At 41.0% G+C, this 115,343-nt stretch carries 109 protein-coding genes (2 of these 109 cut by a window edge); 77 read left to right on the top strand and 32 right to left on the bottom strand.

Annotation, left to right across the window (positions count from 1 at the left end; translation table 11 throughout):
• On the top strand, positions 1-335 hold the end of the coding sequence (locus tag ABID56_RS05805) for a YitT family protein (protein WP_354219679.1). It extends 514 nt beyond the left edge of the window; the window shows 335 of its 849 coding nt (coding positions 515-849); the start codon falls outside the window, past its left edge; it ends in the stop codon at positions 333-335.
• Positions 336-373: 38 nt separating this feature from the next.
• Here the strand turns inward: ABID56_RS05805 and ABID56_RS05800 are convergent, their stop codons facing one another.
• Genes ABID56_RS05800 through ABID56_RS05790 form a run of 3 tightly spaced genes read right to left on the bottom strand, consistent with a single transcriptional unit; the run spans position 374 to position 2,335 of the window.
• Positions 374-1,087: a hypothetical protein gene (locus ABID56_RS05800; protein ID WP_354219678.1), complete on the bottom strand. Its 714-nt coding sequence runs from the start codon at positions 1,085-1,087 to the stop codon at positions 374-376.
• A complete protein-coding gene (locus tag ABID56_RS05795; RefSeq protein ID WP_354219677.1) occupies positions 1,074-1,961 on the bottom strand; it encodes an ATP-binding cassette domain-containing protein in 888 nt (295 codons plus the stop codon). The genes ABID56_RS05800 and ABID56_RS05795 overlap by 14 nt, the downstream gene beginning before the upstream one ends.
• A complete protein-coding gene (locus tag ABID56_RS05790; RefSeq protein WP_354219676.1) occupies positions 1,961-2,335 on the bottom strand; it encodes a GntR family transcriptional regulator in 375 nt (124 codons plus the stop codon). Before ABID56_RS05790 ends, ABID56_RS05795 begins: the two co-directional genes overlap by 1 nt.
• 354 nt (positions 2,336-2,689) lie before the next feature.
• On the opposite strand from ABID56_RS05790, the gene ABID56_RS05785 reads away from it, so the two are divergent.
• The gene (locus ABID56_RS05785; RefSeq protein ID WP_354219675.1) at positions 2,690-4,048 is read left to right on the top strand and encodes a hypothetical protein; all 1,359 of its coding nucleotides are present in this window, start codon (positions 2,690-2,692) and stop codon (positions 4,046-4,048) included.
• A gap of 67 nt (positions 4,049-4,115) precedes the next feature.
• On the opposite strand, the gene ABID56_RS05780 is transcribed toward ABID56_RS05785, so the two are convergent.
• Positions 4,116-5,162: an S-layer homology domain-containing protein gene (locus ABID56_RS05780; protein WP_354219674.1), complete on the bottom strand. Its 1,047-nt coding sequence runs from the start codon at positions 5,160-5,162 to the stop codon at positions 4,116-4,118.
• Between the two features lie 239 nt (positions 5,163-5,401).
• Entirely contained in the window at positions 5,402-6,004 is a 603-nt protein-coding gene (locus ABID56_RS05775; protein WP_354219673.1) for a hypothetical protein, read from the bottom strand.
• 322 nt (positions 6,005-6,326) lie between these two features.
• On the opposite strand from ABID56_RS05775, the gene ABID56_RS05770 reads away from it, so the two are divergent.
• On the top strand, positions 6,327-8,054 hold the full coding sequence (locus tag ABID56_RS05770) for a hypothetical protein (protein WP_354219672.1): 1,728 nt from the start codon (positions 6,327-6,329) through the stop codon (positions 8,052-8,054).
• Between the two features lie 180 nt (positions 8,055-8,234).
• On the opposite strand, the gene ABID56_RS05765 is transcribed toward ABID56_RS05770, so the two are convergent.
• Entirely contained in the window at positions 8,235-8,612 is a 378-nt protein-coding gene (locus tag ABID56_RS05765; protein ID WP_354219671.1) for an FGGY-family carbohydrate kinase, read from the bottom strand.
• A 536-nt stretch (positions 8,613-9,148) separates the two neighbouring features.
• Here ABID56_RS05765 and rpiA point away from each other — a divergent pair.
• Complete coding sequence (gene rpiA, locus ABID56_RS05760; RefSeq protein WP_354219670.1) at positions 9,149-9,832, top strand: ribose-5-phosphate isomerase RpiA; 684 nt, start codon at positions 9,149-9,151, stop codon at positions 9,830-9,832.
• A 20-nt stretch (positions 9,833-9,852) separates the two neighbouring features.
• Here the strand turns inward: rpiA and ABID56_RS05755 are convergent, their stop codons facing one another.
• Positions 9,853-10,371, bottom strand: a complete 519-nt coding sequence (locus tag ABID56_RS05755; RefSeq protein WP_354219669.1) for a GNAT family N-acetyltransferase — start codon at positions 10,369-10,371, stop codon at positions 9,853-9,855.
• Between the two features lie 103 nt (positions 10,372-10,474).
• Between ABID56_RS05755 and ABID56_RS05750 the strand changes: the two genes are divergently transcribed.
• Positions 10,475-12,160 (top strand): phospho-sugar mutase, encoded by a 1,686-nt coding sequence (locus tag ABID56_RS05750; protein ID WP_354219668.1) that lies wholly within the window; start codon positions 10,475-10,477, stop codon positions 12,158-12,160.
• Between the two features lie 610 nt (positions 12,161-12,770).
• On the opposite strand, the gene ABID56_RS05745 is transcribed toward ABID56_RS05750, so the two are convergent.
• The gene (locus ABID56_RS05745) at positions 12,771-14,228 is read right to left on the bottom strand and encodes an S-layer homology domain-containing protein (RefSeq protein ID WP_354219667.1); all 1,458 of its coding nucleotides are present in this window, start codon (positions 14,226-14,228) and stop codon (positions 12,771-12,773) included.
• 199 nt (positions 14,229-14,427) lie between these two features.
• Here ABID56_RS05745 and ABID56_RS05740 point away from each other — a divergent pair, with 199 nt between their 5' ends.
• The 5 genes from ABID56_RS05740 (at position 14,428) to ABID56_RS05720 (ending at position 18,744) form a co-directional block, all read left to right on the top strand.
• Entirely contained in the window at positions 14,428-15,444 is a 1,017-nt protein-coding gene (locus tag ABID56_RS05740) for a C40 family peptidase (RefSeq protein WP_354219666.1), read from the top strand.
• Positions 15,445-15,705: 261 nt separating this feature from the next.
• The gene (locus ABID56_RS05735) at positions 15,706-16,134 is read left to right on the top strand and encodes a zinc ribbon domain-containing protein (RefSeq protein WP_354219665.1); all 429 of its coding nucleotides are present in this window, start codon (positions 15,706-15,708) and stop codon (positions 16,132-16,134) included.
• A 15-nt stretch (positions 16,135-16,149) separates the two neighbouring features.
• Entirely contained in the window at positions 16,150-16,764 is a 615-nt protein-coding gene (locus ABID56_RS05730; RefSeq protein WP_354219664.1) for an RDD family protein, read from the top strand.
• Between the two features lie 125 nt (positions 16,765-16,889).
• Positions 16,890-17,546: a hypothetical protein gene (locus ABID56_RS05725; RefSeq protein WP_354219663.1), complete on the top strand. Its 657-nt coding sequence runs from the start codon at positions 16,890-16,892 to the stop codon at positions 17,544-17,546.
• Position 17,547: 1 nt separating this feature from the next.
• On the top strand, positions 17,548-18,744 hold the full coding sequence (locus ABID56_RS05720) for an efflux RND transporter periplasmic adaptor subunit (RefSeq protein WP_354219662.1): 1,197 nt from the start codon (positions 17,548-17,550) through the stop codon (positions 18,742-18,744).
• A gap of 165 nt (positions 18,745-18,909) precedes the next feature.
• Here the strand turns inward: ABID56_RS05720 and menC are convergent, their stop codons facing one another.
• From menC to ABID56_RS05700, 4 genes are all read right to left on the bottom strand, one after another.
• Positions 18,910-20,025 carry an o-succinylbenzoate synthase gene (menC, locus tag ABID56_RS05715; protein ID WP_354219661.1) on the bottom strand — a complete coding sequence of 372 codons (1,116 nt, stop codon included), beginning with the start codon at positions 20,023-20,025 and terminating at the stop codon, positions 18,910-18,912.
• The gene (locus tag ABID56_RS05710) at positions 20,022-20,804 is read right to left on the bottom strand and encodes a GNAT family N-acetyltransferase (protein WP_354219660.1); all 783 of its coding nucleotides are present in this window, start codon (positions 20,802-20,804) and stop codon (positions 20,022-20,024) included. The genes menC and ABID56_RS05710 overlap by 4 nt, the downstream gene beginning before the upstream one ends.
• A complete protein-coding gene (locus tag ABID56_RS05705) occupies positions 20,801-21,910 on the bottom strand; it encodes an amidohydrolase (RefSeq protein WP_354219659.1) in 1,110 nt (369 codons plus the stop codon). Before ABID56_RS05705 ends, ABID56_RS05710 begins: the two co-directional genes overlap by 4 nt.
• 186 nt (positions 21,911-22,096) lie before the next feature.
• Positions 22,097-23,053 (bottom strand): nuclease-related domain-containing protein, encoded by a 957-nt coding sequence (locus tag ABID56_RS05700; RefSeq protein WP_354219658.1) that lies wholly within the window; start codon positions 23,051-23,053, stop codon positions 22,097-22,099.
• A gap of 288 nt (positions 23,054-23,341) precedes the next feature.
• Here ABID56_RS05700 and ABID56_RS05695 point away from each other — a divergent pair, with 288 nt between their 5' ends.
• Positions 23,342-24,403 (top strand): acyltransferase, encoded by a 1,062-nt coding sequence (locus ABID56_RS05695; protein WP_354219657.1) that lies wholly within the window; start codon positions 23,342-23,344, stop codon positions 24,401-24,403.
• Positions 24,404-24,424: 21 nt separating this feature from the next.
• Complete coding sequence (locus ABID56_RS05690; protein WP_354219656.1) at positions 24,425-25,525, top strand: phosphodiester glycosidase family protein; 1,101 nt, start codon at positions 24,425-24,427, stop codon at positions 25,523-25,525.
• 19 nt (positions 25,526-25,544) lie between these two features.
• Here the strand turns inward: ABID56_RS05690 and ABID56_RS05685 are convergent, their stop codons facing one another.
• On the bottom strand, positions 25,545-27,530 hold the full coding sequence (locus ABID56_RS05685) for an acyltransferase family protein (RefSeq protein WP_354219655.1): 1,986 nt from the start codon (positions 27,528-27,530) through the stop codon (positions 25,545-25,547).
• 162 nt (positions 27,531-27,692) lie between these two features.
• Here ABID56_RS05685 and ABID56_RS05680 point away from each other — a divergent pair, with 162 nt between their 5' ends.
• The 5 genes from ABID56_RS05680 (at position 27,693) to rbsK (ending at position 33,321) form a co-directional block, all read left to right on the top strand.
• Complete coding sequence (locus ABID56_RS05680; protein WP_354219654.1) at positions 27,693-28,127, top strand: VanZ family protein; 435 nt, start codon at positions 27,693-27,695, stop codon at positions 28,125-28,127.
• Between the two features lie 67 nt (positions 28,128-28,194).
• Entirely contained in the window at positions 28,195-29,313 is a 1,119-nt protein-coding gene (wecB, locus tag ABID56_RS05675; RefSeq protein ID WP_354219653.1) for a non-hydrolyzing UDP-N-acetylglucosamine 2-epimerase, read from the top strand.
• 27 nt (positions 29,314-29,340) lie between these two features.
• Positions 29,341-30,222, top strand: a complete 882-nt coding sequence (gene galU / locus ABID56_RS05670; RefSeq protein WP_354219652.1) for a UTP--glucose-1-phosphate uridylyltransferase GalU — start codon at positions 29,341-29,343, stop codon at positions 30,220-30,222.
• 172 nt (positions 30,223-30,394) lie between these two features.
• A complete protein-coding gene (locus ABID56_RS05665; RefSeq protein ID WP_354219687.1) occupies positions 30,395-32,326 on the top strand; it encodes a YusW family protein in 1,932 nt (643 codons plus the stop codon).
• 110 nt (positions 32,327-32,436) lie between these two features.
• A complete protein-coding gene (gene rbsK, locus ABID56_RS05660; RefSeq protein ID WP_354219651.1) occupies positions 32,437-33,321 on the top strand; it encodes a ribokinase in 885 nt (294 codons plus the stop codon).
• A 176-nt stretch (positions 33,322-33,497) separates the two neighbouring features.
• Here rbsK and ABID56_RS05655 read toward each other — a convergent pair whose 3' ends face one another.
• Complete coding sequence (locus tag ABID56_RS05655; RefSeq protein WP_354219650.1) at positions 33,498-34,484, bottom strand: nuclease-related domain-containing protein; 987 nt, start codon at positions 34,482-34,484, stop codon at positions 33,498-33,500.
• Positions 34,485-34,677: 193 nt separating this feature from the next.
• Here ABID56_RS05655 and ABID56_RS05650 point away from each other — a divergent pair, with 193 nt between their 5' ends.
• The 5 genes from ABID56_RS05650 (at position 34,678) to ABID56_RS05630 (ending at position 38,814) form a co-directional block, all read left to right on the top strand.
• Complete coding sequence (locus ABID56_RS05650) at positions 34,678-34,935, top strand: hypothetical protein (RefSeq protein ID WP_354219649.1); 258 nt, start codon at positions 34,678-34,680, stop codon at positions 34,933-34,935.
• A complete protein-coding gene (locus ABID56_RS05645) occupies positions 34,932-35,606 on the top strand; it encodes a hypothetical protein (protein ID WP_354219648.1) in 675 nt (224 codons plus the stop codon). The genes ABID56_RS05650 and ABID56_RS05645 overlap by 4 nt, the downstream gene beginning before the upstream one ends.
• A gap of 242 nt (positions 35,607-35,848) precedes the next feature.
• Positions 35,849-36,754: a DMT family transporter gene (locus ABID56_RS05640; protein ID WP_354219647.1), complete on the top strand. Its 906-nt coding sequence runs from the start codon at positions 35,849-35,851 to the stop codon at positions 36,752-36,754.
• A 9-nt stretch (positions 36,755-36,763) separates the two neighbouring features.
• Positions 36,764-37,867, top strand: a complete 1,104-nt coding sequence (locus ABID56_RS05635) for an NAD(P)/FAD-dependent oxidoreductase (protein ID WP_354219646.1) — start codon at positions 36,764-36,766, stop codon at positions 37,865-37,867.
• An 11-nt stretch (positions 37,868-37,878) separates the two neighbouring features.
• The gene (locus tag ABID56_RS05630; RefSeq protein WP_354219645.1) at positions 37,879-38,814 is read left to right on the top strand and encodes a nucleoside hydrolase; all 936 of its coding nucleotides are present in this window, start codon (positions 37,879-37,881) and stop codon (positions 38,812-38,814) included.
• An 86-nt stretch (positions 38,815-38,900) separates the two neighbouring features.
• Here ABID56_RS05630 and ABID56_RS05625 read toward each other — a convergent pair whose 3' ends face one another.
• Genes ABID56_RS05625 through ABID56_RS05615 form a run of 3 tightly spaced genes read right to left on the bottom strand, consistent with a single transcriptional unit; the run spans position 38,901 to position 42,502 of the window.
• A complete protein-coding gene (locus tag ABID56_RS05625) occupies positions 38,901-39,833 on the bottom strand; it encodes an NAD-dependent epimerase/dehydratase family protein (protein WP_354219644.1) in 933 nt (310 codons plus the stop codon).
• Positions 39,830-40,750 carry a bile acid:sodium symporter family protein gene (locus ABID56_RS05620; RefSeq protein ID WP_354219643.1) on the bottom strand — a complete coding sequence of 307 codons (921 nt, stop codon included), beginning with the start codon at positions 40,748-40,750 and terminating at the stop codon, positions 39,830-39,832. The genes ABID56_RS05625 and ABID56_RS05620 overlap by 4 nt, the downstream gene beginning before the upstream one ends.
• A gap of 3 nt (positions 40,751-40,753) precedes the next feature.
• Positions 40,754-42,502 (bottom strand): thiamine pyrophosphate-binding protein, encoded by a 1,749-nt coding sequence (locus ABID56_RS05615; protein WP_354219642.1) that lies wholly within the window; start codon positions 42,500-42,502, stop codon positions 40,754-40,756.
• Positions 42,503-42,670: 168 nt separating this feature from the next.
• Between ABID56_RS05615 and ABID56_RS05610 the strand changes: the two genes are divergently transcribed.
• From ABID56_RS05610 to ABID56_RS05600, 3 genes are all read left to right on the top strand, one after another.
• The gene (locus ABID56_RS05610) at positions 42,671-43,033 is read left to right on the top strand and encodes a hypothetical protein (protein ID WP_354219641.1); all 363 of its coding nucleotides are present in this window, start codon (positions 42,671-42,673) and stop codon (positions 43,031-43,033) included.
• A gap of 149 nt (positions 43,034-43,182) precedes the next feature.
• Positions 43,183-43,485, top strand: a complete 303-nt coding sequence (locus tag ABID56_RS05605; RefSeq protein ID WP_354219640.1) for a HipA domain-containing protein — start codon at positions 43,183-43,185, stop codon at positions 43,483-43,485.
• Between the two features lie 112 nt (positions 43,486-43,597).
• Positions 43,598-44,311, top strand: coding sequence for an HIRAN domain-containing protein (locus tag ABID56_RS05600; protein ID WP_354219639.1), 714 nt, complete (start codon positions 43,598-43,600; stop codon positions 44,309-44,311).
• An 89-nt stretch (positions 44,312-44,400) separates the two neighbouring features.
• Here the strand turns inward: ABID56_RS05600 and ABID56_RS05595 are convergent, their stop codons facing one another.
• Positions 44,401-45,498, bottom strand: coding sequence for an ABC transporter ATP-binding protein (locus tag ABID56_RS05595; RefSeq protein WP_354219638.1), 1,098 nt, complete (start codon positions 45,496-45,498; stop codon positions 44,401-44,403).
• A gap of 115 nt (positions 45,499-45,613) precedes the next feature.
• Between ABID56_RS05595 and nagA the strand changes: the two genes are divergently transcribed.
• A complete protein-coding gene (nagA, locus tag ABID56_RS05590; protein ID WP_354219637.1) occupies positions 45,614-46,750 on the top strand; it encodes an N-acetylglucosamine-6-phosphate deacetylase in 1,137 nt (378 codons plus the stop codon).
• On the opposite strand, the gene ABID56_RS05585 is transcribed toward nagA, so the two are convergent.
• The 5 genes from ABID56_RS05585 to ABID56_RS05565 all read right to left on the bottom strand — a co-directional run bounded on the left by ABID56_RS05585 (position 46,745) and on the right by ABID56_RS05565 (position 50,963).
• On the bottom strand, positions 46,745-47,575 hold the full coding sequence (locus ABID56_RS05585) for a helix-turn-helix domain-containing protein (RefSeq protein WP_354219636.1): 831 nt from the start codon (positions 47,573-47,575) through the stop codon (positions 46,745-46,747). The two genes, nagA and ABID56_RS05585, sit on opposite strands and share 6 nt — an antisense overlap.
• 215 nt (positions 47,576-47,790) lie before the next feature.
• Entirely contained in the window at positions 47,791-48,243 is a 453-nt protein-coding gene (locus tag ABID56_RS05580; RefSeq protein WP_354219635.1) for a hypothetical protein, read from the bottom strand.
• A gap of 1 nt (position 48,244) precedes the next feature.
• The gene (locus tag ABID56_RS05575) at positions 48,245-49,048 is read right to left on the bottom strand and encodes a DUF3100 domain-containing protein (protein WP_354219634.1); all 804 of its coding nucleotides are present in this window, start codon (positions 49,046-49,048) and stop codon (positions 48,245-48,247) included.
• Between the two features lie 132 nt (positions 49,049-49,180).
• Positions 49,181-50,542, bottom strand: coding sequence for a hypothetical protein (locus tag ABID56_RS05570; protein ID WP_354219633.1), 1,362 nt, complete (start codon positions 50,540-50,542; stop codon positions 49,181-49,183).
• A gap of 217 nt (positions 50,543-50,759) precedes the next feature.
• Positions 50,760-50,963, bottom strand: a complete 204-nt coding sequence (locus ABID56_RS05565; protein ID WP_354219632.1) for a zinc ribbon domain-containing protein — start codon at positions 50,961-50,963, stop codon at positions 50,760-50,762.
• 108 nt (positions 50,964-51,071) lie between these two features.
• On the opposite strand from ABID56_RS05565, the gene ABID56_RS05560 reads away from it, so the two are divergent.
• From ABID56_RS05560 to ABID56_RS05545, 4 genes are all read left to right on the top strand, one after another.
• Complete coding sequence (locus ABID56_RS05560; RefSeq protein ID WP_354219631.1) at positions 51,072-52,010, top strand: nucleoside hydrolase; 939 nt, start codon at positions 51,072-51,074, stop codon at positions 52,008-52,010.
• 235 nt (positions 52,011-52,245) lie between these two features.
• A complete protein-coding gene (locus ABID56_RS05555) occupies positions 52,246-52,518 on the top strand; it encodes a YhdT family protein (protein ID WP_354219630.1) in 273 nt (90 codons plus the stop codon).
• The gene (panF, locus tag ABID56_RS05550; protein WP_354219629.1) at positions 52,515-53,972 is read left to right on the top strand and encodes a sodium/pantothenate symporter; all 1,458 of its coding nucleotides are present in this window, start codon (positions 52,515-52,517) and stop codon (positions 53,970-53,972) included. Before ABID56_RS05555 ends, panF begins: the two co-directional genes overlap by 4 nt.
• Complete coding sequence (locus ABID56_RS05545) at positions 53,969-54,844, top strand: DUF1028 domain-containing protein (protein WP_354219628.1); 876 nt, start codon at positions 53,969-53,971, stop codon at positions 54,842-54,844. The genes panF and ABID56_RS05545 overlap by 4 nt, the downstream gene beginning before the upstream one ends.
• Before the next feature lie 245 nt (positions 54,845-55,089).
• Here the strand turns inward: ABID56_RS05545 and ABID56_RS05540 are convergent, their stop codons facing one another.
• Complete coding sequence (locus ABID56_RS05540) at positions 55,090-55,875, bottom strand: carbon-nitrogen family hydrolase (RefSeq protein WP_354219627.1); 786 nt, start codon at positions 55,873-55,875, stop codon at positions 55,090-55,092.
• 79 nt (positions 55,876-55,954) lie between these two features.
• On the opposite strand from ABID56_RS05540, the gene ABID56_RS05535 reads away from it, so the two are divergent.
• On the top strand, positions 55,955-56,800 hold the full coding sequence (locus ABID56_RS05535; RefSeq protein ID WP_354219626.1) for a fumarylacetoacetate hydrolase family protein: 846 nt from the start codon (positions 55,955-55,957) through the stop codon (positions 56,798-56,800).
• Here ABID56_RS05535 and gltC read toward each other — a convergent pair whose 3' ends face one another.
• Positions 56,801-57,706: a glutamate biosynthesis transcriptional regulator GltC gene (gene gltC / locus ABID56_RS05530; RefSeq protein ID WP_354219625.1), complete on the bottom strand. Its 906-nt coding sequence runs from the start codon at positions 57,704-57,706 to the stop codon at positions 56,801-56,803.
• 142 nt (positions 57,707-57,848) lie between these two features.
• Here gltC and gltB point away from each other — a divergent pair, with 142 nt between their 5' ends.
• The 8 genes from gltB (at position 57,849) to ABID56_RS05490 (ending at position 70,810) form a co-directional block, all read left to right on the top strand.
• Complete coding sequence (gene gltB / locus ABID56_RS05525; RefSeq protein WP_354219624.1) at positions 57,849-62,366, top strand: glutamate synthase large subunit; 4,518 nt, start codon at positions 57,849-57,851, stop codon at positions 62,364-62,366.
• A gap of 19 nt (positions 62,367-62,385) precedes the next feature.
• Positions 62,386-63,873: a glutamate synthase subunit beta gene (locus ABID56_RS05520; protein WP_354219623.1), complete on the top strand. Its 1,488-nt coding sequence runs from the start codon at positions 62,386-62,388 to the stop codon at positions 63,871-63,873.
• Positions 63,874-64,155: 282 nt separating this feature from the next.
• Positions 64,156-64,911, top strand: coding sequence for an S-layer homology domain-containing protein (locus ABID56_RS05515; protein ID WP_354219622.1), 756 nt, complete (start codon positions 64,156-64,158; stop codon positions 64,909-64,911).
• 93 nt (positions 64,912-65,004) lie between these two features.
• Positions 65,005-67,527, top strand: a complete 2,523-nt coding sequence (locus tag ABID56_RS05510; RefSeq protein ID WP_354219621.1) for a phosphodiester glycosidase family protein — start codon at positions 65,005-65,007, stop codon at positions 67,525-67,527.
• A gap of 149 nt (positions 67,528-67,676) precedes the next feature.
• Complete coding sequence (gene proC / locus ABID56_RS05505) at positions 67,677-68,468, top strand: pyrroline-5-carboxylate reductase (protein ID WP_354219620.1); 792 nt, start codon at positions 67,677-67,679, stop codon at positions 68,466-68,468.
• Between the two features lie 99 nt (positions 68,469-68,567).
• Complete coding sequence (locus tag ABID56_RS05500; protein ID WP_354219619.1) at positions 68,568-68,960, top strand: GntR family transcriptional regulator; 393 nt, start codon at positions 68,568-68,570, stop codon at positions 68,958-68,960.
• Complete coding sequence (locus ABID56_RS05495; protein ID WP_354219618.1) at positions 68,953-69,831, top strand: ABC transporter ATP-binding protein; 879 nt, start codon at positions 68,953-68,955, stop codon at positions 69,829-69,831. Before ABID56_RS05500 ends, ABID56_RS05495 begins: the two co-directional genes overlap by 8 nt.
• Complete coding sequence (locus ABID56_RS05490) at positions 69,821-70,810, top strand: hypothetical protein (RefSeq protein WP_354219617.1); 990 nt, start codon at positions 69,821-69,823, stop codon at positions 70,808-70,810. The genes ABID56_RS05495 and ABID56_RS05490 overlap by 11 nt, the downstream gene beginning before the upstream one ends.
• A gap of 42 nt (positions 70,811-70,852) precedes the next feature.
• Here ABID56_RS05490 and ABID56_RS05485 read toward each other — a convergent pair whose 3' ends face one another.
• Positions 70,853-71,938, bottom strand: a complete 1,086-nt coding sequence (locus tag ABID56_RS05485) for an AI-2E family transporter (RefSeq protein ID WP_354219616.1) — start codon at positions 71,936-71,938, stop codon at positions 70,853-70,855.
• 178 nt (positions 71,939-72,116) lie between these two features.
• On the opposite strand from ABID56_RS05485, the gene ABID56_RS05480 reads away from it, so the two are divergent.
• Positions 72,117-72,551 (top strand): hypothetical protein, encoded by a 435-nt coding sequence (locus ABID56_RS05480; protein WP_354219615.1) that lies wholly within the window; start codon positions 72,117-72,119, stop codon positions 72,549-72,551.
• A gap of 33 nt (positions 72,552-72,584) precedes the next feature.
• Here the strand turns inward: ABID56_RS05480 and ABID56_RS05475 are convergent, their stop codons facing one another.
• The gene (locus tag ABID56_RS05475) at positions 72,585-72,713 is read right to left on the bottom strand and encodes an anti-repressor SinI family protein (protein ID WP_354219614.1); all 129 of its coding nucleotides are present in this window, start codon (positions 72,711-72,713) and stop codon (positions 72,585-72,587) included.
• A 145-nt stretch (positions 72,714-72,858) separates the two neighbouring features.
• A complete protein-coding gene (locus tag ABID56_RS05470) occupies positions 72,859-73,386 on the bottom strand; it encodes a hypothetical protein (protein WP_354219613.1) in 528 nt (175 codons plus the stop codon).
• A gap of 240 nt (positions 73,387-73,626) precedes the next feature.
• Here ABID56_RS05470 and ABID56_RS05465 point away from each other — a divergent pair, with 240 nt between their 5' ends.
• The gene (locus ABID56_RS05465) at positions 73,627-75,132 is read left to right on the top strand and encodes an APC family permease (RefSeq protein ID WP_354219612.1); all 1,506 of its coding nucleotides are present in this window, start codon (positions 73,627-73,629) and stop codon (positions 75,130-75,132) included.
• 406 nt (positions 75,133-75,538) lie between these two features.
• On the opposite strand, the gene ABID56_RS05460 is transcribed toward ABID56_RS05465, so the two are convergent.
• Positions 75,539-76,888 (bottom strand): S41 family peptidase, encoded by a 1,350-nt coding sequence (locus ABID56_RS05460; RefSeq protein ID WP_354219611.1) that lies wholly within the window; start codon positions 76,886-76,888, stop codon positions 75,539-75,541.
• A gap of 106 nt (positions 76,889-76,994) precedes the next feature.
• Between ABID56_RS05460 and ABID56_RS05455 the strand changes: the two genes are divergently transcribed.
• Positions 76,995-77,222: a CopG family transcriptional regulator gene (locus ABID56_RS05455; RefSeq protein WP_354219610.1), complete on the top strand. Its 228-nt coding sequence runs from the start codon at positions 76,995-76,997 to the stop codon at positions 77,220-77,222.
• Positions 77,223-77,437: 215 nt separating this feature from the next.
• Here ABID56_RS05455 and ABID56_RS05450 read toward each other — a convergent pair whose 3' ends face one another.
• Complete coding sequence (locus ABID56_RS05450; RefSeq protein WP_354219609.1) at positions 77,438-78,331, bottom strand: accessory Sec system S-layer assembly protein; 894 nt, start codon at positions 78,329-78,331, stop codon at positions 77,438-77,440.
• 14 nt (positions 78,332-78,345) lie between these two features.
• A complete protein-coding gene (secA2, locus tag ABID56_RS05445; RefSeq protein ID WP_354219608.1) occupies positions 78,346-80,727 on the bottom strand; it encodes an accessory Sec system translocase SecA2 in 2,382 nt (793 codons plus the stop codon).
• A 166-nt stretch (positions 80,728-80,893) separates the two neighbouring features.
• Here secA2 and ABID56_RS05440 point away from each other — a divergent pair, with 166 nt between their 5' ends.
• From ABID56_RS05440 to ABID56_RS05415, 6 genes are all read left to right on the top strand, one after another.
• On the top strand, positions 80,894-82,087 hold the full coding sequence (locus ABID56_RS05440; RefSeq protein ID WP_354219607.1) for an N-acetylmuramoyl-L-alanine amidase: 1,194 nt from the start codon (positions 80,894-80,896) through the stop codon (positions 82,085-82,087).
• 137 nt (positions 82,088-82,224) lie between these two features.
• Positions 82,225-83,268 (top strand): glycosyltransferase family 4 protein, encoded by a 1,044-nt coding sequence (locus tag ABID56_RS05435; RefSeq protein ID WP_354219606.1) that lies wholly within the window; start codon positions 82,225-82,227, stop codon positions 83,266-83,268.
• Positions 83,269-83,593: 325 nt separating this feature from the next.
• The gene (locus tag ABID56_RS05430; protein WP_354219605.1) at positions 83,594-85,021 is read left to right on the top strand and encodes a glucosaminidase domain-containing protein; all 1,428 of its coding nucleotides are present in this window, start codon (positions 83,594-83,596) and stop codon (positions 85,019-85,021) included.
• A 349-nt stretch (positions 85,022-85,370) separates the two neighbouring features.
• Positions 85,371-86,519, top strand: coding sequence for an NAD-dependent epimerase/dehydratase family protein (locus tag ABID56_RS05425; RefSeq protein WP_354219604.1), 1,149 nt, complete (start codon positions 85,371-85,373; stop codon positions 86,517-86,519).
• A 30-nt stretch (positions 86,520-86,549) separates the two neighbouring features.
• Positions 86,550-87,668: a glycosyltransferase family 4 protein gene (locus tag ABID56_RS05420; RefSeq protein WP_354219603.1), complete on the top strand. Its 1,119-nt coding sequence runs from the start codon at positions 86,550-86,552 to the stop codon at positions 87,666-87,668.
• A 1-nt stretch (position 87,669) separates the two neighbouring features.
• A complete protein-coding gene (locus ABID56_RS05415) occupies positions 87,670-88,149 on the top strand; it encodes a GtrA family protein (protein ID WP_354219602.1) in 480 nt (159 codons plus the stop codon).
• Positions 88,150-88,319: 170 nt separating this feature from the next.
• On the opposite strand, the gene ABID56_RS05410 is transcribed toward ABID56_RS05415, so the two are convergent.
• Complete coding sequence (locus ABID56_RS05410) at positions 88,320-88,958, bottom strand: YigZ family protein (protein WP_354219601.1); 639 nt, start codon at positions 88,956-88,958, stop codon at positions 88,320-88,322.
• Between the two features lie 210 nt (positions 88,959-89,168).
• On the opposite strand from ABID56_RS05410, the gene ABID56_RS05405 reads away from it, so the two are divergent.
• The 29 genes from ABID56_RS05405 to ABID56_RS05265 form a co-directional block, all read left to right on the top strand.
• Entirely contained in the window at positions 89,169-90,320 is a 1,152-nt protein-coding gene (locus tag ABID56_RS05405) for a sensor histidine kinase (RefSeq protein ID WP_354219600.1), read from the top strand.
• A 160-nt stretch (positions 90,321-90,480) separates the two neighbouring features.
• Positions 90,481-91,167, top strand: coding sequence for a response regulator (locus ABID56_RS05400; protein WP_354219599.1), 687 nt, complete (start codon positions 90,481-90,483; stop codon positions 91,165-91,167).
• A gap of 272 nt (positions 91,168-91,439) precedes the next feature.
• Positions 91,440-92,285, top strand: coding sequence for a DegV family protein (locus tag ABID56_RS05395; RefSeq protein ID WP_354219598.1), 846 nt, complete (start codon positions 91,440-91,442; stop codon positions 92,283-92,285).
• Between the two features lie 536 nt (positions 92,286-92,821).
• The gene (locus ABID56_RS05390; protein ID WP_354219597.1) at positions 92,822-93,760 is read left to right on the top strand and encodes a nuclease-related domain-containing protein; all 939 of its coding nucleotides are present in this window, start codon (positions 92,822-92,824) and stop codon (positions 93,758-93,760) included.
• 226 nt (positions 93,761-93,986) lie between these two features.
• Positions 93,987-95,348: an ATP-dependent helicase ComFA gene (locus ABID56_RS05385; protein ID WP_354219596.1), complete on the top strand. Its 1,362-nt coding sequence runs from the start codon at positions 93,987-93,989 to the stop codon at positions 95,346-95,348.
• Entirely contained in the window at positions 95,345-96,067 is a 723-nt protein-coding gene (locus ABID56_RS05380; protein WP_354219595.1) for a ComF family protein, read from the top strand. The genes ABID56_RS05385 and ABID56_RS05380 overlap by 4 nt, the downstream gene beginning before the upstream one ends.
• Positions 96,068-96,131: 64 nt before the next feature.
• Positions 96,132-96,560, top strand: coding sequence for a TIGR03826 family flagellar region protein (locus ABID56_RS05375; RefSeq protein ID WP_354219594.1), 429 nt, complete (start codon positions 96,132-96,134; stop codon positions 96,558-96,560).
• Positions 96,561-96,674: 114 nt separating this feature from the next.
• The gene (gene flgM / locus ABID56_RS05370) at positions 96,675-96,932 is read left to right on the top strand and encodes a flagellar biosynthesis anti-sigma factor FlgM (protein ID WP_354219593.1); all 258 of its coding nucleotides are present in this window, start codon (positions 96,675-96,677) and stop codon (positions 96,930-96,932) included.
• Between the two features lie 13 nt (positions 96,933-96,945).
• Positions 96,946-97,437 (top strand): flagellar protein FlgN, encoded by a 492-nt coding sequence (locus ABID56_RS05365; protein WP_354219592.1) that lies wholly within the window; start codon positions 96,946-96,948, stop codon positions 97,435-97,437.
• Between the two features lie 18 nt (positions 97,438-97,455).
• Complete coding sequence (flgK, locus tag ABID56_RS05360) at positions 97,456-99,039, top strand: flagellar hook-associated protein FlgK (protein ID WP_354219591.1); 1,584 nt, start codon at positions 97,456-97,458, stop codon at positions 99,037-99,039.
• 10 nt (positions 99,040-99,049) lie between these two features.
• Complete coding sequence (flgL, locus tag ABID56_RS05355) at positions 99,050-99,931, top strand: flagellar hook-associated protein FlgL (RefSeq protein WP_354219590.1); 882 nt, start codon at positions 99,050-99,052, stop codon at positions 99,929-99,931.
• Between the two features lie 57 nt (positions 99,932-99,988).
• Complete coding sequence (locus ABID56_RS05350; protein ID WP_354219589.1) at positions 99,989-100,585, top strand: DUF6470 family protein; 597 nt, start codon at positions 99,989-99,991, stop codon at positions 100,583-100,585.
• Between the two features lie 12 nt (positions 100,586-100,597).
• Positions 100,598-101,047 (top strand): flagellar assembly protein FliW, encoded by a 450-nt coding sequence (gene fliW, locus ABID56_RS05345; protein WP_354219588.1) that lies wholly within the window; start codon positions 100,598-100,600, stop codon positions 101,045-101,047.
• Positions 101,028-101,255, top strand: coding sequence for a carbon storage regulator CsrA (csrA, locus tag ABID56_RS05340; protein WP_354219587.1), 228 nt, complete (start codon positions 101,028-101,030; stop codon positions 101,253-101,255). Before fliW ends, csrA begins: the two co-directional genes overlap by 20 nt.
• Positions 101,256-101,382: 127 nt before the next feature.
• Entirely contained in the window at positions 101,383-102,216 is an 834-nt protein-coding gene (locus ABID56_RS05335; RefSeq protein WP_354219586.1) for a flagellin N-terminal helical domain-containing protein, read from the top strand.
• Positions 102,217-102,299: 83 nt separating this feature from the next.
• Complete coding sequence (locus ABID56_RS05330; protein WP_354219585.1) at positions 102,300-103,124, top strand: flagellin N-terminal helical domain-containing protein; 825 nt, start codon at positions 102,300-102,302, stop codon at positions 103,122-103,124.
• Between the two features lie 129 nt (positions 103,125-103,253).
• Complete coding sequence (locus ABID56_RS05325) at positions 103,254-103,838, top strand: DUF8042 domain-containing protein (protein WP_354219584.1); 585 nt, start codon at positions 103,254-103,256, stop codon at positions 103,836-103,838.
• A gap of 32 nt (positions 103,839-103,870) precedes the next feature.
• Entirely contained in the window at positions 103,871-105,271 is a 1,401-nt protein-coding gene (locus ABID56_RS05320) for a sugar-transfer associated ATP-grasp domain-containing protein (RefSeq protein ID WP_354219583.1), read from the top strand.
• 15 nt (positions 105,272-105,286) lie between these two features.
• A complete protein-coding gene (gene cuyB / locus ABID56_RS05315; RefSeq protein ID WP_354219582.1) occupies positions 105,287-105,979 on the top strand; it encodes a cysteate racemase in 693 nt (230 codons plus the stop codon).
• A 47-nt stretch (positions 105,980-106,026) separates the two neighbouring features.
• The gene (locus ABID56_RS05310; protein WP_354219581.1) at positions 106,027-107,880 is read left to right on the top strand and encodes a motility associated factor glycosyltransferase family protein; all 1,854 of its coding nucleotides are present in this window, start codon (positions 106,027-106,029) and stop codon (positions 107,878-107,880) included.
• Positions 107,877-108,854 (top strand): UDP-N-acetylglucosamine 4,6-dehydratase (inverting), encoded by a 978-nt coding sequence (pseB, locus tag ABID56_RS05305; RefSeq protein WP_354219580.1) that lies wholly within the window; start codon positions 107,877-107,879, stop codon positions 108,852-108,854. Before ABID56_RS05310 ends, pseB begins: the two co-directional genes overlap by 4 nt.
• A complete protein-coding gene (gene pseC, locus ABID56_RS05300; protein ID WP_354219579.1) occupies positions 108,855-110,015 on the top strand; it encodes a UDP-4-amino-4,6-dideoxy-N-acetyl-beta-L-altrosamine transaminase in 1,161 nt (386 codons plus the stop codon).
• A gap of 1 nt (position 110,016) precedes the next feature.
• Positions 110,017-110,754, top strand: coding sequence for a cytidylyltransferase domain-containing protein (locus tag ABID56_RS05295; protein ID WP_354219578.1), 738 nt, complete (start codon positions 110,017-110,019; stop codon positions 110,752-110,754).
• Positions 110,755-110,770: 16 nt separating this feature from the next.
• Positions 110,771-111,727 (top strand): hypothetical protein, encoded by a 957-nt coding sequence (locus ABID56_RS05290; RefSeq protein WP_354219577.1) that lies wholly within the window; start codon positions 110,771-110,773, stop codon positions 111,725-111,727.
• A gap of 209 nt (positions 111,728-111,936) precedes the next feature.
• On the top strand, positions 111,937-112,389 hold the full coding sequence (locus tag ABID56_RS05285; protein WP_354219576.1) for a GNAT family N-acetyltransferase: 453 nt from the start codon (positions 111,937-111,939) through the stop codon (positions 112,387-112,389).
• A gap of 22 nt (positions 112,390-112,411) precedes the next feature.
• Entirely contained in the window at positions 112,412-113,098 is a 687-nt protein-coding gene (locus tag ABID56_RS05280; protein WP_354219575.1) for a formyl transferase, read from the top strand.
• A complete protein-coding gene (locus tag ABID56_RS05275) occupies positions 113,091-113,804 on the top strand; it encodes a PIG-L deacetylase family protein (RefSeq protein WP_354219574.1) in 714 nt (237 codons plus the stop codon). The genes ABID56_RS05280 and ABID56_RS05275 overlap by 8 nt, the downstream gene beginning before the upstream one ends.
• Complete coding sequence (gene pseI, locus ABID56_RS05270; RefSeq protein ID WP_354219573.1) at positions 113,804-114,844, top strand: pseudaminic acid synthase; 1,041 nt, start codon at positions 113,804-113,806, stop codon at positions 114,842-114,844. The genes ABID56_RS05275 and pseI overlap by 1 nt, the downstream gene beginning before the upstream one ends.
• 52 nt (positions 114,845-114,896) lie before the next feature.
• On the top strand, positions 114,897-115,343 hold the 5' end (the start) of the coding sequence (locus ABID56_RS05265; RefSeq protein WP_354219572.1) for a sugar-transfer associated ATP-grasp domain-containing protein. 936 nt of this gene lie beyond the right edge of the window; the window shows 447 of its 1,383 coding nt (coding positions 1-447); its start codon is at positions 114,897-114,899; the stop codon falls past the right edge of the window.

The raw sequence follows: 115,343 nt of genomic DNA, 5'->3' as shown, positions 1-115,343 counted from the left end.
CGTTAATTTCAGTTTATGTCGGGGCAAAAATTATCGATAAAATCGTCGAAGGTGCGGATCAGCGTACAGCCGTGATGATTATTTCGAAAAAATCAGATGAATTGCTCGACGATTTGATGGTTCGCTTAGGTCGCGGCGTTACGATTTTGAATGGAAAAGGCGGCTTTGTCCGTGATGACCGGGATATTTTGTATGTCGTGATTAACAAACGCGAAATCGTTCAGTTGCGAAAAATTATTGAGCAGATCGATGATGATGCGTATGTGACGACGAGTAATGTGCAAGAAATTTTCAAGCGCGGTTATAAAGAAGGGCAACAAGGGAGTTTGATGTAATAAAAATTGGAGCACCCCGCGCAGGATGCTCCTCGTCGTTATAATTTAATGTTAATGTCGCGTGTTAATCGGCGGTTGATGCCCCATAAAATCGCAGTAAGGATTAAGGATGACAGGATCGATAAGATAAGCGTCATGTCACCAGACGTGAATTGAAACCCGAAAAGGACCATCCCTTCTTGCCCCCAGATCATATCTGTTAATGACGTTGCCCCGATCGCCAGTAAAATAAATCCGAGCCCGACCATCCAGTTGTAGCGGTAAAAGCCAATCGTAATAAACCAACCGATCGAAAAGTATAGCACGAGTGCGAAAAAGAATTGAATGTTAAGCGTTGCAGCACTCATGACCGTGAGCGTATTGATATCGACATTGATCGATGCGACGTTAATGATGACCATTTCGATGATCGTAAGCAGGGAAAAAATAATCAAAAACGTTACCGCTAAGCCGACTGTCGATATGACGGTGCTGAGAAAATAGTCGCGGCGCGTAATCCCGTTTCGAACGAGATAATTCATGAAAACATAAACGGATAAGATGCCAATCACGAGCATATAGATTTTGGATGCATCGAGCATGAATTCTAGCAAGCTCATGGTGACGACGTCATCGACATTAAGCGAACCCGCCATCACAAATAGCCCACCTCTAACAAATACACCAGCGATGACGATGAACCAGATGGACCATTTTAACTGTTCAACAAACATACGCCGTGCGACTTCTTGGTATCGACTAGCTGTTTGCATCTTGCGTCACCTCTTTCGTTAAATGAATAAACAAGTCTTGCAATGTCACGTGGTGAACGTCGAGCCCTTGTTCGTGAGCTTCTTTTTGGGGTGTATCAACGGCATCTGTATAAATTAAAGCAGACGTCGTGCCACCGAGTTGTTGTCTGTCGAGCACGCGGTAAGGTTTACTGAATCTCTCAACAGCGTCACCGTCCCCTGTGACATAAAAGGCTTTCGTCATCAGCGTCTCGTAATCGTCGTGGAGAACGGCGCGACCGTTCTGAATCATGATCACATCGTCAAATAAATGATCCATTTCCGAAACGAGATGCGTGGATAAAATAAAAATTCGCGGATGCTCACTTTGTTCACGCAAAATTTCTTGATAAAAAATATCGCGAGTTGGCGCGTCCATTCCTAAATACGATTCGTCAAAAATGGTGACCGGGCAACGACTAGCTAAGCCGATTGTCACATTGAACGCTGACTGCATGCCGGTCGACAGTTTAGAAACTGCTTTATTAAGTGGTAGGTTAAATCGTTCGACTAATCGATCGGCGTATTCATGGTCGAAATGTGAACGGTAAAACTCGAGATTTTTCAGTAAGCTTTTCACTTTTTCGGTTTCTTCGCTATAGTCTTTGTCATATGAAAAACAAATTTGTTGCATGGCGGATGGATTTTCGAAAATCTTCTCACCATTTAATCGAATCGCCCCTGTACTAGCCGGTCGGAACGCAGCTAAAAGCGATAATAGTGACGTTTTACCAGCCCCATTTCGCCCTAGCAAACCGTATGTTTTCCCGCCTTCTAATGTTAAGTTAATATCTTCTAAAATAGTGTCGCGACCAATTTTCAATGACACGTCGTGAAATTCTACATGTTCTTGCATCATGATTCCTCCCTTTTCGTCTGTTGAATCAAGCGGATGAGTTCGTCCTCTGACATGTTGAGTTTATCCGCCTCGGCTAACATGTCTTTAACGTACCTGTCGACAAATGACTGCTTTCGTTGTTCGATCAGTTCCGTTTTTGCCCCTTCAGAAACAAACATGCCTACACCTCGTTTTTTGTATAAAATCCCTTCATCAACGAGTTGATTAATTCCTTTAGAAACGGTTAAATGATTGATTTTATAGACGTTGACAAGCTGATTCGTCGACGGCGCTTGTTCACCTTCTTGAAGCTGGTCGTTTAAGATTTGGTCCTCGATCATTTCGCGAACCTGTAAGAAAATCGGCCGGTCGTCTCGGAATGGCCCCGACATAGATGCTTCACCACCTTTGGTTTATGGTTATATAGTTATGTATATAAGTATGTGTGTAAGTCGTGAAATTTGCAAGTGTTTTTAAGTTTTGAGATAAATCGCCTGATTTATTTCAAAACTTAAAGCAGTTATTTCATAATTAGTGAAATTTATTTCAAAAATATAATGGTTTATTGCAAAAACAAATAATGCAAAATATTGTTTGATTATCCTATCATTTGTCGTATAATGTTAAGCATATAGTCTTAAAGATACAGATAGATAGTTATATCGAAGTGTTGCAGGTGCTAAAAAGTTTAAATTTTGTGAAACGTATTCTGATTTATGTCTTTAGGTTTAAATGAGGTGAAAGAAATGAAAACAAAACTTTTAATGTCATTGATGATGACACTTTTGTTGACAGTTTATGGCGCATTGGCTTTATTTTGGTTAGATAATATTGAAGATAAAAATGCCGAAAGTGATCAAGCTGAATCATTAGAAGGTCGTGAGGAGGATTCAAGTGATAATAAAGTCAAAGAGTCTAAACGTCAACCCAACGATGAAAATGTTGACGAACAAAGTCTTAACGATGATACCAGAAGCGACAATCAAGGCGAAGATCAATCTTCCCAAGATGAGATGGAATCTGATGATGAATCTGATCAACACCAAGAAGAATCAGAAGACAAAAGCAATGAGCAAGTAGCAACTCAATCCGATCAGGATAATGACACAGAAAATGAAAATGATCAGCAGTATGATGCATCTAATGTTGATACTAATGTTCATTCTGATCAAGATGATCATCATTCACAACATGATTCAAATTCTCAAGATGATGAGCATGACACATCAGAAGTTGAATCTAATACAAATAACAATCAACAAAATGATGATAATGAACAAGATAAAACAACACATGATGACGAATCTTCCAATCCCGAAGAACAATCTCAAGATGACGTAGATAAACAAGCGTCAGATCAAAAAACTGAACAGTCATCAGATGATGCCACTAGTGATAAAACAGAAGATTGCACATTAGAGCAAAAAGCAGATCAAGACCATTCTTGTTATAACGAAAACTATTATTACTTATATTATGATGATATACCTAATGATCAGCAATTTGATGAAGATGGTAATATTCTTGATGATTTACCTTATTATGATCCCCGTGAGTCATCAGATAATGACGATGAAAAAGATTCAGATGATAGGTCAAATGAACAAAATCAACAAGAAGATACATCAGATGATCAACAAAATGTAGAAGATGATAACTCTGAACTAGCTGATAATAATGATAGCCCAGAACAAAATCAGTCTTCTGATGAAGAATTAACTCAACTTGATTTTGAAACGGCATTGTCACGTATATCAGAGTATCAAAAACAAGTTGAGGACGTTATGGAAGATGTGAGGCATGAAATTGACACGTATGAAGGTGATTATGACTTTGAGAAAGATCCTTTTCTTGCTGATGAAAAAGATGAATTAGATGCTATCGTTGAAACAGAACGTCATAAGCAAATGGAGGATTATTTCTATTCATTTGATGACAATTTCAAAATATATAAGTTGATTAATAATTATTCTGTTCTTGTTAGTCATGTTAATTCTTCTATGCGATATGCCGAAGATGATGGTGGATTTGACGCTAGTCTGCCTTATTACCATGACGCCTATGAAGAAGTTTCTGAATTATATAACGAAGGTCAAATACCATAAAAAACGAAGAGAGAGGGTCTTTTTCCTCTCTCTTCGTTTTATGGATGAATGATCGATTTTTTAAAGTTTATTGTCTAGTCAGCCCATTTCCTTTCCATTCGTATATTTCGAATATTTCATTTTTACTTTCAATTATTAGTTGTTTATTGTCAAAATAGATGTCACCACTAGGAATGGAATCATCATTTTCAAGTAAAATTTTGATCTTTCCATCATTATTACTACCTATTACGAAGAAAGTAAGAAAAGCACTAGACCCTGAATTTACTCCGAAGATAATTTGTTCTCGTTCATCATCAGTTGCACTGCCATTAGCTTTTAATGAATAAGGGGTGTAAATGTTGTTTAATGTTTTGGTGAATACTCGTGACCACGCATTTTGGTCTTCTAAATATTCATAAACACGGACTTCCATATTGTTTTCTTCAAGCACATTATCACCGTCTTGGATAAATATGACCTCTTCATCTATTCCATTACCTGTGAGGTCGAAACTATTTTGTGATTTCACTTCAAAACTATTTGGGAGATTGTAGGTTAGATCTGGTATAGAGTTACTGTCTCTTTCGTACGTACCATTTAATATATCATCACGATGAGTGTTTCCCCAATTGGTTATAACACTTCTGCCATCTTCAGTTAATTTGACAAATAAATTTCCGTCTTGAATATAAGCAATATGTTTTTCTCCATCTTCAACAAATGTATCAACATATTCATAGCCCATATCTGTAATATCTTTTTTAGTCATATTAACAGAATCAACTTTTGAAAAAACGTTCTTATTGGTTAGTGCATTAATATACTCATGTCCTGTTACATTTGGTGATACATCATTAAATTCGTGTTGAGGAGATACTGAGGTGTCAATTTCTATAGTACTACCTATAATGATTGCACTTTGTGCTCGTGTGAGTGTCTCGTGAGGTCTAAATGTTCCGTCTTCAAACCCATTAATAGAATTTAATTCAACTAATTGGCTGATTGGTTTGTAATGATTGTAGGATTCGGGGACATCTGAAAATGGTGATGCAGCTGTAATCGATGATCCCCATAAACTGATACACAAAGGGATAGCAATTATTAGACTTAAAACTTTTCTTTTAAATTTCAAACTAACCACTCCTATAAATATGTAATGTGAGAAGCTATATTTACAAAACCTCCAATCAAATAAATTTAAAAAACCATTTACTTCTCTTAATTACTTAAATTCTACATAAAAGTAAACAATCCTGCTCATATTTAAATATTTTAATAAGTCTTATGGATTAGTTGATGATATAGTCTAGGACGTTTTGTGACGTTACTTCAGAGTGATAATTGAAGTTACGTCCGTTATAACCATCCTGCTTAATTTAATTTCTCTTCAACCATTAAATAAAATCCATCCTCTGAATCCCCATCTAATACTGGAATTGAATAACCACATGAGCCAGCATAACCTGAGAGAATGGAGTTTGGTAATGATTTTGGATAAACACTCATGCAATTCCCTCCCGCGTCGACGAACCAAGGTTGGTTGTAGTAGGATTCAATCTCTTTTGTTAATTGAGCAACTTCTTTGCCCCATTCACGTATTGGCTCAATGTTCCCGTTATCGTACATTGTGAAAATTTGTTCTAATGCCTCTTCTGTAGGAGATTCAGCCTCTATGAATAAACGCCCATCACTTTCGCGAATATCCCATTCTCCAACAGAAATCTTTTGTTCGCCAATAGTTAAACTTTCTAAGGTGGACTCGTAGTAATTGACAAGCTCCTCTTCAGACATTTCACCTATTTTTAAATCACCGTTGCCATTCACATAAGGAATTTCTTGTTCATTAGATTCAAGGTTTGAAGAATCATTATCGGTGTTAGATTCATCTGTAACCTCAACACGGTCGTTGCTGTATTGATCAGGGTCGTATTCTTCTGGTTCATCTGATATCCCTTGAAAGTCTAGATTAGCCACAACGAAGATTCCGATGACAATTATGGCGAATGATGCAACTAAGATTGTTTTGGATTTGGACATGCGATTTTTTGTAATGTTAGATACTTTAGTTTTATGTGTTGTTATCACTTTGGTACCACAATTTGTACAATAGATACTGTCGGATTCTAATGCTGATCCACACGATTTACAATAGTTTGGCATTATATTCCTCCTAAATATAATTTAAATATATTAAATATATTACTATTTTTTTCATAATAATAACAATATAATGTTTATTGTATATGTAATTTGTCGTATAATGTTAAGCATATAGTCTTAATAAGGTGGGATAAAGATGCTGGAATGGATTGTTTTATCTGGTATATTAGGCGTGGGAGGATATGGTCTGTTTAGATGGCGTTTAGTCAACAATTATCGTTCTCAAGCTAGAGAGTTTTTACCTTCTGATAAACTTCAATTAAACACATATGAACAGTCATGGGATACGCAACATCATAGAGATAATCTTCATTTTATGGACGGTTGGAAAGGTGCTGCAGCTGCTGGTGCAATTGGTCAAATGCCGTCATTATATTATTTGAGCCAAGTAGACCCTGCTGTCATGGATGCGATGGACTTTTCCTTCTCAGAAGATTTATCGAATTTCAATAACATGGCCGATTACATAGATGATAAATACTTGGATGTATTGGGGACTGATGCGGCAGAAGGGTGGATGACGCGTTTTGAAGGTTACGTGATGGAGATGAAGTCAGCTGATGCATTAGAGAAAATGGGCTATGATGTTCAGTTTCCTAATAATGCTAATAATGAAGGTTGGGATTTGTTAGTCGATGGCGAGCCGTGGCAAATTAAAGGCGGTGAATCTCCTTCTGTTATAGCAGAACATTTCGAAAAATACCCTGATGTTCCTGTTGTCACAAGTTCGACTTTAGGTGAACAATTTCAAGCAAATGAACATGTGATGTCTTTTGACGAACTAGACCCAGCGAGTATCCATGAAACTACTCATGATAGTTTATCAAGTATTGGTGACTTAAATTCAGCTGATGCTATGGGTGGTGGGATTCCTTTAGTTAGTTTAGCCATGTCATCAGTGCGCGAAATTAAATTGCATAGTCAAGGTAAAACAGATATGGGGTCATCTATGAAAAATGTTAGCTTAGATACTGCTGGCGTCGGTGCAGGTGGTTTTGCCGGGGCTCAAGCAGGTGTAGCAGTCGGTACAATTGGTGGACCTGTTGGAGCAGCAGCAGGTGGTATGATTGGAGGAATCGTTGGCGCTGTCGGAGGTAAAATGGGGACGAATACGGTCAAAGAAAAAGCAATGAAAGAGGCATATGAAGTTTACGAGAATCGAGCGGAAGAAGGTCATCGTTTAATTGAACAGGCTCAAAAGGATGAGCATCAGAGATTAAGACAAATGGTTCGTGGCGTCAATCAAGATTTGAATAAGGCAAGGGCGTCATTAGAAAAAACTTACCGCAACCAATTTATAAAACGGATGCAAAACACATCACAAGCACAACGTCATTTTTTAATGAACATACCAGGAATATTGCAATCTATTCGTCATGAATTAAAACAAATAGACCATTATATTCGCCGAGACTATAAACCAACGTCTACTATTCGACAGTTTCTGGCACCTACTTATGATGATGTTGCTTATAAAACGATTCAACAGTGGCTAGAAGAACGTTATGATATAATTGATGAAGCGTTACATCGATATAGTCATTTAGAAGTTGATAAATTATCCGATAAAGAAGTAGGACATATTTATGCTGAAGCTGTCCGATTTTTCCAAGAATATAATGTTGAATCATCTCAATTGGAGAACGAATTGAAAGCTATCATTGATGAAGCGGAGTACGTTAACGAAACAGGTGATGCGATGAAGAAAGATTTTTATTTGCATATCATTAAGGCAGAAGAGGCAATTCGTCAACGCACTCGAACTTCTTTTCAATTTATAGTTGATAAAGGAAACAATATTAAAGATTGGATTAAAGAAGCAGAAGAGAAGTTCCTTTATGAAAAAGGGAAATTAGGGAAATAAAAAAATATCAGGGGTTGAGCGTTCGTCGCTCAACCCCTGATATTTTGTAACATTATACCAATATTATCAGATAAAGTCGTTACATTGTTAGATAATGTTCCGAGATTGTTAGACAATCATCAGAGATTATCTGACAATCTTAAGGAATTGTCTAACAATCTTAAGGAATTGTCTAACAATCTAGGGCAGCTGGTGGAATGTCGTTTTGAGTTGGTCGTATAGGTTTTTGTAGATAGAAAAGATGTGTTGATACTTGTCGTGATTAACACTATTCGGTTCGATTTCGTGACTCATGGTCACGGAATGTTTGATGTCTTTCAAATGATAGTTTTCGACACTACATAGCACTAACCACGCGGCGCCCCATGCGGAACTTTGGTGACTGTTAGGGATTTTAACGGGTTTACCAAATGTGTCGGCTAGCATTTGTAACCACAGGCTAGACCTCGCGAATCCGTCGCTTGCGTAAATGACGTCGTGTTGGTTGCCTAAGCGCTCGAGTGCGTGTCCGATATGGTAGATTGAATAAATAACGCCTTCCATGCTCGCGCGTACCATATGGTCTTTGCCGTGTAAGCATACGTTGCTAAACGGATAATCATCCTAAGTTAGTTAGTGAATATTAAACAATCCTATCACCGTGACCATGAAATGATTGACGACTTTTCCCCTAACCAGCGATACAGTAAGTTTACTTTTATCGACACAATATAGCTCGCATTATGATAGGCGGAAATTTTTGTTTGTTCCCTTAATCGTTCTTCGATAACATTCGTCATGCGTTTTTTTCGGTATTTAAAATGTCAGACACTCATGCCTTTTTGCTTGGGATTAGTTTGAATTTATTAGATAATAATTTATATACGAGAATGTTTAGTATAGCGGAGTTAATAGTTGCTGATGCGTTACCGCTGGAGATGCGAATATTTCGTTTAATAAGTTTGAAATAGGCAGGATGATGACCTTGTTTACGCTCGAATTTAAAAGCAAGGCCGGATTTGGTCTCAAGCGTCACACTGGTCACCACAGTCCTAAGCGTTGTGACGATTTCAGTGTTGTTAGCGATTTTAGTATAAATAGAGGGGTGAGTGTTCATGACGAATCAATCAAAACAAAAAGTCCATGCTGCGCGAAAGGCTATTGAATACGTGGAAGATGGCATGGTCTTAGGACTAGGGACGGGTTCAACGATGGATGTTTTCCTTGATTTGTTAGGCGAACGTGTCCAAGCCGGTTTACAAATCAAAGGCGTTCCGACGTCTGTTAAAACAGAACAAAAAGCGAAACAACTAGGAATTCCATTAACGACTTTATCAGATCATCCGAAGCTCGATTTAGCTTTTGACGGAGCTGATGAAATCGACCCAGACTTTCAGCTTACGAAAGGCGGCGGCGGATCGTTATTGCGTGAGAAAATGGTCGATGTAACGGCTAAACAATTTATCGTTGTCGCAGATGAATCCAAAATGGTCAATCAGCTTGGTGCGTTTCCGTTACCTGTTGAAGTTGTGAAATTTGGTTGGGATTCGATTCGAGAACAGCTTGAAGCACTAGGTTGTGATGCTGTGTTGCGGGAGGTCGATGGGTTACCATTTGAAACGGATAATGACCAATTTATAATCGACTGCCATTTTCATCAAATCGAAAATCCTCATATGTTACGCGATCAGATCAAATCGATTGTCGGCGTTGTTGAAGTCGGATTGTTTTTAGATATGACAGATATAGTTTTAGTTGGTGTTGATGAAGAGGTGATAATTTATGAAAAAGGGGTATAAGAGTTTAATACGTTATACGCCTAAGACTTTTTCAAATAGTCATCTTTCAACATCGCCATCACAATTTCGTCGTAAAAGGTTCCGTCATAATAGAGTGCTTGACGCAGTACACCTTCACGTTTAAAGCCGAGCTTTTCATATGTGGCGATTGCTCGTGGATTGTGTGAGTATACTTCGAGTTGCAAACGGTAAAGTTGGTATTCGTAAAAGACGATTGCTAAAATGATGCGTATCGTTTGGCTACCGTACCCCTGATTGAAATGGTTTTGATGGCTTAAGGCCAAGCGAAAAGCTGCTGATCGGTTGTCGTAATCAATGTCTAAAATGGCGCCCTCTCCGACGATTTCCCCGGTTTGATTTAAACAAATGACAAAATCGAAGCGGGTATCATCGTGTTTTGCCTTGTCGAAGTGGTGTTGTAGTTGTTCTAACGAAAATGTCGCGGTTGTCCCGGTCAAGAATCGAATGGTTGGGTTTGTCGACGATTGTAAGATGTTCGGCAAGTCTTCTTGTTCAACGGGGCGGATGTAAACAGCCATATTTAGTCTCCTCTCAATAAATTAGTGTTAATCCATTTTACCATTTTGCGACGAAATCCGTTATAATAGGTAGGAGAAGGTTTGGTTAAAGGAGTGATTTTTAGTGACTTGGCAAGATACATATGAACGTTGGAAAGCAAAATACGATTTAGATCCTCAATTACAAGAGGCTTTACATAAGATGGATGAATCTGAGGCTGAAGCGGCATTTAATGGGACGCTTGAGTTCGGCACAGGTGGCATGCGCGGTGTGCTCGGGCCTGGGACGAATCGGATGAATATTTATACGGTGAGAAAAGCGGCGAAAGGATTGGCACTTTATTTAGAAGCGGAAGGGCGTGCTGATGAAGGCGTTGTCGTTGCGTACGATTCGCGTTATCAGTCGTTTGATTTTGCGCTTGAAACGGCGAAAGTGCTTGGTGTTCATGGTATTAAAACGTCTGTGTTTACAGGGGTGCGCCCGACGCCGACGTTATCGTTTGCGGTTCGCCATTTGCATGCTGGTGCGGGTGTCATGATTACGGCAAGCCATAATCCGCCTGAATATAACGGCTATAAAGTGTATAACGAGCAAGGCGCTCAATTGCCACCAGTGCAAGCCGACCAAATGATTGCGCAAGTGAATGCCGTTGAGGATGAATTGGCGATTGACGTCGTGGATAAGACGCTTTTAGAAGCAGACGGGCTGTTGGAGTGGATTGATGACGAGGTTGATGTGGCTTATTTAGAACGCCTAGGGATGGTAACGTATCGCAAAGACGTTGCGCGTGACGATTTGTCGATTGTATTTACGCCGCTACATGGCACGGCTTATGATTTGACGATGCGTAGTTTGGCACAAGCTGGGTTCAAAAACGTGCATGCCGTTGAGGACCAAGTGGTGGAAGATCCTGAGTTTTCGACGGTTAAATCGCCTAATCCTGAAGAACATCAGGCGTTTGAATACGCGGTGGCAAAAGGGAAAGACGTCGGTGCGGATATTTTAGTGGCGACGGACCCTGATGCTGACCGTTTAGGAGTTGCGGCGAAAAATGCGGAGGGTGAGTATGACGTGTTAACCGGTAACCAACTTGGCGCGTTAATGTTGGATTATAAGTTAGCGAATTTAGATGACGTGCCTGCGAATGGTGTGATGATCAATACAATTGTGACGTCACAATTAGGTCAGGCAGTCGCTGCTCATTATGGTGTTGAGACGGTTAATACATTAACAGGCTTTAAGTTTATTGCTGAAAAAATTGAGACATACAACCGGAATGGCGAGTATGATTTCGTGTTTGGTTATGAAGAAAGCTATGGCTATTTAGTCGAAGATTTTGCACGTGATAAAGACGCTTTGCAATCAACCTTACTTGCGTGTGAAATGGCCGCGTATTATAAAGAACGTGGCATGACATTGTTTGATGCACTTGATCAATTGTTCGAACGCCACGGGTATTATGTAGAAGACTTGCATTCGTTAAAAGTATCAGGTGCTGAAGGGCAAGAGAGAATTACGGATATCATGGAAGATTTTCGCGAAGACCCTCTCGCTGGCGCTTTAGTGGTTGAAGATTATCGTGAAGGAACGCGGACGTATGTTGCGACGAGCGAGGTTGAGTCACTCGACTTACCGCATTCAAATGTCGTGAAATTTTGGCTCGATGATGATATGTGGTGCTGCTTGCGTCCATCTGGCACTGAACCGAAAATGAAGTTTTATTTTGGTGTGCGAGGCAAAACGCGCGAGGATGCCGACGAACGATTATCCCGTTTGAAAGAGCGTGTGTTGAAGCGGGTGGAAGGTTGATCAATAAGTGAGTAAAGTTGAAGGGGCTGGGACAAAAGTAGATTCAATTGTACAAAAGACGAATGTTTGAGTAGCAAAACAGTTAAGCACTAATGAAGCGGAATCAAAACACGTAGACGCCTGGTCGACTAAGTTCGGTCACGTCCTGCGCCTGCGAGTACTCGGCGCAGAATTAGTCAAGGAAGCTTATGAAATCAGCTTTTGTGACCAACGTCGACATTAGACCGTCCGGGTCGTCACGGGAACAGCACGAAGGCGCACAGGACGTGGGTCACTTCGGCGTTCGGACAGGACGTCCGGTACTTAGCCGAAGTTCCTTTGTCCCCCGAGGGATGCACCTGCGTCTTCTCGTAGTGCTTCGAAGCTAGCTTCCTCGGTGCAAGTTTCAAGGAAGCATATTCGATGAGGTTGCCTGGCTCGAGCCGTGCCCCGGTAAAGGAAACACGGCGATTGCGCCAGCAGAGCCGATGTTGAGCTTATGTCACGGAGAACCAAGCGAAGTGTTTTGATGGAGCGTCATTTAAGCAGAAAACCCGAACGATTTATTTTATTATAAATTGTTCGGGTTTAACTTTGCATTATTTACTTTTGTCTAAGTCTCTTTTGGTTATTAGTCATTCTTTAAAATACGTGTTAAGAAAACAGCGAATTGTTGTCTTGTAACCGTTTGCTGTGGGGCGAATTGATTGTCCGCAACACCACTTGTTATGCCTGCTTCATACAAGTTGAGAACAGCCTGTCTGTACCAAGCGTCTTCGCTAACATCAGTGAACGGGTTGTTGCCACTGGCTTCAGGAAATTGATAAATCCGTTGCAACACTTGAGCCATCGCTGCACGGGTTAAAGAGTCTTGAATACCAAAGCTACCATCCGAATTACCTTCAAAAAATCCTTCATCAGCGGCCGCTGCGATATGGTTGTAATAGTTATAGTCGTTTGGCACGTCGGTAAATGGTACATCAGGGCGACCATCTAATGAGACGTCATTCGCACGGTTGAGTAAAATAGCGGCCTGTGTGCGGGTTAAATCTTGATCAAAACCAAATGCCCCGCCTCCGACACCTTGTAATAAGTCGCGATTCGCTAAGTAATAGATCGCGTCAGTTGAATAATGGTCATTCGGAACGTCTTTGAAATGCATTTTTAAGAAACTTGATGCGACATACCCTTCATGACCATTTTCTAATCTAACAGGATACCAGACAAAATGATTTTGGCTCGTTTCATCTTCTCCATATACAAAGTCACCGTCGATATAAGCGATGTCATCAGGGTTAAGGAGCGTTACACGAGCACTGGAAGTCGTCGGTTCGACACGCACAGTTAAGTCATCGGTTGTAGCGGTGACAGGCGTGTCTGTTTCGAAAAGATGTTTTGACTTGGTCAGTGGTTCATCAATAGAATAATCCATCGTTGTGAAATCGATGTTATCCGTAGAATCAGGATTGTAATCAAAGTCTTCTGGTGAAAATGAGATTGTCTCGAGCTCTATTAAACTATTGTTGTTGATGTTTTGGATCACTTTTTCTTGATACGCATCTGTGTTTCGTTCACCAGTCGCTTGGACAACCGGGCTGTTAACAGGTTTTGTTCCGTTATACGCCATGATCGCGAAATACCAGTTTTCTAGAAATTGAGGATTCATTTGGTTGATTTGTGGCAAATCGGATCGTTCGAACATTGATTTTAAGATTTCGACGCCGGCTTTGATATTGTAGGGAATATTATTTTTTAATTTTTCATTGTTATATTCTGATTTGTTCGTGACCTGCATCACACCAATGCCACCATCTTCCGTGACGATTGGTTCGCCTGTCGTTTCGTCAAACTGTTTCCACCCACCACTTTCGGTATCGGCAATACTTTTGACGATTTCAGGTGGCACGTTATGGTTTAACGCGATTTCTGTTAACAAGCAATTCATCGTTTGATAGGATGGATTTTCGCCTTCTGTTTCAGTGTAATCGCATGTTTCTTTAACGTCGTTTGTTTCCGCATGCAGTGGAGCTGATACGATAATTAGTAGACTACATAAAACGATGAAACTATGTAGAGTTATTTTCCCCATTTTATCATCTCCTTTGAATCTATTATACGAGAAAAGTGATGATTGATAAACAGGTATGTGATACAAAATATGTTATTAAAGGTTGAAAGAGTAATATTATAACTAAATATTTTGTCTTTTTAAACAAATTGTTATCAAACTGTAATATTACACTCTGTCGTTCTATGATATACTCTTGCTTACGAGGGGGAAGAAAGAGATGCGAACACTAACTAAGAGTTTTCTAATTTCAATCATGGCAATCATGATTATTCCATTTAATTCAATACAGGCAGACGAACAAGAACTAATTCGTACGGCAAAACAATATATTGGAACACCATATTCACTTGGGGCTATGAATCCTTCTGTTGCATTTGATTGCTCTGGATATATCAAATATGTATTTCAGCAATTTGATGAAGATCTTCCTCGAACGACAGATGGGATGTATTCAGTTGGGGAGTCAGTATCCAAAGGTGATTTAAAAGTAGGAGATATTGTTTTCTTTAACACTTCTGGTTCAGGTGTCTCACACGCAGGTATCTACATAGGTGATAACCAATTTATTCATGCCTCTTCTAGTAATGGTGTAACGATAGACAACATTAATGGAAAATATTATTGGGGACCAAAATATATCGGCGCTAAACGCGTAGCGGATTTTGATGATGAACAACAAGAAGTTGTTCAAGCATCGATGGAATCAGCAGGCATCTTTGATGATTTATCAGAAGATCACTGGGCATATGATGCAGCTGAGACATTGTATGACCAAGGAATTTTAGAAGGTGTAGGTAATAATAAATTTGCACCTAAACAGAATGTGACACGACAACAAGTTATTAAACTACTAATGAGTTCAGAAGGCTTTGATGCGTCAGCTACTGCTGAAGATGTTGGCATTAACGGTCAATTAGCATCATGGGCTGAAGCTGAAGTAGCCAGCGCTAAAACACTTGGCCACCTTGATTATTTAGATGGAGCGTTTAATGGTGAAGAGTCAATTGATCGTACGGAAGTCGCTATATTAATGTCTAACGTATTTGATTATAATTATTCAGGTAGCTCAGAAGCATTCCCTGACGTTTCTGAATCACACGATGCATACGAATCGATTATGGCGATGAAAGAAAACGGCATCACTGAAGGTAATGATGCAGGTGAATACCAGCCAGATAAAACACTATCACGTGCTGAATTTGCTGTATTACTCAATCGTGCTATAAGTAAATAAATGTTTTATGGTCGTCACTCTATTATAGCGTGGCGATTTCTTTATTCACTACATTCCCAATTTATTAAATAACTAAACTTATTTTTGAAATAAAATCATCCACTTATTAAATAAATGCTAGCATTTATTTAATAAGTAGAGTGAGTTATGAGATAAGTGCGGAGGCGGGAGGTGATTTCTACAAAAAACAACAAAATCTTGTAGAACAGCCTTCCATTATGGCAATTTTTTGTATAAACTAGTGAAAAAGGAGGTGCTTCGATGTATTGTCCAAATTGTGCTGCATCGATTTCGGATAAAGCGGAATTGTGTCCGAAGTGTGGGGTACGGCCGTTTCGTGAAGTGAATTATTGTTATAATTGTAGTGAATCGATCAATGCTAATCAGGAGATGTGTGTGAATTGTGGGGTTCGAGTACATAAAAAAGTGTCAACACCAGTATCCGCAAGCACGGAGAGTAAGCCGCCGTGGTTAATGGCGTTGCTGTCATTTTTCCTTACTGGCTTAGGTCAAATGGTGATTGGCCAGGTTAAGAAAGGGTTTGCGATTTTAGCTGTGAGTGTTGTGCTAGGTATTGTGACGTTTGGTACATCAGCTATTATAACGACGCCTTTTGCTATCATTGATGCGTATTTAGTGTCGAAGAAGGTAGCGGATGGTAAGGATATTGATGAATGGGAATTTTTCTAATAAGGGGATAAGTGTATGTATTGTCGAGAATGCGGGCATCATGTGTCGGAGAAGACGGAGATCTGCCCGAACTGTGGTGTGCGTCCGTTAAATAGTCATCATTTTTGTCAAAGTTGTGGTTCAGAAACATCTGAAAAACAGGAAATGTGCGTCCAGTGTGGCGAACGTTTACAACAGGCGCGGCCGGGAAGTCAGTACTATGCAGGTTTTTGGCTGCGAACTGTTGCGTATTTACTAGACGGTATTATTTTAGCAATTCCAATGTTTTTAATTGGATCAATTATAGTGGTACTCATGATGTCGAGCGATCCTTATAGTGCACCATCTGACGAAGCATTCGCGGCGTTCGAAACATGGGCATTTTTAATCGGTCTTGTGTTTAATGCGTTATATACGGGCATTTTCCATGCGTCTAAATGGCAAGCGACGCCTGGTAAGAAGATGATCGGTATTAAAGTAACCGACATGAATGGAAATCGCATTTCATTCGCGCGCGGGTTCGGTCGTGGATTAGCCTTGAATTTATCAGCCTTTACGCTTTATATTGGCTTTATGATGGCTGGTTTCACATCGAAAAAGCAAGCTCTACACGATATGATCGCGAGAACGCTTGTGATTCGGTCACGCTAATAGTCAACGTCTGCTCTGTTATGAACGGAGCAGACGTTTTGCTTAGATTGGACAAACCCAAATGACAAACGAGGCTTTTTCACTTACAATAGTAAACATAAAGACTAAAAATAGGAATGATAGAGATGCATCGCAGTTATTTATTTGGATTCATAAAAGCTCCGGACGCGCAATTTTATCGACTGGAAAAAGAAGAGACGATACGCGATCAGTGGAAAGTGCAGTTATGGTTAATCGCAGCAACATTGATCGCCTACATCGTCATGTCGCTATATGGCATGGGGACCGAATCGTTGTCAGATCGTTTAACGGAGTTGTCGACGGCTGAATATGTCGCGTCCCAGTTTTGGTTTGTTATCGGACGCATGGTGTACGCTCTAATTTTAGCAATTGGCGTTTTATATCTCGTAAGCTATTATTTTTATTTATGGACGAAAATCCCGTATAAAAAATTGGTGCTCATGCAACAAGTGGCGCTTTTCGCGATTATTATTGAACGGATTTTGTGGATACCGTTGTTTGTGATTTTTGGCGTGGATTGGAATATGTCGCCGATGTCCTTTGGCGTCATCGCAGTGTACTTAACGGATCATCAATGGTTGATCAATCCATTAGGGGCGTTATCCGTCATTCAAATCTGGATCGCTTATTTCCAAGGTATCTACTTACGCAGGTTTGCGACGTTGGAACGTTGGCAAGTTTGGTTAATCGTAGTTGGCCTTCACCTATTCATTTACATCATGATTGGTGTTTTAACATACGCCTTAGAAGGGTGGGTGTAGCATGCAGTGGAAACGTTGGTTGTTTGTTATGGTAGGGTTATTTGTTTTAGTTAATAGTTGTTTGATATTTTTTGATAGCGAAGCCCGAGTTGAGCGCAAATCGAATGTGTCGGAATGGACGGAAATCAGTCAGCGTTATATGGAAGAGACGTTGACGGAACGCGCGATGATGACGGCTTCCGAACAACGGGTTTATTTTGATAAACGTCGCGGGGAATTTGAGGAATTTTTTGTTGAGAAAAGTGACAGCGTCTCCGTTGGTGATCCGTTATACGCCTATCAAGTGACGGATTATGCTGAAACAGAAAGACGGTTATCGTCGGAGATTTCACAGTTAAATGATGAGATTAGTCGTATAGAAGACTTAATTCAAGAAATGGAATTTTATACGATTCCGGAAAATTCGAGTGAGTCATCATTTTCAGTGAATGATGGCGAATATGAAATTGACTTACCGAGTACCGAGCCGATTGAATCGGAATATCAAAAAGAGCAATTTATCACCGAATTGGAACGTGATTTAGCGGTTCGAGAGGCAAAACGTGATAGCGCAGAAAACCAGTTAGATGAATTAGAATCAACAGGTGAAACGATTACAGTGACAAGCCCTTATGAAGGAGTTGTTGAAGAGATTTCACCTAGCCTTGGCGATCCACTTGTTACGATTTTAGGCGACGAAAAGGTGGCAATGGCCAAATTGTCGGATGATCAGCAAAAACAAGTCGAACAAGGCATGGCAACGCGCGTGAACGATGTTGTAGACGGTGAGGTCGCGCGTGTGAATGATGTGCCTGAAACGTTCGATGGTGACAAACCAGCGAGGTATGCTCTTAATGCCACGTTGAATGGTAATGCCGATCGTTTATTATTAGGCGAAAAAGTCGAGTTGGATGTTATTTTAGACGCGTCGGAAAACGCAAGCGTCGTGCGTGAAGATCATTTGGTCGATACGCAGCTACCCGTCATCACAGGTGAGGGAGGCGTGTCATTAGTCGACGTGCGAACCGGCATTCATATGGACGGTTGGATCGAAATTGCAGATATGCCACCAGGAATTCACTATGCGACTGAACCAGAAGAACGCTTCCGTCATCAAACGCCGCTCACGACGAGGTTTGATGCTGGCGAAATGGCGTGGCTCGATATGTTTGATTTTGCTAAACAAACGCCGTTATTGAAAGGGTTATTATATCGATAAGGTGAGTGGAAACCATCGCGCGCGGGCGCGATGGTTTTTGATTGAATTTGTTGGGAAAATACAATAAGATATCGTCGAGTTTCAGAAAATATCGCCGAATTCACGAATTTATCGTCGAGTTTCGCGAGATATCGTTGACTTCTGGAATATATCGTCGACCACCAATTAATTCACCGAAAACGCCTCCGTCTCCTCAGTAAACTTCTCCAACGCAAGCACATCGAGATCATAACCAATACCGGGCTTATTCGTCACGTGAATCACGCCGTTTTGGACGGTCACTTCGGGTGAGATAATATCTTGATGCCAGTATAAACTTGACGCGGCAGTGTCACCTGGTAGCGTAAAGCCGGGAAGTGTTGTTAGCGCGATGTTGTGTGCACGGCCGATACCAGCCTCGAGCATGCCGCCACACCAGACGTCGATACCGTGCTTCAAACAATAATCGTGAATTCGCTTCGCTTCAGTCAAACCGCCGACGCGACCGATTTTAATATTAATAATCTGGCAACTGCCGAGTTCAATCGCTTTACGCGTGTCCTCAAGAGAGTGAATGCTTTCGTCCAGACAGACTGGCGTGCCGATCGCTTGTTGCAATGTAGCATGATCAATAATATCGTCGTGTGCTAGCGGTTGTTCGATCATCATTAAGTTCAAATCATCGAGTTGTTTTAAGGTGTCAATGTCGTTTAACGTGTAAGCGGAATTCGCGTCAGCCATCATATCGATATCTGGAAATGCTTCGCGAACGCGTGATAATGGCTCTACATCCCAGCCGGGCTTAATTTTAACTTTAATCCGTTTATAACCTTGATTGACGCTTTGTCTTACTGATGTGATGAGGTCATCGATTGATGGCTTGATGCCGATGCTCACGCCGACGTCGATGGTGCGTGCATCGCCGCCGAGCGCAGTTGCAAGCGGGATCTTTTGTTGCTTAGCATACAAATCCCAAATCGCGCCTTCCATAGCGGCTTTCGCCATTAAATTTCGGCGGAACGGTTTGAAAAGGTAATCAACGTCTTCTGGATGTTTAATAGTCGCGCCTTTTAGTGCTGGAATGAGAAAGTCAGTGATGATGTGTCGATTCGTTTCAACGGTTTCCTCGTTGTACCACGGGCTCGTAAACGCGACAGATTCCCCGTAGCCGACGTGGCCTTGCTCGTCTTCCGCTTCAATGACATAAAATTGCTTGTCGTGAAACGTGCCAAAGCTTGTTGTGAATGGAGTCACAAGCGCCATATTTAATTTGCGTAACCGTATCGTTTTAATCGGAATCATGACGAGGCGCCTCCTTTGCAAAAGTAATAATGCGTCACGTTTTCATCTCGTACAGGCACCGCCGCACGCGCCTCATACCTATTGGCGAAAAGTTTTTCAAAAGCTTGACGCGTTTCGGCACGCCACGTTTTGGCAAGGGCGAGGTCGTCGGTTTTGATTTGATGAAAATCTCGCGGAATTGCGACGATGAACGCGTCAATTGATGGATCAAAACGATCGACTCGCGCTTTTGGAACGCTATCTGTCACGTCGACGAGCGAAGTTAATTCAGTCACGTCCGGCAGCCCGACTGGCTTGTCATCGTTAAAATGCCATTCAATCACAATCCGGTCGGTCTCAAGTCCTTGGTTCAGCCGGTCGTTCATCGCGCCGTAATGGTTTACTTTGTAATGAGCCCCGCGAGCGCCGAGCTTCGTTAAGTTTAAATACGCATTCATGCTTTGAAGCGGATCAAACGTCCACGTCATCATGTCATACCCCATGTCCGCCGCATGACGCGCTTGCTCGTGCTTCATTCTTTCGCCAAGTCCTGCTTGTTGATAATCAGGCAAAATCCCGAGCATATGCGAGCAAAGGTATGTCCGTTTGCCGTCGAACCCGGGAAACCCGTAACTGAACGCCACGATCTCGTCTCCATCAAACGCACCTAAAATAAGACCGCCATGATTAACCGTCGTGTAAAGTTGATGAACTGGGATGGGAGCCATTTGCCAAACCGCTTCTTCGACTTTTTGCATGAGTGGCATTTCGTCAATCGTTGTCAAGCGCCTGATGTTCATGCGCGTTCGCCTCCTTGACTGAGCGCTTTTTCAACAGCCTCACTCAAAATATCAACCGCTTTCGGTATCGCGTCAAAATTAAAGGTCATATCAGGATGGTGCAAACCTGGCCCGAGATCGCAACCAATCGCAAGCATCGTCGCTTTTACTTGTGGTCGCTTGAGTGTATAAAAATGGAAATCATCGCCGCCCGTCGTCGTGATAGGCGCCCGACGACTATCCGCATCCACTGCTTGAATCCCTTCATCTAATAGCGCCGTCGCTTCTTCGTTATACACAGCCGCCGCCATATGCGCACCCGTCTCTAACTCAATCGAGATATTATGTAATGATTCAAGCTGACGCGCAATCCGTTCTACTTGTTCCGACATCGCATCCATCAACTCATTTTGTTGCGCCCGTAAATCCAACGCAAAATGCGCCTTACCCGGAATAATGTTCGGATTTTTGCCACCTGCGTGTAGTTCGGTCATTTTAATCGAATGAGGAATAAGTGGGTCAAAATGCGACTGGCGAATGTGGTGAATCATGTCCGCCGCCACTTCAATCGCATTGATGCCAAGGTGTGGCCGCGCTCCGTGCGTATCCGCCGACGTGATCGACCCTTTAATAAATTTTGCCGACCCGTGAATAATCGCCGGCGCAAATTCACCACTACTTAACTCCTGTTTCGGCCGCAAATGCATGCCAAACAAATAATCGAGATCGTCCGCAACGCCTTTTTCCACCATTGCAAGCGCGCCATTTCCTTTTTCCTCAGCCGGTTGGAAAATAAATCGAACGGTTCCATTGAGATTTTTCTCGGCAAGCTGCTTAAACACCCCAATCACCGTCGTCATATGCGCATCGTGCCCACACGAATGATTCGCCTGCTGGACACCGCCGACTTCCTGCCAAAGCGCATCCATATCTGCACGAACCCCAACAACCGGCTTACCACTTCCAATCTCCACGACCACACCCGGCATATCGTCAAACGTCTCGATTTTATTCGGGTTGTACGGTGTCACCTGCTCAACGATGTATTCCGTCGTTTTAAACTCCTCCCAACTAATCTCCGCGTTATCATGTAAATGCGTCCAAATCTCGTTTAATGTTTGCCCCAATTGGTGAGCCCCCTGCGATTGTATTTTACTTAAACTATCATACGTTGGAGGAGAGGGCAATATATCAAGTGATGTTTTCGTCTATTTTGTAAATATATCGTCGAATTCGAGAATTTATCGTCGACTCTGCAATTTTATCGTCGAAATCTGAAAAATATCGTCGATCACTCCAAAAATAAATCGGAGTCAAAAAAGTGAGTCTAATTTATAAATTCGACCTTTATTATCGCCTAACTTTTCTAATATTGAAAGTAGTCGTTTAGTTGTTTGAGGTGAATCTATATTTAAAAAAGATTTTGCTTGTTGATTGATAATGTTTCGTGTGCCGTAAATAATAGCGAATTCTTTAAATGTTTGTAGATGAGCAAAGCGGTCTTTGTATTGACACTTATTGCATTGCCAGTTTCCGTGAACACGTGTCATTTTAGAGTGTTGACATAACGGATTTGTACACCGAACGCCTTTTGATATTAAATCGTTATCAATTTCTAATTCTTCAAGAAGATTTACTTCTCTTGGTTGATGATAATCTTTTAGGGTGCGCGCAATATTCATAGCTTGTTGTTTTGAAATTAACGGATCAGGTTGACTTTGAAATAGTTGATGTATGAAGCTCAACAAGTTTTGAACGGGAAACATATTTGGAGATTGTTGACTAAAATTTAACTCTGCTTTTGAATGTGTGAAGGTAGCACAAGTGTGAATCGGTAAATGATTTAATTGAAGTTTTTGTAGGAGGTAAGTAAGTTGATAACGCTGGACTTTTGCTTGCATTAAAGGGTTATTGAATACCGTTTTTGTGCCATTATAGTGTTGGATTAATTGATTAAAGTCATTTAATGATAAAGTCCCTCTAATATGTTTGCTTTCAATAATGAGTATGAAATGTGTCGTGATCAGCAACGTATCAATTTGAAAATAACTATCAACACCGAAGCTTCGATACCCGTATAAAACGAACAAATCACTGATTTGAAGTGAGTTTAGGAAGTGTTGGACATTTTTTTCACCTTTATAACCGGCGCGCTCGCGTCCTAATTTTTCTTGAAGTAGTTGAAATGTTGAATCTTGAGATTTATATCGCGGGACGAGCAATTCAAGCTGTTCAAGTTCGTGGTTCTTTTTGAGGGGGAGGATAATCATTTATTCATCTCCTTTTTTGATAGGGGATTTCATTATAACAAGAACGCACGTTCGAATCAAGTGTATTAAAAAATGTAGATATCGTCGATTGCATAAATATATCATCGATTTAATAAATATATCGCCGACTCAGGAATTATATCGTCGAAATCCAAAATATATCGCCGAACTCTTCGTTTTATCGTCGAAGTCCAGAATATATCGCCGACCTCAATTCATGAGCCGATTGCTATATTAAATATGATAAAATAATTGAGTATGAGATTATACAAGAAAGTAGGTAAAATCATGCAGCGAGGGCGTATTGAAGAAATCGTCTATATGCGAAGTTTCGCGATGTTGGCGGTCGTGATGATTCATACATCAGCTATGACTTATCATATCATTGATCCGTCGTTTGGATCGTATCCTATTTATGAGTTTTTAAATCGTTTTTTCCGTTATGGTACGGCGACGTTTATTTTTATTACGGGGCTCGTGATGTTTTATGGATATATTGACCGTCCTCTTCATAAAGGCTTCTTTAGTAAATATTTTCGAAATAGGTTTATGTATATTTTTACGCCATATGTCGTGTGGGTTGTGTTGTACGAGATACATACTTGGCTGAGTATTCGTCAGTTTGATATAAATGCTGATTATTTCATAGAGTTGTTTCAATTATTTTTCCAAGGTAATACGTTTTATCATTTTTATTTTTTCTTTGTCTTAATTCAACTTTATCTATTATTCCCGTTACTGCTATATTGGGCGCAAAAATCATTATGGTTTGTTCGGTTACTTCCATTGATTGGATTAGTTGTGCAATCTGCGGTTTATGTGACTGATTACTTTTATAGTTGGTTGCCGTTTGCAACGTCTTATTTTTTCTCTTATTTGTTTTTCTTTAATTTAGGTGGTTTTGTTGGGTTATATTATGGCCAAATCAAACGTTTGTTTAAAATTCGAATGGCATGGTTATTCGCAACGGCCATGATGTTAATTGGATTGTTATATGTGTATATGCATCATTTAGTACGTTGGGATTTGAATGAGTTTGCTACTGTTTATTTAGATTTTATGTATATGACCTTCTCGAGCTTGTCGGCGATGACGATTTTAGTTGTGATGCATTTTGTCGCGAAAAGGCGATTTAACTGGTTTAGACAGTTAGGTGTTTATTCTTTTGGGATATTCCTTGTCCACCCAATGGTCATTAATTATCTCGATTACTGGCTTGTTTGGGAAGGTTCTTATTTATTTCATATCGGGATGGTATTAAGGTTTATGTTAACAATCGCAATTAGTTTTACAATTGTTTATTTAATCAAACGCTATATACCTTATTCGGCTTATATCGTAGGTCGTTAAAGAGTAAAGGAAGATAGATGAATGAAACGATTTTTCGAGCCAGTTATTCGTCATGTGAAACGCTTCAAAACAAGTGATACAAAAAAGACAATAACTCAGATGCCTGTTTCAGAAGGGCTTCATTATTCAAAGTTACACGTGCGTCATCGACATGTGATGCATGTGTTAACGTTTGATTGGTCATCATCTTCATTACAGCTCGATTGGCAACATGACGACAGACTACAAGCGTTAGATCAATTTGACCAATCGTCTGCCGTAGCTCGTATAAATGGGAGTTTTTTTAATCCAAAATCACAAAAACCTGTTTATATGATGGCAGAGAATGATCAGTTAACGAATGTTGGGACGTTGTCAGGTGAAAATGGTTATATGCAAACGCCGAAAGCATTTGGTGTGACTCATGATGATGAGCCTGTTATCGATTCTTTTCAGTTAAGGGCTAGAGTGAAATCGCAACACGAAACCTTTAACGTGAAGCATTTTAATGTGTTGAACCAAGACGAGGAAGTGTTGTACACAGATTCAACGTTTCAATATTCTATTTCTGAAGGTGACACGTTAGTATTTATTGAAGTAGGAAACTATTTGCCAATGGGGTGGGGACAACATCACGTTGGCTACATCAATCAGATTAGACAAGCAGACAGGTCTGAAACATTAATCATTCCTAATAATGAAATCATACTGAAACTACCTTATTCATCTAACCTTAAACCAGGGGATACGATTTCGCTGTCGTTTGATATTGATGATCGTTGGAAAGATATGCGCTGGATCGTTGCGAGTGGTCCCGAACTTGTCAAAGGTGGAGAACCGAACTTAGATATATGTCCTGAACGATTTGTCGCTAAAAAAAGAGCACCGCGTACCGTCGTTGCGATCAATCATAAGCGTCATGAAATATATTTCATGACGGTGGAAGGGAAATATTTAACGTATCATCAAGGTATGAGTTTAGTGGAATTGTCATATTGGTTAGCTGAATGGGGTGCTGACCAAGCACTTAATCTTGATGGGGGAAGTTCATCCACGATGATCGTAGAGGATGAGGTCGTAAATAGACCATCTGCTGGCGTACTAGAACCGATTCATAATGCGTTTTTCATAACGAAAAAATAGACTAGGGCCACCCAAGGCTCTAGTCTATTTGTTGTAAGATACGATTGATTTCTTCAGTTAATGGTCCACCTAATGATCTAGCATAAACAGCGGTCAAGTGGTGTTTATCACGATAGGTAATCATTCTATCGACAACTGGGTAGCAATTGTTATCATCGCAAAGGTATTCTGTGAAGTCAGCGAAATAAACATGATCAGGTAAATTCTCTTCATCTTCCCACGGTATACCGTCTCTTAATATCTCCTCACGATCAATGGTACACTCTTCAATCCCATTCTCTTCTAAACAAGTCGGAACATCTTCAGGCATACGTGGATGATCACGTAATGCTAAAATAGGCATTTCACCTTCAAGCTTCTCCCATTTTTCGATGTAACCATCGGGTATGCTCAAATCGCCTGCAACAGTTGCTGTTGTGATGACTAAGTCAGGATTGCTTTCAATTAATGGTTCATCGACATTGTCGTTCCATTCCATACACGATTCAGATAGTTTACCGTCAAAGTCTTCTGTAGAATAACGACAAGCGTCTTTTAAGTATAAATCAATTTGAAGATTTAATTCTTTAGCTGCCTCTTCAACAGCAGGGTACCAGTGCCCTGAGTGAGATCCGCCTACTAACGCGACGGTATAATCAGGATTTTCAGTCTCACCCATTGAACAAATATTGACCTCAGGATCTGTCGTACTTGAATAACAACTGTCGTCATCGTAAAGAACTGGTAAATCAGATGACACTTCGATCATCGATGGTTGCACATCTTCAAGAGATGTATCGAAAACATCTGCGGAAGGTTCTGGACCACCTTCAACTGATATATTCTCAAGGTTACTTGCTTGTGCTTCTGTAATATACTGATTCCAAGCGACTCCAACAATAACAGCTGGTATTAAAAAGGTAACTAATATAGTAGCTAGACGTCGTTTTTGAGTACGTACATTTAAATTGCGGACAGGTGATTCCAACACGTTCGACGTGACGACGGATAAAATGAAGGCTGCAACAATAATGAATAAGCCGTGTAAAAACGGAACGTCTGACACATCGAAATAATTATAATAGAAAATTAACATCGGCCAATGCCATAAATAAAAGGCATAAGATATACTACCGAAATACATGAGTGGTCTTGATCCGAGTAATTTTTGTGCACCGTATGAACTTGCGTTTTCGGCAGAAATAATAATTAAAATCACGCCGGTAATTGGAAGTAGTGCGGCGTAGCCCGGAAATACACTAGAAACAGGTAAGATAATCCCTGTTAGGCAAACCGTGGCAAGGCCAAGCCAACTGGCCATTAAACTCGTTATTTTATTGAATGATAAATATGGCAATAGAAGTGCTAACATCCCACCGATACTGAATTCCCAAACGCGTGCAAATGAACTAAAATAAGCCCACGGTTGATTAACGGCCGTAATATAAATTGAATAGCTCAAAGATGCAATAAATAATGTGATAAGAACACTTAGTAATGTTTTGCGAAGCGGCGTTTTAAATAGTTTTGTAGCAAGGAAAAAGGCTAATAAAATGATAATCGGCCACGTGATATAAAATTGACCTTGTAACGATAGAGCCCAAAAGTGCTGGAAAGGACTTGCCACATTATTTTGAGCTAAATAGTCAACAGAATTAATCGCAAGTTGCCAATTTTGATAATAGAACATGGATGAAAATACTTGTGAGACGGTTTGGCCCCATTGAACTTCTGGTAGTAAAAAGAAAGACGCAACCGTGGTGACGAAGGTAACGGTTAACGCTAATGGCAATAAGCGTCGTCCTAAACCGAGCAAGTACTCACCTATTTGTAAACGACCTGATCGTTCAATTTTTGATAATAATGATGTCGTAATTAAATAACCTGAAACGATGAAAAAAACGTCTACTCCGCCTGAAACAGAACCAATCCAAATGTGGTATATGGCGACGAGCATAGCTGCAACGGCTCGTACACCTTCTATTTCTGGACGAAATTTTTTCTCAGGGCTTTTCAAATCTTGCATATTAGCATCTCCAGTCGTTCAAAAATCATATCATTAATATTTTATAACGAATGACATAGATTTACAATGAACGGAAGGACTATATTTAAGTTTGAAATTATCTACTATAGGAGTCGTATTTCGTGTTATAGTTAACTTAAAATATGTTAAAGGAGCGTTTTCATGCGCCAGACGACTGCTTGGGTATTAGTCATCTTATGGATGGCGTTCATTTTTTATTTCTCTCACCAACCAGGAACAGAATCTAGTGATTTAAGTGGCAGTGTGATGCAATGGATTCTTGCCATCTTGCCGTTTGGGTTAGAAGAATCAGAAGCATTTCACTTTCTAGTTCGAAAAGGTGCGCATGTCTTTGTCTATTTCGTTTTAGCGATTTTAGTTATGAATGCGGTGCGTTTTCATACCGAAAAAATGTTGACTCGAATCGGAATAGGACTGTTGTTGAGTTTGCTTTATGCGGCATCTGATGAATACCATCAAACCTTCATAGAAGGACGGGCCGGTCAAGTGAGCGATGTGTTTATTGATTCTATTGGTATCATGCTAGGTATAAGTGTTTTTGTTTTATGGCACCGAAAACGAGTGTCTAACAATTGATTATTTGTTGAAATAAGTAATTAAATAGCGTATTCTCAAAGTGACTATATCAAATGGAGTGACCCAATTGGACCAAAAAATAAAAGTCATGACTGTATTCGGCACGCGGCCTGAAGCAATTAAAATGGCGCCGCTCGTGCTGGAATTAAACAAACGAAGCGAGCAGTTTGAAACGATTGTAACCGTGACAGCACAGCACCGGGAAATGCTCGATCAAGTGTTGTCGATTTTTGATATCGAACCGGATTATGATTTAAATATTATGAAAGCAAAACAATCACTAGCGCAAGTGACGAACCGCGCGTTAGAAGGGCTTGACCAAGTGATGAAAGAAACAGAGCCTGATATCGTGCTCGTTCATGGTGATACGACGACGACATTCGCAGCATCGCTTGCGGCGTTTTACAACCAAGTGGCTGTTGGTCACGTTGAAGCGGGTCTTCGCACGTGGAATAAGCATTCGCCGTTTCCGGAAGAGTTAAACCGTCAATTGACGGGTGTGATGGCTGATATGCATTTCGCCCCGACGGATCAAGCGAAACAGAATCTTTTGGATGAAAATAAATCAGACGACTCGATTGTCGTGACAGGCAATACAGCGATTGATGCTCTTAAAACGACGGTTGATGATGGTTATACAAGCCCGATTATGGATGAGATTGGCGAACGACGACTCGTCCTTGTAACCGCACACCGCCGGGAAAATTTAGGGCAAAATATGGAGCAAATGTTCCGTGCGATCAAACGAATGGTTGAGGCGCATGACGATATTCACGTCGTGTACCCTGTGCACTTGAACCCTGTCGTCCAAGAGACAGCGAATTCGATTTTAGGTGATGACGATCGCATTAATTTAATCGAACCGCTCGGTGTTATTGATTTTCATAATTTCGCGGCGAAAGCGCATTTGATTTTAACCGATTCTGGCGGTGTCCAAGAAGAAGCGCCGTCATTAGGCGTTCCTGTCCTTGTGTTACGTGATACGACGGAGCGTCCAGAAGGCGTTGCAGCAGGGACGTTGAAGCTTGCGGGCACGAATGAAGACCATATTTTCGAACTAGCAGATGAACTGTTATCAAACGATGAGTCACATGCGTCGATGGCTCACGCATCCAATCCTTACGGAGACGGCGAAGCATCTGGGCGTATTGCGGATGCAATAGTCGGTTATTTTTCAAGACGTTAAGTGAGCGGAAACTGAGGAGGACAAGCGATGAAACCAGTCAAAAAAGCGATTATTCCGGCAGCTGGTTTAGGCACGCGTTTCTTACCAGCAACAAAAGCATTGCCGAAAGAAATGTTACCGATTGTCGATAAACCAACGATTCAATATATTGTCGAAGAAGCGAAAGCAGCCGGCATTGAAGATATTATGATTGTGACAGGTAAAGGAAAACGAGCGATAGAGGATCATTTCGATCGAGCGTATGAACTCGAGGATGCGCTTTTAGAGAAGAAAAAATTTGACTTGCTAAACGAAATCACTGAAGTATCGAATGTTGATATTCACTATATTCGTCAAAAAGAACCTAAAGGCTTAGGCCATGCGGTATGGTGCGCTCGTAAATTCATTGGTGACGAACCGTTTGCCGTTTTACTCGGTGATGACATTGTCCGCTCAGAAACGCCCGCTTTAAAACAACTAATGAATGATTACGAATCGACAGGTCATTCAGTGATTGGTGTACAACCCGTACCAGAAGACGAAACAGATCGTTACGGTATTATTGACCCGATGGCGCAAGATGGCAGACGTTACCGAGTGAATGCGTTCGTTGAGAAGCCATCCGTTGAAGAAGCGCCGTCTAACTTAGCGATTATGGGTCGATATATTTTAACACCAGAGATTATGAACTATTTGGACAAGCAGAAAGTCGGCGCAGGAAACGAAGTGCAATTAACGGATGCGATTCAAGAATTAAATCACGAACAACCGGTTTTTGCCTATAACTTTGACGGCCGCCGTTATGACGTTGGCGAAATTAAAGGTTTTCTTAAAACAACAATCGAAATGTCGCTCGAACGTGATGACGTGCGTGATGATTTGCTTGAGTTTATGCAAGGTTTGCTAGAAAATTATAAGACGAAGCAATGAGAGTCCTAACGTGGTTAGGGCTTTTTAATTTATTTCTATTAATATATGAATTTTCAAATAACACACTACTTAATACCCGGTATGAAGTCATCTTGTTTTATCTTTTGTCGAATGGTAGGTTATGGTTATAATGAATAAGAATTTATAAAGGGGTGTGGGTCGATTGAAAAAAATGAAAGTATCAGGATTGTTACTGATTGTTGCGTTACTGATGTCTTTTGCTGTACAAGTACAAGCTGACGAACACAACCGTGGATTCGATCGTGAAGAGGTACCGATTAAATTTAGCGATGCGGATGAAGCTGCTTGGGCGAAAGAGTATATTGGAAAGATGCAGTCTAAAAATGTGATTAAGGGAACTGGAAAAGGAACATTTGAACCAAATGATGATGTATCTCGTGCGGCAGCTATCGTCATGGCGGTCCGTTTATTAGATTTAGAAGATGAAGCAGAAGCAAAGCCTGACGATGTGTCATTACATTTTCAAGACGAAGAACAGATACCGAGTTGGGCGCGAGGTCATGTTGCGGTGGCGTTAGAAAATGATTTGTTTAATACAACGGATCAATCGTTTAATCCCTATGAACCGGCAAAACGCATTTGGATTGCTGAATTACTTGTTAAATCGCTTGGTTTAGAAGATGATGCGCTAGATCAAATGAACGACATTCCAGAATTTACGGATGTTGATAAAATTCCAGCAGGTGCCATTGGGTATGTGAACGTTGCGGCTGATGAAGATCTGACGACAGGATATGAAGATGGGACGTTTAAACCGAATAAAAATGTATCGCGAGCTGAAATGACAGCTTTCTTAGAGCGAACGAATAGTGATTTGCTTGATCAATCAGGCGCTCGTACGCTTCAAGGAACTGTGACAGATGTCAGTTTTGATGAAGAGATGGGCTCAATTTCACTTAATGTGAATGGTGAGTCGTTCACATTTGATCTTACGTCTGAACTAGAAGTACAGTTTGAAGATCGTTTGATTAAAGCCGATCAGTTACGAGCGGATGATAAAGTAACGCTTGTTGTTCAAGACGAATCAGTTGTTGAAGCGCGTTTATTAAACGAAAAGACGTCTGACTCTAATGAATCGAGTGGTTTAATAGAGTTAGAAGTAGAATATGAACGCGATGATACTGAGTATGAATTAGAGTATGATAACAAGAAAGGCGAATCAGAGGCTGAGCTGGAAGATGAATTTAACGGTGTGGAAGCAGAAGGCGAGGAAGCTTTTGCAATCGTTGAAGCGCTTGGTTTAACACAAGATATGTCGCGCGATGCTATTTTAGAGCGCGTCATGAATGAATTAGACGTTCAGGATGACGATTTCGATGAATTGAAGATTGAAGCGAAATTCGCTAATGGTCATAAAGTTGAAGTCAAGCGGGAGCCTAATGTTGACATTCCTGACGATGTAACGGGTGATTTAGCTGATATCGAATCGTTTGATTTAGATGTCGAGCTGTTTGACGGCGAAGACCAAAGCTATGACTATGAATTAGACGACGGTGACATTGAAGAAGACGTTAAACGCGACGGAGAAGAAGTCGAAGGGAATGAAGCATTACAAGCAGTTTCGACGTTAGTCAATGATGTGTCATTAACAGAAGAGATGAGTGATGAAGAGGTAAGAGAAGCTATTTTGGCAACTTTATCGATTGACTCTGAAAATGTTAGTGAGCTCGAATTAGAGGTTGAGTATTTAGATGGTTACAAGGTAAAGGTTGAGTTTGAGCAAGAAGCTGACCAGCCTGAGGAATCACGAGATGGTCAAATTGCTGAATTCAAGTTAGATGCTGAACTGAATAACGACAAGGCTTATGAATACTCAATGGAACAAGATGATGGTGATATTGAGTATGAGTATAGTGACGAAACAGATTCAGATGAAACTGAACTAGAAGGCGCAGAGGCGCAAGAAAAGGTTAACCAGCTGTTAGACCAATTACAATTGTCAGCTGAAATGACTCAAGATCAATTGAAAAAAGCGGCATTAACAGCTCTTTCAATTGATGAGGAAGACGTGGAAGAACTCGAAATTAGCGTGTCATTCGTGAATGGTGAATCGATTGAAGTTGAAATAGAGGAAGAAGATTAATTAACTTATCCCCCCCTTGCTGGATATTCAGTGAGGGGGTTAATTATACGTTTATTGTGTTGGTTCATGTTAAAATAGAGTTAGAACCCTAACGAAAAGGAGCCAATAACATGCCAGCAAACGTAACAGTTATCGGAAGTATTAATATGGACTTAGTCGCACAATCGGACCGCTTTCCCAATAAAGGTGAAACATTACTCGGAAATGATTTTCAAACAATTCCAGGCGGTAAAGGAGCCAATCAAGCCGTCGCTGCTGCGAAATTGGGCGCTAATGTGACGATGATTGGTTGTGTTGGAGATGATCCGTTTGGCCAACCGTTGATTGATAATTTGAAAGAACAAGGCGTAACGAATCCGCAAGTAGAGACAGTTGAGGGTGTGCCTACAGGTGTGGCACAAATTACGGTCGCGAACCAAGATAATACGATTATTGTCGTGCCCGGAGCGAATAATCATGTGACACCTGAAGTTGTAAGGAAGCATGAGGCTGATATCCAAGCGAGTGATATTATTTTACTTCAATTTGAAATCCCGTTAGAAAGTGTTCATGAAACGATTAACTTAGCGAATAAACATGATGTCAAAGTGGTGTTGAATCCAGCTCCCGTTCGTTCGGTAGAATTAGACTTACTAGAGAAAGTTGATTTCCTAACCCCGAATGAGCATGAACTTGATATTTTGATTGATACTGATGAGAAAAATGCATTTTACGAACAAAATCGCGACCGCTTCTTTGTCACATACGGCGACAAAGGGGTGCGTATGGTCGAACAAGGTGAGGATGTCTTAGTGCCAGGTTATCAAGTCGATGTCGTTGATACTACTGGAGCTGGTGATACATTTAACGGAGGGTTTGCCGTTGCAGTCGCTGAAGGACAGTCTTATCAAGAGGCATCCCGTTTTGGTAATGCAGCAGGCGCTTTATCGGTTAGCCAATTTGGCGCGCAGGGGGGCATGCCGTCTCGCGAAGATGTGACCAAGTTACTAGATTAAGCTGATTCAGACTGAAAAACTCTAGCTAAATTCTTATGTTTAGCTAGAGTTTTTTGTTTGATACGGCGAAATATCATGTATATACGGCGAAATATCATGTATATACGGCGAAATTTTTCGTACATACAGCGAAATTCATAGATTATACGGCGATATTTTGAATGGATACGGCGAAATCACTTGAATTTACGGCGAAAATAGGTTTGGAGCTCTGGGACGAGTGATGACAGGTCATAAACCGTGGTGCGTTTGTGTCCGAATTTGGGAAATTGGGCGAGGAGGCGTTTGGTGACGTCGGGGGAGTCGATGTTTAACCATTGGCGAACTTCTTTGTTAGTGACATACGGTTTTTGATGGAGGATGATTAAATCTTTTAAGACGGGGATGTGTGCATTGCGGTCGCGTGTTTGGCAGGAAGGGCAGAACCATGTGCCGTGGACTCGGTTGATCGCTGGGCGTGTGCATGTCGGGCAAAAGGCGCCACGAATCAATGCGTCTGATGTGATGTTGTAATGTGTGGTGAGGTGGCGGTTGCGCGGGGCGTGGTTGTTTGTAAGGCATTGTCCGATGGCGCGTGCTTTTTGGTCGGAGATGATTGGTGTGGGGTGCTCGTCTAGTAAATCATAGATATATTGCAGTAAATAATGATAAGTAAAAAGATTATCGGATTGGTTCGGCATGTCGATGATGGCTTCGGGATGGGTGAATGTGCCGCATGTAAAGATGGGTAAGTGATTTAAGTTGTGCACTTTTAGAAAGGTTTCTAGCTGACGCTTTTGAATGGCGGCTTGGTGAAGCGGGTGTTGCAGCGGTTTGGGCTCGCCGTCAACGTATTGAACCATTTGTTTCGCATCGTTTTCGGTGATGACGCCTTTTACATGCTTGCTTTCGACGATGAGCATAAATTGACGTGTGATGAGCAACGCGTCAATCTGAAAAAAGTGACTGAACACCTCGCACCTGAGGTCAAATAACGTGTACGATTCTTGATGGCGTAATAAGTTAAAATAATATTGCAAAGCGCTTTCGCCGTGATAGCCAGCTTTGTCGCGTTGGTATTGGTCGTCGATTAAATGGAAAAGTTTATCGCGGTCCCGGTATCGCCTTATGAGAACGTCTAATTGCAACAATTCGAGCGGTTTTTGTAAGGGTAAAAGGTTCATAGCGTCACTCCTTGTGATTGATTATAGCGTGAAATGAAGCGATTGTGTAGTTGACAAAATGCTGCTTAAAATAGATTTAATGGTCATATAACGTCAAAATTCTAATGCTTGCCCTTAAAATAGCTAGTTAATGGACTTTAATTCATTCTATTAAAAATAGAGTTTTCTGATAAAATAAACATAGAGATGATAAATGTGGCAAATCAAGTCGGACGTAACGATCCTTGCCCGTGCGGATAATCTAGAACAGTTTGAAGCGCAGTATTTAGATTTCTTAGACGATTGGTGGAATATGGCATCAGGTCCTGCCACGTTAATGGATTTAAACGCAGAACCACGCGCAGTTCAAGTGCTTGAGCTATTATTTGATCGTTTGTTTCAGTCGCGAGAGATTGAGGATGATCAGCGTGAATTACTCGTTAATATGTGGTTGTATTTGAATATGATATGAAAGAAAAGCTCGGCGATGAGGATTTGGATGAATTTTTAGACCAATATCTCGATATACCTGATATGCGTGAACGGGCGATTTATAAAGCAGAAAACGAGAAAAACAGTGAACGTGTCATTGAATTAATCGAATCTGCAGACCGAAAGCGACAAGACTGGCTAGATATTTTATATCGACATTACGGGCTGTTAGGACGAATCGAAGAACAGCGTGAGTTAGCTAAAAAGTTGGTAGGCGAGTATGGAATGGATTATTATAATCGACTGCGAAAACTGTATTCTGATAATGAGTGGTCGCCTGTTGTTGATACACTTATAGAAAATAATCTTTATTACTTTCAAGGCTCAAATTACTACAAATTTTTATTAAAAGAGAGACGCAATGAGGCGTTGTTATCTTATGGTCAAGCTAGTCCTTATATGATTACCGAATTTGGTCCTTATTTACAAGACCATTATCCTGAAGAAGTGGCTGTTATTTTTCAAGACTTTATTCATCAAGAAGCGAGTAAGGCGACTAATCGAAAGGACTATCAAGGTGTTTCTCGAATTATCAAGCAGATGCAAAAGGTTTGTGGATATGAAGCTAGTTTACCTGTGATTGAAAAGTTAGCAACTGATTATGTTAAACGTCCTGCTTTTATCGATGAACTTCAAAAAATGAAGGTTTAAATCCTGTTATACGGCGAAATTATAGGATGATACGGCGATTTTTTTCGGCTATACGGCGAAATTTCTGTTTGATACGGCGAAATCGAGCGCGCATACGGCGAAAATCATCACGCTTACGGCGAAATCCGGCGATTATACGGCGAAACACACATCTCACATAAAATTGCCACAGTTCATTTCATTGCTTTTCGTCACGACATTTTGTAAAGTGGAAGAATCATACATAAAAAAGGTGAACGTCTATGTGGAAGATTTATAGTTTATTATTTGTTGTGATGTTGATGTGGGGGATGAACGTATCGGCGCTTAAAGTGTTGGTCGATGCGGTGGATCCGATTCTGCTCAACGCCTTTCGTGTGTTTACCGCGGGTGTGGCGGTGTTAATTATTTGTGCGGTGCTGGGTATCTTCCGGTTACCACGGAAGTCGGAATGGACGATCATGGCGTATATCGGTGCGTTTAATGTTGTGCTGCACCATGCGTTTATTGCGACAGGGTTAGAAGGGACGTCGGGTGTCAATGCGTCATTGATTCTGGGGTTGGTGCCGCTTGTGACCGTGCTAATGTCTGTCATTTTCTTAAAGCAACAAGTGAATAAGTTACGGATGACTGGGTTTTTACTTGGTTTTTCAGGTGTGGCGCTCACGACGCTTACTGGTGATGGAGGTTTAGGCTCAATATCGTATGGCGATATGCTCGTGTTTTTAGGTGTCGTTGTGCAAGGGTTTAGTTTTGTGTTGATTAGTAAGTTGAAAGCGGACTTTGACCCGCGGTTGATCACGGGGTATATGATGGTGTTCGGTTCATTCTTTATTTTCGGATTGAGTCAGCTTTTCGGAGCTAATGTCAGTGAGATCAAGGCTGTGTTTGATTGGCATATCGGCGGTGTGTTTTTATTTAGTGCCGTGTGTGCGACGGCGTTTGGTCATATGACATACAATTTAGCGATTAAAAAAGTGGGTCCGGCTGAATCGGCAATTTTCACGAATTTGAATGTATTGTTTGCGATGATTGGTTCGGCGTTTTTCTTAGGTGAAGTCATTATGCTAGAGCATGTCGTTGGATTCGTGCTTATTTTAATTGGTATTTTCTTTGGGACAGGTGCGATGGAGTATTTGCTTAAAAGACGGCGTGGAAAAATCGTGTGAGGTGGTAGCGTGCACATTGTTGTGATAGGTAGTGGCATTTTAGGTGCGTCGACAGCTTATGAACTGGTCAAAACTGGACATCAGGTGACATTAGTCGATGCAGGGTTCAAAGGTCAAGCGACATATGCTGGTGCTGGTATCGTTTGTCCGTGGGTAAGTGCGCGTCGCGATCCGGATTTGTATGCTTTGGCGAAAGCGAGTGCGATTCGGTACCCCCATCTCATTAGTGCGATAAACGCAGATGGTGCCACAAAAACAGGTTATAATCAATGCGGTGCGCTGGCGCTGGCAAAAGATGATGAAACGGTTGAGGCGCTTGTCGATGAGGCGACTCAGAAACGTGAAGAAACAGATGCTGTTGGTGTGATTGAACGATTGTCTAACGAGCAAGCTAAAGCGATGTTCCCGCCGCTGAACGATGACGTCCAAGCGGTTTATGTATCGGGTGGGGCGCGTGTCGATGGTGCAAAATTAAACCAAGCATTGATTCAAGCGTTCGAACAGCGCGGTGGCGTCTGTCGTCAAGGTCATGTATCCTTAAAGCAGGACGGAACTTTGGCCCAGGTTTACATAAACGATGAAAAAATTGATGCCGATCAAATCGTTGTTGCAGCAGGGGCGTGGACGAATGACGTGTTAAAGCCGTTAGACGTGACACTGTCGCTCGAGCCTCAACGCGGACAAATTGCTCACTTGACTGTAGATGAGGAGACAGATCATTGGCCAGTCGTGCTGCCTGAATCGAGCCATTATATGCTTGCCTTTGAAGGTGGACGTGTCGTCATGGGGGCGACGCGTGAAACGGGGAGTGGTTTTGATCATCGCTTGACTGCAGGTGGCGTGCATGATGTGTTGCATGAGGGATTACATGTTGCACCTGGTTTAGTTGAGGCGACGTTAGAGGACGTCCGGATCGGGTTTCGGCCAATGGGACCTGATGGGAAACCGCTTCTCGGCTGTTTATCTCACACGACAAATGTAACTGTTGCAACAGGTTTAGGACCGTCCGGGTTAACGATTGGACCGTACATAGGACTTTTGACCGCGCAACTTGTCACAGGTCAAACGCTCGACCAATCGATTGACCATTTTGATCCATTAAGAAAACTATAAGAGGTGATGACATGAGTAAAACACCAGTAATTATTGATTGTGACCCAGGTATTGATGATGTGATGATGTTGCTTCTCGGTTTGCGTCACGACGATATTGACGTCAAACTCATTACGACGAGTGCAGGTAATCAGACGCAAGAAAAAGTGATGACGAATGCCCTTCGTTTTGCCAGTTACATAGGAGAAGATGTCGAAATCGCGCGCGGTGCTGACAAACCGTTTATTCGTGACTTAATGATCGCCGATGACGTTCACGGTGAGTCTGGTTTAGGTGGTGTAGAATTACCGGAAGCCACGATTAAAGAAAGTGACCGCACGGCGATTCAAGCCATGGTTGATGTATTACAACGAGCAGAAGAACCGGTAACTCTAGTCGCAACCGGTCCGATGACGAATGTCGGAGCTCTTTTATTAGCGCATCCAGAATTAAAAGCAAAGATTAAGCAAATCTCGATTATGGGTGGCGCTGCGCGTGGCGGTAATGTGACGCCGCACGCTGAGTTTAACATGTATGTTGACCCTGAAGCGGCTGAAGTCGTTATGCAAAGCGGTTTGCCGATTATCATGAGCGGGTTAGATGTCACGCATAAAGCCTATTTGAATCAATCAGATGTGGATGCACTAAAAGAGGTGGGAACGCCTTTAACAGATAAATTGCACGGCATGTTAGCGCATTATATGGGCGCGCAAGGTGACTCACCGTTTTTAGAACCGTATTATAGTGACGTGCTACGATTACACGACTTGTGTGCGATCGCTTACATTATTGACCCGACACTATTTCATGGTGATGATTACTACGTCACGATGGAGACAAGTGGAAGCAAAACAGCGGGTGCGACTGTTGTGGACCACATGCGAAATATGAATCATGAGCCGAATGTCCACGTCTTATACGGCGTCGAACGCGAACGGTTTGTGAACTTATTTTTCTCAGTTCTATAAATGAAATAGGATAGACTTTCAAAGCCATCGTCTGGACATGACGATGGCTTTGTTTATATTAGAGGTCGTGACGAGCAGCATAATGTTTAAACACGTCGAGTGACGTATAAGTCGGTGTGAATCCGAACGCTTCTTTCAATTTTGTATTGTCTAACACGGGTCGGTATGTTAAAAAAATCAAGTTGTTCTGGCCCGTATTGTGTGAGGCGGAAAAAGCTCAACAACCATAATGTATTTTTAAATAATCTGCTGGGTAACCGGACAACGCCTTTATTTAATATGTCCCCAATATCATCAATCGTGACCGCACCATCCCCAGCGAGGTTATAAACGCCGGTCACGTCTGAATCAATCGCGCGAATACAACACGTCACCACATCTTTGTCCCAAATAAAGACAAATGGACTATTGGACCCTTTCACACCTAAGAGGCGAGGTTTTTTAAACAAATCAGTAATTTGATTATTCACGTTGTCGCCTAAAATCGTCCCGATGCGAAAGACAATTTGCTCTAAGTCAGGGTGATGCTCGCGATAGTCTGCTAACATTTGCTCAACGAGACGTTTATGGTAAGCGTAGGTAAAAGCTTCGTTCCCGCGGAGTGGATGATCTTCGGCGATCCAGTCAGCGTTATCTGGGTGATAGCCGTATGCAGCACCACTCGATGACACAATAATGCGCTTAACGTGGTTAGTGATGCACGCTTGAAGTAAGTTATGTGTCCCTTCCACATCAACGGAATATTCAAAATCACGATCCCTCGTTTTACTAGGCGTGACGATTGTCGCTAAATGAATGACAACATCAATGGTATGATGTGCTATGACACTTGATAATTCGGGTGAGCGTATGTCTAACGGGATATAAGTGACATCGTCAGTCAAAGTCAGTGTCGGTTCAGATTTAATATCCGTTGCGACGATATGCCACGGTCGTTCACTTGTTTCATTCCTGCGCATGAGTTCTGTCACGATTTGCTGACCGATATAGCCCATCGCACCTGTGATCAACACATTCATGCCGCATCACCTAAACTTTCATCGATCGGCGGCTTGCGCGACCAAAATGTGGCCAGTGTAAGCCCGGCAATAATATGCCAAATCGACCACCAGGCAGCGACAATCGCCATGCCACCGAGTCCGCCGAAAAAGTTAAAGACTAAAATTAAACCGAGCCCCGAGTTTTGAATCCCGATTTCGATCGCAATCGCACGCCTGTCACGTTCGGGTAAACCGAATGATCGTGCTGAGACGTAGCCTAATGTAATCGCGAGTGCATTGTGTAAAAAGACGGCGACCACGACCATACCAACAAAATCAATAAAATAGCCGAAGTTGTTCATTAATGCCCCAAGGACAAACAAAATAAAAAACACAATCGAAAAGCGCCTCATCCATTTGCTTGCTTTTTGCGACCAAGATGGGAAGCGGTAATTCACAACCATGCCGACGCTTAGCGGGATCGCCAATAAAATCACAACGGTCATAAACAAATCAGCGGGGCTAATCATGAACGAGCGTAATAAATCATTTGTCGGTCCATAGAGTGACCCCCATAGAAGTGTGTTTAACGGTGTCATGATAATCGCGAATAACGTTGAGACGGCCGACATACTAATGGACAACGTCGTACGCCCTTTGCCGAGGTGAGCGAGAAAGTTAGACAAATTACCCCCAGGGCAAGCCGCCACGAGAAACATACCAAGCGCAATACTCGGCTGTGGTTGTAACATCATCACAAGACCAAACGTCACAGCCGGTAATAATAAAAATTGTGCTGTTAAGCCGATAAGAAACGGTTTCGGTGTTTTAAGCGTTCGTTTAAAATCATTTACTTTTAAATCAAGAGCGACGCCAAACATAATAAAACCGATTAAAATATTCATGAGAAGCAAGGTCGATTCATTGAAGTTTAATTGAACCTCATCAATGCCCATAGGTTATTTCCCCTTTGGTTCGTCATGCATGTCTTTAAAATATTTTAACCCCGGTGCCCACATGTGTTTGACTGGATCGACATCGCAATGAATCACGGTACAGCCACGGTGGCCTTTCGCGCGGACGAGTGCTTCGCGTAACTGATAAGGATCAGACACGCGTTCGCCATGAGCTCCCATACTTTTCGCAAGCTGGTCAAAAGCGATATCGCCTAAATCAGCATTGATATTTTCGCCGTCATCAAGCGATTTTTTGACGATCGTTTTCACCGGACGAAGCGCAATATTTTGATTAATTTTCACCATACCCCATTGTTTATCGCAAACGACGAGATAAATCACGTTTAAGTCGTTTCGCACGGCTGTTTCGATTTCTTGCGGATGGAAGCCCATCGCCCCGTCGCCGATCACGCAAAGGACAGGTTCATCGGGGTTCGCAGCAGCAACGCCTAATGCCTGGGCAACCCCAGCGCCGAGCATGCCGAACTTAAAGGTGGAAAACAACCCGCCTTGTTTTTCAATTGATGTGAAAAAGTTCGACCAAATCGCTGTATTGCCACCATCAGCAATAACCGGTACGTTGCGAGAAAAAACGTCTTGAGCCATCGCGGCGACATGTGCTGGGTTCATCGGACTATTGAGGTCGTCTAGCTTTTCATTCAGTTTTCGACGGTATTTTTTGCGCTCTTCTACATATTTCTTGATCGTGGATTGGCGTTTTTTAATCGTTTTCGGTTTGATATGATGCGGTAATTCATCTGATAGTTTATTTAAAAAGTGTTTAATATCGCTTTGAATGCCCATCGTTATCGGTTTGTTCATACCAATCATAGACGGATCGATATCGACTTGAATCACATCTTGATCCGCATCCCAATACGGCGCTTTCCCCCACCAGTCTGTTTCGCCGACACGTGAACCAAGAACGAGCACGAGGTCCGCTTCACGCCTGATTTGATTATTCGTTTCAATATGAATCATCGGCATCGTCAGCGGGCTGTTTTCGCGAATTGCCCCGCGACCAGCCCAACTCGTTGTCACCATTGTTTGTAGTTGTTTCGCGACTTGTTCTAATTCGTCATAAGCTTGAGCATGAATGACGCCACTACCAGCGTGAATGATAGGGAATTTAGCTTTGGTAATTAATTGAGAAGCTTGTTCGACTTGTGCATTGGTAGGCGAAGGATGGTTAAGTAATCGATATTGAGATGGTTGTTGGAAAGTGAGATCAGATTTGAATTTACCATTTAAAATATTTTCTGGAATGTCAAGGTGAACGACGCCCGGGCGTCCATCGTAACACTGTCTTAACGCTGTCCGCATGAGTTCTGGAATACGGTCAAATGACGGCACCGCTTCACTCCATTTCGCGATTTGCTTAATCGCTCCTGTTTGATTAAAGTATTGATACGTCCCACCACGATCAGGATACATAATGCCCGTCCGACGGGAACTCGTAATGACTAGCACACGATTGCCTTCAGCTTGTTCAACGACGAGACCCGGTAATATATTCGCAACACCCGGCCCATTACTCGCCATACAAACGCCTAATTGACCCGTCGAACGCGCGTAAGCACCAGCCATGTGCGCCGCACTCGTTTCATGCCGCGGCGTTATGAGTTGCATCCCATTCGGTTCTAAGCTCGAATAAAACCCAAAATACGTCCCATCAATAATCCCGAAAACGGTTTCAATATTTTCCTGACTTAACATTTTCGCAACGACTTCGCCACCGGACATTTCAGCCATCGTATAATCGCCCCTTTTTAGTAGATTATATGTCATCTATATTCTATTATAACGACATAATATGTTTTGAGATAGTGATTAGTCTGAAAAGTTTGATAAATAACTTTTTGGGAAATGAGATCGATGATATTAGGTTTGAAAAGTATCTTTTAGCAAAGAGGTAATTTAATGAAAGATATTTCAAGTTGGCCAGTTACAAACTTTGGAGAGAATAGTACTTTAGAAAAGTACGAAATTTTATCACCTAGTAATGAACATTATGTTATGAAATTTCCTAGGGATTTTGATGGGAATCGAACTAATTGGGAGGATGTTAATGAAGTCATCGCGGCTAAAGTGGCTCAATTATTAGGTATAAAAGTAGTTGATGCAGAAATTGCTTATTATAAAAATAGAAGAACATGTTTGATGAAGCATTTTCGTTTTCAATTGAATGCAGAACATGGTGACACAGCGGCCTCTTTATTGAGTGCAGAATTTGGGGATGAATATGAAAATTTAGTTAGTAGTGACCTTAAAATGAAGAACTGATGCAACGACTTTTTTCATTGTTTGAAAATTTTTCTTTATTTGACAAGATTGTAAAAGATTTTGTATTCATGAATTTGTTTGATATTTTGATTGCCAATCAAGATCGTCATGGGCATAATTGGCAAGTTCTTTATATAAATTGAGATGAAATGTTTGGTCCGTTATATGATAATGGAGCTTCGCTTGGATGGCAACTTCCAGAGTCTCAAATAATAGAACAAATGAATTATAAAGCCAAAATGAATAAATTTTATAAGAATTCAAAAATGAAAATAAGCTTAGATAACAGAGAAACCCCAAGAATAAAAGCAAAGACAGTATTAAAATATTTAATACTAAATTATAGAAAAGAATGTGATGAATTTTTTCATATAGCACAAAATATAGATATACTCGAGTTGAAAAGTTTCTTAGAGAATTTCCTGTTAATTACAGATGAAAGAAATTTATAGTCTAGTTAATTGAATTCAGATTAAATCAGATGTTACTTACTTATAAAAAGGGTGGGTTTTCATAAATCAAGTTAAATCACTATTATTAGTTTGGCAAAATTCAAAAGATAATTTGTATTACCACATTGGTACACTCACGTATCATGGTGAGAGATATACATTTGAATATAGTCATAAAAGTGAATCGCCTCGTAATGTACATGAAGCGATACGTCAGGGTTATCGTCTACACCCAGCCTTCCCTAATCTAAATAAAACGTATGAATCAGAAAAACTTTTCACAACATTTAATCGACGTATTCCTGATCATACGCGAATTGGTTTTGAAGAAATATTAGAAGAATTGTCTTTATCAGAAGATGCTGATCGTATGGATGTGTTACGTGAAACGCGAGGTGTTTTGTCAGGTGATCCATATTCATTCGAAGAGCCTCTACGATTACATGAAGACATATTACATTCAAATTTTTATATTAATGGAATGCGTCATAATAACAAACTACCTGAAAACTGGTCAGAATTCTTAAAACCTGGTGATCAATTAGTTCCAGAAGTAGATGAAGATAACTCTTTTGATCAATATGCTGTTCGAATTATGAACACTGAAGGACTTTTTATAGGTTATGTACCAGGAATTTATGCCCAAGCGGTCCACTCTCTTCTAAAGAATAATGAAAACGTTGTATTAGAGGTTAAAAAGGTTCGTTCATATTATACACCTCAATGGTGGGTGAAAGTTAAATTGACCGCAACAGTAAATTTTGATAAGAAGGGCTACGAGTATCGTACAAAATTAAACAGTTGTATTTTTAAAGATACTGCATGAATGATTCGAACGAAACCCCGAAAGATCTTTAAATAAAAGTTCTTTCGGGGTTTCGTTCAAGAAATTGTTTTGTGTTTTTAGAAATGCTATTATTTAATTCTCTCTTCCGTCTCAGCATCAAAGAAATGAACCTTATTCATATCGATTGCCAATTTGACGTCGTCGCCAGCATTGACTTCGGAACGAGCATCGACACGGGCGATGAATTCTTGGTCGTCGAGTTTTGAATAGAGATATGTTTCAGACCCCATCAGTTCAGCGACTTCAACATGGGTATTGAATGCAGAGCCAGGTGAGTGTTCAATAAAGACTGGCTCGTCATGCAATTCTTCTGGACGCACGCCTAGCACCATATCTTTTCCTACATATCCTTTGTCTCGTAAAGGCTTCATGCGACCTTCTGGGATCTCGATTGATGTTTCACCAATTTTAAAAGCTCCGTCTTCAAGTTTTCCGTTAAAGAAGTTCATTGACGGTGACCCGATGAAGCCACCGACGAAAATATTGTCAGGGTAATCGAAAACTTCTTTCGGTGTACCGACTTGTTGGACGACACCATCTTTCATAACGACGAGGCGCGTTGCCATCGTCATCGCTTCAGTTTGGTCGTGTGTGACATATATTGTTGTTGTTTGTAAGCGTTGGTGTAGTTTTTGAATTTCTGTACGCATTTGGACACGTAATTTTGCGTCTAAGTTAGATAGCGGTTCGTCCATTAAAAATACCTTCGCATCACGGACAATCGCGCGGCCGAGTGCGACACGTTGACGTTGACCACCTGATAGAGCTTTTGGTTTACGGTCTAAGTAATCTTCTAGGCCGAGAATGCGCGCGGCTTCATGGACTTTTTCTTTAATGACATCTTTTTTGAATTTACGCAGTTTTAAGCCGAATGCGATGTTGTCGTACACCGTCATATGCGGATAGAGGGCGTAGTTTTGGAAAACCATTGCGATGTCACGGTTTTTCGGTGGGACATCGTTTACTCGGTCATCATCAATTATGAGATCGCCTTCTGTAATATCTTCAAGACCAGCAATCATTCGAAGCGTTGTCGACTTACCACAACCTGACGGGCCGACGAAGACGACGAACTCTTTGTCATCAATATCTAAATTAAAATCCTTAACTGCGTGGACATCTTTTTCGTAATACTTATTAATATTATGTAACTTTAAATCTGCCATTTGACTCATCCTTTCTATAAGTCTATTGTATAATAAAACGCTTTCATAAAGAATGGGCAAGGTGCACATGATTGTGGTGGGGTGGATGTGCAGATTGCTTAAAGGGGTTTACGACATGAATGAAGTCATCAATAATGTCACGCTTTATTTAGAAGATAAAGTTTGGCTATCCGGTTCGATTACGATTGAAGATGGCGTGATTCAAGCTGTATCACGTGAGCCAATTGCTGATCAACGTGCGGTAGATGGGCGTGGATTAATCGCGATTCCTGGTTTTATCGACACGCATATTCATGGTGCTATAGGTTATGACGTGATGGATGGATCAGAAGAGGCGCTGCGTGAAATAGCACGTGCGTTGCCATTTGAGGGAACGACGTCATTTTTGCCAACGACATTAACAGCACATCGCGCAGCAATTGACGATAGTTTACATAACATAGCGACGTTTTCAAGTGGGTTCGGCCAAGCGGAAGTTTTAGGTGCACATGTTGAGGGACCTTTTATTAATAAAGATAAAAGTGGTGCGCAACCTGCTGAATACATATTAGAACCAGACAAGGCTTTAACTGAAAAATGGTTGGAGTCAGGGGTAGTGAAGGCAATGACTGTAGCGCCAGAGTTGGGTGGTGCTCATGCGTTAATGCATCTGTTACATCAACATTCGGTCGTTGTGTCGGCGGGACATACAGAAGCGGATTATAATGACATTCGCTGGGCACGAACTCACGGATTAAGTCAATTAACCCATTTATGTAACGCGATGACAGGCATTCATCATCGTGATATGGGGGCTGTTGGAGCGGCCGTGTTATTCGATGATTTGGTATGTGAACTCATTGCGGATGGGATTCATGTTGCAGATCCAATGTTGAAGTTGCTCTATCAAATGATAGGGCCTAACCGATTAATGTTAATCACCGATAGTATTCGAGCAAAAGGTCTTGAATCGGGCACATACAAATTAGGCAGGAACGATGTAACAGTCGTTAACGGACAGGCGACGCTAAGTGATGGAACGTTAGCTGGCAGCGTGTTGACAATGGATGAAGCGGCACGGCGCATGATGCGGGTTTGCGGTGCGACAATCCGTGACATTATCCAAATGACAGCCGTTAATCCTGCCAAACAGTACGGCGTTTGGGACCGTAAAGGGAGTCTAGCAGCAGGTAAAGATGCCGATCTGTTATTAGTTGATGAGCAGATGACAATTCATGCCGTATATTGTCGGGGCACACACATTAATTTATAAATAATTAAGGCATAAATAGCTGACTAAAGCATCGTCAAACTGCCGGACGTCCAATCCAGTCAATTCATAAAATTTATCAATTCGTTTTTGAACCGTGTTTCGGTGCATATAATGATGTTTGGCAACGGATGAAATATTCACTTGATGTTCGATGACAGTTGTGATGGTTTCGAGTAAATCATAATCTCGTAATGCATCTTGTAATAGGGCTTGTTTAAACAAATAGCGATCGTTAGGTGTTAAATTTGTCGTTAATATAGGTAAAAGAGCGTCCTGATGAGAAATGACGCGTTTATGACTATTTAGAAATAACGTCTGAACGGATTGCTCCAGCCAATGAAAAAGGTCAGGTGCTTGTTTGATATTTTTTAAAACATTGGATTGAAATATCGTCATTTTAACATCAAGATCATTCGATAATACATCAATAACGTCATTGAAATTAAACGGCTCTTCATTTACGGTAAGTGGTTCTAAACCAATGACGAAATCAGCTGGGTTAGAGAGAATGATTAACGATTTATTGAGAACGTCTTCAATAGCTGTTTGAGCTTCATCGACATGATTGAACGCGAGAAGTCGAAACGCTTCTAAGGTTTCAGGCGGTTCACTTCTATTACCCGTGACATATTGGTGCCATGAATCATGAATGATCGTCGCCTCATTCGTATGGAATAACGTGGTTATTAAATTTTTAGCCTCATCGGTTAAATCCGTTTTCGGAATTCCGTATGTTTGACCTGAAAGCTGAAACGAGACATATTGTGGATCGTGGTCGTTTAACGGGATTAAATTTGGATATAAAGATCGCAATTTATCTAGCATGATGGTCACTCCAGTCTAATCATGATCCCATTATATCACGGGATGTGATCGTGTTTGAAATAGAAGTTGGCATTTCGCCGTATATCATCAGATTTTCGCCGTATCCAAGCACGAAATCGCCGTATGGTGTTAAAAATTCGCCGTATCGCAACTTAATATCGCCGTATCATACAAAAATCCAGCTGCTTAAATTAGTTAAGTAGCTGGATTTTAATTTAAATAATTCCTTGCATACGTAAGACAATTTCGGCAATGACCGCTGAGCCTAAGACGGTGCCTAGTAGGACGAAGGATGCGACGACGATGGTACGCCAGCCGAGTTTCATGAAGTCGGTCCAGGAGCGTCCGATTGCGATGCCGGCGTAGGCCAAGATCGGTGTCGTCAAGGCGAGTAGTTGCACTTCGGATGTCCACGCCACAATAATCTCGCTACCAGGTGTCCAAGGCATGGAGATAAGGACGCCGTAAATGGCGATATAAGCAACGCTCGGGATGCTTAATGGGACGAGTTTTTGTGTGATGAATCCGAGTAGTGACACGACAATAAGAACAATCATGCCGAGAATGGCGTTTAAAGAAAAGATGTCATAGCCGACCCAGTTGCCGAGTAACGTCACGATGCCGAAGATCGTCAGTAATAATGTCCATTCTTGTATGTTTTTGAGCATATTATGACACCTCATCTTTCTGCTTGTTTTTCGTGAAGAGTTTATATAGTTTTTCGGTTAACGGTAAGGCGATAAAAATACTGACGTATAAGCCGGTTGATAAGGATAATAGGTTACTAGCGCCTGCGTAAGCAGCGATTTGGCCTTCCATCTCAGGGAAAATGCTAATGAGTGACCCGCTTGCAGCTGCCATCATACTTGCGCTTCCGATACCTGATGCCATGGCGAAAGACAGCGGGTGAAGCGGTGTGATCGTTGCGAGTAGTCCGGCGAGTAAGCCCATAAAGATAGCGCCGAATACCGTACCGAAAATATACATCGCCATGACGCCGCGACCTTCAGGTGAGTTGAATCCGAATTTGTCCATGATCAACCCGACGTTTGGCTCGCGGGCAACAGAGTGGGTCATGCCGACGGTTTCACGACGTAAACCGAGTAAAATCGCAATCGGTAGAGCGATTAAGACCGTTCCGATATTGCCGAGTTCTTGTAAGAGTAGTGCAGGTCCTGCTGCAATGATTTCGGGTAAATCGGGTCCAATGATGACACCGATTTTGGCAAGCAAGAGTGCCACGCCAAGGACAATGAGTGGTTCAGATTTCTCTGATTGTTTTTCGGAAACGACTGGTGTGAAATAAAGTATAATACCAATAATGATGGCGTAAAGCATCGGTAATAAAATGACGACGCCAGGGCCGACGGAAAATTCGAATGACCCGACGAGTTCAGCGCCTATGACAATTAAAAAAACGGTTAAATGCAAGCGCCAATCTTTCCATACATCGCTAATCTGTGCTTGTTGCATGATAGTCCCTCCTTTGGTGTGTAAAACAAAAACGATGACCTCAGGAGAGGCGCATCGTTTAATTATTATTCAGAATAATGTATATTTTTACACAAATGCGAGGGTGATGGCAAGGGATAAGTGGTTTTATTTTTATAAGACGACGTACAATAGACAAATGGTGGCGTAACAGATCAGCCATAATGTTAAAGCGAACAAGAGATTGCTACGCGGTCCGACTGCGACAGGATTGCTTTGAGCTAAGCCAGACATGAGTAGATTCAGCCCAGAAAATGGTGAGCCGATCACCGAAACCATCCAATTGGCGAGTAAGCCGAAGCTGAGTAGTAAGTGTTCATCGGCAAATAAAGGTGATGAGCTAAGCGTGATGCTTAACGCGGTCATCGTAATAATCGGATGGACGCCGACAAATGATAAACTCGTCACAATGATGAGTAAGACGGGTATGAGCACGAGAATATGCGAAATGCCGAACCAGTTAATGAAATCGATGATCCATTCGCTTGCTCCTGCGCTTAAAATCGCTGCACCAAACGCGCCAGCTGCGATAAATAGTGATAATTCGTTTCCCATGGCTGGTAGGCGCTCTTGCGTGAAGCGGCCGTAACTTTTAATTAAGTCTTTCGGTCGTTCATATACAAGCCCCCAAATCGCTGATAATACAATCGCAACGAGCGGGATAATCGTCAGGACGGATAAGTCGACGAGATATTCGAGCGTCATAATAAAAGCTGTTAAACAGAGAATGATGATTAATAGTTCGAAAAGTTTACGCTTCGCCTCTTGAATAGTCACGGTTGTTTCAGATGGTTCGCTTTCTACAACGATTGGTTGTGAATGACGTTTTTCAAATAAAATACCAAGTGTAATACCGACGACTGCCATCGACAGGCCAATTGGAAAGATTTGAATCCAGCTAACATTAAAATAGGACAAAATGAGGGCGACCGAAATGAAATACGGTGACCACATAAATGCCATCGCAAAGCCGCGGCCGAGAGCGCGTGCCCGCAACATGCGGTACGGTTGATACGATGGTGTATCGGTCAGTTGATACATAATTGGAACGGTTCCTAAGTTCATAACCGACCCAACACCCATGAGAGCGATTTTGACATAGCTGTACAGCTGCCCGGTCGTCTGAATGTAATGATTAAAAACGGTTTCTAAATAATCGAGATAACGGCCTTGTTTGATGGGGATCGATAATAGCGGGACGAATATGAAAATGGCTAACACTGAGACGTTGGTGTTTAACCCTAAAAACATGTCCCACAATCCGTCGCCGAAAATAAATAGAAGGAAGGCTGAGCCGAGTAACGCGCTAATTAAAATGAACGGAATCCGTTTGAGATAAGGCATGTATGTCATGATGGTTGTTAGCGCAAATAGACTAACAAGCGGTGCGATCCAGTCTGTTTGGAGAAATTCAGATAATAAATAAGTAGATCCCATTAGTAAAGTGGACAGAGGTCGTATGATTGCTCGATTCATCGTGCTGCTCCTTTCTACGTCACACGTTAGATTATTAGATAATTTGCTGAAATTATTTAATAAATCCTTTAGGTTATCGAATAAATGCGTGAAATTATTTAAAAATATTGAGAGATTATTAGATAACTTTTAGTATAGTGACTATTTTAGCGGAAGTGAGCGACGCGTGCATCCTTTTGCTATGGCATAAAAAAAGCCAGCGTGTAGGACGCTGACTTTAACCGCCGAAGAAGAAGTCGAGGACACTTCCTGTTTTCGATGCGTTTTGGTTATAAAACTCGGAATAGCCACAATTATTGCAGAATACAACGGTGAATTGGTTGTTTTGGACGTCGAAAAACTTCGCGAAACCAGCGCCAGTCATCGCCACTTCTTTCGTATCGGCATCTTGACTGCCGCATTTAATGCATCCATTTTCCATATTTACCACTCCTTTAAGCATGTTACTGTTCATTTTAAAACATAATTCTATCTTTTGAAACCGTTTCCTTGTAAACTAGAAAGAAAGTGACATAAGAGGGGGACATAAATGATGACAACACGAAAAGTCATTTTAGATTGCGACCCAGGACATGATGATGCGATTACGATGATCCTGGCTAATGCGAACGATAAGATTCAAATCGAAGCCGTGACGACGGTAGCGGGAAATGTTGAAGTGGACAAAACAGCATTAAATGCGCGCCGTGTGTGCGATATTATTGGATTGGATGTAGCTGTCGCTGAAGGTTCCAATCGTCCAATGGTTCGGGAAACACAAATCGCCGAATCGATCCATGGTGATTCCGGTTTAGATGGACCGAATTTACCTGACGTGCCTAAAACACCGGTTCATGATCAGCATGCGGTTGATTTGATTATTGAAAAAGTACTTGAATCAGATGGGGACTTGACTTTAGTGCCGACAGGACCGTTAACGAATATTGCGATGGCGATGGTGAAAGAGCCAAAAATCGTGCCGAAGATTCAAGAGATTGTCTTGATGGGTGGCGGGACATTTGGTAATTGGACGCCAGCTGCGGAATTTAATATATGGGTTGATGCTGAAGCGGCGAAAGTGGTGTTTGAAAGTGGCGTGCCGATTGCGATGTTCGGGTTAGACGTGACGCACCAAGCGCAAGCAACAGACGCGACGATCGACCGGTTTGCGGGTGTGGATAATGATGTATCAGAGTTTGTCGTTGAACTGCTACGGTTTTTCAAGAAAACATACAAAGAGGTCTTTGGCTTTGATGGCGCTCCGATTCATGATGCGTGTACGGTGGCATATTTAATAGATCCGTCGATTTTTGATACGGTTGATGTCCGTGTCGATATTGAGACGAAGGGTGAATTTGCTTACGGCATGACGTGCGTCGATTTGTTAGCTGTAACGGGACGCGAGCCGAATGTTAATTTTGCACAAGGTTTAGACCAAGGTCGGTTCTGGGATTTACTAGAAAACGCGTTACAAACATATAGCAAGTAGTAGCAAACGAGCCGCCCCAGCCGGCTCGTTTTCCTTTGGTGATACTCATTTTTGAGATAATTCCTTCCACTTTTGAAATAACTAGCGCTAGTTATTTCAAAAGTGCACCGACTTATTTCATAACTTAAGCGATTTATGAAATAAGTCTTGAGAAAAATAAACGAATGAATTTTCTTATAATTTATTTTGTTATACAATATGATTAGCTTATGAACGCAAGAAAGGGGATGGTCGTGTGCCTAAAGGAGATTGGCGCTTTCGGATCGCGAATCGTGAAGCGTTAATCGGTGTCGCGTTAGCTACGTTTAATATCATATGGTGGTACGGGTTTGCTTATACGCTCGGCTCAAAATCGCCTGATGACTATATATACATATTCGGCTTTCCGGCTTGGTTTTTCTTCAGCTGTATCGTTGGTTTAGTCGTCATGATCGCGCTCGTATATCTTGTTGTTAAATTCGTCCTTAAAGACATGCCATTTGATGATGAAGGGCGGGATGAGTCGTGAAAGTACAAGTCTTAATACCGCTTCTCGCCTTATTATTAGTCATCTTTTTAATCGGTATTTGGTCGAATCGAAAACTTAACCAATCGACCTCCTTCATTAGCGATTATTTTTTAGGTAGTCGTGAACTTGGCGGACTTGTCCTTGCGATGACGATGGCTGCCACGTATGGTAGTGCGTCGAGTTTTCTCGGTGGTCCTGGCGCTGCTTATACGATTGGTCTCGGCTGGGTGTTACTCGCAATGACGCAAGTGGCGACTGGGTATTTTATTTTACTCGTTTTAGGTAAAAAATTTGCGATTGTCACGCGGAAATTTAAATCGATTACGTTAATTGATTTTTTGAAAACGCGTTACCAAAGCTCGACGGTTGTGATTATATCAGCGGTTAGCATCGTGATTTTCTTATTTTCCGCGATGGCTGCTCAATGGATTGGCGGCGCGCATTTAATCCAGTCCGTGACGGGCATATCATATTTAGGTGCGCTGTTTTTATTCGCAGTGGCGGTCCTCATCTACGTGATTATTGGCGGATTCCGTGCGGTTGCTGTCACCGATGCGATGCAAGGAATTATCATGTTTGTCGGGACGTTTGTCTTATTGGTTGCGGTCGTGATAGCGGGTGGCGGCATCCCTAGTATTATGCAAGACCTTGTGACGATTAATCCGAATTTAGTGACGCCATTTGGTCATGACGGCCAGTTAAATGCCGCGTATGTGACGTCGTTTTGGATTTTAGTCGGGGTTGGGGTTGTCGGTTTGCCGCAAGTGGCTGTTCGAGCGATGTCGTATCGTGACGCGCGCTCCATGCACCGTGCACTCATAATCGGAACAGTGGTTGTCGGTGTTATTATGCTCAATATGCACTTGATCGGCGTGTTTGCCCGCCCAGTGTTACCGGGGATTGAAGTGGCGGACCAGGTGATTCCGATGATCGCGCTCGAAACCTTGCCGCCGTGGGTTGCGGGGATTGTTTTAGCAGCACCACTTGCCGCGATGATGTCGACGGTCGATTCGCTTTTATTACTCGTGAGTTCGTCTGTCGTAAAAGATGTGTACATTAACTACTTTAGACCCAATGCAACCCGCAGTCACGTCAAAAAAGTGAGTATTGGATTCACAGCGTTTCTCGGTATTATTGTGTTTTTATTATCGATTCATCCGCCAAACTTACTCATCTATTTAAATTTATTTGCGTTTGGTGGACTTGAAGCAGCCTTTATTTGGCCGATTATTTTTGGCCTTTATTGGAAATATGCGAATAAACATGGAGCAATCGCTTCGATGTTAATCGGTATTAGCTCATATATCGCGATTTATCAATACAATTCAACGTATGGCGATCTACTCGGTGTGCATGCGGTAACGATTCCGGTTATTCTCTCATGTATCGCCTTTGTTAGCGTGAGTTTATTATTCAAACAAAAACCCTATTATTTTGAGGAGGCATTACAATGAACAACATTCCAAAAGATATTGTCGCAACATTTTCTATCGTCGGACGCGATCCTGATACAGGTGAGCTCGGCATTGCGGTTCAGTCGAAATTTCTAGGTGTCGGAGCTGTCGTACCATGGGCTGAAGCGGGTGTCGGTGCGGTTGCGACGCAATCAATGGCTAATACAGCCTATGGTCCTGAAGGTTTGGCATTACTAAAAGAAGGGAAATCGGCACAGGAAGCACTTGATGAACTCACGTCGAAAGACCCTGATCAAGCGATGCGTCAAGCTGCGATCATTGACGCGCGCGGTGGTGTCGCGACATTTACGGGTGACGGTTGTTACGACTGGGCTGGTGGCAAAACAGGTGACAACTACAGTGCTCAAGGTAATATTTTAGTAAGTCAAGCGACAGTTGAAGCGATGGGGCGTGGGTTTGAAGAGAAAGCCGGCGAACCGTTATCGGAGCGATTGTTACACGCTTTAAAAGAAGGGCAAAACGCTGGTGGTGATAGTCGTGGCAAGCAGTCGGCTGCGTTGTTCGTCGTGAAAGAACAAGGTGGTTACGGCGGTTATAACGATCGTATGGTAGATGTGCGAGTTGACGACCACGTGACGCCGATCAAAGAGTTAGAGCGTATTTTCCGCTTACATCAATTGTATTTCACGCGTACAGCTGAAGCTGATATTGTCGATATTGATGATGACAAGCGGGAAAAGCTGGTGCGCCGCTTAACGCAATTAAACTATTTATACGATGCCACAGATGTAACGGATCGCACGTTTTACGACGCACTAGCAAGTTATATTCATAATGAAAATTTTGAAGAACGCGAACAACCAGAAGGCAAAATTGATTTCAAATTGTATCAATACATGTTGATGGAATAACATGAGGAGCCTGCACGCGAGCGATTCGTGCAGGTTTTTGTTTTGAATACTGGGATGTGGTGATCTTATCGGCGAAATGGCAGAGGGATTCGGCTTTTTTGTCTGTTTTACGGCGAAAATTTTCCCTAATACAGCGAAATCTAGATACAATACGGCGAAAATCAATACTTTATCAGCGAAAGTGCCGGATTCTACACCTCATGACATAAAATATTACCCGGGAAATACGTCGAATCGTTCACTATTTAATAAACATCTGGAGCGCGACTTTCGAAAACAGGAATTTGCTGACGAATTTGCTTGACAACAGACATGTTTGTTGTCGCACGTAATATGGATTCTTTAGAAGCATCACCTTCTAATAAAATATCGCCTAATGGATCAATCGCCATGGATCGCCCTGCAAACTCAATATTATTATATTGCCCGACGCGGTTTGCTGATAAGACGTAATATTGGTTTTCGATCGCACGCGCGATTTGCAGTTGTTGCCAATGATTAGATCGTGCATCAGGCCATTCCGCAACAACACATAACACGTCAGCTCCGTTTAACGCTAATTGTCTTGTGATTTCAGGGAAACGGAGGTCGTAACAAATAATCGTCGCCACATTCACCCCGTCTAAATTGACGACGCGTGGTAGCTTACCTCCACCCGTCAAATAGTCAGGTTCATCAAGCATTGGCACGAGGTGAATTTTGTCGTATTCGTCTAGTACGTTGCCTTCGCGATTGATTGTTAAAGCTGTGTTATAAACTTGCTCTTCTTTAATTGTCGCGATCGACCCACCGATGATATTGACGTGGTATGTTTTAGCTAAATCAATCAAAAATCCTTTCGTCGGTTCGCTATTCATATCAGCGATCGTTTTTAATTCCGGTAACGTATAGGCGGTCGTCCACATTTCAGGTAAGACAATCACATCTGGCCCATCCTGTTGCATGACGTTATGAACATACTCAGCTACACGTTTCCGATTAGCTTCAGGATCGCCTGGTACGATATCGATTTGACATAAAGCCCACTTCATAAAATTGCCTCCTTCATCACACATGTCGACAAAAACGTGCTAAACTATGACTAAATCTATCACGTTTGGAGGATGTGCGATGCGTTTTGTCAGTTTTAACTATAATCGACACTATTATTGGGGGATTGAAGCTGATGATGGTATTTACTATTCTGAAAAGCTAATCAACATATTCCCTACTTTAGATACTTTAATCGCTAACATCGATGACCTTGATATCGAGAATGAAATTAATCAACAGATTTCGCGTCATGACATCGAATTATTAGCACCATTATATCCGAAGAAAAATATTATGTGTATCGGAAAAAATTACGCCGATCATGCGTTAGAAATGACGAATCAAGACCATTCGCAAATTCCGCAACATCCTGTCATTTTTACGAAAGCACCGACAAGTGTGACGGGGCCAAATATGCCAGTTAATTCTCACGCGTCAATAACGACGCAATTAGATTACGAGGGTGAATTAGCCGTTGTGATCGGGAAACGTGGTAAAAATATTGCTCGCGAAGACGCTTTGGATTATGTGTTTGGTTACACATTGTTAAACGATGTCACAGCCCGTGACTTGCAACAACAACATAAACAGTTTTTCCGCGGTAAATCGCTCGATACATTTGCGCCATTCGGGCCGGCGATTGTCACACCTGATGAAATTGAGGATGTCCAGAAACTCGGTATCCGGACTTATGTTAATGACGAATTACGCCAGAACGGTAACACGTCAGACATGATTTTCGATGTCAAAACGTTAATCGCCACATTGTCTGAAGGTATGACGTTAGAACCCGGTGACGTGATTGCGACAGGGACGCCAAGCGGTGTAGGCAAAGGCTTTAATCCACCACGATTTTTACAAGCTGGCGATGTCGTCACGGTTGAAATCGACCACATTGGTCAACTTGTTAATGTAGTTGAATGATTACCAGCCGAATTGATTAAGTTTCTGATAGTAATTGATGAGAAAATCATTAAACACTTGTTCCGATGGTGCGACGTCTCGATGTTTCGGTCGTACCATCCCAATCGTTCTTGTCATATTAGGTTCGACAATATCCATCACCACTGTTTCGCGCGTAGCCCGTTCCTGTAAGGCGATCTCAGGCAATAAACTAACCCCTAATCCTGCCGCGACGAGTCCTTTAATCGTATCGATATCTTCCCCTTCAAACGCCGCGCGCGGTTCGAAACCGACTTGCCGGCACGCATTCACAACAAGATCACGCATAATATATCCTTGGCGAAATAATACAAACGGTTCATGCCGCAACTGGTCGAGTCGTAAATGGTCATAATCTGCAAATGGGTGTGATTTCGGCAAAACAGCTTGTACATTTTCAGTGAAAAATATATCGCCTTTTACATCAACGTGATCAAGTGGAACAGGTGAAGCGAATGCCAAATCGATTTGCCCGACTTTAACAGCTTCGATTAATTCTTGGACGGTTCCTTGTTGTAATTGAAAGCCGATTTGCGGATGCTCTCGTCTAAAAGCGGCGATCACTTTTGGTAATGTTTTCGCTGCTAAACTCGTCGGGAAACCGAGTCGAATCGTACCAGACTCTGGATTTAAAAATTCGCGCACATCACGTTCAGCGTTTTCGACCTCAGTCATCGCTAACTTAATCCGTTCTAAAAACACTTCACCAACAGGCGTTAACCGAATTTGCCTGCCGCCCCGAATAAATAACTCAACGCCGAGTTCTTCTTCTAAATTGGCAATTTGCCGACTGACAGCTGATTGAGCGACGTGCATATCAGCTGCTGCTTCACTTACATGTTCTAATTCTGCTACTTTTATAAAATATTTTAATTGCCGTAACTCCATGTCTATCAACCTTTGTAAGCGCTTAATCTCAATTTGCGATCGTTTTGATCGAATATATATATTGAAAGCATAACAGAAAAAGCCTATGATAGAAATAACATTCTGTCTGAAAATTTAAACGACCGAAAGATGAGGTGACACGATGATTCAAACAGGTTATCCAACAAAGCAAGGCCTTTACGATCCACGCGAGGAGCATGATGCGTGTGGAATAGGTTTTGTGGCACAAATTGACGGTGTTTCGACTCATCAAATGATTAATGATTCGATTACGATTTTAAAACGATTAGATCATAGAGGTGGACGCGGTGCTGACGGCCATACAGGTGACGGTGCCGGGTTAATGTTAGAAATTCCGGATGCGTTATACCGCCAAACGTGGAATGAAATGTTGCCTAATCAAGGTGACTATGCGGTTGGGATGGTGTTTTTACCACAAGGTCGTAGTATGCGAGATGAGATAAAATCAAGATTCAATGATGTAGTTGAACAAGAAGGCCATACGGTGATTGGGTGGCGTGACGTACCAGTTGATACGGGCGTCATATCAGAAAGTGCGGCCAGCAACCGACCGTATATTGAACAAATTTTTATTAAAAAAGCGGATCACGTCGAACGCGAAATCTATTTCGAGCGTGAGCTGTATTTAATTCGTCGTATCATCGAAAAACAAATTGAAGCGGATGATTCGTTACAAGGCGGGCCTTTTTATATTGCAAGTTTGTCACCACGTACGATCGTGTATAAAGGCATGCTTGCACCAGAACAGCTGGCGACGTTTTATAAAGATTTAGCCGATGAGCGGGCTGAAACGTCGTTCGGGCTCGTGCACTCACGTTATAGTACGAATACGTTCCCGTCGTGGGAGCGTGCCCACCCGAATCGTATGCTTATGCACAACGGTGAAATCAATACGATTACAGGGAATGTCAATTGGATGAAGGCACGTGAAACTGCGGCAACGTCTCATGTTTATCGTGAGCGCCATCGCGATTTATTACCAGTGATCGATGAAAGTTCGAGTGACTCAGGTATGCTTGACCAAGCGTTTGAGTATTTTGTTATGAATGGTCGCTCGTTACCTGAAACAGCTATGATGATGGTGCCTGAAGCGTGGGATTTAAATGATGATATGAGTGATCCAGAACGTGCTTGTTACGAGTATTTAAGTTGTTTAATGGAACCTTGGGATGGCCCGACAGCGATTGCCTATACAGACGGTCGCCAAATCGGAGCGTCGATTGACCGAAACGGGTTACGCCCAGCGCGTTATTATATCACGGATGATAATCGATTCGTTTATTCATCTGAAGTCGGCGTCTTAGACATTGATCCGGAACGCGTCGTTGAAAAAGGGAAACTCGGCCCAGGTCAAATGATTTTAATAGATTTAGAGAATCATAAAGTGACGTATAGCGATGATATTAAACGTCAATTAGCTGAAAAACGGCCGTATCGCGATTGGTTGAATCAGTCACTCGTTCAATTAAGTGGCTTGCCGATGGGGCGCCAAAATGAGCAAATCGATGAAACAGAACTTCTTCAGTTTCAACTCGCGAATGGCTATACGAAAGAAGAAATGATGAAAAACTTGTTGCCGATGGTGACGGAAAAACGAGATCCAATTGGCTCAATGGGGAATGATACACCACTTGCTGTGTTATCGGAACAACCACAGCTGTTATTTAATTATTTTAAACAGTTGTTTGCCCAAGTGACGAACCCGCCAATTGACGCGATTCGTGAAAAACTCGTGACGTCGACGACATCATATTTAGGGCCAAAACATAATGTGCTAGATGATGGGCCTGAGCACTGTAAACGAATTCGCCTTTATACGCCGATTTTGAAGAAGGCAGAATTTGATGCGGTTATTCACAATTCGCGCAGTGATTACCGTTTTGAAAAAGTGTCGATTTGTTATCCTGTCGCGAAAGGTGCGAAAGGGTTGGAGCCAGCGTTAGATGAATTGTTTAAACGTGTAGAACGGGCGATCAACCAAGGCGTATCGTTAATTATTTTATCAGACCGTAAACAATCTGAAGATCATGTCGCGATACCGTCGTTGTTAGCGGTAAGCGGTTTGCACCATTATCTTGTCGAAAAAGGGTTGCGTACGAAAGCAAGTTTGATCGTTGAAACAGCGGAAGCGCGTGATGTCCATCAGTTTTCAACATTAATCGGTTTTGGTGCGGACATGATTTATCCGTATTTAGCGTACCGTTCAATTGAGACGTTAATTGACCATAATTATATAGAAAACATCTCTGTTCATGATGCGTTTGACCGTTATCGTGATGCGGCTACATCAGGCATCGTGAAAGTGATGTCGAAAATGGGGATTGCAACGATTCAAAGTTACCGTGGCGCGCAAATTTTTGAAGCAATCGGTTTAAGTCACGATGTCATGGAAAAATATTTCCGCGGATCCGCGTCGAAACTCGGCGGCATTGATCTAGAAACGATTGCAGAAGAAAGTTTAACGCGTCATCGCATGGCGTATCCGTTAACGCGCAACACTCTACCGTCTGGTGGTGACATGCAATGGCGTAGTGACGGCGAACATCATGCGTTCAATCCGAAAACGATTCATACGTTGCAACACGCAGCACGCATGAATGATGCGAAAAGCTACAAACAGTTTACCGAATTAGTCGAAGGTGAAAAAGTCGCCTTTCTACGCGATTTAATTGATATTAATGATACAAATCGTGATCCAATCCCGTTAGATGAAGTTGAATCGGTTGAATCGATCTGGAAACGATTCAAAACGGGTGCGATGTCATACGGCGCGTTAAGTCAAGAAGCTCACGAAATTTTAGCGATCGCGATGAACCGTATCGGCGGTAAAAGTAATAGCGGTGAAGGCGGGGAAGACCCGGATCGTTTTACACCGGATGATAATGGTGACTTGCGTCGGAGTGCGATTAAACAGATTGCATCGGGTCGTTTCGGTGTCACGAGTTATTATTTAACGAATGCCGATGAACTGCAAATTAAAATGGCACAAGGCGCTAAACCAGGTGAAGGCGGTCATTTACCAGGGAAGAAAGTGCACCCTTGGATTGCGAATGTACGTAAATCAACGCCAGGTGTCGGCTTAATTTCCCCGCCGCCGCACCATGATATTTATTCGATTGAAGATTTAGCGCAATTAATCTATGATTTGAAAAAATCGAATACGGAGGCGCGCGTCAACGTCAAACTCGTTTCGAAAACGGGCGTTGGAACGATTGCCGCGGGTGTAGCGAAAGGTAAAGCTGATGTGATCTTAATTAGTGGTTACGAAGGTGGTACGGGTGCATCGCCGAAAACGAGTATCCGTCACGCTGGTTTGCCGTGGGAACTCGGGTTAGCTGAAGCGCACCAAACGCTTGTCCTCAATCAATTACGCGAAAAAGTCCGTTTAGAGACGGATGGTAAATTGATGACAGGTAAGGATGTGATGAAAGCAGCCTTACTTGGTGCTGAAGAATTTGGTTTTTCTACAGCGCCTATGGTTGTGCTCGGTTGTATTTTAATGCGTGCGTGTCACTTAGATACGTGTCCAGTTGGGATTGCGACACAAGACCCTGATTTACGGAAAAAGTTTAACGGGCAAGCCGATCACGTCGTCAATTACATGCGATTTGTCGCGGAAGAGATGCGTGAATTAATGGCGCAATTAGGTGTTCGTTCACTTGATGAGCTGATTGGTCGAACGGATCTGCTTAAAGTCAACACGAGAAAAGATGCACATCCGAAAGCGAAGCAATTAGATTTTGAACCGTTATTACAACATTCCAATGACGATTGGTTAGAGCGAGAACGTCCGGTCATCAGTCGTTATGATGAAGTGCATATGGATCAGACGGAGATTTTACCACAAGTGCAAGCGATTTTAGAGTCCAAGAAAGCTGTGACGATTGATTTGCCGATTTCGAATACGGATCGAACAGTCGGAACCGAACTCGGACATGAAGTGACGAAGCGATATGGTGAAGCGGGCTTACCTGACGATACGATTCGTTTGAATTTCACAGGCTCAGCCGGTCAAAGCTTCGGTGCCTTTTTGCCAGCCGGGATCACGATGCACGTGACAGGTGATGCCAATGATTACGTCGGTAAAGGTTTATCAGGTGGTAAACTGGCGATCACCCCTCATAATCCACCGTCAGTACATCGTATGGCTGAGACGATTATCGGAAATGTGACCTTTTTCGGGGCAACAGGTGGTGAAGCCTACGTCAACGGTGCAGCTGGTGAACGGTTTGCCGTGCGTAATAGTGGTGTCCGTGCCGTCGTTGAAGGTGTTGGTGACAACGGTTGTGAATATATGACGGGTGGTCGAGTCGCCATTTTAGGTGACATTGGCAAAAACTTCGCAGCTGGTATGTCTGGTGGTATCGCGTATATTTGGAATCCAGATATGGAAGCGGTGAAAGCGAAGTCCAATCACGACATGGTATTATTTGAGACTGTTTCAGAACGCGATGAAGAAGATGAACTGAAAACTATGATCGAAAATCACGTCGATATGACGGGTAGTAAACGTGGAAAACATATTTTAAATCATTGGCGTGATATGGTGAGTCAATTTGTGAAAGTCATTCCAGTTGAATATAAAGAAAAGCTACGTCAAAAACGTGAAGAGTCAGAAACAAGTCAAGTCGTTCAATAAGTGTTAGGGAGGTGTGATGATGGGCTATTTAAGAGGCTTTATCGACTATTCGAGAGAAGATCAACAAACGCGTGACCCGATAGACCGGATTAAAGATTGGGGCGAATATACGATTCGATTAGATGAAGACGAATTGCAACGGCAAGGTGCTCGTTGCATGGACTGTGGGACGCCGTTTTGCCATACGGGGATTAGTTTTAATCAATCGGATATTGGCTGCCCCGTGAACAATTTTATACCTGAATGGAATGAGTTAGTCAGCGAAGGAGACTGGCAGCACGCGTTTGAACGGTTAAAAGAAACGAACAATTTTCCTGAGTTTACAGGTCGTGTGTGTCCTGCACCTTGTGAAGGGTCATGTACCCTCGCGATTAATGACGATCCTGTTGCGATTAAAACGATCGAAAACGAAATTATCGAACGCGGTTTTGAAAACGGTTGGGAACAAGCGAATCCACCGGCGCATCGCACAGGTAAACAAGTCGCTGTTGTCGGCTCGGGTCCAGCTGGTTTAGCGGCAGCTGACCAATTAAACCAACAAGGACATACGGTGACAGTCTATGAACGCGACGACCGACCAGGTGGCTTGTTAATGTATGGTATCCCTAATATGAAATTGGAGAAAGAAACGGTTGACCGCCGCGTGAAGTTGTTAGAAGAAGAGGGTGTTACTTTCGTATGTAACACATCTGTTGGCGAAGATATCACGCGCGATGAGTTAAAAGCCGACAATGATGCTGTCATTATTTGCACAGGCTCACAACAACACCGTGACGTACCAGCAGACAATCGTGATAGCAATGGTATTCACTTTGCAATGGATTATTTAACAGAAGCGACGAAATCGTTAGAACATGACCCTGATCAAGCTGCGATTCATGCTCGCGGTAAAAATGTAATCGTCATTGGCGGTGGTGATACTGGCGCTGACTGTGTTGCAACAGCATTGCGTCAAGAATGCGCTCGTGTGGTGCAGTTCGGTAAACACCCAGCCAGTCCTGAAGAACGCGATGATGACAATCCTTGGCCATTATTTCCAATGACGTTCAAACTAGATTATGGCTATCAAGAAGCGGTTGAAGCTTACGATGAAGACCCGAGAAAATACGAAATTTTAACGAAAGCCTTTGAAACGAATGAAAACGGTGACGTAACATCGTTAAAAACTGTCCGTGTTGAAAAAGTAGAAGAAGGCGGACGCTTAGTCACAAAAGAACTTCCAGGCACAGAAGAAGTGTGGGAGGCAGACTTAGTATTTGTTGCGATTGGCTTTACAGGCCCTGAACGCGATGTCCTTGACCATTTTGGCCTAGAACTTGACGACCGTGGTCGTATTTGGACGGTTGATGGGACAAATGACTATCGCACAAGCGACGACAATGTATTCGCAGCAGGCGATGCACGTCGCGGGCAAAGCCTAGTTGTTTGGGCTATCCGCGAAGGACGCGAAGTAGCCGAACAAGTTGATACCTATTTAGCAAACGAAACAGAACAAGTGATAATCTGATAACGCTTTGGCGTTATCAGATTATTTTTTTGCTTTTCTTCACTTATGAAATAACTTGTTCATGTTATTTCATAAGTGGAGCTAGTTTTGAGATAAATCATGCGATTTATCTCAAAACTGAAGTGATTTATTTAATAAATATGAAGTCATGGTCCTGCACTAGTCATCTAGCACCATTTTGATACTTTTTGTCAAAAGGCGTTCCTTTTTGGCGCAAAATTATGTAAAATAGAAATTAAATACATAGAGTAGTAGACTGCTAAGAATTAGGGAGGAACGCAAATGAAACGATCGACATGGCTTTCGGTTGGCATGATTGCAGCGGTTATGATACTTATGACAGTTGTTGCATCTGCCGCAACGGCTAGCGAGGATTTTTCGGATATTGATGAAAAGACAATGCACTATCAAGCAATAGACGCGTTATATCAAAAAGGGATCATTAATGGAACACCAGATGGGAGTTTTAATCCCGAGAATTCGATTTACCGTGGACATGCGGCGCTTATGATTTACCGAGCGCTTGACTTAGAACCAGGTGATGTTGAAGCATCTAGTTTTGAAGATTTTAGAAACGATGAAGAAGAAAATCAAGCGATTGCAGCAATGTATGAACAAGGTATGATTGATGGTTACTCCGAAACGGAATTCGGTTTAAGAGATTATATTTCACGTGGACAAGTTGCTAAGATTATTGTCGATGCTTATGATATTCCTAAAGATGTAGAAGACCAAAGCTTCTCAGATGTAGGTGATACTTATTACGATGAGCATATTAATGCTATGGCTGCGGCCGGTATCGTACAAGGTGTCGGAAATAATGAATTTGGTGTTGACCGTGATGTTAGGCGCAGTGACTTTTCAAAAATGCTGAAAGGTGCGATGGATTACGTTAATGAATCTGATGAGTCGAACGATGATAGTGGTAACAACGATGATTCCAATAATGATGACTCTAATCAAGACGACTCTAACAATGATGACGCAGCGAATAATGATGAACAAGCTGACCCGCCGAAGGTCTTATCGATTGAATAGCTCATTATTAACATAGTTGAACGACCTCCTATCGGAATATAGGAGGTTGTTTTATAAGTTATAACATTAAAAACAAAAAGGGAGAGCAACAAATTGACTATATTACATAAGCAACTCTTAAAACGGTTTGTCGCATCGTTAATATTAATCGTATCCATTTTTTCTATCCAACATGTGTCACATGCGAGTTTAATAGAAACTGATCAATTAGAAGTAACGCCGGGCGTTGATTATAATCGTTATGATGAATCGTCATCAGAAGCGATGTCTTCTCGTATGATGTCAGTCGATTTGTCAGAGCAGCATGTTGATGTCGGACTTAATATCGGTGATCCATATCCGAATCTATTAACGACGACAACGTTAGCTGATCGATTAACGTATAATACACAACAAGTCGTCGGAGGCATAAATGGTAGTTTCTTTCACTTTGATAGTGAACGACCTTCTTATATGCTCGCTCAAAATGATAAGTTGTTCAATTTGGGTGCTGTGTCTGACGATTCTAGTGGTTATATGAGTGTGCCGAAAGCGTTTGGTATGATGCCAGATGGTTCGGCTAAAATAGATTCCTTTGACATGCAGTTATCCTATGAAATTAACGGTAAAACATATGAGATAGATAAATATAATGGTGCGCGTGGCTCGGGTGAAACGGTGCTATTCACACCATCACATAAGTTTGATTGGACGCGCACGAATGAATATGGTGTCGAAATTCATGTTGATCAAGTTGATCAATTGATTGATGATGAACCGATACAGTTTGGTGATACGATCACTGGTGAAGTAAAAAAGGTGCGTCGTTATTTATCAAATGAATATATTCAACAACCTGAAGATGGGTTTGTCATTTCGATTCATGGTGATACCCCGATTGACGATAACTTAGAAGTCGGTGACAGTGTTGAGTTGAACGTCGATATTAATGACGAATGGAAGGGAGCTGAATTTGTTCTAGGTAGTGGTCCGCAACTCGTTCGCAATGGACAAGTGGATTTAGAAATGGATGAAGATAGTTCGCGTGCAAAGCGTAGGAATCCACGCACGGTTGTAGGGACGAATGCTAATGGATCTGAAGTCTTCTTTATTACAGTAGATGGACGTCAGCCAGGTTATAGTGACGGTATGACGATGGAGGAAGTGGCTGAATACGTTGAAAGTTTAGGCGTTGAACATGCCATTAACTTAGATGGAGGCGGTTCGACGACGATGGTCGCACGTCAGTATGGTGATACACATACGAGTGTGATGAATAGTCCTTCCGGTGGATATGAACGTGGTGTGTCCAACGGCTTATTTGCCATGGTAACGGATCAGTCTGATAAAGCTGAAAAAATAAGCGTCGATGTCGCAGAAGAAGGCAAAATTCTTAACGGTGCATCAGTTGGACTTGATGTCGAATATGTTTTAGATGAATATTATCATCCATTAACATATAACGAGTCAGATGTTGAATACTCAGTCAGTAACAATATTGGACGAGTTGAAAATGGTGAATTTATCGCAACGAATGCTGGAGAAGGAAATATTACGGCATCGTATGATGGGGCTTCGACAACGATTCCGGTTGAAGTGGTTGACGGATTCGACCAAGTGGATATGACCCCAAATGATATCCGCTTAGGTGTAGGCGAAACACAATCCTTTACCGTAACGCCGCAAATGAATGATGGGTCTCACGTCGTTTGGGATGATTCACAAATCGAATGGTCAACGTCCGGTAACATTGGTGTTATTTCCAATGAGGGTGTTTTAACAGCGAATAGTATCTCGGCAACTGGTGAAGTCCATGCGACAATCAATCACCAAACATACACATCAGAGGTAAGAGTCGGTGGCGGTGATGTCGTGATCGATTCGTTTGAAACGATCGATCAATGGTCAGACAACACTGTCCGTGCAACGGGTGACATTCGTCTGAGCGACAAATTTGCGCCATCTGTAACAGGCAACGCACTGCGCCTCGATTACAATTTCAATAATGGTGAAGGCACATCAGCTGTATATGCACAGTATGATGGGAATCAATCGTTTAGTAATCGCCCGAACGAAATAGGCGCATGGGTGTTTGGTGACGGTGAAGGTCATTGGTTAAGAGCGCAATTATTAGACGCGTCGGGTGATGTTCATTATCTTAATTTCACAGAAGAACATGAATTGGATTGGGATGGTTGGAATTATGTCACAGCAGACATTCCTGATGGGATCGAAACGCCATATACGTTAAATTCGATTTATGTTGTGGAACCTTCAAGCGACCGAAAAGGCGAAGGGTTTATTTACGTTGATGAACTCCAACTTTCTTATAATGGTGAGCACGATACAGACGCATCATTTGACCAATCTGTCGTTTCACCAACAAAAGAATGGCGTGTTACGTTCGATCAAGCGATTGATACTGACTCCGTTAAATCGGACTCGATTTTTATAACTAATGCACAAGGCGATTCTTTTGATGTTTCGTATCAAATCGAACAAAATAAAGAAGTTATAGCCGTAGAGCCAGAAGAACCGTTAGATCCTGGTGTTTATCAATTAACCATTGGATCGGTCACATCACAAGATGGCGATAAAAAACTGAGCGAAACGGTTAAACCATTTATCGTCGAATAAGGTTTTCAATAAAAGCCAAGCTAGCTTAAACAATACTAGCTTGGCTTTTATCATGGTTTCACACCAAAACCAATCATATCACTACCCGTCATTTGACAAAGGTATTATAATAAAGAACATAGCAACAATGTATAAATGGAGGTGGAGACATGATCGATCAACAAATTGGGTTTATCGGTAGCGGTAAGATGGCGCAGGCGATTATGAATGGGATGATTCAATACGGTGGGATTGACCCATCACAAATTCATGCATCAGCTGTGACTGAAGAAACCATTGATCATGTGAAAGAAACGTATGACGTTCATATTGGACACGATAATCGTCGGGTAGCAAGCGAAAGTGATATTTTATTTTTAGCTGTAAAACCGCACGTTTATCCTCACGTTATAGAAGAAATACGAAAAGATATTAATCGCAATACTATTATCGTCACAATTGCAGTAGGCGTTCGAATGAAAGATATTGAACTTGCATTCGGTAAAGAAACGAAAATCATTCGCACGATGCCAAACACCCCATCTTTAGTCGGTGAAGGCATGACGGTGTTTTGTGCAAACGAGCATGTGTTAGATAGCGAGATCCAACTGATTCACGATTTATTTTCGCTTTACGGCCGATCGGATCAAGTCGATGAAAAAATGATGGACGCGATACCAGCAATTAGTGGTTCATCCCCTGCTTATGGCTATATGTTTATTGAAGCGTTAGCAGATGGGGCGGTTAAACAAGGTATTCCGCGTGACCAAGCGTACCAATATGCAGCGCAAGCATTATTAGGCGCAGCAAAAATGGTATTAGATACGGAATATCATCCAGGTGAATTGAAAGATCAAGTGTGCACGCCAGGTGGTACGACAATTAAAGCAGTCGATGCGTTAGAACAAAATGGCTTTAGAGGTGCTGTCATTCAGGCGATGGATAAATGTACTGGAAATTAAGCTTGTCATAATTGGCAAGCTTAATTTTTTTGTAAAAATAACTGTTGCAAATGTACTATTTGATGTAGTACACTTAATACAGAGAAACGAGGTGATGACGTGCACATTATATTAAACCCGACGAGTAGTCAGCCGATCTATGAACAAATTATATACGAAGTAAAGCGACGTATATTACAAGGAGTCGTTGTTGCGGGTGATAAAGTACCCTCTGTCCGTGAAATGTCAGCGCAGTTGATGGTGAATCCGAACACAGTTAGTAAAGCGTACAAAGAACTCGAACGCGACGGCGTGTTTATCACTTATCGTGGTAAAGGAACGTTTATCTCGGACGACGTGTTAGAGCTTGTCACAGAAAGGGAAGTGGATCACTTGAAACAACAAGCAGAAGAACTGGTGCAAAAAGCGGTTCAAGCCGGTTTGACGAAAGAAGAAATGAAACAGTGGATTGAAGAGTTTTTTAAGGAAGAAGGGGGAGAGTCGCATGATTAAGCTCAATAACGTGTCTAAAACGTTAGACGGATCGACTATATTAGAGCACGTTGATTTTCAAGTACAACCAGGTACAATCACAGGTATTGTTGGACGTAACGGAGCAGGAAAAACAACACTGTTACGCATGATTTCAGGTATCATTCATCCAGATAAAGGCGCCATCACAGTCGACGGTAAAAGTGTATTTCGTGAACCGAACGTGAAACAAAATGTTGTATTCGTACCCGATTCGACTGATGCACTTAAAGCGTATTCCGTTAAGGAGATTGTTAAATTCTACAAGGTTGTTTATCCGTCTTTCGATGAGAACTATTACTATCAATTACTCGATAAATTCAATTTTAAAAAGACAGGCAAGATTAAACAAATGTCAAAAGGGCAAAAGGCGTTGTTTTCGCTTATTTTAGCGTTTTCGACGAATGCGCAGTACATACTGCTTGATGAACCAACAGACGGCCTCGATGTCATTATTAAAAAAGACATTCTCCAATTTATTGCAGAAGAAGTCGCGAAACAGGATGTATCGGTTATTATTTCTTCGCACCGTCTTGATGAACTCGAGAAAATGGCTGATCACATTGTCGTTCTTAAAGACGGTACGGTGGAATCGGAAGTCGAAATGGAAGCGTTAAAACAACAATATAAGAAAGTGCAAGTGGCCTATAACGAGCCATTTCCGAATGATATCCAGGATCATCTTGACGTGTTGAGTCAGGCTGGTCGCGTCGGTGTTGTGTTGATTAAAGAAGATGATGCTGAAAGTGAAGCGGTGTTAAGGCAATACAACCCGATTTTATTTGAAGAATTACCATTAACCCTTGAAGATGTGTTTGTAGCGAAATTAGGAGGTGACTTATATGTTTCCTAAAGCATTGTGGATGAAAGAATGGAAGCATAATGCGCTCATTAGCGTTAGTGTCTTTATTGCTTTTTTATTGGCATATTTTTTAAATGCGATTTTGAGTCTAGATACGTGGCGGACGATGGCTGAAAAAAGTCCGCAATATTGGGAACAAAATAAAACGTGGCAAATCAATTCTCTCTTTTCACCAGAAATATTCGGTATTATTGCGATTGGACTCGTCATATTACTCGCCGGTTTCTTAATTGGTTTAGAAAAAAGTGCAAAACGGCATGATTTTTCGATGGCACTTCCGTTTTCTAGACGACAAATGTTTTTGACAAAATATCTGTACGGTATGCTCACTATTGTGCTAGGGTATAGTTTGTCGTATTGGTTAGCGATTTTAATTATTAATCAGTCAGAATTTAGTGATTTGATGTCATCGGTTGAAGTGTTTGAAGTCTTTATTACGCCATTAGTGACGTATCTATTTATTTTCGCCTTTTCGTTAATGATTGGATCGATTACGGGTGAGATTAAATCGCAAATTGCGTTGACATTTATTTTTATGTTTTTACCTCAAGGGTTACTTATGTTAACTGCTCAATTAATTGAAGTGCATGGAGGCAATTTTAATCCTGGTCAAATTGATTGGGTCGTGACGGATCTCTTTTGGGTTATGTATTTTACGCCAGGCATGTATGATCAGTTATCGGTTTGGACTCCTGCCGTTGCGTTAGTGATTGTATCAATTGCTGGCTTATGGTTATTTGAAAAAGCACCATCAGAATATACGGGTGATTTTATTACGTACCGAACGTTACATCCTGTGTTCTTAGTTGGTATTCCGGTCTGTAGTGTTTTGCTCGGTGGTTTACTCGTATCATCTGTCGCCCCGTACAATTCGGCTATGATGGTGTCGGTTATTTTATATTGGATTGGCGCACTGATCTTCTTGTTTTTCTCATGGAAAATTACGAAGCGATTACTCAATCGAGCGTAATATACGAAAATCCCCTCTAATGTGAGTTTAGAGGGGATTTCGCTATTCAAACGCATCTTTATTTTTCAATTTAATAATTCGGTAAATGTGGCTGACGATGACTTTAAGGACGGCGTAGGTTGGAACGGCGATAATCATCGCTAAAATACCACCAAAACGCCCGGCAAACAGGAGTAAAAAGATAATCGTAATCGGATGAATTTGTAACTTTTTGCCCATCACTTGTGGTGAAATTAAGTTACTTTCAATCTGTTGAACGACCACCACTAAAATGATCACAAGTAACGCTTGAAATGGTGAATCGAGTATGCCGACTACAACCCCCGGAATCGTACCAATCCACGGTCCGATAAACGGAATAAAGTTCGTGAGTAACGCAACGACAGCTAAAATAAGTGAGAAGCGTAAGTCAATAATTGTATATCCGATATACAACAAGACACCGACAAAACAGCTGACAATAATTTGCCCTTGAATATAGGAGCTGAGTGCGTTGTCCATATCATCTAAAATTTCAGCAGCTTCATCTTGGTAACGCTTCGGTAAGAAGTTAATCACACGACGCGGTAAACGTTCGCCGTCTTTTAAAAGATAGAATAAAATAAACGGTACGACAATGATCGTGATTAACACATTTGCGACAACACCAATGTATTCAGTGATTTGTGAGGCAATCGACGATAAAATGTCGTTTAAGTTATTTTCTAAGTTTGTGAAAAAATTCGTGATCGCATCTTCTTCGGGTGAAATACGCGAGAACCAATCACTCGCTTGGATGTTTAATAACATTTGATTCGCATCATCGATCAAATCAGGAAGTGAGTTGGCCAAATTATTGAATTGTCGTTCTAATTCAGGTGCGACTAAAATCGCAATACCCGTTATAGCGCCAACACCAGCTAAAAAGACGATCAACACAGCGAGCGGGCGTGGTATGTATTTTGACGAAAAATCGACGAACGGCCGGATTAAATAGTATAAAATGCCGGCAAAAATAACCGGAATGAATAACGTTTGAAATAAAACGAAAAGTGGTTCGAAAATAAACCGAACTTTTGTCGATAAAAAGATGATCAGTAAAATGAGAATGATACCGTAACCGATCCTAAACCATTTCCCATTTGGCATAATGTCACCACCGCTTTCTGTTAAAAAATGATAAGAATTATTTCCTATTATATCGTAAATGACAATAGATTATAAGTTTTACGACAAAAAATGTTGCAAATCTCTTTAATTTTTTTGAATGTTCATGTATATTTATAACATACAGAAAATTCTAATATTAAAGGTTGGGGTGGTGGCGATGCAATCGGTCAAAATGTTGAAACCGTATTATGTGAAACGAGATAGTTCGTATTTACGTATCATTTTAGCTTTTCAATACTTTTCAATTGAACTAAAAGGGAAAACGTATCATTTCATTCCGTTAGAAGCGCGAGAAATTATTATTGATCGTCAAAGCGAGCAAATTGTGAATACAGATGACTATTTTGTATTTCAAGACGGAACAGAGTATATTACGCTTCCCCTGTATCAGTTAATGGATTTCGAGCTATTTGAAGCTAACATCAACGATATGATTAAACGATTGAATGTCGAAGGAAGCATGGTGAGTCAGGAAGAAGTAGAAGAAGTCGTTACGGAATTAGAGCGAGGCAATATTGAACGTTTAATGGATAAAGCATTAGAAGAACGTGATGAAGCACTGTTTAACACGTTGTTGGCTTATTATTATTAAGGGTGAATGATGGGATGGTACATAGCCATCCCATTATGCTGTGTTATGTTTAAGGAATTGTTTAATATCCTGTTTGTGTAAACCGGCTGCTTTGGCGGTTTTCATGAGATGAATCCATTCTTGGTCTAATTGATGTTTCGTTTTAGTGGCTTGCTCAGTCATCCAACTATAACCTCCCGTCACATCCTACATGACCCTTCCTGTTGTTAATCTTATTCTACCGTGCGGGAAGTCGGATGCCTACCCCTATTTCATCCAAAAATATCAACAAAGTTGGTCCATTTTCGTGACAATGACGTGAGATGTGTCATGATTCATTGAAATATGCATTCACCTCTTGGAACACTTGTGACTTTAATGAAGACTTTCGTTTGTCGTATTGTTTTTGCAAATCTTCAGCCAGTTGCTTTGCGACTAAATCTGATTGAGTCTGTTTATTGATTTGATGCAATAATTCCCTGAATTCGCGGTCAGCCTTCGCTTCGATTTGTCTCGCTTCTCGTTCATATTTAAAAAATGTAGCTCCGCGCCTGAGTACGTGGCTCGACTGGCTTAATTCATCTTTTGCTTCAGTTTCAAGCTGTTTGAGTTGTTGCTTAACGGTTTTTTCAATTTCGGCTAGTTGTTCCTCGTACGTATCCAAAACGTTATGGGTGTCGTCGACCGTGGTTACGGGTTTGTATTGCTGCATGGTCGATACCGTTTCTGTTTTTGGTTCCTGCTCACTTTGCGATATAACCGTTTCATGATTAATTGAATAAAAAAATTGTGTCGATGCTACATAAATCGGGAATAGTAAGATGGACAGCATTAGAACAAACAACCAGCGCATCATGGGTCACACACCTTTTTTTAACCAATATGGACAAACGGGACAAACATTAAACGTTGGCTAGTTTTTTTTGAACATTTTTCGATATTTTGCGACATATCGAAAAAATATCGTTCGTAAGTTCCCCGTACGTCCGTATGCTCACACAGATGAGGTTATAGGTCATTTCCCTTTAATTCATTAATGTGCGACAATGATGGGTGCAGTATTTTAACATTCTAATAGGAAAAGGAGTTTTAAGTCGTGAGTGGAAGGTCAGAAAAATCACTAACACGTCAGAAGCTAGACAGAACGTTGAAGCCTCATTGGGTCTGGGCGATTGCGCTCGGGTCATCGATCGGTTGGGCATCATTCGTTATGCCAGCCAACTGGATGGGGCAAGCCGGTCCGTTAGGCGTTATTTTAGGGTTAACGATCGGTGCATTACTCATGATCGTCATTGCGATCAGTTATGGTGTTTTGATTCGAAGTTACCCCGTTTCAGGAGGAGAGTTTGCCTACGCTTTTTTAGGTTTGAATCGAACCCATGCTTATATTAGTGGGTGGTTTTTAACGCTCGGTTACATATGTATCGTCGCGTTGAATGCGACCGCTTTCTCATTAATGTTGAAATTTATTTTCCCAGATTTCATTGAGCAAGCGAAGTTATACGAAGTAGCCGGATGGGAAGTTTATTTAACGGAAATTATTTTTACGACATTATTAATTGGTATTTTTGCATTTTTAAATATTCGTGGCTCGACGATTTCAGGTCGAATGCAGTTTATTTTCGTATCGATTTTAATTTTAGGTGTCTTAACGATTACCATCGGCATGTCATCTAGTGGTGATACGTCGTTTGCAAACTTGACACCAGTCTTTACGCCAGATACGTCAGCCTTAGCTGCGGTCTTGACGATGGTTGCGATTGCGCCATTTGCGTATGTTGGGTTCGACAACGTACCACAAGCAGCGGAAGAGTTTAAGTTTTCATCGAAAAAAGCATTGTCATTAATTGTGCTAGCCATTTTATTTGCGGCAGCTATTTACTCAATGATGATTATAGCTACAGGTGTCGCGATGCCATGGCAAGAGCTAGCTGATGCGAATCATTCTTGGGGCACAGGTGTTGTCGTTCAAGAAGTGATGGGTGTTGGTGGTCTCATCGTATTAGCTACAGCTTTATCGATGGGTATTTTCACAGGCCTAAACGGTTTCTTAATTTCAGCCAGTCGTGTCTTGTTTGCGATGGCGCGTGGTAAAGTATTACCAGATATCTTTGCGCGTTTACACAAACAACACAACACACCATATTATGCTATTTTATTCGCAGCGCTTATTTCGATTATTGCACCTTGGTTTGGCCGTGATGTACTCAGTTGGATCGTGAATATGTCATCTGTCGGGGTGTCGATTGCTTATTTCTATACGACGTACACAGCGTTTAAGTTATTGAAGTGGAATGAGCAAGATAAAGATTATAACCCTGAATTGCATATCGTATCTCCGTGGCGTAAGGTAGTAACGATTATCGGTATGATTTCAAGTATCGCATTTTTAGCGTTACTGCTTTATCCAAGTTCACCAGCGGCGCTCGGACAAGAATCGTTTTATGCACTCGTGATTTGGGTTGTATTAGGTGCGATTTTCTATATCGGACGTCGACGTGAATTATCGAAATACAGCCGCGATGAATTAGCGTATTTAATTTTAGGTGATGACCAATATAAATTAGCGAATAAAGGAAATGATAGCGATAATAATCATTAATTTAAAATGATTATAAAAAGTTGAAATAAGAATTGCTGATCAAATCAACTAAATCAGGTTGGAGTATTTTATTTTTCAACAAATGTGACATTGTATTTGTTATAGGAATATAATACAATAGAGTTAACCTCGATCATAAGGTTGATTAGACGCTATCTTTTCTTTGCCACCTGTCGTATAGATGGGTGGTATTTTTTGTATCTTCACTTTCTTTCGATAAAGCATTATTGAAAAAGTGAAAGAATTCATCGTATAAGTGAGTGAATCACAACAAAATGTGAACGAATCTCAGAAAAAATTGCAAGAATTAAACGATAAACTGCTAGAATTGAGTTAGATTTTAACGATCAAAGCAAATAAAAACCACCACCTGTTGATGGAGGTGATGGTTTTAAGTAAGGGTCATCTATTTACTTTTTACGTAAGCACGAACCATAACGCCTTGCTCGGCTGTTTGACCAGACTGATTCGTCCATCCTGGGTGAACGATGACTGCAACGTGTTGGCTATGGTTGAACGGTTCATGAGGGTCAAGGGTATATGCATGATCTTGAGCACGTGTTAAGTCGTAATCCATGGATTGGCCGCCTAATGAAATCAAATCAATATGTTGATCTAATGATTCGATATTCGCGTCATCATTTAATGTGATCGTAAATTCATGGTCGGTTTCGATTGTTTTAATGTCGTCGAATGTTTTGTAGTCGTGTTGGTCACGATAAGTGTCCCAATGGCTGTCTTTTAAAGGTGATGATGATTGGATAGATGGCTCAACGCCTGTTTGATGAATGGTTTGACTATGTGGTGATTTAAATTCAGCAACGCTTAAATTTAAGACGCCACCACTATTAAGTTGAAAAGATCGTTGCATGAGCCCTTTGCCAAATGTCGTCTCACCGTAGATGTCAGCAGCATCGTAATCTTTAATCGCCGCGGCGACGATTTCTGATGCACTGGCACTATATTGATTCACAAGCAAACTCGATTCAACTGGAAAAACGTTAGGTTGAGCAACCGGGTGATACATTTCGATGCCATCTTGTAAATGAACTTCTAAAGCATAAGCAATTGTTGGAAACATCCCTAATAAGTGCTGGGCTGATGATACGTAGCCGCCGGAGTTATTGCGCAAGTCAACGATCCACGATTTAGCCGTGAGGTGGGACATTTCGGAATGGACCTCATCGATCATGTCGTCTGAGAAGGAATTAATCGATAAGTAGCCAATATCACCAGCTAACAGGTCGCTTTGGACGGTCGGTATTTCAATAGGCTGACGGGTTATCGTCTTGGTTAACGTTCGGGTGTCGCGTTCGATGGTCACGGTAACATCTGTGCCGTCCTCGCCAGCGAGTAATTGCGTAATTTGTTCTTGCGATAAATCGCTGAGGGATTGTTGATCAACTTGAATCATCAAGTCCCCTGGTTGCAGTCCTTTATCGGAGGCAGGTGAATTAGGGAATACTTGTGTGATCAAAGCGCCTTGATCGGTGAATTCCATCATGATGCCAATGCCAACGAATTCTTGATTAATCGAATTTTGAAACGTGTTGAACTCTTCTTCCGTCATATATTGTGAGTACGGATCCAATTCATTCATTAAATCATCGATCGATTGGTCATAAATTTGATCGTTCACGTCTTCATAGTAATGTTGTTCGATATATGGTTTGACATCATCAACCGTAACCGAGTATGATGTAACAGACCAAAATAATACGATAAAAAAAGGTAGGACGTAGGTCCATTTTTTCATAATTGGATCCTCCCATAATTTAGCTATTTACCAATCGGTTATAAAAATATATACTATCAATATGTAACCTTTGTCACATACGATTTTTAAGGGGGAACATCAAGCGATGTCTAAAAAAAGGATTAGCGCAAATGTTGATGAAGCTGTTAATAAAGAATTAGAAGTAAGAGCCAAGCAATTAGGGATTTCGAAAAGCGCACTCGTCGCTTTTTCAACTACATTTTTTCTTGACCAATTAGAGCATCTCGAGAAAACAGCAGCTTCACAAGATATACATACAAATGTTTATCAAATTTTGAAAAACAACATGGATATGAAGAAAGATTGGTCATAATAGTGCATTCATATCAAGTTGAATGGGTTCCCGCAATCATATAAATGTAAGGAAAATCAGGTGAGCACAAGCTCACCTGATTTTTTTGATCTTGACTTGGTATTTTCTAGATTATTAGATATTCTCTCTAATTTATTAAATAATGACGTCCATTTATTTAATAAATTCTAGAAATTATCTCAAAAGTCCAAGTGATTATGAGATAACTGGATGAGTTATTGATTTTGTGGTGGGTAGGCTTTCCATTTGGATAAGTCTGGTTCGTCTTTTGTGATCAAATCACTTGGGAAAATGAAATTCCACGGTTTACTCGTGTTCGCTTGGACTTGGAAGTTGTCGAGTTTGAAACCGCCTTTAGCGATCACGTCTCCAGTTGCATCTTCGACAACGAGTGGTACTTGTTCCAAGTTGAGTGATTTGTCGCTACCGTTTCGAATGAGCATCGTCACTTGTAGCGTGCCATCGTCTTTATGCTTTGCTTCTAGGCCCATAAAGTTCACTTCGCCTGGTTTTGGCGGTTCGAGTGATTGGGTGATTTCTTTTAATTTATCTTTATCACGTGTCGCAAGCGATTGTTCCCACGATTCGGCTAAGTCGAGCTGGTGTTTTTTCTTCAGTTCGAAAGCGAGTTGGAAGTTTTCGCTCGGTAAGTCATCTAAACCGACATATAAATCGTTTTGACCGAATTCAAACAACCATGGACGACTTGATTTGGCTGGTAACTTACCGAGATTAGACAAGTCGAATTGTTTTTTGGCTAATTTGTTGCCGTCTTGATCTAGCAAAATGATGGACGCTTGTTCAAGGGTGATCCCTTTTGCTAATGAGTGGCGGACGAAAGCGCCGACCTCAACTGTTTTCTTATCCGTCACGTTTAGTTCAAATCCTGCCAAAGATAACTGGTTCGGTTTTAGCGGTTCTAAATCGTTGTTTTGGAATTGATAAACGTAACGATCCTCTTCTTCAACCGTCCACTGTGGGTGCAATGATAATTCTGGGTGCACCTCATGCTCTGTTTGTTGATCATCAACATCAGTTAAAACTTGATCGGCATCGACGGTTGTATTTTGACCTTTCGCTTTACGTCCTAAATGTTTAAATGGATTCATTGATTAAGTCCTCCTTAAGCGTTGTTCGCTCGTTCCGCTTCCTTCTTCTGTAAATAATGAATTTGGTTCGCTAATTGTTGCAACATCCCGCCTTGGATTTCTTGGAAGGCATAGCGGAATAAGTCAAAACCATCCTCTTGATAAAGGCGAATTGGGTCCTCCTGCTGATATTGACGGACACCGACCCCTTCTTTAAGACGATTCATTTGTTCTAAATGTTTAATCCAATTTTGATCGGTTACGGCTAAACTAATTTGGCGAACTTTAAATTGTAATTTTTGGTCATCGCTAAAGCGTTTAATTTCAGCTTCGTACTGCTCTTTCAGTTGATTGATATAATCTAAGACGTCTTGTTCGCTTTCAAACTCTTGTTCCGTCAATGAGACGTGCACCCCTGGCATGAGTGTCATGATTTGTTGTTCGAGTTTTTCAAGTAGCCATTCTTCCGGCGTCATCGTATCTGGGCAATATTTTTCAACGAGTGCTTGAATGTAATCGTCCATTTGTTTAAGCGTGAAGCCGATTGGATCTTCCGTCGTTAGTAGACGATCACGGAACTCATACATGACGCCACGTTGGTCGTTAACGACATCGTCTAGCTTCAAGTTAAATTCACGGATTGAAAAATGACTGCCTTCAGAAATCTTTTGGGCGGTGTCGATTAATTTATCGATGTCTTTATTTAAAATTTGTCCATCTTGAGCGATTTCTAAGTTCGGTTCTTTCCTTTCTTTTTCTTCTTTCGCGAAACGCACGATCAGGTCATCTTCTAGTGATACGATGAATTTTGTTTCGCCTGGGTCCCCTTGGCGACCGGAGCGCCCTTTCAGTTGGTTATCGATTCGTCGCGACCCGTGACGTTCTGTACCGATCACACATAAACCGCCGACATCTTTAACCCCTTCACCGAGCATGATGTCAGTACCGCGTCCGGCGACGTTCGTAGCGACGGTGATTTGGCCGTATTGACCGGCTAAAGAAATCAACTTCACTTCTTGTTCGACACTTTTGGCATTCAGCACTTCAAACGTCAAACCAGCATCTTCTAAGTAATCCGCGACTTGTTCTGATTGAATAATAGATGTTGTCCCGATTAAAACGGGTTGACCTTTGCTGTTACGTGCTTTTACTTCATCGACGAGCGCTTCGTATTTCTGCTCTTTCGTTTCGTACACAATGTCCGGGTGGTCTTCGCGAATAACCGGTTTGTTCGTCGGCACTTGCACGACATTCATCCCATAAACTTTTTGGAACTCTTTTTCTTCCGTTTTCGCTGTCCCTGTCATACCCGAAATGACCGGATACATTCGGAAATAGTTTTGCACGGTAATATTCGCTTGCGTTTTGTTTTCTTCAGTGATTTCTAAGCCTTCTTTCGCTTCGATCGCTTGGTGTAAGCCGTCTGATAGTGTGCGGCCTTCCATCACACGTCCAGTGTACATATCGACGAGTTTCACTTCGCCTTCTTCGACGATATAGTCCACGTCACGCTCGAACATGACACGTGCACGAACGGCTTGAATGACGTAATGGTACAGTGTACGATGTTCTAAATCGAACAAGTTGTCGATACCGAAGGCGCGCTCAGTTTTCGTAATACCCCCGTCAGCTAGGCTTGTGGCTTTCGTTTCAGGGTCGAAAATATAATCCTCATCACGTTTGAACGACTTCGCGAGTTGAGCACAAACACGTTGCAGTTTTTCATTACCTTCCGTTTTACCGGCAATAATGAGTGGTGTCTTCGCCTCGTCGATTAAAACAGAATCAATTTCGTCGACGATCGCATAATGGAATGGTCGTTGTACTTGGTCGTTTTTACTTTGCGCCATATTATCGCGTAGAAAATCAAAGCCAAACTCTGTCCCAATGCCGTATGTAATATCGCATTGATACGCTTCTTTTTTCTGAGACGGCGCTAGTTGTGGCACATTCAAACCAACTGTCAAACCGAGAAATTCATGAATTTGCCCGATTAAGTCGCGGTCACGACGTGCTAAATAATCGTTTGCTGTAATGACGTGCACGCCTTTTCCTTCTAATGCACGTAAATAACTAGGTAGTGCGGCGACGATTGTTTTACCTTCGCCGGTTGCCATTTCAGCAATGTGGCCTTCTGTTAAGACGAGCCCGCCGATTAATTGCACGTCAAAGTGGCGCATGCCTAACACACGTTTAGAGACTTCACGCACAACAGCAAAGGCATCCGCTTGAATGTCGTAGATCGACTTGCCGCCATCAAGTTGTTGTTTAAAATAATCGGTCATCTCGCTCAATTCATTGTCAGAATAAGCTTCATATGTTTCTTCTAACCGATTAATCTCTTTAATTTTTCGTTCATAACTTTTTAATTGACGATATGAGGCATCATTAATATATTGTTTTATTGTTTTAAGCATCACTAACATACTCCTATGACAAAGTTTTAAACACTAGTCACATTATAATACAAATAGATACATGATTAAATGGAAAAGTATATGTATATATTGGACTATTTTCAAATAGACCGTTTCGTTTTAAAATATAAGCAATCTATTATCAGAAGATTGGAGTGCACCAATAGTGAAAAAATGGATCGGATTATTAATTGTCGTATGCGGGTTGTTGTCGTCTCCGTTAGCGGCAGATGAATGGGTCGAAATGGATGCAAAACAAAACGTATCGCTCGACAAAAGTTGGGAAATTACGTTTGACAAGCCTGTGAAACGTGGAACCATACATAGTAAATCGGTATATGCTGTTGATTCAAATGGCAATCAACTATTTCTAGCAACCTATTTGAGCGATGACCGTGAAACAGTGAACGTCCTCCCGCCTGCGGATTTTTATACACCAGGTGAACGTTATGAACTGTTTGTTGAAATGACGATAGAATCTGAAGAAGGAAAAACGTTAGCTGAAGGTTATCGTTTGCCATTTAGTATCGATCCAACTGACACAAAACCGAATCCGTTGCCGTCATATGAAGGAGCCGATTTTATCGGTGAAGTAACGGTTGACTCTCGTTTGCGTGTTAGAAGCGAGCCGAGTACAGAGAGTGACGATACGGTGATTGGCCATGTGTATAATGGCGATCAATTACCGATTTATGATATCGACGGCTTTTGGGTCGAAACTGAAATTGAAGTCGACGATGAAATGAAGACGGCTTACTTACACAAAGATTATTTAAAATTGTATCATGCGAGTGGGCAACTGCTTAAAGATATTCGCATTGTAATTGACGCTGGACATGGCGGATCGGACAATGGCGCGAGCGTTTATGAGCCCGAGACGATTCGTGAAAAAAATATCAATTTACCTGTTGCGAAAAAAGTTCGCGACAATTTAGAGAAGCTTGGTGCGAATGTTTATTTAACACGTGAAGATGACACGTATATCAGTCTGGATGAGCGTGTCGTTTTAGCTCGGAATTTTTATAACGACTTATTTGTCAGCATTCACGCCAATGCTATGAGTGACGAGAAAATTCATGGGGCTGAAACATTTTACAGCCGTACGAAAAGCGGTAACTCGACGCATTCGCTTTATTTAGCGGACGGCTTACAAAATCAACTGACGTCACTTGCAGAAATGAGACATCGACGCGTTGATTCGGCTAAATTCCGTGTCATTCACGACAATCCATCCACGGCATCATTAGTTGAACTTGGTTTTATGACGAACCAGGATGACTTAAGTCGCTTGCTCGACGATGATTACCAGCAACTATTTGCTGATGCGATCACACAAGGCATCATTAATTATTACCAGTAAATCGGCCCTATTTTCGAGATTTCGCTTTGTTCGGTTACCCAATTGTGATATAATTATGCCGTTATCTTTTTGGATAAAATTGTCTAAGCTAAAAGGTCGCAATTTGGGGACCTTAAGATATAAGGAGGGCTTATGAAATGGAGATCGAGTCCTTGTTAGTGGCACTAGCTGTCGCACTAATTATGACACCATTAATAAAACGATTAGCGATCAAAATCGGTGCGGTTGACAACCCTTCCCACCGTAAAGTGCATAAAGGCGCGATGCCACGTTTAGGTGGTTTAGCGATTTATTTAAGTTTCATGATCGGTCTTATGTTGTTCTATCCCGATTCGGTTTATACATTGCCGGTTATGATCGGCGGTTCGATTATTATGCTCGTCGGGTTTTTAGACGATTTAATCGAACTGTCACCTAAGTGGAAAATGACGGGCCAAATTTTAGCCGCTATCGTCGTCTTGGGAACGATTCAAGTCGAATTCGTCAACTTACCGTTCGGTGGAGAATTGCATTTCGGTTGGTTAAGCATTCCAATTACGATTATTTGGATCATCGCGATTACAAATGCGATAAATTTAATTGACGGTTTGGACGGATTAGCTGGCGGTGTATCAGCAATTGCATTACTGACGATTACCGTCATGTCGATTGTGATGAACAACTATTTTGTTACAACGATTGCGTTATTACTACTAGGTAGTACAATCGGGTTCCTGTATTACAATTTCCACCCCGCGAAAATATTCATGGGTGATACCGGCGCGTTGTTTTTAGGCTATATGATAGCGGTTCTGTCGTTGTTAGGTTTCAAAAACGTAACTGTATTCTCATTCGTTATTCCGATTATTATTTTAGGTGTGCCGATTTCCGATACGGTGTTTGCGATGATACGGCGAAAAGTTCAGCGCAAACCAATATCTGCTGCTGACAAACAGCATTTGCACCATTGTTTGTTAGCTCTCGGTTTCAGCCATCGTATGACCGTGTTGTTGATTTACGGTTTAAGTGCTTTATTCAGTATCGCAGCGATCGTCTTTACCCAAGCAACCATGTGGGGCTCAGCGTTGTTAATACTTGGCCTGTTCCTCATGTTAGAACTCGTCGTCGAATTAACTGGTTTAATCGACAAAAACTACCGCCCGATTTTAAACATGTTTGTGAAACGTAATGAAACAAAATAATGGTAATCCATAGTCGTAGAGTACACCTCTACGACTTTTTTATGCACTCGTTTTAGTTTTTAAATAATTCCGCTGATTTATGAAATAACTGCGTTGAGTTTTGAAATAATTAGCGGAATTTATGAGATAAGTCTGCGGGTTCACTGAATTTATTAGATAAATAGCTTTAATTATGAGATAAGTGAGTGAAGTTTTGAAATAAATAAGAGAATTTATTTGATAATTTCGAGAGTGAGTGGCAATTGATGCTTTGAAACTATTTCGCGAATCTGCTTTTCCGTTTATAATAGGTTTAAACTATTGTCGATTGTAGCGGAGGTAGACTATGAAATTTAAACATACGATATTGATAGCGCTTATTGTTTCTGTCGCATTAATAGGAACAACAGTGCTTGCGCAGGAATGGGCGAATTGGACTGAGGAACCGATCGAAGTGCCTGAAGAAAAAGTGTGGACGGTGACGTTTGATCAACCGATAAATCCCGAAACACTCAATTCTGATTATGTTTATGTCGAGAATGAAAATACAGGCGAAAAACATCCGACGAGCCTAGACCTTCGTGAAGAGGGGCGTGTCATCACGGTAACCCCAGACGAAAAATATGACGCGGGCGAAACGTATCAATTACATATTACAGATGGCCTGAAAAGTGAAAAAGATGTCGCATTAAACCAAAATACCCGCCAAATCTTTACGATTCCGGACAAATATGAAGTTGCTCAACTGAGTGACAACGGTGATTTAACGGTGCAGGCGGAGTATGACACTTACGATGCTGCTCGCGAGCAAGTAGCTGAGGACGGTTCAGAAGTGATCGTGTTTGGTAACAATACGATTTGGGCACCTGATGGCATTGTTCATACTGATGGTTTTACGATTGTGTACGATGGAAAAGAACTAGGAAGTAGTAAAACGTACGTTAACACAGTCGAGAATGGAGAAGTAGAACTAGAGTATATCGCGACGCACCCTCAATCGATAGAGATTAAATTGGCAGGTGAAACAGGCTATGTCGGCCATGATAGCGCAAATGTCTTGCCGCCTAGCCAAATCGAAGGCCAATCCGTTTACGAAGTGTTAGACCGACCAGACGAAAACGTATTGACGCATAAAGTGTATGAAGACGGTATTTACCGCGTGTATACGTACGGTTGGGCACCTGAAGGGCTCGAACCAGGCGAGTACCAAAGCTGGGACGGCATCACATTTGACGGCCAAGAGCATAAACTATTTAACCAACTCGATATTACAAAAGAGACGAACTACACGGCTGAAGACTTAAATAACTATATTAAAGAAGAATCAGGCCACCAAAACTACGAAACATTTAGACGGGCAGAAACGCCGCCACTTGAAGGTTTAGGTGATGCGTTTATTAAAGCGCAAGAAGAATACGGTGTGAACGCGTTATTCCTTATGTCTTTAGCAGTTCACGAATCGGCATGGGGGACAAGTAACATCGCGCAAGATAAGAATAATTTATTCGGCTTAAATGCATCCGACAACGATCCATACGGCAATGCCGACGAATTTGAATCGTTTGAAGAATCCGTTATGTACGCGGGCTATTTTATTAAAAATGGTTACTTGAACCCGGACGATTACCGCTATGAAGGCCCTTTCGCCGGCAATAAAACGTTCGGCTTAAACGTTCGCTACGCATCAGACCCGTATTGGGGTCAAAAAATCGCCGGTCACATGTACCGCGCCGACAAGTATTTAGGTGAAAAAGATCGTCAATTACTCGAATAATGACAGTCCCGGAGCTTATCCAGCTTCGGGATTTTTATGTGATGGTAGTTCGACGTTTTATTGCGGATTGCGACGATAAATTTGAGAAATCGACGATATTTTTTTGGGTCGGCGATATATTTTAAAACTCGACGATATAATGAAGAATTCGGCGAAATCGACAGTTATCATAGCAAATAATTGACAAACTAAACTTGCATTGACAGTGTTTGACGCGATATTTTAATAAAATCATCAATCGTCACCAATTATTAATTGAAAAATTTCGAGTGAATGTTATGATTATGTGTGTAAAATAAGATAAGAATGCCTAAAAAGGCTGTGACATTGTAGAGAAAGGCGGAAGAATATGAATATTATTGTAGCTGGAGGAGACGGTTTTTGCGGTTGGCCAACTGCATTATACCTATCAAAACGAGGCCATGACGTCTCAATTATTGACAACTATGTAAGACGAGATATTGATAACGAGCTTCATTCTAATTCGCTGACACCGATTGCATCACTTGAAGAACGTGTGGCGAAATGGCAAGAGCTAACGGGCAATGAGATCCGTGTTTATCAAGGTGACTTAACGCATTACGACTTTTTATCACAAGTCATTAAAACAGAACAACCAGATGCGTTCGTCCACTTCGCTGAACAACGCTCGGCACCTTACTCAATGATCGACCGTGAGCATGCGGTATATACGCAAGAAAACAACGTGACGGGTAACTTAAACGTGTTATATGCGATTCGCGAACTTGTGCCTGATTGCCACCTGATCAAATTAGGTACGATGGGCGAATATGGTACACCGAATATCCCGATCGAAGAAGGGTATTTAGAAGTTGAGCATAACGGGCGTAAAGACACACTACCATTCCCGAAACAACCAGGCTCGTTCTACCATCTATCAAAAGTTCACGACAGCCATAATATTATGTTTGCCTGCAAAATTTGGGGCGTTCGTGCCACAGACCTTAACCAAGGCATTGTGTACGGTTTAGAAACGAACGAAACGAAAATGGACCCTGTCTTAACCAATCGTTTAGACTATGACGGCGTTTTCGGTACCGCGCTTAACCGTTTTATCATCCAAGCGACAGTCGGAGAAGATTTAACGGTTTACGGTTCTGGCGGCCAAACGCGCGCGTTCTTAAATATTGAAGACACAGTTCGTTGTATTGAAATCGCAGCTGAAAATCCTGCTGAACCAGGTGAATTCCGCGTATTTAACCAGTTCACAGAATATTTCTCAGTTCAAGAACTTGCGGAAAAAGTTCAAAAAGTTGCGAAAGAAGAAGGTTTTGAAACAGGTATCGCACACTTAGAAAACCCGCGTGTTGAAGCAGAAGACCATTTCTATCATGCTGTGAATACGAAATTACAAGATTTAGGTTTAGAGCCACATTTACTCGACGACGATGTCATTCGCGAAATTTTACGCGCAGTCGTTGACCATAAAGATCGCGTCATTAAAGACAACATTCTACCAACTGTGACGTGGAAATAGTCGGCGCATACGATAAAGGACGGAGACGTAATGCATATACTCATCATCACAGAAACGTTTTTGCCAGCAACAGACGGTGTTGTGACACGCTTAACACATAGTATTCGATATTTTATGAAGCAAGGGCACGATGTAACCGTCGTCGCGCCTGATTTAGGGGTGAACGAATTCGAAGGGGCGCAAATTATCGGTTTACCAGCGCGTAAATTTTTAATCTATCGTTCGAAATTATTTGCGTTTCCTTCGCCTAAGGTGCGTCGCGTGATTGAAGAGCAAGATCCTGATATCGTCCATGTCGTCAACCCTGCATTAATGGGGGCGTCAGGGGTACACTATGCAGATAAGTTAAACTATCCGCTAGTTGCGTCGTATCATACACAAATACCACGTTATGCTGATTACTATAACGTCTCAATGGTTAAACCATTGTTATGGTGGTATTTTCGCAAGTTGCACAATAAAGCAGACGTCAATTTATGCACGTCTAATGTCGTCAAAGCTGAACTCGACGAGCATCGTTTTCATAACGTCGAAGTGTGGGAACGTGGCGTCGATACCGATTTCTTTAATCCAGAATACGAAAGCGAGAGCATGCGCGAGCGATTATCAGGCGGTCAAACCGATAAAACATTATTATTATTTGTCGGTCGTTTAGCGCCTGAAAAAGAAATCGAAAAAATTCGCCACGTGCTCGATTACTCCGATCAGTTCGTCTTAGCGATCGTCGGTGATGGTCCGCATCGCAGTGATTTAGAAAAATATTTTGCCGGTTCTAATGCCGTGTTCACTGGCTTTATGCACGGCGAAGAATTAGCAAGTGCCTACGCGTCAGCCGATGTGTTCGTTTTCCCATCGACGACCGAAACGCTTGGCCTCGTCTTATCAGAAGCGATGGCAGCAGGCTTGCCGGTTGTCGCGGCGAAAAGTGGCCCGACTGAAGAGCAAATAACCGATGGTGAACAAGGGTTGTTATACGATCCGAATGAACAAGATGATTTTGTGAACACCGTGTTAAAACTTGAAGACGAATCCTTACGACAATCGCTAAGCGAGAAGGCGTACGCCGACATTCAACAGATGGGCTGGGACCGCCAATCGCAACAAGCGCTCGATTTATATCACCGCGTTGTCGACAGTAAGAAGGGATAAAATGACAGAAGAACGCAAACGAAAAAGCGGATTTAAACAATTTTTCCAATTTAGTATTATCGGCGGATCGAACGCCGCAATTGATATCGGTGTCTTAAACTTATTGCTCATCTTGTTTCCGACAACCGATACGATTACATTGATTTTGTTTAATACTACAGCTTATACGTTATCTGTCTTAAATAGTTATTTGTGGAATTCGACGATTACGTTTAGTCGGACGTCGAGTGGCAATAATCGTCAACGTTTAGGGTTTCTCGTTCAGGCCGCGATTAGCTTAGTGATCAACAACTTAGTGTTTATTGCGCTTAATGCGTTGATTGGTTTGTTCGGGGTTCCCGGATGGCTCGCCTACAACATCGCAAAAGGAAGCGCGATGGCGTCATCATCGATCGCAAGCTTTTTCATGGTTAAATATTACGTGTTCAAAGATTATCAAATTTCATTACGCAAACGACAAAAAGCCACCAAAATGCGTTAAGCATTGGTGGTTTTTTGTTTCACTTGAAAGTCGCTCGATCATGAGTTAGGTCGCTCAATTATTGATTGAAGTCGCTCGATCGTGAATAAGAGTCGCTCAATTCACTCGAGATCTGCACAAAAAAACGCGATTTGCTCGTATCTATTTTGAGCAAATCGCGTTTTGATGGGTTATACCTCAACATCGCGTTCGACGTATTGAGTTTCACCGTCTTGTATATCGGCTTGGTTACTCGTCAGGTCAACGATCCATGTTTTAAAATCGTCGACATCGCTGACAGGTATCAAGACGTGAAAGGTAACTTGTTCGGCGTAGTCGATCGTATCAATTAAGTAATCGTGTGTGCGTAGTTCGTTTTCAAGTTTGCCGAGCATGCCATAATCAGCACCAATCACGACATCTTGCATGAGTGACCGACGCACAACGCCAACAGCACGAATCGCTTCACTTGTCGCATTCGAGTAAGCACGAATAAGACCACCAGCTCCAAGCTTAATGCCGCCGAAATAACGGGTGACGACGACCGTTGTATCTTTCATATCCATTTGCTTCAACACTTCAAGCATCGGAACCCCCGCAGTTCCGCTCGGTTCGCCGTCATCGTGAGCTTTTTGGATTAAGTTTTGTTCGCCAATCATATAAGCGGAGCAATTATGTGTCGCGCTGCTGTGTTCTTTTTTGATTTCATCGATAAACGCCTGCGCTTCGTCTTCGGTTTCAGTCCGTTTGACGTGACCAATGAACCGTGACTTTTGAATCGTAATCTCGTGTTCTCCTTGGTGTTTCATCGTTAAATAGTGTTCTAGCATGATTGAAAGCCTCCTAAACCAATATTATATAAAAACGCGGTTAAACAGGCAAATTTTTGGGTATGGAAATAGTGGTGAACCTTTTTTATCATCAAATCTAAGACTTTTTACATTGATATCCATAAAATTTTTATTATAAATTTCTCAAAAACCCTCAAAGAATCGATAAACCTAGCCGAAAGATATAGTATGAATGATGGAGGAGTTTCGATGGCTAATACTCAAGACCAAGATCAAGCATTAAACAAAATAATAGACGAAATGGTAAACGTCGTTTCGAACAGTAAACAAGAAATTTTCAACTTAAGTGAAAATGCGCGCAAAGAGCAAGAGGCGCTTACTGAAGAAGTGAAAGACATCAAACAGCAAGTAGACGAAATGATTACAGACAATGACAGGTTAGAGCATAAATTAAAACTAGCTCGCCAACGTCTGTCTGATGTCAGCAAAAACTTTTCACAGTACTCAGAAAAGCAAGTTCAAGAAGCGTATAACAACACGTATGAACTGCATACGAAACTGACGGTACAACGCCAGCAAGAAGAAGGCTTAATTAAGCGTCGTGATGAGTTAGAACAGCGGATTCGCGGACTCGAAGAAAGTATTCAACGAACAGAAAATCTCATGAGCAAAATTAACGTCATGCTCAATTATTTAACGGAAGATTTCCAAGAAGTGAATGAAGCGGTGACGCAAGCGAATGCGAAGTACAATTTCGGGCTCAAGATCATTGACGCGCAAGAAGAAGAACGTCGAAAATTGTCGCGCGAAATTCATGACGGGCCGGCGCAAATGCTCGCGAACGTGATGATTCGCTCAGATATCGTGACGAAAACGATTCGTGAGCGCGGGATCAATGAGGCGACGAAAGAAATTAAAGATGTGAAGGAACTTGTGCGAAACGCGTTGTATGAGGTCCGCAAAATTATTTACGACCTTCGACCAATGGCGCTTGATGATTTAGGCTTAGTGCCGACACTTCGTAAGTATTTGGTGACCGTAGAAGATTATCATGAAATCAAAGTCGATTTTAAAGCGAAAGAAAGCGACAAACGGTACAATTCAAAATTTGAAGCGGCCGTTTTTCGACTCGTGCAAGAATCAGTCCAAAATGCCATCAAACACGCTGAGACGAGCTTGATTGAAGTGAAATTCGAGGAAACACGTAATCAAGTGAATATTCAAGTGATTGACCATGGTAAAGGGTTTGACGTTGAAACGGAACAGGACTCATCATTCGGTTTGACTGGTATGCGCGAACGTGTCGAGATGCTTGATGGTGAAATCGAACTGAAATCGAAAAAAGGTGAAGGCACGAAAGTCATGATGAAACTGCCTGATAAAGGTGAAAATCAAGGGTAAACGTTTAAAATTTTGACATGGTTGAAAGAATTGTCAAAAATTGTGTATAATTTTTGCATGAATGATTACCCATTCGCCGATAATTGTAGTATAATGAAATGTGAATCTTATAGGGAAAAAGTACGGCTCGAGTAATGGTAACATTTGAAGGAGGAGTACCATGGCAACTAGCATCGTTTTAATCGATGATCATAAACTTTTCCGCGAAGGAATTAAACGTATATTAGAATTTGAACAAGGCTTTGAAGTCGTCGCAGAGGCAGGTGACGGTTCTGAAGCGATCGATACTATTAAGGAACATCAACCGGACATTGTGTTGATGGATATTAACATGCCTGATGTAAATGGCGTGGAAGCAACACGTCAAATCGTCGATCAGTACAATGACTTGAAAGTGATTATTTTGTCGATTCATGACGACGAGTCCTACGTGACACATGCACTTAAATCAGGCGCATTAGGTTATATGCTGAAAGAAATGGACACCGAGGAATTAGTGAACGCGATTAAAATCGTCAGCCAAGGTGGATCGTACATTCACCCGAAAGTGACGCACAATTTATTACGCGAGTATCGTCGTTTATCAGGCGAAACATCAGACAATTCCAATGTCGCATTCGAATATATCGAATATCGCAAACCCCTTCACTTGCTTACTCGCCGTGAATGCGAAGTCTTGCAGTTGATGACAGACGGTCGTAGCAACCGCGGCATCTCTGAAGACTTATATATAAGCGAAAAAACGGTCAAAAACCACGTCTCAAACATTTTACAAAAAATGAACGTTAACGACCGCACCCAAGCTGTCGTCACAGCGATTAAAGAAGGTTGGGTCCAAGTTAGATAACGGAAAATGATGAAACCCCTTACGCCGCGCGCGTAAGGGGTTTTCTGCATCCGATGTAGTTATTAAATATTTTCGCTGAGTTATTAAATAACTGCCCGAACTTATTAGATAAGTCGTTGGATTTTTTAAATAACTAATTCTAGTTATTTAAAAAATAGCGGAAGTTATAAAATAAAAAGAAAAAAGCTTAAACCGAAATGAACAGAAATTCAATTTTTCGGTGCAAAAGAAGCGGGAGTATTGTAAAATGAAGGCAAGAGGGAGGGGATGGCATGAATATAGCCGTTTTAACTGATAGCACGGCATACATACCTCAGGAACAACGTGACCAATGGAACATATTTATGGTGCCGCTTAGTGTCACATTTGAAAACGAAAGTTACCGTGAATTAGTAGATATAACGACAAGCGAATTTTACGACAAAGTTCGACAAGAAAAAGAGCTCCCAAAAACGAGCCAGCCAGCAGTCGGTGATTTCGTTTCGACATTTGAAACGATTGCCGAAAATTATGATGCAGTAATCTCGATTCATTTATCGAGTGGGATTAGCGGAACGTATCAGGCAGCATTATCGGCCGGTGATATGGTGGATGGTCTTGAAGTTCACGCATTTGATTCCGAAATCAGCTGTATGGTGCAAGGCTTTTACGTATTAGAAGCAGCAAAAATGGCGCATGACGGTGCGGACGTTGAGACGATTATGAACCGATTATACGACATGAAAACGAGCACGCGGGCGTATTTTATGGTGGATGACTTGAGCCACTTAGCGCGTGGCGGTCGTCTGACAGGAGCGCAAGCCATGGTCGGCAGCTTATTACAAGTCAAGCCACTCTTGCATTTTGAAGACACGAAAATCGTTCCTTTTGAAAAAATTCGGACGAGCAAAAAAGCGTACAAACGAATGGAAAATTTATTAGCAGAAGATGCGGCTGAAGCTGAACAACTCCGCGCCGTCGTCATTCACGCCGAACGCGAAGAACTCGCGCGGGAGTGGATGGAAACCCTTGATGCGAAGTTCCCGAACGTCGAGTTCAGCCTAAGCTACTTCGGCCCTGTGATCGGAACACACCTAGGAGAAGGCGGCCTCGGCCTCGGATGGTATAAAGTAAGATAAAGAAACAGCTGAGCCCACTCAGCTGTTTTCGTTTTGGATTGGGCTTTGGAATTATTCAATAATTGCGGGCAATTATCGAATAACTTAATTGATTTATCGAATAATTCGGTTGATTTATCGAATAAATTGAGACACACCTTGATTTTATTTAATAATTCCTTGTATTTATTAAATAACTCGGTCAACTTATTTCAAAAATCAAAGCATTTTTGAAATAAGTCACAAGAATACTCATCGGAAATCCTGCGCACCTTCTATCAAAACAACACGGTCATTTATCGAATAACTGCGTTAACTTATTTAATAAATCAAAGTATTTTTGAGATAAATAGAACGACTTTTCAAATAACTGACCAAAATTATTAAAAAAACAAAAAATTTATAGTATAATTAATCGAATTATCTCATGAAAGAAAAACAAAATGGACAAATACACATGGATAAAAGACTTATCATAAATTCCTCTCAAATCTTGTCGTCTACCCAATTTTAAAACTTTCCGTTATAATGTAAGTCAAAAAAGTGAGGGTCCAATAATGACGACAATCTTACACGACCAATCTCCTGATTTGAAAATGCTTAATGTTCTTATGCCGCGTTTAGAACGATCAGCACCATTTTACAAAGAACTGAAAGAATGGCATACAATCGAATGTGCTGGTTACGAGGGAGAACAGTCCTTATATTATTATATCAATCAACTGAAAGGGCAATTTTTCCACCTGCACGGTTTATATTTCCAAACTCGTCGCTCCGCCTGTCAAATTGATCACTTACTCGTCTTACCTGAATTCATCCTCATCCTTGAAACGAAGCACTTCAAAGGCGAGCTTCACTATAACGTAGAAACTGGCGTGCTCGAACAAACTACACCCCATCGCACGGTTAGGAGAGCCGATCCTATTGCACAAGCCTTAGTGCAAAAAGAAAAATTGAATCATTTACTCCAATCGACCTCATATCCAACTCCACCACTTCATCATCTCGTCGTATTTACCCATGATGAAGTGATTCCAACAATAGAAGGCCACGAACCCAATATGATTGTTAAAGAAAGACTGTTACAACGCGTGGGAGAACTGATGAAACATTATTCTGATGGGCCTGATCAAACGGATTACCTCGAACAATTAGCCCAATTTATTGCTTCAAACCATACTTCTAGAGAATCTAAAATCATTGAAGATCACCCAGATATAGTCGCTTATTTAAAATCGGGCGTGTGGTGTACGGGATGTGGTGAGCACTTTATGGATCGCATTTTTAACAATTGGGAATGTCCAATTTGTAAACACCGCGACCGCTCAGCGCATATTCAAACGTTGAAAGAGTGTCGCATGATTTATGGAAATGAAGTATCATGTCAGCTCGTCGCCAATTTTCTAAGAATTCCGCCGCACCTCGCTAGACAATTATTAAAGCGACAAGCCAAACAAATAGGCGAAAAACGAGGGACCAAATATATCTTGGTTTGATAGCTGGTGGTATGCATTTGATTTTTGAAATAAAATCTTGAATTTATGAAATAAGTGCTCGCACTTATTTCATAAATTGACCAACTTATTTAATAAATAGAGAACTACCTCCAATTTATTAAATAACTGCACTTAGTTTTGAAATAAGTCCGCTTACTTTTGAAATAAATCAACTGATTTATTTCAAAAGTTCAATCCCCAAACCTAAGAAGGAGGGACGCCCAACGTGAATGTATCCCCGTTAATCGAAGACATGGCGCGCAAATTCGCGACGAAGCGGCTGCTGAAATCAGAACTCAACATCTCAGACCTCCGCCTAAAATATCTCCTCAAACACAACTATCTCACCGAAATTCCGTCGATCAAAACAACATTCGGCTTTACCACATGCGAGCGCTGCTTCAATCGTAAACCATCACAATTTGGCAAAATCCCACGCGCTAATCACACCCCCATCATCTACTGCAAACATTGCATCCAAATGGGGCGCACGAGCACCTTCGAACCGCTCTACGAATGGACGGGCCCGCCCCCGTCACGGCACCGAGCCAAAAATCCTCTCAAATGGCGCGGCACCTTAACACCACTGCAACAACGCGCATCCGACCGTCTCATCAAATCGATCAAACAAAATCAAAATCTTCTCATCGACGCCGTCTGCGGTGCGGGTAAAACTGAAATGCTCTATCATGGTATCGCCCACGCCCTCGAGTCCGACAAACGCATTTGTATCGCTACGCCGCGCGCCGACGTTGTCAAAGAGCTCGCACCTCGCTTAAGACGTGATTTCCCGACGATTCACCAAGCCGCTCTCTACGGTGGCACGACCGAACAAGATATCAATAGCCACCTCGTCATCGCCACAACCCACCAACTGCTGCGCTACATTAATTCCTTCGACGTCGTAATCATTGATGAGGTCGACGCGTTCCCGTATCACCACGACAATATGCTTCCGAAAGCCGTCAACCGCGCCACCAAACCAACCAGCTCAACCATCTATCTCACCGCAACCCCGCGCCTAAAACAAAAATGGCTCATCAACACCCATCAACTGCCATCCGTCTCAATTCCCGCACGCTTCCACGGCCATCCGCTCCCTGTCCCAACAAAACAACCAATCTTCCGTCTCACCAAACAACTCGAAGACGACCAACTCCCACCCGCCATCACCGACTGGATCCATCAAAAACAAACCGACAACCGCAGATTCCTCCTATTCGCACCCACGATCGACCTCGCCGAAAAACTCAGCACCCACCTCGACATCCCCTACGTCCACGCTGCCTCACCCGACCGCCTCCACCTCATCCACCAATTCCGCGCCCGCAACCTCCCGTCCCTGATCACCACAACCATCCTTGAACGCGGCGTCACCTTCCCGTCAATCGATGTCGCCGTCATTCAAGCCGACCACCACGTATTCGATGAAGCCGCTCTCATCCAAATCGCCGGACGCGCCGGCCGCAGCGCGCAGGATCCAACCGGCGACGTGACATTTTTCTACGATGAAACCACTCTAGCAATCAACCGCGCGACCAACTACACCATCCGGAAAAATCTCGAAGCGAAAGGAAGCCACTCATGATCTGTTACCTATGCCAAAACCCAACCACACCCGACACAACATGGACCACCTTCCTCGCACCCACAACCTCACCCATATGCGAATCATGCGAAGCCCAACTTCCTACCATCACTCAACCCTTCTGCCAACGATGCATGAAACCGCTCGACACCCCAGTCCTCTGCCAAGACTGCCAAACCTGGACCGCCCACTTCAAAGAAGACCCGCTCACCCGCAACATCTCGCTCTACCGCTACACACCCTTCACTCAAGACATCATCAATCGCTTTAAATACCGCGGCGACTACGAAATTATTAACGCCTTCCAACCCGCGATTCAATCTGCCTACCAAACCCACTTCCAACCAAAACCTCGTCGCACGCTAAAACTCAAATCCCACCAACGCCAACCACAATCCCCAACCATCATCCCCATCCCACTCCACCCTGACCGCCAACAAGACCGCCTCTTCAACCAAGCCGAAGCCATCGCCCGCCAAATCAACCAACCGATCAACACCACCATCCTCACCCGCCACGACAACACAAAACAATCAAAAAAATCCCGCCACGAACGCCTCGCTTCCCACAACCCGTTCACCCTCAATGAATCACCACCCGACCACATCCTCCTCATCGACGACCTCTACACAACCGGCACCACCCTCCGCCAAGCCGCCGCCTTCCTCAAACAATACGGCGCAAAATCTGTCGAATCGTTCACATTAATTCGAAGTTAACACTTTGTTTTCTAGGCCAAAGCAATTATAATAAGATTAAAGAAGGTCGAGGGGAGGAGTTAACATGGCAGATTTAGCGAACTGCCCGCGCTGTGACAAGCTATTCGTCAAAGGCGCACACGACGTATGTCCAGACTGTTTAAAACAAGAAGAACAAGATTTCCAAACAGTCTACGAATTTATCCGCAAAAAGAAAAATCGTATGTCGACGATGCAAGAAGTGTCTGATCAAACCGGTGTTGAAAAACACTTAATTCAAAAATGGCTCAAACAGCGCCGCATTCACCCTGGGGAATTCCCGAACCTCACATATGAATGCGAACGCTGTGGCACGCAAATTTACGAAGGCCGCTTGTGCCTCGATTGCGCGGGCGATTTACAAAGTGATTTGAACGAAGAAACACGCGGCAAAACAATCGCCGAACAGGAGCAAGAAAAACGCGACAAACAAGTTTATTTCAATGTCGATCAAGAAAATAAATGGCGAAACTAAACATCCTCGCGAACCTTCCGATATTATAGATAGATGGAAGGTTCGTTTTTATTTAGAAACACAATTGGCCAAACCTAAACGTAGGGCCAATTCCGTAAGAGAGGGTGAAAAAGGATGAAAATTAATCCAACGAATCAAACGCATTTAAGCCCATATCAAAAACAAATGCAGCAACAACAACCGGCGAAACAGCCGAACGCGCAATCCGATAAAGTCGAAATTTCAAACCGTGCGAAAGCGATGCAAGATAACGGCATCCAAAAAGCACGCGATGAACACGTCCAACAGGTGAAACAACAAGTTCAAGACGGTGAGTATAACGTTGACTTAAATCAGACCGCGAGCAAAATGGTCTCATTCTTCCGGCCTTAAAGGAGGCTAATTGATGTCAATCGAATCCATTATTGAGAAACTCGACAAAATTTATCAGCTAAACGACAGCCTACTGAATCTGTCGAAAGATAAAACTGAAAAACTGAAACAAAACGACCTCGAAACGTTTAACGACATGTTGATCAAAGAACGCAAGCACGCCCAAGCGATCGATCAACTCGAAACGAAACGCGTCGAGGAAACAGAAGCATGGTTTCAGGCAAAAGGAATCACGGATGAGCGCACGATTACAAATTTAATCGCGACGGTTGATGACCCAGAGCAGAAAGAACGGCTTGAAAACTTATACGAAAAACTCGTTTACACGTTAGCCGACTTGAAACAACAAGAGCAGCTCAACCGTGACTTAACCGAGCAATCGCTACAATACGTTGAATTGACGCTCGACATGCTACAACCTGCTCATCAGAAAGACATGAACTACCATAAAAAAGACACGACGAATCAATCAACAGACCGGTCTATGTTTGATTCGAAGGCATAATCGAGAGGAGCAAAACCTATGAGTACGACATCGACATTCCACGGTCTTGAAGTCGCTAGACGCGCTCTTGCGACACAACAGACCGCGTTACATACAACGAGTCATAATATATCGAATGCCAATACAGAAGGCTATTCGCGCCAACGCGTGAACTTTGAACAAACGAACCCGTTCCCACCAGCATCTCGTAATCGCCCAGAAATGGCTGGACAACTGGGGACAGGTGTCAAAGCCGGACAAATCCAGCGTGTTCGTGATGAATTTTTAGATTTCCAATACCGTGCTGAAAATAATAAAGCCGGTCAATATGCTGCACGTTCTGACGCATTAGGTCGTTTAGAAGAAATCATGAACGAGCCAAGTGATTCTGGTTTAGCAAAGACGATGGACCAGTTTTGGGAATCGATTCAAGACGTGGCGACAAACCCGGAAGACGGCGGTGCACGCCGTGTGATGGTGCAACGTGCTGAAGCGGTAACGGATACATTTCATTACTTGGATGGCAAGTTGAAAGATGTTCAGGGTGAGTTGAAGAATCAGTTGAATACTGGTGCTACACAAGTTAATTCGTTAATAAGAGAAATTGAAAATCTAAATGACCAAATTGGGCGTGTAGAACCAAACGGTGATGTACCTAATGACCTTTATGATAAGCGTGATTTAGCAATTGATGAATTATCAGAGTACGTAAATATTAAAATTGAGCCTGACCAAGATATAGGGGGTAACCCTTCGGCGCTTGCCCAAGGAATACCTTCAATCCATTTAGCGGATGAAAACGGAAATGCAATTCCGGGTGCTGAATTAATCAATTCCAACAATGACGTTAAAGGGATTGAATTTGAGTTTAGTGGAACGAATGATTCCCTCGTTGAAAATATCAATATTGGTAATTTAAATAATGCAAATGATGAAGAAGGTGATGATCCTACCGCGATAAAAAGTGTCACTAATACGATCGCAGCTGATAGTTTCAACTCAACCGGATCTTTAAGGGGGACGATGGAAGCAAATGGGTATGTAGATGAAAACGGAGATCCAGCAGGTGATTATGTTGAAATGATTGATGATTTGAGTTTAATGGCTGATGAATTTGTTTCAGCGTTTAACGATCAACACCAAAAGGGACACGGCTTGGATGGGTCAACTGGTCAAGATTTCTTTACATTAGATACGACGTTAGGCGATGGTGCTGCAGCTCAAATTTCAGTTGCTCCAACTATTAAAAATAATGAAAATGCGATCGCTGCATCTGATACTGCTGGTGAGTCTGGTAATGGTGATAATGCATTGTTATTATCGGATGTACGTGACGAAGAATTAGTTGATTTGAATAACCAGTCAATACAATCATTTTACCAAGCTCAAATTGGAGATCTAGGTGTTAAAGCGCAAGAGGCAAATCGTATGGCTAATAATACATCAAGCCTACGTGAATCAGTTGATCAAAACCGTCAATCAGTCAGTGGCGTGTCATTAGACGAAGAAATGTCGAACATGATTAAATTCCAACATGCTTATAACGCTGCCGCAAGAAGCATGACTGTTGTTGATGAAACTTTAAACCGAATTATTAATCAAATGGGTATAGTTGGAAGGTAGGTGAATCGAAATGCGCGTCACACAATCGATGCTGAGTAATAGTATGTTGAATAATCTTAGACAAAACAACACTCAAATGAGTAAATATATGGAACAATTATCAACCGGAAAAAAAATCAATCAACCATCAGATGACCCAGTAGTGGCAATGCGTGGTGTTGATTATCGTTCGGAATTATCCAAAGTTGAGCAGTTCGAAAGGAATATGTCCGAAGTAAGAACTTGGATGGATTCTTCTGATGAAGCGATGGATGAAGCTGGCCAATCTCTTATGAGGGTTCGTGAACTAGTCACTCAAGCGAGTAATGATTCTTATGAGGAGAATCAACGAGAGAATATGGCTAGTGAAGTTGAGCAAATAAAAGACCACTTGATTGAATTAGCAAATACAAAAGTGAATAATAAACATATCTTTAATGGTACTCACACTGATACTCCACGCTTTGATAATAATGGTAACTTAAGTGGAGAAAGTAATAATAAAGCTATTAATATCGAAGTATCTGATGGTGTTGAATTGAGAGCGAATGTTGACCCTTCTAATGCATTTTCCGAAAATATGATACAAGGATTAGAGAATATTGTTACTGACCTTCGTGATAATAATACAACGGGTGACGACTTAGATGGATATTTATCTGACATTGATCAATATTCTCAGAATATTGTAGATGAACGAGCGGACCTTGGTGCTCGCATGAACCGTGCTGAGTTAATTGAAACACGACTTTCACAACAAGAAATCACAACAAAAGATGTGATGAGTAGTAATGAGGATGCTGATATGTCAGAAGTAATCACAAACCTTCGTATGCAAGAAAACGTTCACCGTGCAGCGCTAAGTGCAGGATCGCGAATTATTCAACCAACGTTAATGGACTTTTTACGTTAATCTGACAAGCTATCTGTCTTATGCAGATAGCTTTTTCTACATAGGAAAGAGGTGTTCATGATGCAGTTACCTCCCGTTTCTTATACGATCCAACGAGGCAAAATTGGAATCGAATCACAAGATGCACAAGTGCAGATAACACAACAAGGTGCGGATTTACAAATTTCACAGTCTGAAGCGGACCTGCAAATTGAAAAAATACCATCTAAATTAACAATCGATCAAACCGAAGCATGGCGTGACATGGGTATTATTAGTGTCGAAGAATCAGTGCGCCAAAACGCCCAAGAAGGTCAGCAAAATGCTATGGAAGGTATAGCCCGTCGCGCGCGTGAAGGCGATGAAATGATGCGGATCGAAAACGGAACGGACGCCATTACACAAATTGCGAAACGAAACATTCCAAACCCGAAAAAGGACTTTAACATAGGGTGGATTCCATCATCGCAATTTGCGGTCGATATCAATTACGATCCAGGTGATGTGAACATCGAAGCAACACCTAATAAACCGATTATCGAAGCGCAACCGAACAAACCACAAATCGATTATCAACCAGGTAATGTGAATACTTTCATACGCCAAGAACCTCAATTCGACATTAACGTCAATATCGCATCATGGCGACAAAGCCAATTTGATTACAAAATTTAAGGAGAATGAACCATGAATATAGACACAGTCTACTTTGGAACAATCGAAATTCAAAAAGAACAAATCATAACCTTTGAAAATGGCATACCAGGTTTCCAAGATGAAACTGAATTCGTATTACTCGATTTAGAAGGTAACCCCGGATTCAAAATTATGCAATCAACCAAGACGACTAAACTCGCCTTCGTCCTAACGAACCCATTTTTAATCGATCCAAATTATGAATTCAAACTAGATGACTCATCCGTTGAACAATTACAAATCGAAAAAGGCGAGGATGTCAGCGTATGGGCGATTGTTACTGTGCAAGACCCATTCGACCAATCGACTATGAATTTACGTGCTCCTGTCGTCATTAACCTTCAAAATCGTTATGCAAAACAAATGTCACTCGATAGTACTAACTATCACACTAAGCACCCAATCAAAGGAGGGGAGCATTATGCTAGTTCTAACACGTAAAGAAGGCGAAGCCATTCAAATCAACGATGATATTGAGATCAAAGTACTAAGTATTGAAGGTGACCAGATCAAACTTGGCATAGATGCCCCTAAACACGTTGATATTCATAGGAAAGAAATATATCAACAAATTCTTCAAGAAAACCAACTTGCAAGTCAATTAACAACAGATTCGATAAACTTAATAAAAAATCCTCAAAAAGACTAAAACATACGCAAAGTTTGTCGATATTAAAAACATAAGGAGATCAGTCAATCGTCGGCCGACTAACAGACTGTTAACTTAACCGCCACAAGGACGTGGCAACATACACAATTCAAGGAGGAATTTAGTAATGATTATTAACAGTAACATTCCTGCGATGAATACTCATCGCCAAATGGGAATCAACCAAAACGAACAACAATCAGCGATGGAGAAGCTGTCATCAGGTCTTCGCATTAACAAAGCAGGGGATGACGCAGCTGGACTTGCCATTTCAGAAAAAATGCGTGGTCAAATTCGTGGTTTAGACCAAGCGAGCCGTAACGCTCAAGATGGTATTTCTTTAATCCAAACAGCTGAAGGTGCATTGGATGAATCACATAGTATCCTCCAACGTATGCGTGAAATCTCAGTTCAATCTGCGAACGATACGAATACAGTTGAAGATCGTAATGAGTTACAGAAAGAATTAGACGCTTTAGAATCTGAACTGGATCGTATTGCAGGAAATACTGAATTTAATACTAAAACATTAATGGATGGTAGTTTTAGCGGCGGAACAAGCGGGCTTACTTTTCAAATAGGTGCTAATTCAGGACAAAACCTGCAATTAAATATTGAAGACATGAGTGCTTCTGAGTTAGGTAGTGGTGGTGTTGCTGGTTTAGATATAACGTCACAAAGTGGTGCCGATGATGCAATATCTAGAATTGATACTGCAATTGAAGGAGTGTCTTCTCAACGTTCAAGCCTCGGTGCGGTCCAAAATCGTCTAGAACATACAATCTCAAACTTAGACAATGCATCTGAAAACTTATCTGCAGCCGAATCACGTATTCGTGACGCCGACATGGCGAATCAAATGATGGAAATGACGCGAGCAAATATTTTAACACAAGCGTCACAATCAATGTTGGCACAAGCAAACCAGCAACCACAATCAGTACTTCAATTACTTGGCTAGTAAAGTCTAAAGCTATTAATTAGTTTTATTAATATGACACAAGGAAGTGTCATAAACATAAGCTCTCAGGGAGGAATTTAACAATGATTATCAATAGTAATATTCCTGCGATGAATACACATCGTCAAATGGGAATCAACCAAAACGAACAACAATCTGCGATGGAAAAGCTATCATCTGGTCTTCGCATTAACAAAGCAGGCGATGACGCAGCGGGCCTAGCCATTTCAGAAAAAATGCGTGGTCAAATTCGTGGTTTAGACCAAGCGAGCCGTAACGCTCAAGATGGTATTTCTTTAATCCAAACAGCTGAAGGTGCTTTGGATGAGTCACATAGTATCCTACAACGTATGCGTGAAATCTCAGTTCAATCTGCGAACGATACTAATACTGATGCTGATCGTGATGAATTACAAAAAGAATTAGATGCTCTAACTACTGAATTAGATCGCATTTCAGGGAATACTGAATTTAACACAAAAAATCTTTTAGATGGATCGTTATCAGGTTCAGGGCAAGCATTAACGTTCCAAATAGGTGCAAATTCTGGTCAAAATTTAGATCTAGAAATTTCTGATATGGGATCAAGTGGTTTGAGCGTAGATTCTGTTGATATTTCAAGTCAATCAGGTGCAGATTCTGCAATTGCTACTATTGATACTGCAATTGAAACAGTTTCATCAGAACGTTCAAGTCTAGGTGCAGTTCAAAACCGTTTAGAACATACCATTTCTAACTTAGATAACGCATCTGAAAACTTGTCTGCTGCAGAATCACGTATTCGTGATGCAGATATGGCGAATCAAATGATGGAAATGACACGAGCGAATATTTTAACGCAAGCATCACAATCTATGTTGGCGCAAGCGAACCAGCAACCACAATCAGTACTACAGTTGCTTGGTTAATTTTACCCTTTTTAAGGAAGGCTCTAGCATTAGCTGGAGTCTTCTTTAATACATAATAGTTAAATAATTTGTATCAATATTTATTAAATATCAAACCTGACAAAGTAAAAAGTTATATGAGGTGTTGTAATGTTAATTAAAATTGGTGAGGAAACCATTGAAATAGATCGTCATCAAGATATAGTGTCCAAGATAAATGAACTATTATTGACTAGAGTTGATAGTAGTAAATTAATGATAAGTCATTTAAATTTTGACGGTGAACATGTTTATGATAATTTTGAGCAAAATATTAATCAAAAGGCATTAGTTGTTGAAGAAATAGAAATTGTACTTCAGGAAAAAATGAGAATAGCTGATGAAATTGTCGAATCAATTCACTATTACACAGTTAATGCTTTACCTGAACTTGAACGGTTTGGTGAAGAACTTGTTAGGGGAGAGGCCGATGTAAATGCGAAAGAAGTTTTCGATATATTAGATGCTTTGAATTGGCTGAACTCATTATCGTCAATCGAATTATTAGATGACGAAACACCTTCAAACTGGAATGAAATAATGATAACGGTTAATAAAATTGAACCAATTATTGGTGAAATAAATGAATCTATTGAACAAAATGATATCACACTTTTGGGAGATTTGATTCAGTATGAAGTATTACCAATCTTTGAGGAACTAAAAGAAGCGACAATACAATTACCAAAGTCATAGGTGTAATGGTATTAATAAAGAGGAGAACTTCTATGACAAATTACAGTAAAGAACTAGGTATCATAAATAATTCATTAAAAGCTATACAGGATATTGTAAACTTGAAAATTAATTTAGAACAAGAACAATTGATCACAAAATATAATTCAATACTTCATGCTTTTGAACTATTAAAGGAAAGATTAAGCGAATGCAGTATTTTTCAAAGTAGTCTACAAGCAATAGAGAAAAGACATGTTGAAGTTATTAATTATATTGAACAACAAAACATAGAGGATGCTTTCACAATCATTGAAACATACATATTAGTGGAATATGATGATTTGAAAAATATAATTAAAAATGAACAAAGTTTAATTAATAATGGTATTGATACAAGTTCAAACACATTTGAAAAACTTAAGCAAAATAATTATTTAACGAATTTAGACTCTAAACTAACTGAAGAAATGAAAACGTATTGGTCAACTTATTATGGTGATCATTGTCCAATCGATTTTTCATTACATCACGCTTATCAAGAGTTAACTGGAAAAAATGAACCAAGACTCATAACTCAAAATGTTTTAAACTATAGCGTTGTACCGTATTTAAATGACTTGAATATAGGGAGATATTACTCTGATAAAAATGTATATGATTTATTAGTGACATCTGATTCACATCCTGAAAATGTGATTAAAAGGATAAGAGGTTATTATTTTGATTCTAATAATGACCCTATATCAAGAGAGGATGTGTTTAAATTACTGTTAAAGACTGAACAAGATTTAATTATTAAAAGAAGTTTAGCTGATGACGGTAAGGCGGTAAAAAAATTACATTTTAATGCTTTTTCTTTCTATTTAAATAATCAAAAGGTTTTATTAAAAGATATTGAAAATCAATTCGGTTCTAATTTTATTGTGCAGAAAGTTGTTAAACAACATTCTAAAATGGCTGCACCTCATCGTTATTCTGTCAATACGTTTAGAATTATTACATTGAGGTGGAACCAAGAAATACACTATTTGTTGAGTTATGCGAAATTTGGTGCAAATCAAGAGCCTATGGACAATAGTGGTGAAGGCGGAGTTTTAGTTGGTATCTCAAAAGATGGTGTTTTTAATAATTATGGTTTAGATGCTAAAGCTAAAAAACATTACACTCACCCTACCACTGGCTTTAACTTTAAAGATTTAGAGTCTTTCCCTAATTTTGAAAACTTCATAACATTAGCAAGGCAATTGCATAAACGAATCCTGCACCATAATTATATTCTATGGGATATCGCAGCAGGAGAAGATGGGGAACCTATATTTATAGAAATGAATTTTAGAGGAACCGTGTGGCGCGCACAATTGGTCGCACAGAAACCAATCTTCGGTGAACTGACGGAAGATATTTTGACTGAATTAGATCAATTTCATTCTGAACAAAGTGTGAATAAATAATAGGATGGTTTACACATGACGAAGGAAAAAACAATTGGTATTGTCGGTGGTTTAGGCCCTAAAGCAACCATCGATTTATACCAAAAAATTGTAAACAACACACCAGTAAATATAGAACAAGACCATTTAAGAATTATAATCGATAGCAATCCAAAAATTCCATGTCGTGTAGAAGCGATAAATAATAATGGAGTGAGTCCTTTACCAAGCTTAATAGGTTCATCTCTTGATCTTGAACGCTATGGTGCGGATTTTTTAATCATGCCCTGTCACACCGCACATTATTTTGTTGACAAAATAGAAAAAGAGATAATGATCCCTTTTGTCAGTATGATAGACGTAACTATTGATTATTTAGTGAAGAATAATTATTCAAAAATTGGTATAATAGGAACTTCAGCTCTTTTGAACACTGACGTTTACCAAAGAAAGTTGATGATGAATGATTTAGACTATTTAACACCAACTCAACCTGAAATAGATGAGGTAATGTCTAATATATTTGAATTTAAGCGACAAAATACTGTTAATGAAAATCATGTATCAAGAATTGCAAAAAACTTATTAAGAAGTGGGGCACAAGTCGTTTTATTGGCTTGTACTGAGTTACCTTTCCTAATTGAAGATCAGTTAAAAGGTCAGTGCATAGATCCAACTGATATACTAGCATTACAAGCGATAAAAAAAGCAAAAGGTACAGAGATTTAACATAATAAAATTAGAGCTGTTTACTGAATTTAAATGAGGTGTAAAAAGTGTTAAGAAACAATGAAAGATTTTTAAAAAATACAAACCCTCATCTATTACATAATGTAAAAGATATAAAATCTAGCGAGAATGTAGTTTTGGAACCAGCAAAAAATGATGGTTTAACAGTGAAAATCGAAGATGAAAATCAAAATTATAATTATATACACAGTAAATATAATCCTGTTAGGGAAGCCAAGACCATCATTGATCGTTATGAAGAAGAACTGAAAACTAAAGATAACGTGATGATCTATGGGTTAGGTATGGGTTACCATGTAGAGGAACTAAAACATCGGTATCCTAAACATAAATTGTTTGTTTATGAACCAAATTCTGATGTTTTTTCTCATTTAGTTAATAACCGAAACCTAGACAGAATATTAGGAACAAAAGACATGTTATCAGTTGGATTTTCAGCGGCGGACATTAAGAAATTTCTGCAAGAATATATTGAGCAGTTAAACGTAAATACAACTTTTATTGTTTTACCTAGTTATGAAAGGTTGTACCAAGAAGAATATAATGAATTTATTCATAATTTCATAGAAGCGGTGAAGGCTAAACGAATTACGAATATAACAAACTATAGATTTGAGAAAAATTGGACAATAAATAGTTTGAAAAATTTAAAGTATACACTTAATACCCCAAATGTTTTGTCGGGTGCAAATGTTAAAAACATGAAACAAACACCAACGATTATTGTCGCTGCTGGTCCATCCTTGAACAGAGAAATTAACACTTTAAAATATATTAAAGAAAATAGCTTAGCTAATATATATTCAGTAGGTTCTGCGATTAATACATTGGTGGACAATGATATAATACCAGATGCTGTATTTACATATGATCCTCAAGATCACAATCATAGAGTCTACCAAAAGGCAATTGAAAAAGGTGTCGATAAGGAAGTTCTAATGGTATTTGGTAGTAGTGTTGGTTACAAGACCTTAGAATATTATCGTGGCCCCAAATTTCATGTCTTAACGTCACAAGATACTGTTACAAAAATGTTTTTAGATGTTGATTACAGACAATATGGTTTTGTGAGTGACTCCCCTTCAATTGCAGTAATCACATTACAAATATTAGGTTTACTAGAGAGTTCACCTATCATTTTTGTTGGACAAAATTTAGGATATGTAGGAAATGAACATTATGCAGATGGGATACAGTATGGGGAGAAGCGAAAAACATTGAATGATAACAGTAATACACTCATTGTCAAAGGAACGCAAGGACAGGATATTGTTACAACAGATAGTTTCAATCGAATGAGACAATCGTTAGAATATTATATTGGATATTTTATACAAGAAAAGAATATCCAATTTATCAATACAACAGTTGAAGGTGCACATATTGAAGGAACAAGGTTTGAATACTTAGAGAATGTTATTAGTGATTTAAGTCCTATTTCAAACAGTTTTGTTGATAGTATTGAACAAAAAAATGAACTGAATTTGTCTCTGAGTAAAAATGAGCTGTTGGATTTGAAAGATTCGTTTGATAACAATTTAGGTAATATTGCGCATTATCTTGATAGATTAAATGAACAAGTTGAAAGAATGAGACTAAATCAAATTGATCAAACACTTAAGGAAATAGATAAAACCTTAAAAAACGTAAACTTAAATAGTTATTATCAACATATAATTGCACCCATGATTAGAGTGCAGAATGAAATAGTGAATAACAAAATAAGAAATATAGATTACTCACAAAATGATAAACGTGGTGCGGAAGTATATCAGTTATTGTCGAAGCACCTAGAATTAATGTCCGATGTCAATAACGAAATAAGTGAACACTTTTACGAAACAATCGAAGAATTAAGTAATGAGGGTGTAATAGAATGAATCAATTTGATGAAAAAACAGTCTTAATAACTGGTGGTACGGGCTCTTTTGGAAAAAAATTCACTCGCAAAGTGTTGCAATCCAATGTTAAGAAAGTCATCATTTTTAGCCGGGATGAATTGAAACAATACGAGATGAAACAAGAGTTTGATGATGAGCGTCTGCGCTTTTTTATTGGTGACGTACGTGATCGTGACAGGCTATACCGCGCGTTTGACGGTGTTGACTTTGTGGTTCATGCTGCAGCGATGAAGCACGTGGATGCATGTGAATACAATCCATTTGAAGCCGTGAAAACAAATATTCACGGAGCACAGTATATAGTCGAAGCTGCTATTGATCGAGGTGTTCAAAAGGTTATCGCGTTAAGTACAGATAAAGCTGCGAGTCCAGTTAATTTATATGGGGCGACGAAATTATCGTCTGACAAACTATTTATTGCTGCGAATGCTTATGTTGGCGATAAAGATACGCGGTTTTCTGTGGTCAGATATGGTAATGTTGTTGGTAGTCGAGGAAGTGTCGTTCCTTTCTTTAAGAAACTCGTTCAAGAAGGTGCTCAGGAAATCCCTATTACGGAAGAACGTATGACACGTTTTTGGATCACATTAGATCAAGGTGTTGAGTTTGTGATGGATAACTTCAACCGGATGCACGGGGGCGAATTATTTGTGCCTAAAATTCCGAGTATGAAGGTGACTGACTTAGCTGAAGCGATTGCGCCAAATGTTAACCAAAAAATTGTAGGTATACGTCCGGGTGAGAAGTTGCATGAAGCGATGATCACTGAGGATGATGCACGTAAAACCGTTGATATGGGTAGTTATTATATCATTCAACCTGAATTTAATTTTTGGAAAAAAGAATATGCTAAAGCTGGTAATCCTGTGCATGAGGACTTTAGCTACTTGAGTAATACGAATGATCAATGGTTAAGCGTTTCAGACTTAAAGCGTTTAGTGGAGGATATATAAATGTCAGACTTTATTCCATACGGTCGACAATCAATAGATGAAGGCGATATTCAAGCTGTTGTTGATGTGCTTCGCAGTAATTACTTAACAACAGGACCAAAAGTAGAGGAATTCGAACAAGCTGTCGCTGATTATGTTGGAGCTAAATATGCTGTGTCGTTTTCAAATGGAACGGCTGCCTTACACGCTGCTTGTTTTGCTGCTGGTATTGGTTCTGGGGATGAGGTTATTACGACACCGATGACGTTTGCTGCAACCGCAAATTGTGTCCTATATCAAGGCGGAACACCCGTTTTCGCAGATATTAATCGGGACACATATAATATTAACCCGAATGACATTGAGAAAAATATCACATCAAAAACCAAAGCAATCATCCCCGTTCATTTCACAGCTCAACCGGCTGATATGAATGCGATTCATGCTATTGCAGAAAAATATGATTTGGTTGTCATTGAAGATGCAGCGCATGCCATTGGAGCAGAATATCAAGGTCAGAAGATTGGTAGTTTATCTGATATGACAATGTTTAGCTTTCACCCTGTTAAACATATAACGACAGGCGAAGGCGGTATGATTACAACAAATGATGAAACTTATCACAACCGATTAAAACAATTTCGATCCCATGGCATCACACGTGATCGAGAGCATATGAATGACGATCATGGGACATGGTACTATGAAATGCAGTCATTAGGTTATAATTATCGTATGACAGATATTCAAGCGGCACTTGGATTAAGCCAGTTATCAAAACTAAATGATTTTATCACAAGACGTCAGCGTATTGTTGAAATATATAATGAGGCTTTCCGTGAAGAACCTGAAATCGTAATACCTTATATGAATCCTGACGTAACATCAAGCTGGCACCTATATGTTATTCAACTAGATTTAGATAAACTATCAGGCACAAGGGAAGATGTATTTAAAGCACTTAGAGAACAACATATTGGGGTGAACGTGCACTATATTCCGGTTCACTTACAACCCTATTATCAACAATTGAATCATCAAAAAGGCGATTATCCAGTTGCAGAAGCACTTTATGAGTCATTCATTACGTTGCCATTGTTTCCAGATATGACAGATGAAGACGTCCAACGGGTGATTCATACTGTTAAACAAGTAATGAGTCGATTTAGAAAGAAGGGGTAAAATGACAGTTGGGGTTGTGATTCAGGCACGAATGGGATCAACACGCTTGCCAGGTAAAGTGTTAAAAGATTTGAAAGGACAAACGGTTTTAGCGCATGTCGTGGAGCGCGTAAACCAAGCCTCTTGTATTGATCAAATCATTGTTGCAACGACGGATTTACCTGAAGATGACGCGATTGTCGATGAAGTGAACAGGTTAAATACAATGTTTTTCCGCGGATCAGAACACAATGTCTTAAGCCGTTATGCCGAAGCTGCCAAAACCTTTGATTTGGATACGGTCGTTAGAATTACATCAGATTGTCCGTTGATTGATCCTTGTGTGTTAGATCAACTTATTCAGTACTATCACGATTCCTCGGCTGCTCTCGTAACAAATGCAGGCCCCTATGAATTCAAACGAACGTATCCAAGAGGTTTCGATGTCGAAGTCTTCTCAAACGATGTATTACAAGAGGCTAATCAATATAGCACTGAGAACTATCAACGAGAACATGTCACACCTTATATATATGAAGATAAACATGATGTAGCTTATTACCAACTGTCCGATGACTGGTCACACTACCGTTTAACTCTTGATACTCAAGAAGATTTCGATGTCATTAAATTAGTGTATGACCATTTGTATCAAGGGAGACATGATTTTTATTTAGCCGATATTATTCGACTGTTAAAAGCATATCCTAAGATTGCCGAACGCAACCAACATATTGAACAGAAGAAATTGACCGAATAAGGTAGTGACATAAACGATGGTAATTAAAATTCTAACTGAAGGTGGAACAGGTATAGGGTTAGGCCATGTGGCAAGGTGCAAAGCTCTCTTTGACGAAGCTGTGGCTCAAGGATATGATGTTCAAATAATTGTGAATACGTCAGATGAATCGATTAGTATGTTAGACGATGTGAATGTTCAATATCTTGACTGGCGAGACCCTGAATTTATTGAACATCATATCGAAAACGGTCACTACCTTATAGTCGATTCTTACTTAGCCAATCAAGATATATATGAACAGCTAGTTAATCAATCGGCTCATTGTCTTATACTAGATGACTTTCACCGAATGCCTTATCCGAAGCATTCGACAGTTGTGAATATTTCTTTAAATGAACCTAAAATTAAAGATCGAAGCTTTAGTGGAAGGGATTACATAATATTAAGAGCTCCTTTTAGTGAAGTTATAACTAAAGACATACAACGACATGTTAAACGAGTTTTTATAACTTTAGGTAGCGCAGGGGAACAAGCAACACAAAGCTTAATTGATAACTTAACGCAATATTACCCTAGTATTCATTTATACGTTTTAATATCCGGAAACGCTTCACTCAAAATTAGTGCTGAACAACAAGTACAAGTACTAAAAAACCTTGATCCACGTGAAATGATGGAACAATTTATAGAGTCAGATATCGTCATAACAGCTGCAGGTCAAACGATGTTTGAAGTCATAAAGACAGGAACACCATTCATACCTGTTTCAACAGTAGATAATCAACGACAAAATGTATCCAGTTTAATGAATAATGATTTAGTGGAACAAGTTGTGCTATCAAAATCTTTAACATTCGATCAGGATATCTTACAACAATTCCAAAATCTTTTACGATTTGATGTAAGACAAGCAATATCTTTAACCTTACGAAATTTTATTGATGGACAAGGTTCTAAAAGGGTTATGCAGATACTAATGAAAAATCATTAAACTTTACTATATCCATTCAATCTTAATTGTGAGATGAAGTGTAAAAACAAGCCAATAAATCACAAAAATTAGAACTAATTCTTTGAAAAGCCCTTCAATTTTGGTGATACTCTATGCCTTAATTTGGTTTTAGAATCGTAAGCGAATGTTGTCTTAATATGTCACTTGAAAGTATAAAATCAGAGCTCAGAGAATTTGAGGTGAATTAAATGGAAAAGTTTCATATACGCGAAGCCAATGAATCGGATTGTGATCAACTGTTTATTTGGGCTAATGATGAAAGTGTGCGACAAAATGCATTTGATTCTAATCAAATCAACTATAGTGATCACGAACACTGGTTTATGACGAAATTATATTCACCTAATGCTAAACTGTTTATACTAACACGTCATAACAAATCGATTGGTCAAGTGAGAATTGATATACATGAACATACGGGGATAGTTGATTATAGCATAGACAAATCGTATAGGGGGCTTGGATATGGAAGTCAGCTCATAAGGACTTTAGAAACAATCATTCAACAATATGATATACCAATTGACAAAATAATCGGTAGAGTCAAATATGAGAACCTAGCATCGATTAAAGCGTTTGAGAAAGCGCATTTTGATGCAAAAAGGTACGATACATATATAGAATTTCAAAAAGCAATCTAAGATTAATAAAGGAGCAATACGTGTGAATATAGTTATTGTTGCCAATCATAATTGGTATAAACAGTTAAGTGATAACTTAAGTCAGCTAATAGAGCATAATGTTTATTTTATATCAGATAATGAATCTTTGACGTATGATAATCTTGATGCGCTGAAACCTCGTTATGTCTTCATCCCCCATTGGTCCTACATTATCCCAAAGGAGATACATGAGAATTTCGAGTGTATAGTTTTTCACATGACTGATTTACCTTATGGTAGAGGTGGGACACCATTACAGAACTTAATAAGTCGAGGTGTGTATCATACCCGTATATCTGCCATAAAATGCGAGTCAGAGTTGGACGCAGGTGATATTTATTTGAAAAAGGACTTTAATTTATATGGATCTGCAGAAGAAATATATATGAGAGCATCCGAAATTATTGAGCAGATGATAAAAGAAATAATCATCACAGAACCAACACCCTATCAACAAACGGGGGAAGTCGTCACGTTTTCAAGGCGAAATAGAAGTGATAGCAATTTAGAAGCAATCGATACTCTAAAGAAAGCGTTTGATTATATAAGAATGTTGGATGCTGAATCTTATCCCCGTGCTTTCTTAGAAACAGAGTATTTGTTGTTTGAATTTGAGCGCGCGAACCTAAAAGATGGGTATATTCATGCCGATGTTAAAATTACACGAAAGGACGTCCATGATGAGTAATATCTTAGTTATAGCAGCACACCCTGATGATGAAATATTGGGGTGCGGAGGAACTGTCGTTGACCATATTAGACGAGGAGATAATGTTTACTCTGTTATTCTTGCCGAAGGGATAACAAGTAGAGACCATCAACGAAATAGGGATGTTAGACATGACCAGTTATCACAATTAGCTAACGATGCCCAAAAAGCTAATGACGTTTTGGGCGTGCACCAATTAATTATGGATCAATTTCCGGATAATCGAATGGATCAATTGGATCGATTAGATATTATTAAAGTTATAGAACGATTAATAGAGGATATAAAACCTGACACTGTTTATACTCATCACATGGGGGACGTCAATATTGACCATAGACGTATTCATGAAGCTGTTTTGACAGCTTGTCGTCCTATACCTGGAAAACACGTCGTAAAACAATTGTTATTTTTTGAAACAGTTTCAAGTACGGAGTGGATGACACCACAATCCGCACCGACCTTCAATCCTAATTGGTTTGTTGACATAACGAATTCTATTCATACTAAATTAAAAGCTCTCGAATACTATTCCTCTGAAATGAGAGAATGGCCACACCCTAGATCTATAAAAGGAGTGCGTACGTTATCAGAATGGCGCGGCTCAACTGTGGGCGTTCATAATGCCGAGGCATTTATGCTAGGTCGCAAAGTCCTTTCAAAAGAGGAAGAGGTGAATAATTAATGTCTGGTCTACATCAATTTAAGTTAAATGACCAAGTGTTTGTTATTGCTGAACTGTCGGCCAATCATGGGCATGATATAGAAATTGCCAAACGAACGGTCAAAGCTGCAGCTGAGTCAGGGGCAGACGCGATTAAATTTCAAACGTATACACCAGATACGATGACAATAGAAGCGAATAATGAATTGTTTAGGATAAATAGTGGGACTATCTGGGACGGTCGTACATTATATGATTTATACCAAGAAGCTTATACGCCTTGGGAGTGGCATGAAGAACTGTTTAATTATGCACGTGAATTAGGGTTGATCTGTTTTTCAAGCCCATTTGATCCAACGGCAATTGATTTCTTAGAAACGCTTGAGACGCCTGCATATAAAATTGCGTCGTTTGAAATCACGGATATTCCGTTAATTGAATATGCCGCATCTAAAGGGAAACCGATGATTATTTCAACAGGTATAGGAACCATCCAAGAGATTCATGATGCTGTTGAAGCTTGTCGTAAGGTTGGTAATCATGATATCACTTTATTAAAATGTACGTCAGCTTATCCGGCCAAGATTGAAGATGCGAATCTTAATACCATGGTTAATATGAAAGAAACATTTGGCACAGATATTGGATTATCTGATCATACGTTTGGCTCTGTTGTGCCGATCACAGCTGTTTCGTTAGGTGCGACTGTCATCGAAAAACACTTTATTTTAGACAAGAATTTAGGTGGCCCCGATGCGTCATTTTCAATGGAACCGCAGGAGTTTGAAGACATGGTTAAATCCGTTCGAAATGCTGAGAAGGCCTTAGGACAAGTCGATTATCGTATTACGGAACAAAAAGAAAAATCAAGAGAATTAAGCCGTTCTTTGTTTGTGGTTAAGGATATTGAAGAAGGTGAAGAATTGACGATAGAGAATGTTCGGTCTATTAGGCCAGGTTACGGAATTAGTCCTAAACTGATAAATGATATACTAGGAAAAAAGGCGAATGAAGATATAAGTAAAGGCACACCTCTGACCTTACAATTAGTTAAAAATTGATTTGCTTGTTTTATTATAAATTATAGAGGTAATTGAAGAGAAGGTGCCTATAATGTCTAATGATACCCAAGAAAGACTATTGGATAAGTCTATTAAAATAAATTATAGTATTATAAAAAACATCCACTCCAACAACCTCAAACAAGCTGCAACAAAATACAAAGACGTCCTCCAACAGCTCGAGTCTTTTGTTGAGATGAACCGTGAAATCTATGATAAGCGGACGATTTTTTATGGGAAGGTTTCGCAGCTTCAAAAGTTACATAAATCGATTGTGGGTAAGCTGACGAATAATGAAACAGATGGTTTGGTTGATCAGTTGAATCATCAAGTGCTGCCGCTTTATGAGGATTTGAAGTATTATGTTCGTGAACGGCATTTCCATGAGACGTACGGGATTAATGTGTTCAATAAAATGTTTGGGTCGTTTAAGGTGCAAGGGTTATTTGAACAGATTGATCATGGTGTGTGGCATGATGTACAGCATTATTGGAAGGGG

Source organism: Alkalibacillus flavidus (genome assembly GCF_040545925.1).
Classification (GTDB): domain Bacteria; phylum Bacillota; class Bacilli; order Bacillales; family Alkalibacillaceae; genus Alkalibacillus; species Alkalibacillus flavidus.
The sequence above is the reverse complement of the archived record's forward strand: the minus strand, read 5'-3'. Positions and strand labels throughout refer to the sequence as shown.

Coding starts and splice junctions, on each gene's coding strand:
- ABID56_RS05335 (WP_354219586.1), top strand. CDS start 101,383: ATGATTATTAACAGTAACATTCCTGCGATGAATACTCATCGCCAAATG.
- ABID56_RS05410 (WP_354219601.1), bottom strand. CDS start 88,958: ATGCTAGAACACTATTTAACGATGAAACACCAAGGAGAACACGAGATT.
- ABID56_RS05595 (WP_354219638.1), bottom strand. CDS start 45,498: ATGGCAGATTTAAAGTTACATAATATTAATAAGTATTACGAAAAAGAT.
- ABID56_RS05485 (WP_354219616.1), bottom strand. CDS start 71,938: ATGCCAAATGGGAAATGGTTTAGGATCGGTTACGGTATCATTCTCATT.
- ABID56_RS05615 (WP_354219642.1), bottom strand. CDS start 42,502: ATGGCTGAAATGTCCGGTGGCGAAGTCGTTGCGAAAATGTTAAGTCAG.
- ABID56_RS05460 (WP_354219611.1), bottom strand. CDS start 76,888: ATGAAAAAATGGACCTACGTCCTACCTTTTTTTATCGTATTATTTTGG.
- ABID56_RS05740 (WP_354219666.1), top strand. CDS start 14,428: ATGCGAACACTAACTAAGAGTTTTCTAATTTCAATCATGGCAATCATG.
- ABID56_RS05745 (WP_354219667.1), bottom strand. CDS start 14,228: ATGGGGAAAATAACTCTACATAGTTTCATCGTTTTATGTAGTCTACTA.
- ABID56_RS05545 (WP_354219628.1), top strand. CDS start 53,969: ATGAACAACATTCCAAAAGATATTGTCGCAACATTTTCTATCGTCGGA.
- rbsK (WP_354219651.1), top strand. CDS start 32,437: ATGCCAGCAAACGTAACAGTTATCGGAAGTATTAATATGGACTTAGTC.
- ABID56_RS05650 (WP_354219649.1), top strand. CDS start 34,678: ATGTGGCAAATCAAGTCGGACGTAACGATCCTTGCCCGTGCGGATAAT.
- galU (WP_354219652.1), top strand. CDS start 29,341: ATGAAACCAGTCAAAAAAGCGATTATTCCGGCAGCTGGTTTAGGCACG.
- gltB (WP_354219624.1), top strand. CDS start 57,849: ATGATTCAAACAGGTTATCCAACAAAGCAAGGCCTTTACGATCCACGC.
- ABID56_RS05625 (WP_354219644.1), bottom strand. CDS start 39,833: ATGAATGTGTTGATCACAGGTGCGATGGGCTATATCGGTCAGCAAATC.
- ABID56_RS05730 (WP_354219664.1), top strand. CDS start 16,150: ATGTATTGTCGAGAATGCGGGCATCATGTGTCGGAGAAGACGGAGATC.
- gltC (WP_354219625.1), bottom strand. CDS start 57,706: ATGGAGTTACGGCAATTAAAATATTTTATAAAAGTAGCAGAATTAGAA.
- ABID56_RS05800 (WP_354219678.1), bottom strand. CDS start 1,087: ATGCAAACAGCTAGTCGATACCAAGAAGTCGCACGGCGTATGTTTGTT.
- ABID56_RS05540 (WP_354219627.1), bottom strand. CDS start 55,875: ATGAAGTGGGCTTTATGTCAAATCGATATCGTACCAGGCGATCCTGAA.
- ABID56_RS05560 (WP_354219631.1), top strand. CDS start 51,072: ATGATGACAACACGAAAAGTCATTTTAGATTGCGACCCAGGACATGAT.
- pseB (WP_354219580.1), top strand. CDS start 107,877: ATGAATCAATTTGATGAAAAAACAGTCTTAATAACTGGTGGTACGGGC.
- ABID56_RS05665 (WP_354219687.1), top strand. CDS start 30,395: ATGAAAGTATCAGGATTGTTACTGATTGTTGCGTTACTGATGTCTTTT.
- ABID56_RS05375 (WP_354219594.1), top strand. CDS start 96,132: ATGGCAGATTTAGCGAACTGCCCGCGCTGTGACAAGCTATTCGTCAAA.
- secA2 (WP_354219608.1), bottom strand. CDS start 80,727: ATGCTTAAAACAATAAAACAATATATTAATGATGCCTCATATCGTCAA.
- ABID56_RS05285 (WP_354219576.1), top strand. CDS start 111,937: ATGGAAAAGTTTCATATACGCGAAGCCAATGAATCGGATTGTGATCAA.
- ABID56_RS05720 (WP_354219662.1), top strand. CDS start 17,548: ATGCAGTGGAAACGTTGGTTGTTTGTTATGGTAGGGTTATTTGTTTTA.
- ABID56_RS05520 (WP_354219623.1), top strand. CDS start 62,386: ATGGGCTATTTAAGAGGCTTTATCGACTATTCGAGAGAAGATCAACAA.
- menC (WP_354219661.1), bottom strand. CDS start 20,025: ATGATTCCGATTAAAACGATACGGTTACGCAAATTAAATATGGCGCTT.
- ABID56_RS05735 (WP_354219665.1), top strand. CDS start 15,706: ATGTATTGTCCAAATTGTGCTGCATCGATTTCGGATAAAGCGGAATTG.
- ABID56_RS05435 (WP_354219606.1), top strand. CDS start 82,225: ATGGAGATCGAGTCCTTGTTAGTGGCACTAGCTGTCGCACTAATTATG.
- ABID56_RS05655 (WP_354219650.1), bottom strand. CDS start 34,484: ATGAACCTTTTACCCTTACAAAAACCGCTCGAATTGTTGCAATTAGAC.
- ABID56_RS05640 (WP_354219647.1), top strand. CDS start 35,849: ATGTGGAAGATTTATAGTTTATTATTTGTTGTGATGTTGATGTGGGGG.
- ABID56_RS05690 (WP_354219656.1), top strand. CDS start 24,425: ATGAAACGATTTTTCGAGCCAGTTATTCGTCATGTGAAACGCTTCAAA.
- ABID56_RS05795 (WP_354219677.1), bottom strand. CDS start 1,961: ATGCAAGAACATGTAGAATTTCACGACGTGTCATTGAAAATTGGTCGC.
- ABID56_RS05645 (WP_354219648.1), top strand. CDS start 34,932: ATGAAAGAAAAGCTCGGCGATGAGGATTTGGATGAATTTTTAGACCAA.
- ABID56_RS05325 (WP_354219584.1), top strand. CDS start 103,254: ATGTTAATTAAAATTGGTGAGGAAACCATTGAAATAGATCGTCATCAA.
- ABID56_RS05785 (WP_354219675.1), top strand. CDS start 2,690: ATGAAAACAAAACTTTTAATGTCATTGATGATGACACTTTTGTTGACA.
- ABID56_RS05570 (WP_354219633.1), bottom strand. CDS start 50,542: ATGAATCGAGCAATCATACGACCTCTGTCCACTTTACTAATGGGATCT.
- cuyB (WP_354219582.1), top strand. CDS start 105,287: ATGACGAAGGAAAAAACAATTGGTATTGTCGGTGGTTTAGGCCCTAAA.
- ABID56_RS05535 (WP_354219626.1), top strand. CDS start 55,955: ATGCGTTTTGTCAGTTTTAACTATAATCGACACTATTATTGGGGGATT.
- csrA (WP_354219587.1), top strand. CDS start 101,028: ATGCTAGTTCTAACACGTAAAGAAGGCGAAGCCATTCAAATCAACGAT.
- ABID56_RS05700 (WP_354219658.1), bottom strand. CDS start 23,053: ATGATTATCCTCCCCCTCAAAAAGAACCACGAACTTGAACAGCTTGAA.
- ABID56_RS05430 (WP_354219605.1), top strand. CDS start 83,594: ATGAAATTTAAACATACGATATTGATAGCGCTTATTGTTTCTGTCGCA.
- ABID56_RS05365 (WP_354219592.1), top strand. CDS start 96,946: ATGTCAATCGAATCCATTATTGAGAAACTCGACAAAATTTATCAGCTA.
- ABID56_RS05330 (WP_354219585.1), top strand. CDS start 102,300: ATGATTATCAATAGTAATATTCCTGCGATGAATACACATCGTCAAATG.
- proC (WP_354219620.1), top strand. CDS start 67,677: ATGATCGATCAACAAATTGGGTTTATCGGTAGCGGTAAGATGGCGCAG.
- ABID56_RS05620 (WP_354219643.1), bottom strand. CDS start 40,750: ATGGGCATTGATGAGGTTCAATTAAACTTCAATGAATCGACCTTGCTT.
- ABID56_RS05770 (WP_354219672.1), top strand. CDS start 6,327: ATGCTGGAATGGATTGTTTTATCTGGTATATTAGGCGTGGGAGGATAT.
- nagA (WP_354219637.1), top strand. CDS start 45,614: ATGAATGAAGTCATCAATAATGTCACGCTTTATTTAGAAGATAAAGTT.
- pseI (WP_354219573.1), top strand. CDS start 113,804: ATGTCTGGTCTACATCAATTTAAGTTAAATGACCAAGTGTTTGTTATT.
- ABID56_RS05295 (WP_354219578.1), top strand. CDS start 110,017: ATGACAGTTGGGGTTGTGATTCAGGCACGAATGGGATCAACACGCTTG.
- ABID56_RS05585 (WP_354219636.1), bottom strand. CDS start 47,575: ATGCTAGATAAATTGCGATCTTTATATCCAAATTTAATCCCGTTAAAC.
- ABID56_RS05490 (WP_354219617.1), top strand. CDS start 69,821: ATGTTTCCTAAAGCATTGTGGATGAAAGAATGGAAGCATAATGCGCTC.
- ABID56_RS05630 (WP_354219645.1), top strand. CDS start 37,879: ATGAGTAAAACACCAGTAATTATTGATTGTGACCCAGGTATTGATGAT.
- ABID56_RS05390 (WP_354219597.1), top strand. CDS start 92,822: ATGACGACAATCTTACACGACCAATCTCCTGATTTGAAAATGCTTAAT.
- flgK (WP_354219591.1), top strand. CDS start 97,456: ATGAGTACGACATCGACATTCCACGGTCTTGAAGTCGCTAGACGCGCT.
- ABID56_RS05710 (WP_354219660.1), bottom strand. CDS start 20,804: ATGAACATCAGGCGCTTGACAACGATTGACGAAATGCCACTCATGCAA.
- ABID56_RS05290 (WP_354219577.1), top strand. CDS start 110,771: ATGGTAATTAAAATTCTAACTGAAGGTGGAACAGGTATAGGGTTAGGC.
- ABID56_RS05395 (WP_354219598.1), top strand. CDS start 91,440: ATGAATATAGCCGTTTTAACTGATAGCACGGCATACATACCTCAGGAA.
- ABID56_RS05475 (WP_354219614.1), bottom strand. CDS start 72,713: ATGACTGAGCAAGCCACTAAAACGAAACATCAATTAGACCAAGAATGG.
- ABID56_RS05380 (WP_354219595.1), top strand. CDS start 95,345: ATGATCTGTTACCTATGCCAAAACCCAACCACACCCGACACAACATGG.
- ABID56_RS05420 (WP_354219603.1), top strand. CDS start 86,550: ATGCATATACTCATCATCACAGAAACGTTTTTGCCAGCAACAGACGGT.
- ABID56_RS05320 (WP_354219583.1), top strand. CDS start 103,871: ATGACAAATTACAGTAAAGAACTAGGTATCATAAATAATTCATTAAAA.
- ABID56_RS05685 (WP_354219655.1), bottom strand. CDS start 27,530: ATGCAAGATTTGAAAAGCCCTGAGAAAAAATTTCGTCCAGAAATAGAA.
- ABID56_RS05400 (WP_354219599.1), top strand. CDS start 90,481: ATGGCAACTAGCATCGTTTTAATCGATGATCATAAACTTTTCCGCGAA.
- ABID56_RS05350 (WP_354219589.1), top strand. CDS start 99,989: ATGATGCAGTTACCTCCCGTTTCTTATACGATCCAACGAGGCAAAATT.
- ABID56_RS05765 (WP_354219671.1), bottom strand. CDS start 8,612: ATGGTACGCGCGAGCATGGAAGGCGTTATTTATTCAATCTACCATATC.
- ABID56_RS05680 (WP_354219654.1), top strand. CDS start 27,693: ATGCGCCAGACGACTGCTTGGGTATTAGTCATCTTATGGATGGCGTTC.
- ABID56_RS05425 (WP_354219604.1), top strand. CDS start 85,371: ATGAATATTATTGTAGCTGGAGGAGACGGTTTTTGCGGTTGGCCAACT.
- ABID56_RS05480 (WP_354219615.1), top strand. CDS start 72,117: ATGCAATCGGTCAAAATGTTGAAACCGTATTATGTGAAACGAGATAGT.
- ABID56_RS05755 (WP_354219669.1), bottom strand. CDS start 10,371: ATGGCTGTTTACATCCGCCCCGTTGAACAAGAAGACTTGCCGAACATC.
- flgL (WP_354219590.1), top strand. CDS start 99,050: ATGCGCGTCACACAATCGATGCTGAGTAATAGTATGTTGAATAATCTT.
- pseC (WP_354219579.1), top strand. CDS start 108,855: ATGTCAGACTTTATTCCATACGGTCGACAATCAATAGATGAAGGCGAT.
- flgM (WP_354219593.1), top strand. CDS start 96,675: ATGAAAATTAATCCAACGAATCAAACGCATTTAAGCCCATATCAAAAA.
- ABID56_RS05695 (WP_354219657.1), top strand. CDS start 23,342: ATGCAGCGAGGGCGTATTGAAGAAATCGTCTATATGCGAAGTTTCGCG.
- ABID56_RS05790 (WP_354219676.1), bottom strand. CDS start 2,335: ATGTCGGGGCCATTCCGAGACGACCGGCCGATTTTCTTACAGGTTCGC.
- ABID56_RS05725 (WP_354219663.1), top strand. CDS start 16,890: ATGCATCGCAGTTATTTATTTGGATTCATAAAAGCTCCGGACGCGCAA.
- fliW (WP_354219588.1), top strand. CDS start 100,598: ATGAATATAGACACAGTCTACTTTGGAACAATCGAAATTCAAAAAGAA.
- ABID56_RS05580 (WP_354219635.1), bottom strand. CDS start 48,243: ATGCTCAAAAACATACAAGAATGGACATTATTACTGACGATCTTCGGC.
- ABID56_RS05415 (WP_354219602.1), top strand. CDS start 87,670: ATGACAGAAGAACGCAAACGAAAAAGCGGATTTAAACAATTTTTCCAA.
- ABID56_RS05275 (WP_354219574.1), top strand. CDS start 113,091: ATGAGTAATATCTTAGTTATAGCAGCACACCCTGATGATGAAATATTG.
- ABID56_RS05610 (WP_354219641.1), top strand. CDS start 42,671: ATGAAAGATATTTCAAGTTGGCCAGTTACAAACTTTGGAGAGAATAGT.
- ABID56_RS05605 (WP_354219640.1), top strand. CDS start 43,183: ATGTTTGGTCCGTTATATGATAATGGAGCTTCGCTTGGATGGCAACTT.
- ABID56_RS05575 (WP_354219634.1), bottom strand. CDS start 49,048: ATGCAACAAGCACAGATTAGCGATGTATGGAAAGATTGGCGCTTGCAT.
- ABID56_RS05565 (WP_354219632.1), bottom strand. CDS start 50,963: ATGGAAAATGGATGCATTAAATGCGGCAGTCAAGATGCCGATACGAAA.
- ABID56_RS05515 (WP_354219622.1), top strand. CDS start 64,156: ATGAAACGATCGACATGGCTTTCGGTTGGCATGATTGCAGCGGTTATG.
- ABID56_RS05450 (WP_354219609.1), bottom strand. CDS start 78,331: ATGAATCCATTTAAACATTTAGGACGTAAAGCGAAAGGTCAAAATACA.
- rpiA (WP_354219670.1), top strand. CDS start 9,149: ATGACGAATCAATCAAAACAAAAAGTCCATGCTGCGCGAAAGGCTATT.
- ABID56_RS05405 (WP_354219600.1), top strand. CDS start 89,169: ATGGCTAATACTCAAGACCAAGATCAAGCATTAAACAAAATAATAGAC.
- ABID56_RS05455 (WP_354219610.1), top strand. CDS start 76,995: ATGTCTAAAAAAAGGATTAGCGCAAATGTTGATGAAGCTGTTAATAAA.
- ABID56_RS05495 (WP_354219618.1), top strand. CDS start 68,953: ATGATTAAGCTCAATAACGTGTCTAAAACGTTAGACGGATCGACTATA.
- ABID56_RS05470 (WP_354219613.1), bottom strand. CDS start 73,386: ATGATGCGCTGGTTGTTTGTTCTAATGCTGTCCATCTTACTATTCCCG.